Raw genomic sequence first — 115,343 nt, forward strand, 5'->3', positions numbered from 1 at the left:
TACGGACCAGGACAGTTTCCGGCATTGCAAGAATATCCGGTACTGTGGCATCTGCTCTCTGAACCCTGGTTATGCGCCTTAATTGCGCTGTCGTTAAACAGTGCGGCCTACACTACGCAACTGTTCTACGGCGCTATCCGTGCAATCCCGGAAGGCCAGTGGCAGTCCTGCGGTGCATTGGGGATGAGCAAAAAGGATACGCTGGCGATTCTGTTGCCGTACGCCTTTAAACGCGCCCTCTCCTCATATTCCAACGAAGTGGTGCTGGTATTTAAAAGTACCTCACTGGCTTACACCATCACCCTGATGGAAGTCATGGGTTATAGCCAGCTGCTGTACGGCCGTACTTATGACGTTATGGTATTCGGTGCTGCGGGTGTGATTTACCTGATCGTCAACGGCTTGCTGACGCTGATGATGCGCTTAATAGAGCGTAAAGCGCTGGCGTTTGAACATCGGAATTAAATCGGTATTTGTGCCTTTGTAGGTCGGATAAGGTCTAACACCGCCATCCGAAAAATGTGCATAAGCAAAAAATATAAAGACGGACAACAATCTAAATTGTCCGTCTTTTTTTATGTCAAAAAAAAATACTTAATCATTTTTATTGAATATAAATTCATTAAATGGCATTGTTAATCCACGCCGCAGACACGGTAAATAATCATAAGATTGACAGACGGGAGTTCCACCATGAAAAAGTTAGTACTGGCCGCATTACTTGCTACTTTCGCCGCTGGCGCCTCAGCTGCTGATAAAATTAGTTTCGGTGTATCAGCCACGTATCCGCCATTTGAATCACTGGACGCCAGCAATAAGATTGTCGGTTTTGACATCGACCTGGCAACGGCGCTGTGCAAACAAATGCAGGCAGAATGTACTTTCACCAATCACGCTTTCGATAGCCTGATCCCCGCGCTGAAATTCAAGAAATATGATGCGGTTATTTCCGGAATGGATATCACCCCTGAGCGTAGCAAGCAGGTAGCATTTACTCAGCCTTACTATGCCAACTCCGCGCTGGTGATTGCGAAAAAAGACACCTATAAAACCTTTGCTGACCTGAAAGGTAAGCGCATCGGTATGGAAAACGGCACCACCCATCAGAAATACCTGCAGGATAAACATCCTGAGGTGAAAACCGTGGCCTACGACAGCTATCAGAATGCGATTATCGACCTGAAAAATGGCCGTATTGATGGCGTATTTGGCGATACTGCTGTGGTTAACGAGTGGCTGAAAACCAACCCGCAGTTAGGCGTAGCCACTGACAAAGTAACCGACCCGCAATACTTCGGTACTGGCCTTGGCATCGCGGTTCGCCCGGATAACAAAGCCCTGCTGGAAAAACTGAACAGCGCGCTGGCGGCAATCAAAGCTGACGGCACGTACCAGAAAATCAGCGATCAGTGGTTCCCGCAGTAATGTCTGCCCAATCTGAAAAGCCGCGCTCTGCGGCTTTTTTTATCTCTTCGCCTGCGCTTTCAGTCAGTTCTTACGCCATAAACACTTTCCTGGCATACACTTGTTAAAACGAAAAAAAGTGAGGCAAACGGATGATAGCGTTCCCTGCCAGTTTACTGATCCTCAATGGAAAAAGTGCTGATAATCTCCCCCTGCGTGATGCCATTGCGAAGCTTCGCGATGAAGGCGTGGAAATCCATGTTCGCGTGACCTGGGAAAAAGGCGATGCCCAACGCTACGTTGATGAAGCTCGTCAGCTAGGCGTTGAAACGGTGATTGCCGGCGGCGGCGACGGCACCATCAACGAAGTTTCGACGGCGCTGATCCAGTCGCAGGGCGACAATATTCCGGCGCTGGGTATTTTACCGTTGGGAACGGCAAATGATTTTGCCACCAGCGTGGGGATACCCGACGACCTCGATAAGGCGTTAAAGCTGGCTATCGCCGCAAATGCGACAGCGATCGATATGGTGCAGGTCAATGATAAAACCTGTTTTATCAACATGGCGACCGGCGGCTTCGGCACACGTATCACTACCGAAACGCCGGAAAAACTCAAAGCTGCGTTGGGTGGCGTATCATACTTTATCCACGGATTAATGCGCATGGATACGCTCAAACCCGACGTCTGCGATATTCGTGGGGAAGATTTTCACTGGCAGGGTAAGGCGCTGGTGATTGGTATCGGTAATGGTCGTCAGGCTGGAGGCGGGCAACAGCTTTGCCCAACGGCGCTGATCAACGATGGTCTGTTGCAACTGCGCATTTTTACCGGCGAAGAACTGTTGCCAGGGCTGCTTTCGGCGTTAACGCAATCCGAAGACAACCCTAACATCATCGAGGGCGCATCATCGTGGTTTGATATCCGCGCCCCACACGAAATTACCTTTAATCTTGACGGCGAACCGCTCAGCGGACAGGAGTTTCATATTGAAATCCTGCCTGAGGCGTTACGTTGCAGACTGCCGCCGGGTTGTCCACTGTTGCGCTAACACAACGACACCCCGGCTGTAATCAGGCGATGGTAACTTTGCTGTCCAGATAAACATCCTGCACGGCGTTAATCAGCTTAACGCCGTCGGCCATGGTTTTCTTGAATGCTTTGCGTCCAAGAATCAGCCCCATGCCGCCTGCCCGTTTGTTAATCACCGCCGTACGTACCGCATCACTGAGATCGGTTTCGCCGCCAGCCGCGCCGCCGGAGTTAATTAACCCGGCGCGCCCCATATAACAGTTCGCCAGTTGATAACGTACCAGGTCAATTGGATTTTCGCTGGTCAACTTGGTGTAGACGCGATCGTCGGTGTAGCCAAAATTAACCGCTTTATACCCACCGTTATTTTCCGCCATTTTCTGCTTAACGATATCCGCCCCGATAGTGGCCGCCAGATGGTTAGCCTGCCCGGTTAAATCGGCGGAAACATGGTAATCCACACCATCTTTTTTAAACGCGGAGTTACGCAAGTACGCCCACAACACGGTAACCATACCCAGCTCATGGGCGCGCTCAAACGCTGCAGAAATCTCTTCAATCTGGCGGCGAGATTCCTCAGAACCGAAATAGATTGTTGCCCCTACCGCAACCGCGCCCATATTGAACGCCTGCTCTACGCTGGCATACAGCGTCTGGTCAAAGGTATTCGGATAGCTGAGCGTTTCGTTGTGGTTAATTTTAACGAGGAACGGAATGCGGTGCGCGTAGCGGCGGGAGACAGAAGCCAGCACGCCATAGGTCGATGCCACGCAGTTGCACCCTGCTTCGATAGCCAGCTCCACAATATTCTTCGGATCAAAGTACAGCGGGTTAGCCGCAAACGATGCGCCAGCGGAGTGCTCTACCCCCTGGTCCACCGGTAGAATCGACAGATACCCTGTCCCGGCCAGTCGCCCCGTGTTATACAGCGTCTGCATGTTACGCAGCACGGCAGGCGGCCGATTGTTATCCACCATCACACGGTCGACGTAATCATGTCCAGGCAGGTAAAGTTGATCAGAAGGAATGGTCATACAACGATGCTGTAAAAGGTTGTCGGCGTCTTTGCCAAGCAACTGCGCAATATCAGTCATAGCTATGCTCCCGTAATTTCCGATTTGAAACCGGAATGTGGATTGTCCTGACCCGCTTTGTTGCGGGCAGCATTAAGCCTGGTACCGACTGCGTTTTTTTTCCATCTTTAGCGCACTTTTCAGCAACTTCTGCTGGCTCGATTCAGGAAGAAATAATGTTAAGGCGGTCAAATTTAGACCACAAAGGTATTTCAAAGGTATTATCAGATGGTACTATCAATGCGTACCTTACCTGTCATGAAGGATTTAAAGATGAAAACTACAGTTAAGCTGTCGTTCATGATGTTTGTAGAGTGGTTTATCTGGGGCGCCTGGTTTGTACCGCTGTGGCTGTGGCTGAGTAAAAGCGGCTTTAGCGCCGGGGAGATCGGCTGGTCCTACGCTTGTACCGCGATCGCCGCGATCCTGTCGCCCATTCTGGTCGGTTCAATCACTGACCGCTTTTTCTCCGCGCAAAAAGTGCTGGCGGTGTTGATGTTCGTCGGCGCTATTCTGATGTACTTCGCCGCCCAGCAAACCACCTTCAGCGGATTCTTCCCGCTGTTACTGGCCTATTCGTTGACCTATATGCCGACGATTGCGCTGACTAACAGTATTGCTTTTGCCAACGTACCGGACGTTGAGCGTGATTTCCCGCGCATCCGAGTGATGGGAACCATCGGCTGGATTGCCTCTGGTTTGGCCTGCGGTTTCTTACCGCAAATGCTTGGCTATAGCGACATTTCACCCACCAATATTCCTCTGCTGATCACTGCCGGAAGCTCTGCACTGTTGGGCGTCTTTGCGTTCTTCTTACCGGATACGCCGCCAAAAAGTACCGGCAAAATGGATTTCAAAGTTATGCTGGGTCTGGATGCGCTGATCCTGCTGCGCGATAAGAACTTCCTCGTCTTTTTCTTTTGCTCTTTCCTGTTTGCGATGCCACTGGCGTTCTATTACATCTTCGCCAACGGCTACCTGACAGAGGTCGGAATGAAAAACGCCACCGGCTGGATGACGCTGGGCCAGTTCTCTGAAATCTTCTTTATGCTGGCGCTACCATTTTTCACCAAACGCTTTGGCATTAAAAAGGTATTGTTACTTGGTCTTATTACTGCGGCGATCCGCTACGGATTTTTCGTTTACGGCGGTGCGGAAGAATATTTCACTTACGCCCTGCTGTTTCTCGGCATTCTGCTGCACGGCGTCAGTTACGACTTCTATTACGTCACGGCCTACATCTATGTCGATAAAAAAGCGCCGGTTCACATGCGCACCGCAGCGCAAGGGCTTATCACCCTCTGCTGTCAGGGATTCGGCAGCCTGCTCGGTTACCGTCTGGGCGGCGTGATGATGGAAAAAATGTTTGCTTACCAGGAACCGGTTAATGGTCTCACCTTTAACTGGGCTGGCATGTGGGGATTTGGCGCGGTCATGATTGCCGTCATTGCCGTGATGTTTATGATTTTCTTTCGCGAATCTGACAAAGAAATCACCGCCATTAAGGTGGACGATCGCGATGTAGCGTTGAAACAAGGGGAAGTAAAATGAAAGCAGAACGTATTCTCGGTGCTCTTTATGGGCAGGCGTTAGGGGATGCGATGGGCATGCCGTCAGAACTGTGGCCAAGAACCCGGGTTAAAGCCCATTTCGGTTGGATCGACCGTTTTTTACCCGGCCCTGCGGAAAATAATGCCGCCTGCTATTTTAACCAGGCGGAGTTCACTGATGATACGTCTATGGCGCTGTGTCTGGCAGATGCCCTGCTTGAATGCGACGGCGAAATTGTACCAGACGTAATTGGTCGCAATATTCTGGCCTGGGCCGAGCAATTTGATGCCTTTAATAAAAACGTGCTCGGCCCGACCTCAAAAATTGCGCTCAAAGCCATTCGCGACGGCAAACCTGTCGCCGAACTGGAGAATAATGGCGTGACCAACGGTGCGGCAATGCGCGTTTCGCCACTGGGATGCCTGCTACCCGCCCGCAATCTTGATGCCTTTATCGATGACGTGGCACTGGCCTCCAGCCCGACGCATAAATCGGATCTGGCTATCGCGGGTGCTGTTGTCGTCGCGTGGGCGGTATCGCGCGCCATCGACGGAGGAACATGGTCAGAGATTGTTGATGCGCTGCCTGCCATTGCCCTGCATGCGCAGCAAAAGCGGATCACTACCTTTAGCGCCTCTCTCTCTGCACGCCTTGAGATGGCGCTGAAAATCGTCCGTAATGCCGACGGCATTGAGTCTGCCAGCGAACAGCTGTATCAGGTGGTGGGAGCCGGAACCAGTACGATTGAGTCCGTGCCTTGCGCCATCGCGATGGTCGAACTGGCGCAGACCGATCCCAACCGCTGCGCCATTCTGTGCGCGAACCTCGGCGGCGATACCGATACCATCGGAGCGATGGCTACCGCCATTTGTGGCGCGCTGCACGGCGTCGGCGCGATTGACCCGGCATTGAAGCAGGAGTTGGATGCGGTTAATCAGCTGGACTTTACCCGCTACGCCAGTGGGTTAATGCGACTGCGTGAGCAGCGGGAGGCGCTATGAGCAATACGCATCTGCAACAACTTCTCTCGCAGTTACGTACACAGCGGCCAGTAACGGTGGTGGGTGCAGCGGTGATTGATGTCATTGCCGATGCGTATGCCCTTCCCTGGCGAGGCTGTGACATCGAACTCAAACAGCAAGGCGTGAACGTTGGCGGCTGCGCGCTCAATATTGCCGTAGCGCTCAAGCGTTTAGGTATCGACGCCAGTAATGCGTTACCGCTGGGTCAGGGGGTGTGGGCCGACATTATCCGCAATCGGATGGCAAAAGAGGGGCTGCACAGCCTGATCGACAACGCTGAAGGCGATAACGGCTGGTGCCTGGCGCTGGTGGAACCGGATGGCGAACGTACCTTTATGTCCTTTAGCGGCGTTGAGAATCAGTGGAATGCCGCCTGGCTGGCACAGCTGGATATCCCGCGTCATAGCCTGGTGTATCTCTCGGGTTATCAGCTAGCGTCCCCGTGCGGTGAATTGCTGGTGCAGTGGCTGGAAGGACTGGAAGAGGTGACACCGTTTATCGATTTTGGCCCGCGCATCGGCGACATTCCTGAGCCCTTACTGGTACGAATTATGGCCCGCCGTCCGCTGGTGTCACTTAATCGTCAGGAGGCGGAAATTGCTGCCGAGCGATTTGCATTGAGTCTGGATGTGGAAGGTTTTGGCGCAGAATGGGTGCAGCGTTTCGCCGCACCGGTGGTCGTTCGTCACGATAAAGACGGCGCATGGTATTTCAGCGCACAGACATCCGGCTGCGTACCGGCATTTGCAACGGCGGTCATTGATACTATCGGCGCAGGAGACAGCCATGCCGGCGGCATGCTGGCCGGACTAGCGTCTGGCTGGACGCTGGCCGACTCAGTGCTGTTAGGTAACGCGGTGGCGTCATGGGTAGTTGGGCATCGTGGCGGCGATTGCGCCCCATCACGCGAGGCGCTACTCCTCGCACACAAAAACGTATAGATCGCTACGACAGTAACTGATGCTGTATTCAATAGGCCGTTGCTGCTGATCAAGCGCTACCTGCTTGATCACCAGTACCGGCACTTTACTATCCATTTGAATGTGCGCCTGGAACTCTGCATCCGGCATTCTGGCGCTAACGCGTGAGCGCGTACGCTGTGGGAAAATATGCTGGCTACGAAAATAGTCATACAGAGAAACACCAATGGCATCCACGTCATGAATTAGATGTGCGGGTACCCAAGACTCTTCAATAGATACTGCGTCTTCGTCAACGTAACGAATGCGTTTGAGCAGAAAGACATCACTTCCTGTGACAACAGCCAACTGCTGTGCCACCTCTTCCGGGCAAGGTACAATTCTTTTGTTAACCCACAACGTATCCGGTTTTTTACCGCGCAACACCACCTGCTGAGAAAAACCGCGCGCTTCTTTGAGCGAATACTCGAAGATATTGTTGATTTGCGTTCCGTAACCGCGGGCACGTGTTACTACACCTTCTTCTTCCAGGGCCTGCATCGCCTTGCGTACCGTAATCCGAGAAACGCCGGTCAACTGGCTGAGGTCGCGCTCGCCGGGCAGGATATTGCCGTGTTCCAGGATCCCACTGCGCACAGCATTCTTCACCGTCTGCGCAAATTTCATATACAGCGGCGTGTTATCCGCCGCTGAAATACGTTCATTCAGTTGTGCGATAAGCTGGGTATGCGCTTGTTCCATTTATCTTTTCCCTGGCCGCCGTTTCTGCAGCCAGTATACCCATTACCACCACGCGTGAAAATGATGCACCGGACCAATTCCCTCGCCAACTTCCAGCGTGTCTGCCTGTGCCAGCGCCGCTGAAAGCCACAATTTGGCTTCCTGTACGGTATCGGCCCAGTTGTTATGGCGCGGACGCAGGGCTGCCAACGCCGCCGATAGCGTACAACCGGTGCCATGGGTATTTTTGGTCATCACCCTCGGCGCGGTAAAACGCTGCTCGCTTTCGCGAGTAAAGAGCCAGTCGGGGCTTTGCGCGTCATCCAGATGACCGCCCTTCATCAACACCGCCTCGCAACCCAGCGCCCGTAGCGCTCTTCCCTGCTCTAACATCTCCTGCTCAGTCTGCGCATGCGATGCCCCGAGCAGTGCAGCTGCTTCGGGTAAATTAGGGGTGATAATCGAAACCTGTGGCAGCAAACGGGTACGCAGCGTTTCTACCGCCGAGGGTGACAGCAACGGATCGCCGCTTTTCGCCAACATCACCGTGTCCAGCACCACATTTTGTACCCGATGACGACGCAAACGTTCGGCGACCGCTTCAACAATATCCGTCTCCGCCAACATACCAATTTTTGTGGTGTCGATACGCACATCACTCAACACAGAGTCCAGCTGCGCAGCGACAAAGTCAGGTTCAATACGATACACCGACTGCACCCCGCGCGTATTTTGCGCCACCAACGCCGTAATAACGGAACAGCCGTATGCGCCCAGCGCCGAGAAGGTTTTTAAATCGGCCTGAATACCCGCGCCACCGCTTGGATCGGTTCCGGCGATCGTTAATGCGTTAATCCGTTTCATGCTTACTCCTGGGCGTTCAGGTTATAAAGGGCGTCGAGAAATGCCGGGACAAAGCTGCCCGGTCCGTTTGATTGCTCGGTGGCGATTTGCCCGGCCTGTTTCATCCAGCTACAGGCGGAGGCGACGTTATCAAGTCGGTCACCACGCAAGGCACAACTGGCTGCAACAACCGCTGATAGCGCGCATCCGGTGCCCACCACGCGAGTCATTAACGGGTCGCCGCCGTCCACGCAAACGGTACGCTGACCATCGGTGACGTAATCCACTTCGCCGGTAACCACGACAATGGTCCCAATCTGACGAGCCAGCGCCTGCGCTGCCGGAAGCGCAGCGACAGCTGTATCGGTTGTATCCACGCCGCGTCCCCCACCGTTCATGCCGGCCAGAGCAAGTATTTCCGAAGCGTTGCCACGAATAGCAACAGGCTGTAGCGACAGTAAATCCAGACAAAAGCGGCGGCGAAACTCAAGCGCGCCTACGGCAACGGGATCGAGCGTCCACGGGGTTTTAGCATGATAAGCCCGCTCAACGGCGGCGCGCATCGCCGTGGCCCGCTCCTGAGTTAAGGTACCGACATTAACCAGCAATGCACTGGCAATAGCGGCGAATTGGCTGGCTTCTTCAGGTTCGATCACCATCGCCGGCGATGCGCCCAGCGCCAGTAGTGTATTGGCAGTAAAGCTTTGCACGACCTCATTGGTCATACAGTGTGTGAGCGGGGATAGGGTTCTAAATTGGTGCAAAGTGTGAGCCGCGAGCGCGCGGCTGTGCAGGTCAGGCTGCATGGTTCAGCTCCTGCCCGCGCGAAGAAGGGACACGGGCAGTGTCAGACTTCCCTACGCTGGCATTATCCAGATCAGGTGGTACGGGTATTTCTCAGCCTTCACCAGGAAGGGCACCCCGAGTCGTTGAAACACAAACGTAATATGCTGGTTTCAGTAACAGGATACTGCCTGTGCTTAGCGATGTAAATTGGCGTACTACCCGCCCTCACAGTGAAACTACTGGTCAAGGTTGCTGCAATTCTGTACTTTCATTTACACTTTTTACGAAATGACTGGAGTGATCACAAAATAGTGCTTGTCAGACATCCGGTATGCCAGGAATGATACATGACTGATTTTGATGACCCGAAGAGGTAGAGAGGATGGGTATGAAGAATAAAATGTTGCTGGGTGCACTTCTGCTCGCAAGCAGCGTCGTCTGGGCCGCGCCAACCGCAACAGCTGCCCCCACCGGTATCGATAAGTATGAACTGAGCAGCTTTATTGCTGACTTCACCCATTTCAAACCCGGTGACAAGGTTCCACCACTGTATCTCACCGAAGAATACACCATTAAACAGTGGAATCTACGCAATCTGCCCGCTCCGACGGCAGGCACCCACTGGACCTACATGGGCGGCGCGTATGTGCTGGTCAATGATGCCGATGCTAAGATCATTAAAGCCTACGATGGCGAGATTTTTTATCACCGCTAATCGAATAAAAACACGTACTTTCAGCAAGAAAGTACGTGAGATAACCACCAATCAATTAGTCGTAAGATACCGCAAAGGTCACTTTACTTTGTACGTCACCAGGCTGTAGTGATTCTCCTGTTACGCGAACATATTTCGCAGTGATGGGAAAAGTGTAACTACTTTTGATTTCAGTCAGTTTAGCTATTTTGTTCATCAGCGTATCCCCCAATTTCAACGGCGATGTCGCACTGCCGTTAAAAATCTGGAAACCCACTCCCTTTGCGCCATTCATTACGGTATTTTTCAGTATCGTTCCACTGCTATCCCAGTCGCCGCGTACCACTTTAAAACTCACTGGATTGGTAGTGACGTTATTGATGCTTTCGCATTTCAGTTCCAGTTCTGTGGAACCAGATTTAGTATTGTTTGCGCTTAACATTTCTTTTAGCGTCGTATTCGGCATCTTAATTTCGTATGTCGACTGGGAGAAACGACAGGTTGTTGGTTTGTGCTTGACGGTAAATGTAATATTTTGTGCGTAAGTGTTTTTACCACTCAGTTTACCTGTCAACCAACACCATAGCCACGCCCCAAGACTCTTCCGACATGAATTATCAGCTAAAATATTTATTGCCGGACGCCCCAAATTTATCGTATTACCACTAGATATCGTTAAATCAGCACTGCCAGGTGTTATATATGAAACTTGAAGAATAAATGGTTTTGAGTTAAACGCCTCTTGTGTTGTATATGATTTTGAGGCAATTACCCCACCCCCATTACCCGTCGCAACAGGAAATTCAGTGTTTTCGAGCATGTTAAACTTTAGAAAAATAGATTTATTCGCACCGGGTTCCTTCAATTCTATGACATAGTTTTGAAATGGCGTCGTATAATCCATAAAATCTGTATTTTCATTACATGAAAAAGTATCGTTTAGGTTTGTGTTTATTACAAGACGAACAGGAGAACCCACCGTTACTGTCGTCATGTCCAGCTCTATCGTTTGTTGTGCTGATGTATTCGAACCTAAGGTACATTTAGCCTGCACCAAGAAAGGAAGCAAACATAAAATTAAAACCCAATATTTTTTCATAAACGAATCCCTTATCGGCAAATATAGACTTTATTCTCATCAATCACCTTATCGAAGGTAATCGTGCAGAATTGTCCCTGATTTTTATTAACCACGACGCGTACCGATGCGGGAATATCGTTGGTGCGAATAAATAACCGACTGCCCTGGCCGATCAGACCGACGTTATTACCTGCGCTATCTTCAACCTCATAGCCGAACGATAACGGAGAGCCGTCTGGTCGTTTGGCGAGGAAATACCATAGCTTACGCTGATCGGTTTCAAACTCCGTCATCACCACCGCGCCGCGATAAGGAACAGTAGCTTTACGATTACCCAGCAGCGCCACGTCGCTTTTACTATCGGACAAATCCAGCATCAGCATATTTTCACGATACGGCGTCAGGCTGTCATACATAGCGTAACCTTTACTGTCCGTTGTTAAGTAACGGTGTCCCTGCACCGCCGCCCCCTGTAAACCCGGCGCTTTAACAATGGCGAAAGTATCGGAAAGCCGTGACGTCAGCGCCACGCCGTCAGACCACACCACAACACCGCCCTGAATATTACCGCTGGCCTGTTGATACTTATTCGACTGGCTGTAGCTGCCGCCTATGGTCGCTATCTGCGCGCGCCAGGCCATATTACCGCCCGCAGTTGTTTCATTCCCCTGCCGTTGGTGACTGAGGTTGGCGCCGTAGCTGAACTGATCGCGATTACCCGCCACCCCGCTTAAGCTGGTGTTATTCGACTGATAACCGTCATCATCGAATGTCGTTGAGTTAGAGACAAACAGATCGCGGCGAGGGGTAGATATCCCGTCCCCCCACGAGAATGGGATGGAGATATACAGGTTAAAACGCTTATCCTCGTGATTATCCTCATCGTACGTTTGGCTAACGGCAAAGGTATAGCTGATACGTTGCCAGGAGTTCGAATAATTTATTTGATAATCTTTACCCGTTCCGCTGCGTTGCCAGTAATCACGCCACAAACCGCTTACGGCCAGAAATCCCAAGTCGCCAGGCAATGCCTGATTGATGTTCAGGGAAAAACTATTCTTACGGCCAAAATCATTCTGATAATAATCAGCAATGTCATAAACATCATTTTCATCACGGTTGTAGCTATTTTTGTTATTCGCCCAAACGTGATCGTTAAAGGTACGATAATCCCGCGAAGAGTAGCGAAAGGCCGCCAGCGCAAACTGAGTTCCGGTCTGTGCGACATATTTATTCCATGCTACCTGATAACTCTGTCCGTCAAAAACGCCGTTATCCTGCTCACTGTGCGATCGTGTGGCGTCTACCGAAACCGCACCAATTGGCGTATTCCACCCTGTGCCAAGCACAAATGAATAATAGTTATCCGATAACATTGAGCCGCCATAAACTGTAAGCAGATTATTCAAGCCATAAAAATAACTACCCTGCATAAAATCAGACTGATTACTCGCACCTGCAATATCGCTACGTCCGGCAGCCAAATCATATTTCGCCACACCTGCCTGCAACATATTCGGTACCGATGAATAAGGTACCAGGTAATGTCTTATCGAACCATCTGCCTCTTTAACACTCACATCCAGATCTGCACCACCACCTGCAAGCTGCAAATCATCAATGGCAAATGGGCCTGGAGAGACCTCTTTTTGATAAATCACAAAACCATTTTGTTCGATGGTTACCAGCGCGTTACTCTGGGCAATACCACGTACTACTGGGGTAAAATTCTGTTTTGAGTTCGGTAACATTTGCATATCACGCCAGATACGCACCCCGCGAAAGCGTACCGCGTCAAAAATATCCGCCCCGGTATACATGTCCCCGACGCGCAATGTACCGAGAATTGACGGAATACCACGTTCCATATATAACGTATTACTTTTCCACTCGCCGCTACCTTCGTTGCCTTTGGTATAGTTGGCATTCGAATGCAGCTGCCAACCCAGCAAATTCAACCCGCTGTTCAGATTAACATAGCTACTTTTATCATTACCGCCGTGTTTATAATCACTGTAATACTGGCTGGCATAATAAGCCGTATAAAATGCGTTAATTCCACGGTCCCAAGTTTCGGGAGGCATATAACCCGGTTCATATTCGTTCACAAATGCCTGAGGCACGCTCAGATTTAATGCAAACTGCCCAATATCATACCCTATGTTGCCGCCCTGGACTGCTGATCGTAGCGGAACACAATCCACGCTTTTATCCGCTTTAATACCGTCGGTACGAATGCCTATCTGCTGTAATTGCGCCCAGGATAAACATGTTTCATCGGGATCGGTTTTAATATTAATATCATAATGACCACGCCACTGATTATTCAGATAAACGTCCATCTCGTACATGCCTGGCATGGGCTTATCACCATCAATTAGATAGCGTGATATTTTTTCACCATTTAAACCACCAATCATAAAGTGGGTGTCAAACGTTTCTTCTTCAGCCCATACAGATGATGAAGTCGCCAGCACCGACAAAATGGCCAGTGTAATCGAATTAATCTTTGACATAGCCAGTCCTTGAGCTATTTTTCAGCTTTGATTTTCTCACTCAAATAATTGCCGTGATCATCAATAAGCGTAACATTGTAATGACTCACAATAGCAGCAGTGCTCAGCATTTTTTCTGACCACGGTGCCAACAGCATAGTTTCTTTATTAAGTTTCGCTTTACCGCTAAGCTCAGGGATAGTTATCCAGTTAGCCGAATTATTCTTGATTGTAATACCGCTACCACTATTCCTGATGTTCAGTTGGGTAAAGCTACTTTTATCAACGCCGGCAATTCCCTGCGGGCGATAAATAAATTTAATACGGTTTTGCATCGCAAATTTAATGATGTTCTTACCTTCGGAATCCGCAGAGTTCGGTGGGATATCCAGCACGTTAAGGAAGAATAAACTTTCGCGATCTTTCGGCAACGTATTTGGCAACAGCTTAATTTTCAGCTGTTGGCCAGAACCACCGCTCACCTTTGCCACCGGCGGTGTCATCACAAACGGTACCTGAATTTTCTCCGGCGGCAGGTCGGTGTCACCATCATCAATCCACGACTGGACGAGTGCACTGCGATTGCCTTCATTCATTAACTGCACGGTAATCTCTTTTTTCTGCGCCGGATAAATGATACGCGTACCGTAAATATAAATCCCACCCCACGCAGGCAATACTGTGCCAGCCAAAAATAATGCTAATATCTTTTTCATTATAATTATCCTTACTACAGAAATAATCGGCGGCCGCAGCCGCCGACAAACAGGATAGTAATCTTAATCAGTAACTACGGTCATCGTAAGCGAAGAGGCAACATCACCACTCTCGACAATACCAGTTCCAACTTTCGCATAACGCGCACTAAAGTCCAGAACATATTTATTGTCGGCTGTTTTGGTTAACTGAATACCAGACTCAGGATTAACCTGTTCATTACCATAATAGACTGCAAAACCAGCACCGTTATTCGAGGCAGTATTTCGTGTAATGTATTTATTCGTGCTATCGAATTGAGAACTGGAAAAAGTAATTTTCGGTGCTTCAGTCCCCGTACACTCTACTGTCAGTGGTACAGTAGTTTTATTTGTGTAACCATCATAAACACCACCAGCACTCAAAGCATTTAATCTGTCAGCACCAATTTGGTTCATACCAATAGTCGCGGTGGAATCACCAGTAAATTTACAGGTAGTTCCAACCACCTTACCCGTAATAATTAATTCACCCTGATCGGTATCAGCAGCAAAAGCCCCAGCGCTCATAAATACAACAGACAGAACAGCAGCAGAAATAATTGAACGTTTCATAATATCTTCCCTAATGAATTAATTTCGATTTGTTAAGAGCAGTTATCTCTTGAAAAGAAATTCTCACAGCTGAAACGTTGCCGCAATGTAAACACGTTGTTTTATTGATTTAAAACAAGTTACAAATCGCAATATACATGCAACAAATAAATCAGGATTTGTATTATTTTCAGAATTAATAAATCTATGCAATTAACTGCCAGGAATGATTTATTCTATGCATAAAAAAACCACATATCATTCATTAAAATGATATGTGGTTAATAAAGGCGTTCTTTTTAATCGTAGCGATTGAGTACGATCTGTCGCGTGGTATCGCCAGGGACAGTAACCATTTCCGTCACCACCCCGCGCGCAGGTGAAGAAGCAACATCGTTAACATTTGAAAAATGAAGTGTCTTGCCACACCGCTGTTGCACGTCGTTATTCACAACATCGGTACTACAGGTTGGTTCGGTTACTCGTCCACTGATTGTTAAGGTCGCGGTATCGGAAGCAAACGCAGATGCACTTATTCCATAAGTCAGAATGATAGTTCCCATCAGCGAGCTAATTTTCATTTTTATCGTCACCTCTGTGGTTAACATCAAATAACATGCAGATGGCCTGTCAGCGTAATACGGGAAAAACGCGCTGTTCAATCCAATTGAAATTGTAGATTAATGAGATAGATTTGATCAATTACAATGATGCATTGAGATGATTTATTCGGAAAAAGGTATGAATTATAAACGCAGAATGAACAATATCGTAATATTTTTAAATTTAATATATTCACCGCATCAATAATACATTAATGCGGTGAATATCTGTAACGCTATAAATTACACCGCGCGGAAAGCAATCTCGCCCGGAATAACTTCTCCCTGCCAATACAGCTGTGCCGCCACACGCCCTGCAAGGTCGCGGTAAATGGCGGTAAATTCGCTGTCTGGACGGCTGATAACCGTCGGCGTACCGCGATCGAGGTCTTCACGCAGAGAAATATGCAGCGGCATTTGTCCCAGCAGTTGGGTGTGGTACTGCTCGGCCAGTTTCTGCGCGCCACCGGTGCCAAAGATTGGCTCATGATGGCCACAATTGCTGCAAATATGCATACTCATATTCTCAACAATACCCAATACCGGCACTTCGACTTTTTCGAACATCACAATGCCTTTTTTCGCATCGATCAGCGCGATGTCCTGCGGCGTAGTGACAACAACCGCGCCCGTTACCGGAATGTTCTGCGCCAGCGTCAACTGGATGTCACCAGTGCCCGGCGGCATATCCAGTACCAGATAATCAAGATCCGGCCATAAGGTTTCCTGCAACATCTGCAACAGCGCTTTACTGGCCATCGGGCCGCGCCACACCATCGCGTTATCATCAGTGACCAGATAACCAATGGAGTTCGTTGCCAGACCATGAGACATGATCGGCGCCATGTGGGTACCATCTGGCGAGGTTGGACGCTGGTTTTCCGCGCCAAGCATTGTCGGGATAGACGGACCATAAATATCGGCGTCCAGAATCCCCACCTTCGCCCCTTCTGCAGCCAGCGCCAGCGCCAGGTTCACGGCGGTAGAGGATTTACCCACGCCACCTTTACCTGAACTGACGGCGATGATGTTTTTCACACCATTAATACCTGGCTGATTTTTCACGCGTTTCAGCGTCGCGATGTTATGCGACAGTTTCCAGTCGATCGCTTTCGCGCCGGTAATACGCAGCAGATCGGCGCTACATTGCTCTTTTAAGTCCTCAAACGCGCTATGCCAAACGAACGGCATGACCAGCTCAACGTGCAACGTGTCATCCATCCAGGCGACGTGGTGCAACGCTTTAAGCGTCGTCAGATTATGCTTCAGGGTTGAATGCTGAAAATTCGCCAGCGTCCCGGCAACCATGGCGCGCAGGGTCTCTGGTGATTTGGCCTGGGATTGTGCGTTCATCCCGACTCCTTTTTGTTGTTCTGAATATACAATAGTCGCCAAGTAGTTTACTCCAACCGCAACAATTATTCATTTACGGATAAATGCCCTTATCGCTTGGCGCAGTAATTACCATTTTGGTACTATCAAAGCCCTTTTCACTACAAAAGAAGTAATTGCCCACTATGACTCAAGTCGCGAAGAAAATTCTGGTAACGTGCGCGCTGCCGTACGCCAACGGCTCAATCCACCTCGGCCATATGCTGGAGCACATCCAGGCTGATGTCTGGGTCCGTTACCAGCGAATGCGCGGCCACCAGGTTAACTTCATCTGCGCGGACGACGCACACGGTACGCCAATCATGCTGAAAGCACAGCAGCTTGGGATCACGCCAGAGCAGATGATCGGTGAAATGAGTCAGGAGCATCAGACTGATTTTGCAGGTTTTGACATCAGCTATGACAACTACCACTCGACGCACAGCGAAGAGAACCGTGAGCTGTCTGAGCTGATTTACACGCGCCTGAAGGAAAACGGTTTTATTAAGAACCGTACAATCTCCCAGCTTTACGATCCGGAAAAAGGCATGTTCCTGCCGGACCGTTTTGTTAAAGGCACCTGCCCGAAATGTAAGTCTCCGGATCAGTACGGCGATAACTGTGAAGTCTGCGGCGCAACCTACAGCCCGACCGAACTTATCGAGCCGAAATCCGTTGTGTCTGGCGCGACGCCGGTGATGCGTGACTCCGAACACTTCTTCTTTGACCTGCCGTCATTCAGCGAAATGCTGCAGGCGTGGACGCGCAGCGGCGCGTTACAGGAGCAGGTCGCCAACAAAATGCAGGAATGGTTCGAATCCGGCCTGCAACAGTGGGATATTTCCCGCGATTCCCCGTACTTCGGTTTTGAAATCCCGAATGCGCCTGGCAAGTACTTCTACGTCTGGCTGGACGCGCCAATTGGCTATATGGGTTCATTCAAAAACCTGTGCGATAAGCGCGGTGACACCACCAGCTTTGATGAATACTGGAAGAAAGATTCCGACGCCGAGCTGTATCACTTCATCGGTAAAGATATCGTTTACTTCCACAGCCTGTTCTGGCCTGCCATGCTGGAAGGCAGTAACTTCCGTAAGCCGACCAACCTATTCGTCCACGGTTATGTGACGGTGAACGGCGCGAAGATGTCTAAATCTCGTGGCACCTTCATTAAGGCAAGCACCTGGCTGAAGCACTTCGATGCCGACAGTCTGCGCTATTACTACACGGCGAAACTATCTTCACGTATTGATGACATCGACCTGAACCTGGAGGACTTTGTCCAGCGCGTTAATGCCGATATCGTCAACAAAGTAGTCAACCTGGCATCCCGTAATGCAGGCTTTATTGCTAAGCGTTTTGACGGCATTCTGGCGACTGAGCTGGCCGACCCGGCGCTGTATAAAACCTTCACCGACGCCGCAGCAGCGATCGGCGAAGCATGGGAAAGCCGTGAATTTGGTAAAGCTATTCGTGAAATCATGGCGTTGGCCGACGTGGCAAACCGCTACGTTGACGAACAAGCACCGTGGGTTGTGGCTAAACAGGAAGGCCGCGATGCCGACCTGCAGGCAATTTGCTCCATGGGCATTAACCTGTTCCGTGTGCTGATGACTTACCTGAAGCCGGTTCTGCCAACGCTTGCTGAACGTGTGGAAGCGTTCCTTAACTGCGAACTGAGCTGGGATGCCATTGAGCAGCCACTGCTCGGTCACAAGGTCAACACCTTTAAAGCGCTGTACAATCGCATCGACATGAAACAAGTTGAAGCGCTGGTGGAAGCGTCGAAAGAAGAAGTGAAAGCCGCTGCCGCACCAGTAACCGGTCCGCTGGCGGATGACCCGATTCAGGAAACCATCACCTTTGACGATTTCGCCAAAGTTGACCTGCGCGTAGCGCTGATTGAAAACGCCGAATTCGTGGAAGGTTCCGACAAACTGCTGCGTCTGACGCTGGATCTCGGTGGTGAGAAACGAAACGTCTTCTCTGGTATTCGTTCTGCGTATCCGGATCCACAAACCCTGATTGGCCGCCAGACCATTATGGTTGCTAACCTGGCTCCTCGTAAGATGCGCTTCGGCATTTCTGAAGGGATGGTAATGGCCGCAGGTCCTGGCGGGAAAGATATCTTCCTGTTAAGCCCGGATGAAGGTGCAAAACCGGGCCAACAGGTGAAGTAAGTCAAGTATCTCAAGCGCTGCAACCGCAGCGCTTTTTTTTGCTACGTGAGTGCTTCCTCTAATCTTAACCCTTGCTCCATTTTCGGACTGCTCAGTTGTTAATATTAGATTTATTCTATACTGCTCTGGGATCAAGGTAGTCCGGGCTTACCAGATTAGTGGAGATTATTGTTTAACATCCGATATTCATGAAATGGAGTTTTACATGAAAGCGTTACAAAAATTTTTCTCTCTCGCCGTGGTATCGGTTGTGGTTTTTTCCCTGGCAGGATGCGGTGATAAAGTAGAGACAAAAACATTTAATGCCAACCTCAACGGTTCGGATATCACTGTCTCTTACACCTATAAAGGTGATAAGGTCCTGAAGCAAATCTCTGAAAGTAAAATCAGCTATGCGTCAGTCGGTGCCAGCAATAAAGAAGAAGCAGCAAAAGTATTCGACGCATTAAGCGCCAAATATCAAAACATTACTGGCATAGAAGAAAAACTCACCTATTCAGATACCTACGCGCAAGAAAATGTCACTATCGATATGGAAAAAGTTGATATAAAAGCGTTGCAGGCCATTTCAGGGATGAAACTATCTGAAAACGCCGATAAAAACATCAGCATGAAGCAAATGCAAACGGTAATGGAATCGGCGGGTTTTAAAGAAGTGAAGTAAAGCATCGGCGACCCGATTTTGATCGTGGTCGCCAGCGCAGCTTTACGCTTTCTTTTTATGCTCTCGCGACGTTAAACCACGCAGAAAATAACGCAGGAACTGATCGCCGCATTCGCGATAATTCTTATGGTCCGGTGCGCGCATCATGGCGGTAATTTCCGGCATCGACACACGGAATTTCTGCTCGGTCATAATTGCCAGAATATCATCGGTTTTCAGTGAAAAAGCGATACGCAGTTTTTTCAGCACCGTATTGTTGTTAACACGACGCTCAAGCGCCAGTTCCGGTGCAGAATCATCTTTACCACGCAGATGATAAATCAGACCGTTTAAAAAACCGGAGAGAATGATATCCGGGCAGCGAACAAACCCGTCTTCATCTTCTTTTGTCGTCCAGGTATCGAAACTTGCGGAGATGGATTCCATGTCAGCAAGCGCAAGAATACGCACCATGTCGTTATTGTTCGCTTTCAGGGTGTAGCGCAGGCTACGAAGAATATCGTTACTTAGCATAGAGCCTTCAACAGTCGGTGATGCAATGGCGCGCAGTGTATCAGTTTTACAGCCCAATCGCCTCTTTTAGACTTTTAAGATAACGACGGCTCACCGGAACGGTCAGCCCGTTACGCAAAATCAGTTCCGCCTGGCCGTTGTCTTCCAGACGGATCTCCTGCAATTGCGCCATATTTACCAGATATTGTCTATGACAACGCAGCAGAGGAGTACGGCTCTCCAGCGTCCTGAGCGTCAGCTCAGTGAAGCCTTCTTTACCATCACTGCTGGTCACATATACGCCACTCATACGGCTGCTGATAAACGCCACGTCATCCATTTGCAGCAAATAAATTCGGCTGTGGCCGCTGCACGGAATAAACTTCAGCGCCTGCTGATTTTCTGGCAGGAGTGATACATCCTGCTTCGTGCGCTCCTGACGCAAACGGATCAGCGTTTTTTCCAGTCGAGCTTCTTCGATCGGTTTGAGCAGATAATCAAACGCATGTTCTTCAAAGGCTTTCACCGCATACTCATCAAAGGCGGTCAGAAAAACAATGTACGGACGATGCTCGGGATCAAGCATGCCAACCATTTCCAGGCCGCTGATTCGCGGCATCTGAATATCAAGGAACAGAACATCCGGACGCAATTTATGTACCGCGCCAATGGCTTCCACCGCATTCGAACATTCGCCGACAATCTCGATGTCGCTTTGCTCCTGCAACAGGATCCGCAGATTTTCCCGGGCTAACGGTTCGTCATCGACAATTAGCACTTTGATCATGCCAGTTCCTCCAGAGGAAGTCGTAAAGTGATTCGGGTAAAGCGGTCAGGTTCACACGCTACACTGATGCCAAAATCATCGCCAAACCGCTCGCGCAGTCGTTTATCGACCAGATTCATACCCAGTCCACTGGCTTCTGACGTTGGCTGATACAGCCCGGCATTGTCTTCGATATCCAGCATCAGATATTGCCCTTCTCGACGGGCGGTAATCGATACTTCACCGGTATCCAGCAACTGAGAAGTACCGTGTTTGATGGCATTCTCCACGATGGGTTGCAGAGTAAAGGCGGGTAATTGCTGATGCGAAAGTTCTTCTGGCACCGTCAAAGTCACCTGAAGACGCGATTGGAACCGGGCCTTTTCAATTTGCAGATAAGCATTAACGTGTTCAATTTCATCGGCCAGCGTCACAATTTCCGACGGGCGTTTTAAATTTTTACGAAAGAACGTCGACAGATACTGCACCAGTTGGCTGGCCTGCTCGCTATCACGTCGGATCACAGCTTTGATGGTGTTGAGCGCATTAAACAGAAAATGGGGATTGACCTGGGCGTGCAGGAGTTTTATTTCCGACTGCGTGAGCATCGCTTTTTGCCGCTCATACTGCCCGGCCAGAATCTGCGCCGAAAGCAGTTGGGCGATCCCTTCCCCCAGCGTGCGGTTGATTGAGCTAAAGAGGCGGTTTTTGGCTTCATACAGTTTGATGGTCCCCATCACCCGCTGGTTTTCACCCCGCAAGGGGATCACCAACGTCGAACCTAATTTGCATTGCGGATGCAAAGAGCAGCGATAAGGGACTTCATTGCCGTCGGCATAAACCACCTCACCGGTTTCAATCGCCCGCTGGGTGTACGAGGAAGAGATAGGTTTGCCCGGCAGATGATGGTCGTCACCAATACCGGTAAATGCCAACAGTTTCTCACGATCGGTAATCGCCACGGCCCCGATATCCAGCTCTTCATACAGCACCTGAGCAACCTTCATGCTGTTAACCTCGTTGAACCCCTGGCGCAAAATCCCTTCCGTTGAAGCGGCAACTTTGAGCGCGGTGGCGGAAAAAGCGGAGGTATATTTTTCAAACATCGCCCGTTTATCGAGCAAAATACGCATAAATAAGGCGGCGCCGACGGTATTGGTCACCATCATAGGCGCGGCAATATTGCTGACCAGTCGATAGGCATCATCAAACGGCCTGGCGATCAATAAGATGATCAACATCTGCACCAGTTCAGCAACAAAGGTAATGGCGCCCGCCGTCAGCGGGCTGAATACTTTATCGGTACGACCACGACGGGTGAGCACGCTGTGCACCAGTCCACCGAGCAACCCTTCCACAATGGTCGAGATCATGCAGCTAAGCGCCGTCATGCCGCCCATTGAATAACGATGTAAACCACCGGTCAGACCGACTAAGCCGCCAACCACAGGGCCGCCAAGCAGCCCGCCCATTACCGCACCAATAGCGCGAGTATTCGCAATGGAGTCATCAATGTGCAGCCCGAAATAGGTGCCCAAAATGCAGAAAATGGAAAAGGTAACGTAGCAAAGCAGTTTGTGCGGCAGCCGGATAGTCACCTGCATCAGCGGAATAAACAAACGCGTTTTGCTCATGAGCCACGCGATAACGAGAAACACGCACATCTGCTGAAGCAGCAGCAACACCAGATTAAACTCGTACATACCCGCCAACCACACATCTCTTAAAAGCGCGTAACATACATGGGCTGCGCGTAACTTTCTTTGAAGTGTTGCAAAAAAAAAGGAATTTGTGAGAACGATCACTCGAAAGCGCGATCATGACTACAAACTCACCCATTCATTGATCAAAAAACAGACAAAACTACCTGGTTCGCAAAAGAGCGTCTAAAGTAAAACTGGGACCTCGCAAGCATAAGTGAGACGACGATGGCGCTTTACACAATAGGTGAAGTGGCTTTGCTTTGTGATATCAACCCTGTCACTTTACGTGCGTGGCAGAGGCGTTACGGATTACTGAAACCGCAACGGACAGACGGCGGACATCGCCTGTTTAACGACGCGGATATCGATCGGATCCGTGAGATAAAACGCTGGATCAACAACGGTGTCCAGGTCAGCAAGGTTAAAATGTTGCTCAGCAATGAGAGCATTGATGTGCATAACGGTTGGCGTGAACAACAAGAGACGCTGTTGAGCTATTTGCAAAGTAATAATCTGCATAGCCTCAGACTGTGGATCAAAGAGCGTGGTCAGGATTATCCCGCACAAACGCTCAACACCCATTTATTCATTCCGTTACGCCGACGTCTGCAATGTCAGCAGCCGATCCTCCAGGCGTTACTGGGGATCCTCGACGGCGTACTGATCAACTACATCGCGATTTGTCTTGCCTCAGCACGCAAGAAACAGGGCAAAGATGCTCTGGTGGTTGGCTGGAACATTCAGGATACGACCCGCTTATGGCTGGAAGGTTGGGTCGCCAGCCAGCAGGGGTGGCGCATTGACGTCCTTGCCCATTCGCTGAACCAACTGCGACCGGAGCTGTTTGAAGGTCGCACCTTGCTTGTCTGGTGCGGCGAGAACCAAACGCCCGCTCAGCAACAACAGCTAAATGAATGGCGCGCGTTGGGTCACGATATTTATCCACTCGGTATTTAATATTCTATTAACAAACGTGTACAATCCTTGAATTCACATAAGGAGTGCATAATGAGCGCAGCTAAAATCGGTGTCATTACCCTCTTCCTGCTGATGGCCATCGGCGGTATCGGCGGTGTCATGCTGGCAGGTTATACCTTTATTTTACGTGCCGGGTAAGATGTCTCGCTAATTTCTCAAAACCGCGGTCAACAATTACCGCTGCCAGCGCGACCAACAGCGCCCCCTGAATTACATAGGCGGTATTGAACCCACTCAGCCCGATAATAATCGGCGTACCCAGCGTGTTCGCTCCAACGGTTGAGGCGATGGTTGCGGTGCCTATATTAATAATCACCGACGTGCGAATCCCGGCCAGAATAACCGGGGCCGCCAGCGGTAACTCTACTTTACGCAGCCGCTGCCCCTGACTCATGCCCATTCCGCTGGCTACCTCAATCACGCTGGGAGAAATACCGCCGAGTCCCGCCAGGGTTGCCTGCAAGATCGGTAATACCCCATACAGGATCAGCGCAATAATTGCCGGTTCAGGACCAAACCCCATCACTGGTACGGCGATCGCCAACACTGCAACTGGCGGAAAGGTCTGCCCCACGGCGGCAATCGTTTCCACTATCGGCCTGAATTCCGCGCCCCAGGGCCGGGTTACCGCAATTCCCGCCCCAACGCCAATCAATACGGCGATAAGGCTTGAGATCCCCACCAGTGTAAAATGGCTCAAAGCCAGCGCCGTAAAACTTTCCTGCTGATACACGGGACGTGGCAGCTCAGGAAACAGCGAACTAAACAGGGTCTGACTGTGAGGCAATCCAACCAACAGGATCAGAAACAACGTAACAAGCCACAGCAGTGGATCAGCAAGACGTTTCACGGGTCGGCATCTCCGAAAGCAAATCGCGAAAATGGAGCGTTCCGCAGGGTACCCCCTGCAGCGTCACGACAGGTAAAACGTCGCAACCGCGCGCCACGAACACCGATAACGCATCACGAAGCGTCATCTCATCCACCAGCGGCTCGCCGTCTGAGTGTTCTCCGCGACGAATAAAATCGCCTACCGTACGCAGCGACAACAGCCGTACGCCCAGTTCACTGCGGCCAAAAAAGGTTTGTACGAAATCATTCGCTGGCGCGGTGAGCATCGACAGCGGCGTGCCTTGCTGCACGACCTTTCCTGCATCCATCAGCACCAGATGCTCCGCCAGTCTTAGCGCCTCGTCGATATCATGCGTCACCAGCACAATGGTACGCCCGAGCAGACGGTGAATACGCGTCATCTCCTGCTGCAGCGCACCACGAGTGACCGGGTCCAGCGCGCCAAAAGGCTCATCCATCAATAGCACCTGCGGATCCGCCGCCAACGCACGCGCAACCCCGACCCGCTGCTGCTGTCCGCCGGAAAGCTGATGCGGATAACGGTGGCGCAAACTCGCCTCAAGGCCCAGCAGAGCCATCAGTTCATCTGTTCGGTCATCAATACGTGAGCGCGACCACTTTTGCAGTTGCGGTACGGTGGCGATGTTCTGCGCGACGGTCCAGTGGGGAAACAAGCCAATAGACTGAATCGCGTACCCCATGCGCCGTCGTAGCTCCAGCACCGGCAGGCTACGAATTTCTTCTCCGGCAAAGCGGATCTGCCCGCTGTCGTGTTCAACCAGCCGATTGATCATCTTTAGCGTGGTGGACTTCCCCGAACCTGACGTGCCGATTAGCACCGAAAAGCTGCCCTCCCCTAACTGCAGGTTAAGGTCATCAACGGCTTTTTGCTGACCATAGGTTTTACTGACCTGGCGAAATTCAATCATTATTCGATACCTTTAGCAGCGCGAGACCTAAATCAAACAGCGCATCAATCAACACTGCCAGCACAACGACCGGGATCACGCCCAACAGCACTAAATCGACGGCGCTACTGAGCAATCCCTGAAAGACCAGCGCGCCAAATCCCCCTGCGCCAATCAGCGCAGCAATCACCGCCATTCCCACGGTTTGCACCATCACCACGCGCAAACTGCGTAAGAAGACAGGCAGCGCCAGGGGAAATTGCACCGAGATAAACCGTTGACGCGCGCTCATCCCCATAGCCCGGGCGCTTTCCAGCACATCGCGCGGAACCTGATTCAACCCAGCCACAACGCCACGTACAAGCGGTAACAACGCATACAGCACCAACGCAATAAGCGCAGGCGTCATACCAGTTCCCGCGACGCCGAACTTGCCCAATAAAGGAAAGTGCTTCACCAACCCGGCAAGTGGCGCAATTAACAGGCCAAACAGCGCGACTGAAGGAATGGTTTGGATGATATTCAGTGCCGCAAAAACCGGCCCCTGACGGGCGACAGAGAAAGCACACCAGATGCCCAGTGGCACACCAATGAGCAGCGCGGGCACCACGGTAGCGAACAGAATCGTCAAATGTTGCGCCAGGGCGTCGTTGAAGACATCCTGGCGGTTGGCATATTCTTTAAGCAGGGAAAGATCGTTAAACGTGCCGGAGAACAAAAGCACCAGCGGCACAATGAATATTTGAGCATGCAGCGCCCAACGCCACAGTGCCTGAGCGGTGATGCGACGAATGGCGTCACTTGCGGCCAGCAGCATCAGTCCCAGTCCCAACCAGAATCCACTGCCCAGACTGGTTCTGGCCAGCGGAGTCCCTGTCTTCGCCAGATACGTTGCCGTTGTACCTGCGGTTACCAGCGCGGCGATCACCAACAGTTGGCAAACGATAAGCGCCAATATATTGCCGGGCTTTCCCGGTACAACGCTCAGAAGACATAGCAGCAAACAGGCCACCGCCAATCCCCATGCCGTGTCGGAGCTGATATCCCAGAGTTGACGACCTTCGCCAGACACCAGACGATTAGGTGCATAGCTAATGAAAGGCAGCGCTGCCGACGCGAAAGTAAGAAGCACCAGCAACAACAGCACCCGATTGACTGAAATATTCGACAAAACACCCACCCGCTGCAAACGCCGTTACTTCACCCATCCTTTTTGCTTCAGGTAATCTGCTGCGACTTTTTTCGCATCCAGTCCCTCCACGGCAATGCTGGCATTCAGTTGTTGCAACGTTTTTTCATCCAGGCTGGCAAATACCGGTTGCAGCCACTCTCCCATTTGCGGATAGTCTTTTAGCACCGACTCACGTACGACGGGTGCTGGCGCATAAATGGGCTGGACACCTTTTGGATCGCTTAAAGTTTGCAGACCGAGCGCCGCAACCGGGCCATCGGTGCCATAAGCCATCGCCGCATTGACTCCGGAGGTCTGCTGCGCCGCCGCTTTAATCGTCACCGCGGTATCTCCCCCAGCCAGCGACAACAGCTGATTTTGATTCAGTTTGAAATCATAAGCTTTTTCAAACGCAGGCAGCGCGTCAGCCCGTTCGATAAATTCAGCAGAGGCGGCAAGTTTGAACGTTCCTCCGTCCTTCAGGTAACGGCCTAAATCAGCAAGGGACTCAAGTTTGTTCTTTTGCGCAACATCCTGGCGTACTGCAATGGTCCAGGTGTTGTTGGCGGGTGCAGGGGTTAGCCAGACCAGCTTATTTTGCTCTGCATCCAGCTTTTTCACTTTGTCGAATCCAGCCTGCGCATTTTTCCACGCGGGATCATTTTCATCTTTAAAAAAGAATGCGCCATTACCGGTATATTCCGGATAAATATCCAGCTCACCGGAGGTGATTGCCCCACGCACCACTGGGGTGGTACCAAGCTGTATTTTATTGACGGTTTTCACGCCATGGCTTTCGAGCACCTGCAAAATAATGTTGCCGAGCAGCGCCCCTTCGGTATCTATTTTTGAACCGACCGTGACGGGTGACGCGGCCTGTAAGGGTAGGCTTATCGCAGCTAACAGCGCCAGCGAACCCACCGATACTTTTGAGATTATCATGCTGTACTCCTCATCCTTTTGCGGCCCTTTTCAGAGACTTGAGGAAAAAGCATAGTCGAAAAATCAGGGCTTAACCTGGCAATTGGGGAGTAAGAGAGGGATTCGTTAGCAATAACGTGATGAGAAATAAGAAGCAGACGCGGCGCATACACCTAAAGATAAAGGCCGGAAACCCGGCCTTTACTCGCTAATCAATTACAGCAGTTCAAATTCGCCCTGCTTCACTCTGGCGGAATCCACGCCGATGAAAACGTTAAATTTGCCAGGTTCTGCATCGTATTGCATACGCTGATTCCAGAACTTCAGCGCGTCAATGTCAATCGGGAAGCTGACAGTCTGGGTTTCACCCGGCTTAAGATTCACTTTCTCAAAACCTTTCAGCTGTTTTACCGGACGACTCATGGAAGCGGTCACGTCCTGCAAGTACATCTGAATCACCGTCGCACCTTCGCGCTTGCCGGTGTTGGTCACCTGCACGCTGGCCGTCACGGTCCCGTCACGCTTCATCGTTGGAGAAGAGAGCTTCACATCAGAAACCGTGAACGTGGTGTAACTCAGGCCATAACCAAAGGGATACAACGGACCATTCGCTTCATCAAAGTAGCGCGACGTGTACTTGTTCGGCTTATCTGCGTTATACGGGCGACCGGTATTGAGATGGCTGTAATAGACCGGGATCTGTCCGACAGAGCGCGGGAAAGACATCGGCAGCTTGCCTGACGGGTTGTAATCGCCAAACAGCACATCGGCGATGGCGTTACCGCCTTCCGTCCCGGCAAACCAGGTTTCGAGGATCGCATCGGCCTGTTGATCTTCTTTAACCAACGCCAGCGGACGTCCGTTCATCAGTACCAGAACCAGAGGTTTACCGGTGGCTTTCAGCGCGGCAATCAGGTCACGCTGACTCTGTGGAATAGTGATATCGGTGCGGCTGGAAGCTTCATGCGCCATACCTTGCGCTTCGCCGACTACCGCAACCACCACGTCAGACTGCTTCGCTGCGTTCACGGCTTCATCGATCATCGCCTGCGGCGAGCGCGGGTCAACCTTCACCGCCTCTTCATACAGATTGAGGAAATCGACAATGCCTTTGTCGTTGGTGATATTCGCCCCTTTGGCGTACAGCACTTTGCCCTGATCGCCGACGGCATTTTTAATCCCCGTCAGTACCGTTACCGACTGATCGGCAACACCGGCAGCGGACCAACTGCCCATCACATCACGCTTGCTGTCGGCCAACGGACCGACGACTGCCACGGTGGCGGATTTTTTCAGCGGCAACGTTTCCAGACGGTTTTTCAGCAGCACCAGGCTTTCTCGCGCTACTTCACGCGCCTCTTTACGGTGCAAACGGCTTTCCGCGTTGGTGTCCTGTGGGTCAGATTCTTTGGCCCCCAGATGACTGTACGGGTCGTTAAACAGCCCCATATCATATTTCACGTTCAGCACGTGGCGCGCGGCGTCATCCAGCTCCGCCATCGTCACTTTGCCGGATTTAATCAAGCCCGGAAGATATTTGCTGTAATACTCATCGCTCATACTCATATTGATGCCGGACTTGATCGCCACACGCACCGCATCTTCAGGATCGGAGGCAGTACCGTGCTTAATCAGTTCCTTAATCGCGCCGTGATCGGAAACGGTAATACCCTTAAAGCCCCATTCATCACGCAGCACGTCTTTGAGCAGCCATGCATCTGAGGTTGCAGGCGTACCGTTTAGCGAATTAAGTCCTACCATTACCGCACCGCTACCAGCGTCCAGCCCGGCTTTATACGGCGGCATATAGTCGTTGAACAGACGCTGTGGGCTCATATCGACGGTGTTATATTCCTTGCCACCTTCAACCGCGCCATAAGCGGCGAAGTGCTTGACGCTGGTCATCACCGAATAGCGATCCGCCGGGCTTTTACCCTGCATCGCTTCAACCATGGTTTTACCCATCGTAGCCGTTAAATACGTGTCTTCACCAAAACCTTCTGAAGCACGGCCCCAACGCGGATCGCGAGAGACATCGACCATTGGCGCCCAGGTCATATTCAGACCATCATCGGCGGCTTCATACGCGGAAATACGGCCAACGGTTCTGACCGCATCGAGATTAAAAGAGGACGCCAGGCCGAGACTTATCGGGAACACGGTACGTTGGCCGTGCAATACGTCGTAGGCAAAAAAGAGAGGAATTTTCAGGCGGCTGAGTTCCATCACCTGATCCTGCATTTTGCGGATATCCTGGCGCGTGACGGTGTTAAAAATTGCCCCAACCTGCCCGTCTTTGATCATCTCGCGGATGGCTTCTTTCGGGTTATCAGGCCCGACGCTTATCAAGCGTAGTTGCCCAATTTTCTCATCCACGGTCATCTGTTTAAGTAAATCGGTAACGAATGCATCCCGCGCTTCTGGCGTCAGAGGATGGTTACCAAACAGCGTGTCCGCCTGCGCTGGTTGCAACGCCAGACTCACCGCGACACCTACAGAACATAGCCATTTCATGTTGATTCTCTCTTTATTTTTTCCCGACGAGGCAGCGAAAATATAACAAAAACCGCAGTTTGCCGTAAGACTAAACGGGAGCGATAAAGAAAGCTAAGGTTATTCTCCTAATTTTCAAAACCAGCGCAAATCATTAGAAGACGAACCAGAGACAATATGAATGAGAAAGCGTATTGTCATACAAAGCGCTATGCTTGTTCCTGATATTGAGTCCCACCACAAGGAGTGGAGAATGTCTTCCATTACAACAGATAATAAAGCTTTCCTGAATGAACTGACCCGTCTGGTTGGTCATTCTCACCTGCTCACTGAACCTGCTAAAACAGCCCGCTATCGCAAGGGATTCCGCTCCGGCCAGGGCGAAGCGCTCGCCGTCGTGTTCCCCGGCTCGCTTTTAGAGCTGTGGCGCGTTCTCAATGCTTGCGTCGCCGCTGATAAAATTATCCTGATGCAGGCCGCCAATACCGGCCTGACCGAAGGCTCTACGCCGAGCGGAAATGATTACGACCGCGAAATTGTCATTATCAGCACCCTGCGCCTGGATAAACTGCACGTCATCGGCAAAGGCGAACAAGTGCTGGCTTATCCTGGTACAACGTTGTATTCGCTGGAAAAGGCGCTCAAACCGTTTGGCCGTGAGCCACATTCTGTGATCGGGTCATCCTGTATTGGCGCTTCGGTAATTGGCGGCATTTGCAACAACTCCGGCGGCTCGCTGGTACAGCGCGGCCCGGCATATACCGAGATGTCGCTGTTTGCGCGTATTGACGAACAAGGTAAATTGCAGCTGGTCAACCATCTGGGTATTGAGCTGGGCCAGACCCCAGAACAGATCCTGAGCAAACTTGATGACGAGCGGATTAAAGATGACGATGTCCGCCACGACGCGCGACACGCGCACGATCACGACTATGTCACCCGCGTCAGAGATATTGAGGCGGACACGCCCGCCCGCTATAACGCCGATCCGGATCGCTTGTTTGAATCATCCGGTTGTGCAGGTAAGCTCGCGGTTTTCGCCGTGCGTCTGGACACCTTCGAAGCCGAAAAAAATCAGCAGGTCTTTTACATCGGTACTAATCAGCCTGAAGTGCTGACAGAAATCCGCCGTCATATTCTGGCAAAATTCGAGCACCTGCCGGTCGCCGGTGAATATATGCACCGCGATATTTACGACATCGCCGAGCAATATGGCAAAGATACGTTTCTGATGATCGACAAGCTCGGCACCGACAAAATGCCGTTCTTTTTCACCCTGAAAGGTCGCACCGATGCGATGCTGGAAAAAGTGAAAATTTTCCGTCCGCATTTCACCGACCGGGCAATGCAGAAATTTGGTCATTTGTTCCCCAGCCACTTACCGGCACGCATGAAAAGCTGGCGCGATAATTACGAGCATCACCTGCTGTTAAAAATGGCCGGTGGCGGCGTGGCTGAAGCGCAAAACTGGCTCAGCGAATATTTCAAAACCGCTGAAGGCGACTTCTTTGCCTGTACCCCAGAAGAAGGCAGCAAGGCGTTTTTGCATCGCTTTGCGGCGGCTGGTGCGGCGATTCGTTATCAGGCCGTACATGCCGATGAAGTAGAAGATATTCTGGCGCTGGATATCGCACTGCGTCGTAACGACACCGAATGGTATGAGCATCTACCGCCAGAAATCGACAGTCAACTGGTACATAAGCTCTATTACGGTCACTTTATGTGCTATGTATTCCATCAGGATTACATCGTGAAAAAAGGCGTGGATGCACATGCGCTGAAAGAGCAGATGCTGGAGCTTCTGCACGAACGCGGAGCACAGTATCCGGCAGAGCATAACGTCGGACATCTGTATAAAGCACCGGAAACATTAACCCGTTTTTACCGCGAGAATGACCCCACCAACAGTATGAATCCGGGTATTGGTAAAACGAGTAAGCAAAAGTTCTGGAAAGAATCGTAGGCCCGATAAGCGTAAGCGCCATCGGGCACGTTGCCGGGGGCGCTTCGCTTGGCCAGCCTACGGTTTAATCGTTTTGCGCGGTTTGCTCACCCGTAGCTGAACCTGCCGCCGCCATCTGCGCCGCTTTTTGCTTTTTGTAGCTCAGCGCTGCCGCCGGAACCGGCATCACCTTGCCGGTTTCAATCCAGGTGCGTAAACGGCTGGCATCGGCAAAGTGGGTATATTTACCGAACGCATCCATCACCACCAGCGCCACCGGTTTGTTATTGATCACGGTGCGCATCACCAGACAGTGGCCTGCCGCATTGGTAAATCCGGTTTTGGTTAACTGAATATTCCAGTTATCGCGGTATACCAGATGGTTGGTGTTACGGAATGGCAGCGTATAAGCCGGGTTGGCAAAGGTCGCCATATCTTCACGCGTAGTGCTTAACTGGCCAATCAGCGGATACTGCTTGCTGGCGATCAGCAGCTTGGTTAAATCACGAGCTGTCGAGACGTTATGAATCGATAAGCCGGTTGGTTCCACAAAGCGTGTCTGAGTCATGCCGAGCGCTTTCGCTTTGGCATTCATGGCTTTAATAAACGCGTTATAACCGCCAGGGTAATGATGCGCCAGACTGGCTGCCGCACGGTTTTCTGACGACATCAGCGCCAGCAGCAGCATGTCTTTACGGCTAATTTCACTGTTCAGTCGCACACGAGAGTAGATGCCTTTCATTTCCGGTGTCTGACTGATATCAACTTTCAGTTTCTCATCCAACGGCAGTCGTGCATCAAGCACCACCATCGCGGTCATTAACTTGGTAATCGACGCAATCGGACGCACAAGGTCCGGGTGGTTCGAATAGATAACTTTGTTGGTATTCAGATCAACAATCATCGCGCTACCGGACGCTATCTCAGGTTGAGAAGCCGCTGCGGTAGTTGCCGTTTTCGCCACGGCTTGGGGTGCAAAAGGAACGGCCAGCACCAGGGCAAGGCTTAATAATGAAACTCGGAATTTCAGCATGATGAGATTTCTGATAATGGTTCACGCACGTCACAACGCACACCGCCAGAGACTAAGTATTATCTCAAGCTAGCTCAGGCATCATAGCGATCCGGCAGGTTTGCCGCCACAGGAGAATCGTCTCGAAATGCTGCGTTGCTGACTTTTACGTCAACAACGCAGCGCAGACAGGTTTATCCGTCAGAATAATCGGTAGCCGTAACCCCACAGGATTACCGTAATAGCCAGCAGAACTTCCAGTACCAGCACACCGATCGCCAGCGTCGAACTGGAAAAACTTAACCCTTCCTCGCGTGTGATATTCAGGAACGTAGGTATACCGAGATAAAGTAAATAGCCGGTGTAAAACAACGCGATGGTCCCCACCAATGCGCACAGCCAGACCAGCGGATAAAGTGCGACCAGTCCGCTTAAAAACAGCGGCGTCGCGACATATCCTGCAAAAACCATACAATGCGCCAGCGATGGGCGCTGCGGGTAATTACGCGCCATCCACCAGATAACCCGTCCCATGACGGCGACGCCCGCCAGCATCACCCCGTAAAACAGAATTGCCATCGCAAATCCGGTCAACAGAGACAGCTTCAGGATATTGCCATCGCCAAAATTCCAGCCGATTTGCGTGGTGCCGATAAATGCGCAAACCACCGGGATTGCCGCCATCAGCAGTACATGGTGGGTATAGTGATGCGAAACGCTTTCGTTTTCGCTGTTGATCACGTGCATTTCACGATCGGGATGGGAAAACAGCCCCCAGACATGGTTCATACCGCCCCCTTGTTGTCAGCTCCGGACCTCAACACTTCAAGTATAATTCAGCTTTTGATTATTTTATGTACACAGAAAAAATACCGAAGCGCCGGGTAAAAAGTTTGTTCAGGCGTAGGCATGATAAGCGAAGCGCCATCAGGCATTGGAGAGCTGAGCGACCTTAAGCGCTACTACGCGGCTTTTCCGGCATCAAATAATCATAGGGTGTATGCTATTAGCAGTGGAGGTCATACAATCGTATGGATATAAATCATTATGTTGCGCAATACGGCTATGCTGCGTTAATCATCGGCAGTCTGGCGGAAGGCGAAACCATTACCCTGTTAGGCGGCGTTGCGGCGCATCAGGGCGTCCTGAAATTTCCTCTGGTGGTACTCTCGGTCGCGCTGGGCGGGATGATTGGCGATCAGTTGCTTTATTTACTCGGACGTCGTTTTGGCGGCAAAATTTTGCAGCGTTTCTCGCGCCACCAGGCGAAAATTGATTACGCACAGAAGATGATCCAGCGACGTCCTTACCTGTTTGTGGTCGGTACGCGCTTTATGTACGGCTTTCGCGTTATTGGTCCCTTACTGATTGGCGCCAGTCACCTGCCGCCGAAGATCTTTTTACCGCTAAATATTCTTGGCGCGTTTGTCTGGGCATCGTTATTTACCACCCTGGGCTACATCGGTGGTGAAGTGATAGCGCCGTGGCTGCACAGCCTTGACCAGCATATCAAGCATGGCATCTGGCTGGTGCTGGTTATCGGGATTGTCGCGGGCATCCGCTGGTGGATGAAACGGCGAAGCACGCGTAAAGCGCAATGAAGATGGCCCGACAGCGGAACACCGTCGGGCTGATTAATCAGGACGCGTGATAACCGCCGCCCAGCGCACTGGTCAACTGAATTGAGGCATCCAGCCATTGGCCTTGCAAAAGCAGACCGTTGCACTGCTCACGTAATGCCGGGATCTTTGCCTCGCTGACCCTGGAGCCCGCAATAATACCCGCATTAAAGCGCGCCTGAGCCAGCCCCACTACGCGCTGAGCGTCATGTTCAATCTGCTGCTGATGCTGATTTTTCTGCGCTAATGTTTCTACCTGCGATGCAGCACGTGCCACGTCATTCACCGCATCCACCACAGCTTTGTTGTAATTCGCCACCGTCAGGTTGCTTTGCGCTTTCGTTATGTCGAGATTCGCGTTCAGCCTGCCGCTGTCAAAGATAGGCAGTGTCAGCCCGGCGGTTACGCCCATTTGCTGCGCGGAATGGCGGAACAGGTCACTCAGATGTAACGCATCCTGTTGTAAAAATGCCATCAGATTCACATCGGGATAAAACGCCGCTTTCGCCGCATCAATGCTGCTCAGTGATGACTCAATGTACCAGTGCGCCGCCTGTAAATCCGGGCGGCGGGCCAGTAGCGAGTAACCCAATTGTGACGGGAGCTGGCTTTCGACCGCGGGCAGTGGGGTCGAATGGAGCTTCAGGGCCGTGGACTGGGCATTGGTCAGCGCGCTCAGCCGTGCTTCAATCACCTTCATTTTGCCGCTGACATCATTCAACTGCTGCTCTGTTTTGCTGGAGTCAATATCAGTTTCAACGCCTTCCACTGAAGAAGTTAGACCGTTTTGATACAGCTGACGATCGACGCTTATCACATTTTGCTGCTCGCTTTCGATTTGCGTCAGTACGGTTTTCAGCGCCGCCTGCGTCTGCCATTCCCAGTAAAGGCGGGAGACACCGCTCGCCAGCAGCTGCCGGGTTTGCTCGCGCTCAGCCTCACGTGCCTTAACGGCCCCAATACGCGCCGTCACTTCAGCCCGATTTTTACCCCACAGATCCAGATTCCAGCCAGCGGTTAAACCAAAGGTTCCATTGGTGTACCACGGTCCTGTTGTTCCGGCGGCCGGATCGGTAATGGCAAACGGTCCCATCAGACCCTCAGCTGACATTCTCTGACGCTCAACGTCTGCGGAGAAGTCGATCTCCGGGCCATCCTGTGCTTCCACGGCCTTAGCCTGCGCCTCCGCCAGTTGAATGCGCTGTTCCGCTACCTGCATATCAGGAGAATTTCGCAACGTGCTGTCAATCAACGCATTAAGTTGTGGGTCGTGATATGCCCTCCACCACTGGCTGTCCGGCCAGCCATTTTTTAACGCGGCAGGCAATGTGGTATCGACATTCGCAGCAGGGGTCTGCTGTGACAGAGACTGGCGGTCATCATGCATAGGCGCACAGCCTGCCATCAGAACAAAAAGCGGCAACAATGCCGTGGTGATAAACACAGAATTACGATTCATGGAGATATACAGGTAAGAAAAGATGTGCAGAGATTACGACTTGTCGCTTTTGCTTTTTTAGTTACGCGTGGCAATACATCTTTGGCAATAAAAATATAAAATCAGAAAAATATACACCTCGCGAATAATATAGGTTAAATAGTTTTAATAATTAATGGATGGAGATTTTATGTCACAGAATATCTATGACGATCCTGAGTTCTTTGCTGGATATGCCACACTGGATCGTTCAGTAAAGGGGCTCGACGGCGCGCCAGAATGGCCGACAATACAAGCGATGCTCCCCTCTCTTCAAGGCAAAAACATTCTTGATTTGGGCTGTGGATATGGCTGGTTTTGCCGCTACGCACGCGATAATCAGGCTGCCAGTGTAGTGGGACTGGATATTTCACAAAAAATGTTAACTCAGGCGCACAGTATGACGCAGGGTAATGGCATCGTTTATCAGCGTGAAGATCTTGAAACGCTTACCTTGTCCCCAAATTCCTTTGATCTGGTTTATAGCTCGCTTGCCCTGCACTATTTGCACGATATAGAACGATTATTCGTAACCATTTACCAGTCATTAACACCGGGAGGCATGTTGGTTTTCTCTGCTGAGCATCCAATTTATACCGCACCGCTTAACCAGGGCTGGATCAAAGATAAAACCGGGCAACTCTCCTGGCCGATTAATCATTATCAGCAGGAAGGTGAGCGCATCAGTAACTGGTTTGCTGAGGGCGTCAAAAAACAGCACCGTAAGCTGGCGACCTGGATTAATGCGCTGATTGGGGCCGGATTCGACATGGTTTGTGTCGATGAATGGGGACCTTCCGCGCAACAGATTGCTGAAAACCCAGCGTTAGATGAAGAAAAAGAGCGGCCGATGGTGTTTCTGCTCAGCGCACGTAAACCAGCATAACAGCGCCTCCAGGCAGAATGATTAATACTTTCCTATACTCAATCTGAACTTACCAAAAAAAGGAAAGTTAATGAAAATTCTGCTGTGGGTTATTCTGATTATTTTTCTGATTGGACTGTTGGTGGTAACAGGCGTGTTTAAGATGATTTTTTGATATTGCTGCCTATCAGCCAGCCCGGATAAGGCATTAACATTTAATCCGGTCTGGCGCATCAGCTGTGTTCAAAGGGTAATAGCCTGAATCGCACGCGCGATATCCGGCGAATTGTTTAACGCACGAATTTCCTGAAACAGCGCGGTTGCCTCTGAATATTCTTTTCGCAGATACCCTAACCACTGCTTAATCCGCGCTACATGATACAGCCCGGTGTCCCCCTGCTTTTCAAGACGGGTATATTTTTGCAACAGCGTCACAACATCAGGCCACGGCATACGCGGCTCGTTGTATTTCACCACGCGGCTCAGGTTTGGAATATTTAATGCGCCACGTCCGATCATCACCGCATCGCATCCGCTGATGGCCATACAATCCTGGGCACTCTGCCAGTCCCAGATTTCGCCATTCGCGATAACCGGAATAGTCAGTCGCTGGCGGATCTCGCCAATCGCCTGCCAGTTAATATGTTCTGCCTTATAGCCCTGTTCCTTGGTTCGACCATGCACCGCCAGTTCGCTGGCGCCAGCCTGCTGCACGGCATCGGCAATTTCAAACTGCCGATCGCTGTTATCCCAGCCCAGACGCACTTTCACCGTCACCGGGAGATGAGCCGGGACCGCCTCGCGCATAGCTTTTGCGCCCCGGTAGATAAGCTCAGGATCTTTCAGTAACGTTGCGCCACCGCCGCTGCCATTCACCAGCTTCGACGGACAACCACAGTTCAGATCGACACCGTACGATCCCAGCTCTACCGCACGCGCCGCATTCTCCGCCAGCCACTGCGGGTACTGCCCCAACAGCTGAATGCGAACCAACGTGCCGGATGGCGTCCGGCTGTTGTTATGCAGTTCCGGGCAGAGTCGATGAAATACTTTTGCCGGCAGGAGCTGATCCACCACGCGCACAAACTCGGTGATGCACAGATCGTAATCATTCACTTCAGTCAGCAGCTCGCGCACCAGTGAGTCGAGCACGCCTTCCATCGGCGCCAGTAAAACACGCATATCGTCACCCGCAAAAAAAGAGGCGCTATGGTAGCGCCTCCGTTCGGGAGATTAAAGAGGCTCAGCGTGGCAGCAGGCAGTTATCTTCTTTCCAGCCGTATAACCATTCCATACCGCGATAAAATTCCGCCTGCGATTTGTCTTTCCACAACAGATTACGCACCTGACGCTCGACACCTGCGGCATGATAGACGCGTCCCATTTCGCGCGTTGACCAGACGATGCGTGCGGTACGCGGAATACGCACCGACTCATACAGCGCAAAGGCATCAGCCGCATCGCCGTCACACTGCTGTAACGCTTTACCTAGCGTGACAGCATCTTCCAGCGCCATACAGGCTCCTTGCGCCATATATTGCGCCACCGGGTGCGCGGCATCTCCCACCAGCGTGATGCGGTCGGTTCCCCATTTCTCTACCGGCTCACGATCGGCGGTTGACCAGCGCCGCCATGACGTCGGTTTATCCAGCATCTGACGAGGGCGTGGATGAATACCCGCAAAATAGGAGAGCACTTCCTCTTTGCTACCATCCTTCACCCCCCACTCCTCCTGCTGACGACTGTGGAAGGTCACCACCAGGTTGTACTGTTTGCCGCCGCGCAGTGGGTAGTGCACCAGATGACAATGCGGTCCGGCCCACAATACCGGCGCGTTAATGCGCAAATCTTCCGGCATATCATCGCAATCAATCACGGCGCGATAGACCACGTGCCCGGTAACCCGCGGAGCATCGCCAATCAGAGACTGACGAACAACCGATTTTACACCGTCACAGCCCACCAGAATATCTGCCGTCCAGCTGTTGCCGTGCTCGTCAAATACCGTCACGTCATTCTCTGTCTGGCGAATATCAACCACGTTAGTTGAAGTGCGATACTCAACGTTAGGATGCACCAGTGCCGCTTCCCAAACGCTGGCGTGAATATCAACCCGATGGATAACCGCATAAGGACCGCCAAAGTGATCGCGGAACGCCTGCCCGGTTTCAATGCGTACCACCTCTTTCGCATTTACCGCATCCATCATCGTGATGTGGTCGGTAAAAACGGCGCGTTGACGGGCAACTTCCCCCACGCCAAGGCTGTCCAGAGCAGAGAATGCATTCGGCCCGAGCTGAATACCCGCGCCAATTTCACCAATCTCGTGCGCTTTCTCCAGCAACATCACTTTAATGCCCTGACGGGCTAGCGATAGCGCGGTCGCCGCACCGCCAATCCCGCCACCCACGATAATTGCGCGTGTCACTTTAGCCATTGTCGTTCTCCTTATCAGGCTGGAATTTTGTCTTGTTGATTCTCGGGCGCGGCGGCGATAAACGCCGGAAGCTGGGTACAGGCATCATATACCGCCTTACAGCGTGGATATCCGCTCAGATCGCAACCCATCCGCAACGCGTTTGCCCACTGCGGGATCAGACAGCAATCCGCCAGCGTCGGTGCGTCCCCCACGCAAAACGTCCCCGAGTGACTCTGGCGCAACATCTGTTCCACCGCGCTTAACCCTTGCTGGATCCAGTGGGCATACCAGCGTTTTTTATCTTCTTCACTGACCTTTAGCTCTTCGCTCAGGTAGCGCAGCACCCGTAGATTGTTTACAGGGTGAATATCGCAGGCGATGGCATAAACGATTTCCAGCACCTTACTACGCGCCGGGAAATCGGTGGGCAGCAGCGGCGACTGTGGAAAGTGGCCATCCAGCCAGTCGGTTATCGCCAGAGACTGCCCGAGTGATTCTCCGTCATCGGTCACCAGCGTCGGCACCAGTCCCACCGCATTCATTCGCCGGTAGGCCAGTTCGTTCTGCTGACCAATGCGAATATTGACGCCCACCGTCTGGTAATCGAGCCCCTTCAGCGCCAGCGCAATGCGTACACGATATGACGCGGAGCTATTAAAGAAACTGTACAGCTTCATTATCCACCTCAGACAATCTTCACGGCGATGGGGGTTAAACCGTCTACGTTTCCGGTGATCACATCCCCTTTCACTACCGCCCCTACGCCTTCGGGTGTACCGGTGTAGATCAGATCGCCTGGCTGCAGTTCGAAAAAGCCTGACAGATAGCTGATGGTTTCATTCACAGACCAGATGAGGTGGCGAATATCGCTACGCTGGTGATCGTCGCCGTTGACCTGCAACCAGATTGGCGCATGGTTAACATCCACACTTTCGCTGGCTTTATGCAACGGCGCGATGGGCGCGGAGAGATCAAACGCTTTGCCGATTTCCCATGGACGCCCCATCTGACGCATCTCCATCTGCCGGTCACGGCGGGTCATATCCAGACCGGTGGCATAGCCCCAGATATATTCGTGCGCTTTTTCCAGCGGAATATCGCTGCCCTTTTTACCAATCGCCACCACCAGCTCTATCTCATAGTGATAGTTATCGGTCTGCGATGGGTACGGCAGTTCAAGGATCTGACCAGCTGCCACCGGGACTATCGCATCAGCAGGTTTACAGAAGAAGAACGGGGGTTCGCGATCCGGATCAAAGCCCATTTCACGCGCATGAGCGGCATAGTTACGGCCCACACAATAAACGCGGCGTACGGGAAATTGTTCATCACTACCAACCACCGGAACGGTAACAGGCGCTTGTGGTTCGAATACATATTGCGTCATTTTCTCTCTCCCAAATTAATAGCGTGCTTCACGGAACAGCCCCAGCGCTTCCTGAACCGGTCTGTCCGAAAAACTGAATAAGACGGTATCTTCGTGGGTCTGGAACGACACGCCGTGCCAGGTCGGCACCACAAAAATATCTTTTGGCGAAAAGTTGAAGGTCTCGTTACCGATGGTGACCTGCCCACTTCCTTCCACCACGTGATAGATAGTGCTGTCAGTGGTACGCGCCATTCGTGAGGAAAAGCCCTGCGGCAACAGTTGCAGGAAGGTTCCCATCGAAGGCATGGGATAACCGCCGGTTACCGGGTTGACGTAACGCATCTTGTAACCGTCCCACTCATCGGCGTCGCCCATACGGGTCAGGTCATGTAGCGCTTCACGGCTGCGATCGTAGCGATAGTTAAAAATCGGCGATGAGTTACCCTTCTGATGGCGCAGCGGCAGCATATTGGCCGCGTAGCGCGGTAAGTAATCCCCTTCCTGGCGCGTGACCGGCTGCTGATCTTCCGGGTAGTCTTCCGCAAAGCCGCAGCCCAGCAGGTTCACCAGCGGCAGATCCAGACCGTCCAGCCACACCACCGGTTCACTGCCCGGGTTGCCGTGATCGTGCCAGCGCCACTGCGGCGTCAGAATAAAATCGCCTTCATGCATCTGGGTGCGCTCGCCATCCACAGCGGTAAATGCCCCTTTCCCTTCGACAATAAAGCGCAGCGCAGACTGGTTGTGGCGGTGACTCGGCGCAACCTCGCCCGGCATAATTAACTGCAATCCTGCGTACAGCGTTGGGGTGATTGAAGACTGTCCGCGCAACATTGGGTTTTCCAGCACCAGCACGCGGCGAATCGCCTCTTTCGCGCCAATCAGATCGCCACTTTCTAACAGCAGAGGGCGGATCTCCTGATAGTTCCAGTACGCAGGCGCGCAATGTGCGTTCGGTGTTGGCGGCACCAGGCGGTGCAGCGACTCCCACAGAGGGGTCAGATTCTGCCCGGAAATATGCTGGTAAAACTGCTGACGGCTGTTCTTAACATCCTGATTCAGTTCAGACATAGGGATTCTCCTTATTCATTCACAACACCTGCGCGAGGCAGAGTATTTGAGGCAGAGGCCGACTGGCGGATAACAACCGTCAGCAGCGTAAGCATCACCGCGCTGATGGCCGCCGGGACGGCAATAATGAAAAACAGGTTATCGAATGAGAAATTCATCGCCATCATCACGCCGCCAGAAAGCGAGCCGACAATCGCGCCGCAGCGCCCCACCGCATTAGACCAGCTGACGCCCGTCGCCCGGCTTTGTGTCGGATATAGCGTGGCGGTTAACGCATTTAGACCAACCTGAGAACCGCTGATACCAATGCCGGTGCCAAAAATAGCCAGAGCCATCAACCACAGACCGTTCTCGCTCAGGCCAATCATGACGATGCACACTGCGCCCAGTGCATAACTCACGGCCAGCACGCGGAAAGGATTGTATTTATCCATCAGCATGCCCAGCGCCTGCGCCCCCAGCGTTCCTCCAATCTGGAAGGCGGCAGTTACCCATGAGGCATGCTGCAGATCAATTCCACGATGGTTTAACAGCGTTGGCATCCAACTGGAGAGCAGATAAATAATCAGCAAGCTCATAAAAAACACTACCCATAGCATCAGGGTAATAGGCAGCTGTCGCCCGACGAACAGCTGGCGAATGCTTCCTTTAGCAATCGCGGTGCCCTCGTTGAGATAAAAATGGGTAGTGTCATAACGTTCCCGGGTGATGGCGCTAACGGTTCTGGCAATCACGTTTTGCGGCAGTTGGCGACGAACCTGCCAGCGCGGGGATTCTGGAAGCGCAAACAGCAGAGCCACAAACAGCATGAGTGGTAGAACGCCTCCCAGCACCAGAATGCCGTGCCAGCCAATGACCGGCACCAGTTGCGCGCTCACAATTCCACCCATCGCCGACCCCAGGGTAAATCCACAAAACATCATGGTCACCAGCGCGCCACGCCGCCGCGCTGGCAGGTACTCTGACGTCATGGTGATGGTATTTGGCATCGCGCCGCCCAGACCTAACCCGGTAAGAAAGCGCAAAATAACCAGCGTTTGTAGATCGGGAGAAAAAGCCGAAATCAGGCTCAGGGCGCCGAACAGCGCCACGCAGAGTTCAATCACCCGTTTGCGGCCAAAACGGTCAGACAATGGGCCGCAGAGCAATGCGCCAGCGGTTAGCCCCAACAGACCTGCGCCAAACAACGGCGCCAGATCGCCGGCAGTCAGCTGCCAGTGAGTACGAATGTCGGGAGCGATAAAGCCAATAGCTGCGGTATCAAATCCGTCGAGCATGACGACCAGAAAACAGCAAATGATAACGCGCCACTGGGTCTTACCGACGGGAGCGGAATCGATCAGTGCTTGTAGATCACGTTGATGAGTCATAGTGAATGCCTCAGTGCAGGTAGAGTAGATGTCTGTTTTGTTTTAGGTATGTTGCGACTTTGTATGTTTGGAGATGAAATGTACAATGGCTTTTCATGCAGAGGCATAACCTGGAGGTTATAGCAAATGGCAAACTGGGCGCAGAAACTTAAGTTGCAACACCTGCAAACGCTTATCGCGCTGGGCGAACAGGGAAATCTGACTCACGTCGCACGGATGATGAATATCACCCAGCCAGCGTTGTCAAAATGGTTATCACAGCTCGAAGATGAGATTGGCATCACCCTCTTTGAGCGTCATAGCAAAGGCTTGCGTCCTTCCGAAGGCGGCAAACTGCTACTGCAGCATGCCCAACGCCTGCTCAATGATATGGAACGTTCGCAATATGAAATCGCCCGTTTTAAGCAAGGCGGCCTGGTGGGAAGTCTGAAGATTGGCTGCTCACCCGTGGCGACCGACTGCGTTTCAATGGCAATACTGGGTTTGCTCAAAGAGTTGCCAACCCTGAACCTTAATATCGAAGAGAAAGTGATGACCCCGCTGCTGCACGATCTGCTCGCGGGTTCGGTGGATGTCGTCGTCGGTCGCGTCGGTGGCCGGGCGCTTCAGTTGCCGCTCAATTACCAGGTGCTGTATACCGAGCCGGTCTGTTTCGTCGCCCGTCCCGATCATCCCTTGGCAAAATATCCCTTGCTCACCTGGCACGATCTGGCGAACTGGCGCTGGATTGTCTGGCCGACAGGAACCCCTATCCGGATAAGCATTGATAACGCGCTGGTTGATAACGGCGTCATGTTGCCGGAAAACATCATTGAATCGGCGTCGATCAACGTCAGTACCAACCTGCTGCAAAGTAGCGATATGATCTCTATTCTTTCTTTGCGTCTGGCACAACGGTATGCCGCCCAGGGACAGCTGGCTATTCTGAATCTGCCGAAGATTGAACAAAAAGGCAGCGTCGGCGTATTCTGGCGCAACAACGAAACACCTACTACCGCCCTGAATCGTTTTTTGTATTATCTGGCACAGGCTTAGCGCGGAGAGTTAGGGCCATCGCCCGATGTTCCAGATATCTATTTCCTCTATGCTTAGAATTCATGATGTGATCGGTAGCACGTTTTTAAGTTTAATTGTATGATGAATCAGTCTCGTCAAGGGTTTCAACTATGAGCAAAGCACTGAACGTTATCTGGCAATATTTGCGCGCATTCGTCCTGATTTATGCCTGCCTCTACGCAGGTATTTTTCTTGCGTCGCTACTTCCTATCACCATTCCGGGCAGCATTATCGGCATGCTGATTCTGTTTGTCTTACTGGCTTTGCAGGTGTTACCGGCAAAATGGGTTAACCCTGGCTGCTACGTGCTGATTCGTTATATGGCCCTGCTGTTTGTCCCGATTGGCGTGGGGATCATGCAGTACTTTGACCTGCTCCGCGCACAATTTGGTCCGGTAGTGGTGTCCTGTACCATCAGTACGCTGGTCGTTTTCCTGGTGGTGAGCTGGAGCTCGCACATTGTGCACGGTGAACGCAAAATCGTTGGGCAAAAAGGGTCTAAAGAATGATGTCGTATATCTGGTGGTCGTTACCTCTTACGCTGGCGGTATTTTTTGGCGCACGTAAGCTGGCTGCACGATTTAAAATGCCGCTATTGAACCCGCTGCTGGTTGCCATGGTGGTGATTATTCCCATTCTGCTGCTGACCGGCATTCCCTACGATCACTATTTCAAAGGCAGCGAAGTACTGAACGATTTACTGCAACCTGCCGTGGTCGCGCTGGCCTATCCGTTATACGAACAGTTGCACCAAATTCGCGCCCGCTGGAAATCAATCATTGCTATCTGTTTTGCCGGGAGCGTTGTGGCAATGGTAACAGGTACAACAATCGCTTTGTTGATGGGCGCATCACCGCAAATTGCCGCGTCTATCATGCCAAAATCGGTCACCACGCCTATCGCTATGGCCGTGGGAGGCAGTATTGGCGGGATTCCGGCTATCAGCGCCGTATGCGTTATTTTTGTCGGTATCCTCGGGGCAGTATTTGGTCATACGTTGCTTAATGCGATGCGCATTCGCACCAAGGCCGCTCGGGGGCTGGCAATGGGCACCGCGTCGCACGCCCTGGGTACCGCACGCTGTGCAGAACTGGACTACCAGGAAGGCGCGTTTAGCTCTCTGGCGCTGGTTATTTGCGGCATTATCACCTCGTTGGTTGCCCCATTCCTGTTCCCGATTATTCTGGCGGTGGTGGGTTAACCTTCATTTTTTAGCTATTTATTTGCGATGCGTTGCACATTTTTCATTTAAGTTTCATAAGTTGCATACGTAATGGGATTTGGATCACATATAAAGCCATAACAGGTCCGTAAACTACGATTCCATTACATTGTTATGAGGCATCGCCATGCATCCACGTTTTCAAACTGCTTTTGCCCAACTCGCGGATAACTTGCAATCAGCCCTGGCCCCTGTTCTGGCGGATGCGCATTTCCCCGCCATGCTGACTGCTGAGCAGGTCTCTTTGCTGAAACGCGAATCGGGACTGGACGAAGACGCGCTGGCATTCGCTCTGCTGCCGCTGGCTGCGGCCTGCGCACGTACTCCACTGTCCAATTTCAACGTTGGGGCTATTTCTCGCGGCATCAGCGGCAACTGGTACTTCGGTGGGAACATGGAGTTCCTGGGCGCGACCATGCAGCAAACTGTTCATGCCGAGCAAAGCGCTATCAGCCACGCCTGGCTGCGCGGTGAAAAAGGGCTCGCCGCCATCACCGTCAACTACACGCCGTGCGGCCACTGTCGCCAGTTTATGAATGAACTAAACAGCGGACTGGATTTACGTATTCATCTGCCGGGACGTGCGCCACACGTACTACGCGATTATCTGCCAGATGCCTTCGGCCCGAAGGATCTGGAGATTAAAACGCTGCTGATGGACGATCAGGATCACGGCTTCGCACTGCAGGGCGATGCGTTGACCCAGGCAGCAATCACCGCTGCCAATAGATGTCATATGCCGTACAGCAAATCCCCAAGCGGCGTGGCACTGGAGTGTAAAGATGGTCGTATTTTTAGCGGCAGCTATGCTGAAAATGCCGCTTTTAACCCAACCCTGCCACCACTGCAAGGCGCGTTGAACCTGTTGAATCTGAACGGTTATGATTATCCAGATATCCAACGCGCCGTGCTGGCTGAAAAAGCCGATGCGCCGTTAATTCAGTGGGATGCGACATCTGCCACGCTGAAAGCACTGGGCTGCGACAATATAGAGCGCGTGCTACTCGACTAAGTCGTGTTGCCCGATGGCGTAACGTCATCGGGCAACAGTGACTAAAATCCCCTCAATCAGATTACTGTTTCTTGCGCTACGTCTTCCGGTACAGTAGCCTGATTGAAATTCCATCCAAATAACGAGTTTTCTGCATGTTAAAGCGCGTGTTTTACAGCCTGTTAGTCCTGCTGGGCTTGCTGCTTTTGACTGTGCTTGGACTCGATCGGTGGATGAGCTGGAAGACTGCTCCCTACATTTACGACGAACTGCAGGATTTACCCTACCGCCAGGTAGGAGTGGTTCTGGGCACGGCGAAGTATTACCGCACCGGCGTCATCAATCAGTATTACCGCTACCGCATTCAGGGCGCATTGAACGCCTATAACAGCGGGAAGGTAAACTATCTGCTGTTAAGCGGCGACAACGCACAGCAAAGCTACAACGAACCCATGACGATGCGTAAAGATCTGATTGCCGCAGGCGTCGATCCCGCTGACATCGTGCTTGATTACGCCGGGTTCCGAACGCTCGACTCCATCGTGCGTACCCGTAAGGTGTTCGATACCAACGATTTCATCATTATTACCCAGCGATTCCACTGTGAACGTGCCTTGTTTATTGCGCTCCATATGGGTATCCAGGCCCAGTGCTACGCCGTACCTTCGCCAAAAGATATGCTCACCGTGCGGGTACGTGAATTTGGCGCCCGTTTTGGCGCACTTGCCGATCTCTACATTTTTAAACGTGAACCCCGCTTTTTAGGCCCACTGGTCCCTATCCCAACCATGCATCAGGTACCGGACGATGCACAGGGATATCCGGCAGTCACGCCTGAACAACTGCTCGAATTACAAAAGAAACAAGGAAAATAAGCATGGATGTACAAACCCTTTTCGTCGTGTTGGCCTTTCTGCTCATTCCCGTGTTTTGTTTTCGTGAAGCCTGGAAAGGCTGGCGCTCGGGAGCCGTAGATAAAATTAAAAAGAATGCGCGCGAACCGGTTTTCGCTTATCGCAATCAAGAGCCGCTGCAATTTTGGTCTTACGTACTGGTTTATGCTGGATGCGGGTGCTTATCCTTCGGTATGGTTATTTACTTAGTTTTTTATCGATAACGCATTTGCCTTTATATTAGCGTTTGAGAATAGCTAATATTTTGATAATAGTTACCATTTCAAGATAAGGGATTAATGCTGCCCGTCAGCATTTCCCTCAAACTATCTTCTATTTGTGAATCCTTTCACAGAATACTCTTCCTGCAGTGCTTAGCCTTAAGAATAGCCTTTCACTTTTTATATTTTGTTATTAACGGTTTGCCTTAATTTACTCAAGCATTAAGGAAGAAAATATGCCACAACAAAATTATCTGGATGAGCTCACGCCTGCTTTTACCCCATTATTAGCAATAAAAGAGGCTTCCCGCTGTTTATTATGTCACGATGCCCCCTGTAGTCAGGATTGCCCGGCGCAAACCGACCCGGGGAAATTTATTCGCTCCATTTATTTCCGTAATTTTAAAGGCGCAGCCGAAACTATCCGCGAAAATAATGCGCTCGGTGCGGTGTGCGCTCGAGTTTGCCCAACCGAAAAATTATGCCAGCGCGGGTGTACGCGTTCAGGAATTGATAAACCTATCGATATTGCGCGTCTGCAGCGCTTTATTACCGATTTTGAACAGCAAACCGCGATGAAAATCTATCAGCCGGCAACAAAAACGCTGGGCAAGGTCGCTATTATCGGTGCAGGTCCGGCAGGATTACAGGCCAGCGTAACGCTGAGCAATCTTGGTTATGACGTAACCATCTTCGAAAAACAGGCTCAGCCAGGCGGCTGGTTGCGCTATGGCATCCCAGAGTTTCGTTTGCCGCATTCGGTTTTGGATCATGAAATTGCCCGTATCGTTGAAATGGGCGTGACCATCAAGTGCAATTGTGAAGTCGGCAATGCCCTTTCCGTTGAGCAACTCAAAGCAGAATATCGCGCCGTACTGGTTACCCCAGGTATGTCTTACGGCTCAACATTGCCTCTTTTTGAGAAAGCGAATCACGTTGAAATTGCCGTCGATTTTCTGCAAAGAGCCCGGCAATCAATCGGAGATATTACCGTCGCCAAAAGTGCATTGATCATCGGCGGTGGCGACGTGGCGATGGATGTCGCCAGTACGTTGAAACTGCTGGGCTGCCCGTCAGTCACCTGTGTCGCGCGTGAAGAACTGGCTGATTTTCCGGCCAGCGATAAAGAATTCAGCAACACCCAGGCATTAGGCGTGTCGATTATTGACGGTTTCACGCCCGTGGCGGTAAGCGGAAATCAAGTTACCTTTAAGCACGTACGCCTGCCAGGCGAACTCATGCTAGAAGCCGAGCACATTATTCTTGCCGTTGGTCAACACGCTCAGCTTGATAATTTCGCCACGTTAAAGCCACAGCGCAATCTAATCAATACGCAAAACTACCAAACTGCTGATCCGGTTCTGTTTGCTGCAGGCGATATTGTTGAAGGCGATAAAACGGTCGTTTACGCCGTGAAAACCGGAAAAGAAGCCGCTCAGGCCATTCATCACTATTTAGAGGGAGCTTGCTCATGTTAACGAAAGATCTTTCTATTACCTTTTGCGGCGTCAAATTTCCCAACCCGTTCTGCCTCTCTTCCTCCCCGGTGGGCAACTGTTATGAAATGTGCGCCAAAGCCTATGATAGCGGTTGGGGCGGCATTGTTTTTAAAACGATCGGTTTCTTTATTGCGAATGAAGTTTCCCCACGTTTTGACCATCTCAGCAAAGAAGATACCGGCTTTATTGGCTTCAAAAACATGGAGCAAATTGCCGAGCATCCGCTGGAGGAGAATCTGGCTGCTATTCGGCGACTGAAACAAGACTACCCGGATAAGGTTCTGATTGCGTCGATCATGGGGGAAAATGAGCAGCAATGGCAGGAACTGGCCCGCCTGGTTGAAGAAGCGGGTGCAGATATGATCGAGTGTAACTTCTCCTGCCCGCAAATGACCTCGCATGCTATGGGCAGCGATGTAGGACAAAGCCCTGAGCTGGTTGAAAAATACTGTCGGGCGGTTAAACGCGGTTCGTCCCTGCCAATGCTGGCTAAAATGACACCAAATATTGGTGATATGTGTGAGGTGGTGCTGGCGGCAAAACGCGGAGGAGCCGACGGTATCGCGACCATCAATACGGTTAAATCCATCACTAATATCGACCTGAACAGGAAAATCGGGATGCCGGTCGTCAACGGTAAATCTAGTATTTCCGGCTACTCCGGCAAGGCCGTTAAACCTATTGCTTTGAGATTTATCCAACAACTACGCATGCACCCTGAACTGCGGGATTTTCCGATTAGCGGCATTGGAGGAATTGAGACCTGGGAAGATGCCGCCGAGTTTTTACTGTTAGGCGCGGCCACGCTGCAGGTGACCACCGGGATCATGCAATATGGATATCGGATTGTGGAGGACATGATCAGCGGGCTGTCACATTACCTCGCCGATCAAGGGTTTGACTCACTGGAGGAGATGGTGGGTCTGGCCAATGCCAATATCATCCCCGCCGAGGAGCTTGACCGTAGCTACATTGTCTATCCGAACATCCATCTTGATAAATGCGTCGGCTGTGGTCGTTGCTACATCTCCTGCTATGACGGCGGGCATCAGGCGATGGAATGGAATGAGGAAACCCGTACACCGCACTGCAATACGGAAAAATGTGTGGGATGTTTATTGTGCGGTCACGTTTGCCCGGTAGCCTGTATTGATCTGGGCGAGGTGAAATTTAAACCCGGAGAGAAAGAACATGCGTTAACGTTGTAACGCAGATAAAAAAGCCCGGTGCAGGTTGCGCTGCACCGGGCTTTTTACATTGTACGATTACTTCTTACGCGCGTACTTCAGTGAGTCCAGCGCAACCGCGAAGATGATAATGCCGCCCTTGATAATATACTGCCAGTAAGGGTTTACGCCGATGTAGGTCAGACCGTAGTTGATGACGGTGAAGATAATCACACCGGTCACCACGCCAAACACGGTACCTACCCCGCCGCTGAACGACACGCCACCAACCACGCACGCCGCAATCGCATCCAGCTCATACATAAAGCCGAGGTTGTTGGTCGCCGAGCCGATACGCCCGGCTTCCAGCAAACCACCGAAGGCATAGAACACGCCAGACAACGCATAGATAATCAACAGGTTCAGCGCAACGTTTACCCCAGACACTTTCGCTGCTTCCGGATTTCCGCCGATGGCGAAAATGTTTTTACCGAAGCGGGTCTTGTTCCACAGCACCCACACAAAGGCCACGGCAATCAGCGCGTAGAAGGTGATGTAGGAGAGTCGGAAACTGCCCAGTGCAATAAAGCCCTGTGCAAAGGTTGAAAATCCGCTATCAAAGCCAGAGATTGGCGATGCACCGACGAAGTCGTAGTACAGGGAGTTGATCCCGTAAACGATAATCATCGTACCCAGGGTGGTAATAAACGGCGTCACGTTCAGGTAAGCAATGATAATACCGTTCACCAGACCGATAATGGCACCAATCACGCAGACAATCAGCACCACTACAATGATCGGCATCGTCGCCATTTCCGGGAACACCTTGTTGGCATTCTCCATCGACTGCAACAAAGTCGCTGCCACCACTGCCGCCAAGCCAACCTGACGCCCCGCCGACAGGTCGGTCCCTTGGGTAACAATCAGTCCAGCCACACCCAATGCGATAATAATACGCACCGAGGATTGTGTGAGAATATTACTCAGGTTTAGTAAGCTTAAGAAAGTGGGATCCTGGAAAATAATAATCGCCAGCAAAACCAAAAGAACAACGTAAATTCCGCCTTCTTTCAGGTAAGTAAGAAAACTTTTCTTATTTAACGCACTCATGAGGAGCCCCTAATCTTAAAGGTGCAAAGACGCAAGACGGAGGATTTCGTTTTGCGTTGTTGTTTTAGTGTCAACAATTCCGGCAACGAGACCATTGCTCATCACCAGAATACGATCGGTAATACCCAGCAACTCCGGCATTTCAGAGGAAATAATAATAATCCCCTTATCCTTTTTCGCGAGTTCAGCAATTAACTGGTAAATTTCAAATTTCGCGCCAACATCGATTCCACGCGTCGGTTCATCCAGCATCAGAATTTCTGGCTGCGTTAATAACCAACGACCAATAACCACCTTTTGCTGATTACCGCCAGAAAGTGAACCAATTTGCGTACGATGGCCCGGTGTTTTCACCCTCATGGAGTCAATTACCCACTGGGTATCACTCTTCATGCGGGAATTATCCAACAGACCGACTTTGTTTTTGTAATTTTGGATATTAGAAATTAACGAGTTAAAACCAATGTCCAGATACGCATAAATACCGGTTGAGCGGCGCTCTTCCGTGACCAGCGCAAAACCATGGTTGATGGCTTCATTTGCACTGTGGTTATTAATCTTTTTGCCGTGTAGCGTAATCGTACCCGATGATTTCTCACGAATACCAAAAAGCGTTTCAACAATATCCGTGCGTTTTGCGCCGACCAGACCGGCAATCCCGAGAATTTCCCCTTTGTGTAAATCAAACGAGATATCACGAATCGACGGCTGACGCAGCGAGGTCAGGTTACGCACTTGCAGAATGACTTCACCAGGTTTGTTTTCTTTATCCGGAAAACGTTGGTTCAGTGAACGCCCTACCATCATGGCGATGATCTTATCCATATCCAGCCCTTCCAGCGGCTGGGTCGCAATCCACTGGCCGTCGCGTAGAACGGTAATTTCATCACACAGCTGGAAAATTTCTTCCATTTTGTGAGAAATATAAACAATACCGCATCCACGCTCTTTCAGCTTACGGATGATGGTGAACAGATGATTAACTTCTTTCTCGGTTAACGATGACGTTGGTTCATCCATGATGACGATTTTGGCGTCATAGGAGAACGCCTTCGCAATTTCAATCATCTGCATTTGTGAAACGGATAATGTGCCGACGCGCGCACGCGGATCGATATCAATATCCAGTTCATCAAATATCGCTTTGGTATCGCGGTACATTTTTTCCTGATCGACAAACATGCCTTTGGTGGGATAGCGTCCCAGCCACATGTTGTCCATCACAGAGCGTTGTAATACCAGGTTTAATTCCTGGTGTACCATCGAAATACCATTCTCAAGCGCTTCCTTAGCAGAATGAAAGTCGATTTCTTTACCCTGAAATAAAATACTGCCGGAATCTTTTTGATAGATGCCGAAAAGACATTTCAATAATGTTGATTTCCCCGCGCCATTCTCCCCCATTAAGGCGTGAATAGAATGCGGGCGGACTTTTAAATTGACATTATCAAGCGCCTTAACGCCGGGGAAGGACTTGTTGATGCCGGTCATTTCCAACAAGTATTCGCCTGACGACTGAGTATGTGTGCTGACCATAATTATACCTTGTTGGCCTTGCAGAGTGCGTTATTAAGGGCGCAATGAAATTGCGCCCACAGACGGAGTATTTACTTATTGGTGAACTCGGCCAGATTATCTTTATCGACACCTACGTACGGAACGCGAACAATCTTGTTCTCAATTTTCCAGTTAGTGCCATCTGCCGCACCTTTGCCATCAGCCAGGTTTTTCGCCAGATCAAAGGTGGCTTTCGCCTGGTTATTAGCATCGTTCAGCACGGTACCGGCCATAGCGCCAGATTTCACCAGCGCCAGTGCTTCAGGCAAGGCATCCACGCCAAATACCGGTACGCTGGTTTTATTGTGTGCCTTCAGCGCTTCAACTGCGCCCATTGCCATCGCATCGTTGTTGGCGATAACGACTTCGATTTTGTTCGCGTTCGGACCGGACATCCACGCATCCATCTTATCTTTCGCCTGAGCGGTATCCCACATTGCAGTATCTAACTGCAGTTGCTCAGTTTTAATGCCTTTGTCGTTCAGCTCTTTAATCACGTAAGTAGTACGTGCTTCAGCATCCGGGTGTCCCGGTTCGCCTTTCAGCAGAACAAACTGAATTTTGCCGTCTTTGTTCAGGTCCCAGTTCGGGTTAGCTGCCCAGTGTTTGGCAATCAAATCACCCTGAATAATACCGGACTCTTTAGAGTCAGTACCGACGTAATACGCTTTGTCATAGCTGTCCAGCGCCTTGCGAGAAGGTTCTTTGTTGAAGAACACGATCGGTACGTTCTGTCCGCGTGCTTTTTCAATGACCGTGCCTGCAGCTGCCGGGTCAACCAGGTTAATCGCCAGTGCTTTAACGCCTTTTGCCAGCAGCACGTCGATCTGATCGTTTTGTTTGGACTGGTCGTTCTGCGAGTCGTTCATCAGCAGTTGTACATCTGGCGCCGCTTTGGCATCTTTTTCAATAGCCTTACGTACCACTGACATAAAGTTATCGTCATACTTATAGATAGTCACACCAATACGGGTATCAGCAGCGTGCGCAGCCGCGCCGAATAACATGCTTGCCATTACAGCAGACAGGGTCAACACCTTCTTATTCATGGTATCTCCGGTTTTATTATGCAGGGTAGTACTTGAGATAAATGCTCGGCAGGCAGAACGTTACTGAAGTGTTACTGAACGCCGAAGCTCACTTTTAAAAATATTTCTTCCGTGTCTGGCAACGCTCCCAAAACAGGCTTTAATTATCGTTTAAGGCAGCTATACCTCGATGAAAGTGATTATTCACCGTTACATAGTAGTTACAGCGCAACAAACAGTGTCATCATAGCTATCGCATTGTTAATATACTGTGAATTTACTCACATATTGAAAGCGGTTACATCGCGATGCGTTATAAGTTAGTGATCGGTGCCGCATTCTGCCGCAGCGCCACTGAATGGCGACGTACCAGCGTCGGCATAAAGCAATGCGTCGCCTGCGGATCCAGCGTGCCAGCCGCGCCCTGTAGTGCAAGCTCCGTCGCCATTTTTGCCATAGAGGCAATGGGATAGCGCACGGTGGTTAGCTGCGGATCGGTGTAACGCGCGATGGGAATATCATCGAAGCCAATGATTGAAAGGTGTAATGGAATAGCGATACCGTTATCTTTTAGCGCGGTCAGCGCGCCAGCGGCCATATTGTCGTTATAAGCGAAGACTGCCGTCAGTTGTAAATTGCGCCCCAGCAGTTCCACCATCGCAGACTCTCCGCCCTGCATATCGGGCGAACCGGTGCCGACCCAACTTTCTGCCGCAACAATCCCCTGCTCTTTCAGAGCAGTTAACCACCCTTCTTTGCGCATGGTGTCATCTTCAATGCGATGGCTTGATGCCAGATAACCGATGCGTTGATGACCATTATTCAGCAACATACGGGTCGCCATTTTAGCGCCGCTGATGTTATCCAGGCAGACGCAACGGTGGGCGTAACCCGGTACCAGGCGATTGATCAGCACCATGCCGGGGATTTGATCCATAAACTCGGCCAGTTCCCGATCGCTCAGTGCTTTAGAGTGTACAATCAATGCGTTACAGCGTTGGCGAATCAACACCTCAATGGCATGACGTTCTTTTTCCGCCTCATGGTAGCTGTTGCCAATCAGGACATACTTCTGATGCTGCTGGGCAACCATATCCACGGCTTTTACCAGCGCGCCAAAAAACGCATCTGATACATCCATGACGACAACACCAATCGTATCGCTTACCTGCGTCGCCAGCGCTTGTGCGTTGGCATTAGGTCGATAGCCAAGCTGAGTGACTGCTTTCATTACCGCTTCACGCGTATCGGGACTCACCAGCGCACTGTTGTTCAGTACGCGGGAAACGGTCGCTACAGAAACGCCAGACTGCCGTGCCACATCACGAATGGTTACCATATTCACTGCCCTGTTTTAGATTGCGGCTGCCCGCAGACACCCCAGGCTGGGTATTTTGTCAGCACAATGAAACGGACTGCGTGAGTGATGTCACAGGAATGAAAGCGCTTACATCCATTTTGTTAATGAATGTGATCCAGATCGTTATCTGGATGTTCGCGGTAATGATGTCCCTGCAGCACGCAGGGTTAATTGACGCCACAGCCATTCCACCGGGCCCTGGCGGTAATAACGTAGCCATATCACGGAGAAAAGTAAGTTAATGACCCAGACCGGGATGACGAAATACAGCAGCTCCAGCCGGTCGAATTTCATAAATAAGCCGAATTGATAGAATAGCGTGGTACAGATTAAGGTTTGTAACAGATAGTTGGTTAACGCCATGCGTCCCACACAGGCGACGGCAATGACCCATTTTAAACGGCTAAGCTGCGGCCAGAAACCGTACATCAGCGCGGCGTAACCAATGGTCTGCATCGGCGCTCCCAGCTCTCGCGGGGCTTGTAACAGGAAAGCACACCAGCGGTAGGCCCAGTCCAGGTTCCACTGAGCGATGATAGCAGGCAGGTTTATCGCCATCCCAATAATGACCAGCAGCACGCCGGTACGTCGATAGTGCTGCAAACTGTACTGCCCTTTTAGCCAACCGCTGCGCATTAATGCCGCGCCGAGCAGCATCATCCCCGCCAGTTGCCAGCCATACTGAGCACCCAACGCCAGCAAGCTATTGGACATCATATCCACGCGATTGCTGATTGCTTCCATTCCGCCGTTCACTTTCCAGTATTTTTCATACAGCAACGCTGAAGCATCCGGCGTCCAGGCGCGGCTAGTTTCGCTCCCGGAGATCACACCCAACAGCAGCAGTACGCCAACGCCCACCAGATACAGCAGCACACCAGTATTAAATAAGCTTTTTACCGACGGCGCATCCCGGATCAGCCGCCAGCAAATCAGGCCGATCAAGCCATATGCCAGCAGGATATCGCCATCCCAGAAGAGTAAACCGTGAATAAAACCCAATAACACCAGCAGCGTAAGCCGTGACTGGATCCAGCGTTTACCGCGTGGGAGCAGCATTTGCAGACCGGCACCGAACAGCAGCGCAAACAGCGTGAGGAATTTTACCTGCGCAAAGAGATCGAGCAGCGCCCAGGTCCAGGCATCGGATAAGGTGATGTCGCCATACCACGCAGGATTGAGATATGCCGCCTTTGGCAAGCCAAAGGCGCTAATATTGAGAAGCAGGATACCTAGAATGGCGACGCCACGAATAAAATCCAGCGTGACATTACGCTCCATGGTTCCTGCCCTAATCAGTTGTGATGACGTACTGCGCGCAGGAATTCCTGACGCGTGTTCTGGCTGGACTTAAACAATCCACCAAGAGAAGTGGTGGTGGTCGCACTGGTCGCATCACGAATGCCGCGCGCTTTCACACAGTAATGCACCGCATCAATCGACACCGCCACATTATTCGTCCCGAGCAGCGTTTGCAGCGCGGTGAGAATTTGCTGGGTCAGGCGTTCCTGTACCTGTGGGCGCTGGGCGAAGAACTGCACAATGCGGTTAATCTTCGACAGACCAATAACCGAATCTTTCGGAATATACGCCACCGTCGCTTTGCCATCGATAGTGACAAAGTGGTGTTCGCAGGTGCTGGTCAACGTAATATCGCGGACCGTGACCATCTCGTCCACCTTCATTTTATTTTCAATGACGGTGATTTTCGGGAAGTTGGCGTAATCGAGGCCGGAGAAAATCTCATCGACATACATTTTCGCAATGCGATGCGGAGTTTCCATCAGACTGTCATCGCTCAAATCGAGATTGAGCAATTGCATAATCTCGGTCATATGGCCAGAGATAAGACGTTTGCGTGTTTCGTTATCCATCTCTTGCACGGGCGGGCGCAGCGGGGTTTCGAGACCACGCGCAACCAGCGCTTCATGAACCAGTGCCGCTTCTTTACTGAGTGATGACATTTCTTCTTCTCCTGCAGGTGGGGCGCCTCTGCCCTGCATGGGGCAAAGTTTTTAGGCTGTATCACAGCCAGAACATTGTGCGTGAGGCGGCGCACATAATCCAGTATTCACCGCGATAATTATTGAAATTGGCACAGCCTTTCAGCTGTAGCAACTTCACTTTCTGTTCAGCCCGGTGACGTCGAGTGTTAATGTAAAGTTATATAGATGATGAAGTATGTTTGCTCAATGCGGAAGTGAAAGTTACTCACAGTGCAATGAATAATCTGTATTATGGTGAGTTCGCAAACACATACAGGTTCAACACAACAAGGAGCCACGCATGGAAATGCTTGAAGAGCACCGCTGTTTTGAAGGCTGGCAGCAACGCTGGCGTCACGACTCCGCCACGTTAAATTGCGCCATGACCTTCAGTATTTATCTTCCACCACCCCGCGATAACGCCCCGCCTCCGGTGCTGTACTGGCTGTCGGGCCTGACCTGCAATGATGAAAACTTCACCACCAAAGCCGGCGCACAGCGCATCGCGGCTGAGCTCGGTATTGTTCTGGTGATGCCAGACACCAGCCCGCGCGGCGAGCAGGTTGCCAACGATGATGGCTACGATTTAGGCCAGGGCGCGGGATTTTACCTCAATGCCACTCAGCAGCCATGGGCAACGCATTTTCGTATGTATGACTATCTGCGTGATGAGCTTCCGGCACTGATTCATTCGCAGTTTAACGTCAGCGATCGCTGCGCCATCAGCGGGCACTCTATGGGGGGTCACGGCGCATTGATTATGGCGCTGAAAAATCCCGGGAAATACACCAGCGTTTCAGCCTTTGCGCCGATCGTAAACCCTTGTCGCGTTCCGTGGGGCGAGAAGGCTTTTAGCGCTTATCTGGGTGAAGATAAAACACAATGGACTGAGTGGGATAGCTGCGCGTTAATGCTGGCCAGTAAGCCCACAGACGCGATTCCGACGCTAATTGATCAAGGAGACAGCGATCAGTTTCTTGCCGATCAGTTGCAGCCCGCAGTGCTGGCCGAAATAGCCCGTCAGACTGCATGGCCAATGACGCTACGCATCCAGCCAGGTTACGACCACAGCTATTACTTTATTGCGTCGTTTATTGAGGATCACCTGCGCTTCCACGCCCAGTATTTGCTGAAGTAATTTCTGAGTTGAGGGCGTAAGCCCTCTTCATTTCTCCATCATTCCTTCACTTTTTCTCCTTTTTTCTTCCTTTACTATCTTATTGATTAAAAAAGCATTTCACCCTAAATCACATCAAACACAAATGATTTCTATTATCATTTGTGTTTACAAATATTCATACTTTTGTACAATCCTCCCGCTTCTTTACTGAAAAGAGTCCTTAAAAGACAAATACATACAATTGTCATGGCCTTTCACATGACGCGCAGTTTGATTCATTTAAATGGAATGATACAAATGACTATACCTCACGTTAAGGCTGTAGCTGCCGCAGTATGCGTCGCCAGTCTCCCATCACTCGGCCATGCCGCTGAACAAGATACCGTGGTAGTTACCGCTACCGGCTTTGAGCAGAAAATTCAGGATGCCCCGGCTTCGATATCTGTTATTACCAAGCAGCAGATTGAGGACAAAGCCTATCGCGATGTCACCGATGCGCTAAAAGATGTCCCTGGCGTCGTCGTCACCGGCGGGGGGAGCAGCAGCGATATCAGTATTCGCGGTATGGCTTCGCAATACACGCTCTTCCTGGTCAACGGTAAACGCATCAGCACCCGCGGCACACGTCCTAATAGCGACAACTCAGGTATTGAACAAGGTTGGCTGCCGCCGCTTGAATCCATCGAGCGTATCGAAGTCATCCGTGGCCCGATGTCATCCCTGTACGGCTCCGACGCGATGGGCGGTGTCATTAACGTCATCACCAAGAAAGTGTCGAATACCAAAGCCTGGACCGGTTCTCTGCACGGCGATGCCACTTTCCAGGAAGACAGAGACTCTGGCGATATTTACCAGACCAACGCCTATGCGTCTGGGCCACTGATTGACGGATTACTTGGCGCGAAGGTGACCGGGTTATTCTCCCATCGGGCGGAAGATAAAATCCTCAATGGCTACAATGAACAGCGTATGCGTAACGGGGGCTTAACCCTGAACTTTACGCCAGACGATAAAAACGATATCGATTTCGATTACGCACGTGAATTGCAGGATCGCGACAGTACCCCAGGCAAATCTATGGCTGAGGAAAACTGTCGTAACGGAAGCTGTAAGCCGAACAGCAAAAGCGAAAGCAAGTATGTGCACACGACATATTCACTAACCCACAGCGGTTATTACGACGACTTCAACTCCACCAGCTATGTCCAGCAGGAAGAGAGCGAAAACCCGGGTCGCCAGATGAAGTCCTACAACACGATTTTCAATAACCAGAACCAGGTATTCCTTGGAGCGCATACCCTGACGCTAGGCGGGCAATACCGTTATGAAAAACTGCGCGATAACGGCAACCAGCTGCAAGCGGCTGATGGGCTGAACAAACTGACCCGCTGGAGCTGGGCGTTGTTTGCTGAAGATGAATGGGCCGTTACCGATACCTTTACGCTGACCGGCGGTCTGCGTATGGATAAGGATGAAAACTACGGTGACAACTGGACGCCACGCGGCTATGGCGTATGGCATCTGAGCGATCAATGGACCTTAAAAGGCGGCGTTTCGGCGGGCTATCGCGCCCCGGATCTGCGCCAGTCATCAGCAAACTGGGGACAGGTCACCGGCGGCGGTCGTCTGAACGGAATCATTGTCGGCAACCCGGACCTGAAGCCGGAGAAAAGCCTCAGCGAAGAAATCGGCTTACTGTGGGATAACGGCGATAACCTCAACGCGGGCGTCACCCTGTTCAATACCGACTTCAAGAACAAAATCACTGAAGTGCGCCGTTGTAACAGCAGTTCCGATCCGGCCTGCACCATCGGCAATACCCATTATGACTTCGTCAGCGATCGCGTTAACGTCGATAAAGCCAATATGCGTGGCGTAGAATCCACCTTCGGCTGGAAGATTACGTCAGACGTCAACTGGACCGCGAACTACACCTACACGGAATCTGAGCAGAAAAGCGGTCAGTTCTCCGGCCAGCCGTTGAACAAAATGCCGAAGCATATGTTTAACACGACGCTGGACTGGCAGGCCACGCAAGATCTCGGTTTCTGGAGCCGCCTGAATCTGCGTGGAAAAACGTCTGAATACCTGAGCCGTACTTCCATGGCACAGGGTACGCCGTCCTATACGCAGGTCGATGTGGGTTTACGTTACTATGCCACCAAGGATCTGTTGATGACCGCTGGCGTGTATAACGTGCTGGATAAGCAAATCGATTACGATACCTACGACACCGTTCTCGATGGTCGTCGTTACACGGTTGGCATGACATACAGCTTCTAAGTCTGACGCAATAAAAAACCCCGGCACTCATCATGCCGGGGTTTTTGTTATGCTTTTTATACTGTTATTTCTTCACGCGACCCGGGAATTTCATTTCGCTGTAGCGAACAAAATGAGTTCCTTTGGTCAGCTTATAGCCAAACCAGATAATCAGGAACAGCGGGATACCAATATAGGTAGCCATCACGCCGCCCCAGTCAATGCTGTCTTTCAGGAACGCTTCGTAGTTCTGGCCGAGAGTGATAATCAGGCACAGCACAAAGGCGAAGATCGGACCCAGCGGGAAGAAGCCAGAACGGTACGGCAGATCCTTCACATCGTGGCCCTGCAGCACATAACCGCGACGGAAGCGATAGTGGCTAATGGCGATCCCCAGCCAGGCGATAAAGCCCGTCATCCCGGAAGTATTCAGCAGCCACAGGTATACGGTCTGATTGCCAAACATCGAGGTCAGGAAGCACAGCCCCGCCACCACGGTGGTCGCATACAGCGCGTTACGCGGTACGCCGCCACGAGAAAGTTTACCGAAAATACGTGGCGCTTTACCGTCACATGCCAGGGTGTAAAGCATACGCGTGGAAGCGTACATCCCGGAGTTACCTGCAGACAGCACCGCCGTCAGGATAACTGCGTTCATAACCGCTGCCGCAGACAGCAGACCCGCATGCTGGAATACCAACGTGAACGGGCTAACGCTGATGTCTTTCACATCGTTGCGCAGCAGGCTTGGATCGGTGTACGGAATAATCAGGCTGATAATCAAAATCGCGAACACATAGAACAGCAGGATTCGCCAGAATACCTGACGTACCGCACGTGGAATGTTCTTTTCAGGATCTTCAGATTCACCTGCCGCGATACCGATAAGCTCCGTCCCCTGGAAGGAGAAGCCGACGATCATCGCCACACCAATCATCGCAGCAAAACCACCGGCAAACGGTGCATCACCGGTCGTCCAGTTGCTCCAGCCCACCGGCTGAGCGCCTTTGAAGATACCGAAAATCATCATTACGCCAACTACGATGAAGATAATGACGGTGGTAACTTTGATCAGTGAGAACCAATATTCCGCTTCACCAAATCCGCGAACGGAAATGTAGTTCAGCAGGAAGATCACGCCGAGGAACAACGCACTCCAGATCCAACCCGGCGTGTCCGGGAACCACCAGCTCATCACCAGCTGTGCGGCCACCAGGTCAACGGCAATCGTTACCGCCCAGTTGTACCAGTAGTTCCAGCCCAGCGCGAAGCCAAAGCCTTCTTCTACGTAGTTCTGACCGTAGGTGGAAAACGAGCCAGAAACCGGCATATAGGCCGCCAGTTCACCGAGGCTGGTCATCAGGAAATACACCATCAGACCGATCAGAATATAAGAGAACAACGCGCCGCCAGGACCCGCTGCAGAAATAGTTGCACCAGATGCAACGAAAAGACCTGTACCGATGGAGCCTCCAATGGCAATCATCGTCAGGTGACGCGCCTTCAGTTCACGACGTAGCGTGGGCGCTTCTGTGGTTTTAGTTTCGGAAACCATGTGAAAATGCTATCCATCCAAAAAATGAGGCGCGATTGTAGCAGACGAAACGGCATTCTTCCGGCACAAATGCGCTGTTATAAGAGACCTTCATGACTGGCCGCGGATTATAAGTAAAGCAGAAAATAGAGGGGGCAAGGCGGTTAAAACGCAACCGCCAGTATGCAAAAAGGAGTCATTACGACAGTGAACGTCCTATTCCCCCTGCTCTACCTGGTCGCTGTAGTGCAAAAAGCGCGTAATGGAATTGGAGATATGTTTTTGTCGATGATGAACACGCCACAGCGTGCGGACCAAACGTGGAAGCGGCACAGGAACTTCGCTCAGCGTTCCCGCCTGTAACTGCTCGGCAATGACCCGCCGTGACAAACAGCTGATCCCGAGGCCATGGCGCACCGCATGCTTAATGGCCTCGGAGTTACCCAACTCCATTGCCATCTGAAATCTCGGCAAATGAGACAACAGCAGGTAATCCACCAGTTCACGCGTACCCGATCCTCGTTCACGCAGTATCCACGGCGAAGCAGCCAGTTGTTCCAGCGTAACGGGTCCCTTTGTAAGCGGTGACGACGGTGCGGCGAACACCACCAGCTCGTCTTCCAGCCACGGTTCAGAGATAATTTCCGTACTGTGACACGGCCCTTCAATCAGCCCGATGTCTACCCGGAAATCCAGCACCGCATTGATCACGTCCTGGCTGTTGCCCACGCTAAGCTCCAGCGGCAAATCAGGGAAATCATGCCGATAGCGGGCGATCATGGCAGGGAGAATATAGTTGCCAATGGTGCTACTGGCATAAACCCGGATAGCGCCATTATCTTCGCGGAAAAGCTGTTCGATTTCGGTCGTTTGCTCGAGTAGCGCCAGCGCCCGTGGGTAGAGCAAGCGCCCGTGTTCGTTGACCACCAATCGTTTACCAACACGGTCAAACAGTTGCACGCCGAGTTGCCCTTCCAGATCGGTAAGTGCCGCACTCACCGCCGACTGCGACAATGCCAGCATGACAGACGCCTGGGTCGTTGAGCCGCTTTTTAATACCTCAGCAAACACTTCAAGTTGTCGCAGGGTGATATGCATAGTCGTTTTCCACCGGATAACCGTTTCTTATACCCTAAATAATTCGAGTTGCAGCCAGCGCACATGCAACCTGAAGTATGACGGGTATACCACTTATATAGATTAATTATAAATATATAATCAATTTTATTTTTAAACCACTTCGCCGTACTCTTTTACCCAGATAAAGGAGAAGGATATGACAGAACTCACCTTGCAGACTCATCGTCGTACAGCGTGGCATTTTATTCCGGGGCTCGCCCTGAGTGCAGTTATCACTGGGGTCGCCTTATGGGGTGGATCCATTCCCGCCGTTGCAGGTGCCGGGTTCAGCGCCCTCACCTTAGCAATCTTACTGGGGATGGTTCTCGGCAACACCGTCTATCCGCACATCTGGAAAAGCTGTGACGGCGGTGTGCTGTTTGCTAAACAACATTTATTACGTCTGGGGATCATCCTCTACGGCTTCCGCCTCACCTTCGCGCAAATTGCTGACGTCGGCGTCAGCGGTATCGTGATTGATGTGTTAACGCTAAGCAGTACCTTTATGATTGCCTGTTTCCTGGGGCAAAAAGTGTTTGGTCTGGACCGCCACACCAGTTGGCTGATTGGCGCGGGGAGCAGCATTTGTGGTGCCGCCGCCGTGTTGGCAACCGAGCCGGTAGTGAAGGCGGAAGCCAGTAAGGTAACCGTCGCTGTCGCCACCGTAGTGATCTTCGGTACCATCGCTATCTTCCTGTATCCGGCAATGTATCCGCTGCTGGCACACTGGTTTAGCCCGGAAACCTACGGCATTTACATTGGTTCCACCATGCATGAAGTGGCACAGGTAGTGGCTGCCGGGCACGCCATTAACCCGGATGCGGAAAATGCCGCAGTTATTGCCAAAATGCTGCGCGTCATGATGCTGGCACCGTTTCTTATCCTGTTGGCCGCCCGCGTTAAACAGCTGTCTCCGGCCTCCGGTGGTGAGAAGAGCAAAATCACCATTCCGTGGTTTGCCATCCTGTTCATTGTGGTCGCGATTTTTAACTCGTTCCACTTTCTGCCGCAGTCGGTAGTGAACATGCTGGTAACACTGGATACCATTTTGCTGGCAATGGCGATGGCCGCACTGGGGCTGACCACTCACGTTAGCGCCCTGAAAAAAGCCGGTGCTAAACCGTTACTGATGGCCCTGCTGCTGTTTGTCTGGCTGATTGTAGGCGGTGGCGCGATTAACCTCGCTATCCACGCGCTGATGGCATAAACGAGCACGACTCACCTCCATTAACCCGCTATACTTCCTCCTTTTGCATTTGAGTATGGCGGGTTTAATTTATGAAATACATCGGAGCGCACGTAAGCGCCGCTGGCGGTCTGGCTAACGCCGCTATTCGAGCCGCAGAAATCGAAGCGACCGCATTCGCCCTGTTCACCAAGAATCAGCGTCAGTGGCGTGCCGCGCCGCTGACCACCGAAATCATTGATGATTTCAAATCTGCCTGCGAGAAGTATCACTATACTTCCGCGCAAATCCTGCCTCACGACAGCTACCTGATTAACCTCGGTCACCCGGTCAGCGATGCGCTGGAAAAATCGCGTGACGCGTTTCTTGACGAAATGCAACGCTGCGAACAGCTTGGCTTATCCCTGCTTAACTTTCACCCGGGCAGCCATTTGATGCAGATTCCGGAAGATGAATGTCTGGCGCGCATTGCGGAATCGATCAATATCGCCCTCGCCCAGACCCAGGGCGTTACGGCGGTCATTGAAAATACCGCCGGACAGGGCAGCAACCTTGGCTTTAAGTTTGAGCACCTGGCCGCCATTATCGACGGCGTAGAAGATAAATCCCGTGTCGGCGTCTGTATTGATACCTGCCACGCCTTCGCGGCCGGTTACGATTTGCGTTCCGTTGAGGAATGTGAAAAGACGTTTGCGGAATTTGAACGAATTGTCGGCTTCAAGTATCTGCGCGGTATGCACCTGAACGACGCCAAGAGCACGTTTGGCAGCCGCGTTGACCGTCACCACAGCTTAGGTGAAGGCAATATTGGCCACGATGCCTTCCGTTGGATCATGCAGGACAATCGTTTTGACGGCATTCCGCTGGTGTTGGAAACCATTAATCCAGATATCTGGGCAGAAGAGATTGCCTGGCTGAAAGCCCAGCAAACTGAAAAAGCGGTGGCCTAATCATGAACGACAGGGAAAAGCAGATCCTTAAGATCTTGCGCCGCAATCCGTTGATTCAGCAGAATGAAATCGCCGATATTTTGCAGATCAGCCGTTCACGCGTCGCTGCGCATATTATGGATTTAATGCGTAAAGGCATGATCAAAGGTAAAGGTTATATCCTTACCGAACAGGATTATTGCGTGGTTGTCGGTGCTATCAACATGGATATCCGGGGTGTTGCAGACATCCATTATCCGCAGGCAGCCTCTAACCCTGGCAGCATTCATTGCTCAGCAGGCGGTGTAGGACGTAACATCGCCCACAACCTGGCGCTGTTGGGCCGCGACGTACATTTAATTTCCGCTGTTGGCAGTGACTTCTATGGCGAAACATTGCTGGAACAAACGCGTCAGGCTGGGGTTAACGTTTCCAGCTGCATTCGTCTGCATGGACACAACACCTCAACCTACCTGTCGATCGCTAATCAACAGGAAGAGACCGTACTGGCCATTAACGATACCCATATCCTGCAACAATTGACGCCGCAGTTGCTTAACGGTTCGCGAGATTTGATTCGCCATTCCGGTGTCGTACTGGCCGATTGCAATCTGACCGCCGAAGCCATTGAGTGGGTCTTTACTATTGCCGATGATATTCCGGTATTTATTGACACCGTTTCAGAGTTCAAAGCGGAAAAAATGAAAACCTGGTTTACGCGTATTCATACGCTAAAACCCACGCAGAAAGAGCTGGCGATTTTATGGGGCCAACCTATTCATACTGATGCGGATCGCGTACTGGCCGTCAATAGCCTGCATCAGCAAGGGGTAAAACGCATTTTTGTCTGCCTGGAAGATGAATCCGTTTTTTGCAGCGAAAAGGACGGCGAACAGTTTTTATTGACGCCGCCTGAGCATACGGTGGTAGACAGTTTTGGTGCCGATGACGCTTTTATGGCGGGATTACTGTACAGCTTTCTGGAAGGCAGTGAGTTTCGTGAAAGCGCGCGCTTTGCCATGGCCTGCGCAGCATTATCGCGGGCCAGCGTCAGTATCAACAACCCAACGCTCTCTGCGGATAACGCTCTGTATTTGCTGCAAACAGCTTGAATGTCTGCCGGATAGCGCTACGCTTATCCGGCCTACAAACTTTATTTTATGCCAGTCCGATAAAGAAACCGGCTATTGTGGCGCTCATCAGGTTTGATAGCGTTGCTGCTGCCAGCGCACGCATTCCAAGTTGCGCGATTTCCGGCGCACGCTGTGGCGCAATCGCCGAAAATGCCCCGACCACGACGCCAATCGAACCGAAGTTCGCGAAACCACACAACGCAAACGAGATAATCGCGATGGTCTTCACGTCCAGCGTTCCGCCCGTTTGCAGATACGGCGAGAAGTTGAGATAAGCAACAAATTCGTTGATCGCCAGCTTCTGTCCAATCAGACTACCTGCCAGCGTCGCATCGCTCCAGTCCACGCCCATAATCCACGCCAGCGGGGCTAACGCATAGCCAAAGATCCCTTCCAGAGTGGCGTGGCCAAAACCAAACCAACCGCCAATTCCGCCGATAATGCCGTTAATCAGCGCGATAATGGCGACAAATGCCATTACCACCGTCGCAACGCCTGCGGCGATCTTCAGCCCGGTCATAGCCCCACTGGCCGCCGCTTCGATGATGCTTTTCGGTGGTGTTTCAGTAAATGACAGGTTTTCAAAGGTGACGCGAGATTCTTCCGTTGCCGGACTCAGCATACGCGCGAACAAAATACCGCCAGGGATTGCCATCAATGATGCCGCCAGCAAATAGTCAATCGGGACGCCCATTCCGGCGTAACCAATCATCATTGAGCCAGCAATCGAGGCCATCCCGCTACAAATAGCGGTAAACAGTTCATTACGATTAAGGCGGTCAATAAACGGTTTCACGATTGCCGGGATCTCGTTTTGCCCGAGGAAAATCGTGGTTACTGCGACAAATGACTCGATCTTACTGATGTTCAACGCCTTCTGGAAAATACCGCCGAGGATGCGGATCAATAGCCCCATCACGCCAATGTAATAGAGCAGACTGATGAGTGCGGTCACAAAAATGATGGCCGGGAGCACCCGGAAGGCGAAAATAAACCCTGCCCCGTCAAACAGCACATCCATTTTTGGCCCAACCAGGGAGCCGAAGATAAATGCGCTACCCGCGTCACTATATGACATCACCTTGTGGACGCCGAGCGCGGCCTGTTCAACCAGCCATTTTCCCGGCGGGAAATAGAGCATAATACCGCCGATGGCAATTTGCAGTACCAGCGCAGCCCCAACGGTGCGCAGACTAATACGTTTTTTATTTACTGACAGCAGAAACGCGATGGCCAGTAATACCACCATACCCACAACACTTCTCATTATATCCATAATGAAATTCCCTTCATGCCAGGAAACCCGGCGTTATCGCCAGGTTTTGGTAGGTTTGATATTCGCGGGCGACCGCATTCTGCCCGGGAAATTCTGTCAGGCGAGGCGTTGATACTCCTTCGCAATTTCACAGGCCAGCACTGCGTTGTTGAACACCAGTTGAATATTTGATTTCAGGCTGTCGCCACCGGTCAGCTCCGCAACTCGTGCCAGCAGGAACGGCGTACTTTCTTTACCCACGACGCCCTGCTCTTCCGCTTCTTTTACCGCCCGATCTATTGCCGCATTAATTTTCTCTTCTGCCATGGCAAACTGCTCCGGGATTGGATTAGCGACAACCAGGCCTCCATTAAGACCCGTTTGCCATTTCACCGCCATCGCGCGGGCAATCTCTTTAGCGCTGTCCAGACGGATACTGACTTCAAACGGACTGGTACGACAGAAAAATGCCGGTAACGCTTGGGTTCGATATCCAATTAACGGCACGCCAAAGGTTTCTAAATATTCAGTCGTTAAGCCAAGATCCAGAATAGATTTAGCACCAGCACAAATTACCGTGACATTGGTATGTGCCAGTTCCTGCAGATCCGCGGAAATATCAAACGTATGTTCAGCACCACGATGAACGCCACCAATTCCCCCGGTCGCAAATACTTTAATTCCAGCCAGCGCGGCAATAATCATCGTAGAGGCAACGGTGGTGGCACCATTTTTCCCTGCCGCGACCACAAATGGCAAATCACGACGGCTTACTTTCGTAACGCTATGTCCTTCTCGTCCAAGCAATTCAATTTCATCTTTACTTAAACCTACTTTCATTATTCCGCCGATAATGGCGATGGTCGCAGGAACAGCGCCGTGCTTACGAATAGTCTCTTCTACTTCAATCGCTGTCTGAGCATTCTGCGGAAATGGCATTCCATGAGAAATAATGGTTGATTCAAGCGCAACAATCGGTTTTTTACTGTTTAATGCTTCCTGGACTTCTGATGATATTTGTAATAATTCAGAGGAAAGAGTTAATTCAGACATTCTGTGTTCTCCACTATTGAGCTAACATTCGCAACAGACAAATCAGGGTTATTGGTATATTCACAGGCTAATGCCATTGATGAACACCCCTGCGCAAATCGAACCGAATCAATAAAGGGCATGCCGTCTACCCAGCAGGCGGCCAGTCCAGCCATCATCGCATCACCAGCCCCTGTGACATTAATGACGCGAGTTTTAATGGGGAGCGACCAACCACAACTCCCCGCAATATCACTGTAATAAACGCCGTCGCCGCCCATGCTGAGCACCAGCCGGTTTAAGCCGCGATCATGAAACCACGCGGCGACTTTGCTAACGTCATCACGCCCAGAAAGCGCAATACCGCTGAGCGTTTCGGCTTCAAGGCGGTTTGGTTTGAGGGTGTGAATTTTTGCAAAGTGGCCGCGAATTTTTACGCACTTCCAGGCCGACACCGGGTCAACAAACACCGGAACATCTCCGGCGTTTTCCAGTACCCATGCCAGAGCGTCTTCGCTGATATTGCAATCGGCGATAATGACTTTTGCCTGCCTAATAAAATCAAAATGCTGTGATAAAAATTCTGCTGAAATATGCTCGGTGATACTCATATCATTAATAGCCACCAGCATTTCACCAGTATTATCAAGCAGCGATAAATAACTGGATGTATTCTCTCCGGAAACGATAAGACACTTGTCGACATGTACTCCTGATTGATTGGTTTGTGCCAATAATGATTGACCATAAAAATCGTTACCAACCGCTGTTAGCAACCAAGAATTTTTACCCAGCAGCGCGAGATTATGTGCGATATTGCGTCCAACGCCACCGGGAGTGAATTTTATCTTACCTGGATTCGAATCCGCATAATTTAGAGAAGCATGCGAATACCCAGCAACATCCATATTTGCCGAGCCAATCGTTACGATGTATTCCTTTTCACGCATAGCACGTCCCCTGGCAATTAATTTGCCACAAATGAGTTCGTTAAAAATAACCAACGCCACACATCATGTTATTAGAGCATATGTTCACTATCAAACATGTGTTCATAGTAGGCGTGTTTTTGACAAAGTAAATCCATCCACAAGCTATAAAGTCGATAGATATGAACAGAATCACAATTTTTTATAGATACAGTTTGTCAGGGAGAGAGAAAATGAGAGGTAGTACACAAATTGATCAGGTTAAAAAGCATCTTTGGTCATAACCGAAGGTTTTTCAGACGCGCCAGGCGAACTGGCGCGTATCAACTAAGTGAAACCAGATCCTCTGGCATATGGTTGTACAAAATCCGCCAGAAGTGCTCAGCGGTTTTATTCAGGCGGGTGTCCATCCGGTAAATATAGGCCTGAATAGGCACCATCAACTCCGGCGTGTCCAGACAAACCAGGCGTTTATCCCGTAGTTCGTTCACGATCGTCCAGGCTGGCAGCCAGGCGATACCATGCCCATCCAATGCCATATTCTTCAATAGCTCACTCATCGAAGACATAAACAGCGTACGCGCCGAAATACTACCCACCTCCGCCAGGTGACGGTTAACCAATCTTCCCATGTAGGATGTGCTGGTATAGTTCAGAATCGGCACCTGCGGCTGATAGATATCAAACAGCGCCTTACCCTGTGCATCCGCAGCACAGACGGGATAAAGCTCAGACTCAAACACCTTCAAGCTGCAGAAAGGTGACTGCATTAAGTCTTCATCGCGAAAGGAGATAATGAAATCACTTTTCCCCTCGCGCAGCGTATTCACCGCCTGAACAACATCGATAGCTTCGACGTGGTACACAAACTCCTCGCCCCATGCCGACATTGAATGTACTAATCTGGGCAACATCGTCAGCGACAGAGAATGCGCTGCCGCTATTTTGATATTGGGAACGCCAAGCAGGTTGTGACCACTAAGCTCATCTAAGTTACATTCCAGCTGTTGCAGCAGGCTACGGGTCTGCGAATGGAATAACTTACCCTCCTCCGTCAGCTGCAGTGGACTCGTCGTACGGTCAAACAGCAACACCCCAACGGCGGATTCGAGCGCCTTGATCCGCCGGCTAAATGCCGGTTGGGATAGGTTGCGCTCCTCCGCGGCCTGGGAAAAATGACGACACGCTTCCAGCGTCAAAAAGTCATATAACCATTTTGTCTCGATATTTTTCATGCCTGTCACGCGGATGTTTAAATATGTCAATTAGTCTTAAGCATCATGCCTGAATATGCCCGGAGATGATATTCAACATCAGCATCTGGTGATTCGTTTTTTGCATAACACCTTCGTTTTTGACATTAACCTGTTTCTTTACCCATCGACCACGACCGCTTATCGCCGCGGAATTTCAGACACCTGCCTGATTACTGGCCTGCTGAGGTGGCAAAAGAAACTGCACCCATGCAGTTTTTGCATTGAACCATACATTATTGCATTTCTCCTCACGACACACTGCTGTTAAACATAGACACCAGACACACACCAGCCCTGATATTAAATATCGGTAATAGAGGTATATATCGTGAAAGGTTTAATTGGCGTACTTGGTGGTATGGGACCTGCTGCAACCGTCGATCTTTTTAATAAATTCGTCACCTTTACCGCAGCGCAACGCGATCAGGAACATATCCCATTAATTATTTCATCCATCCCTGATATTCCAGATCGAACTGATGCGTTAATGCATCATGGTCATTCCCCACTTCCGGCAATGCGTGATTATATGCATAAACTGGAAGATGCTGGTGCGGAGTGTATTGTGATCCCCTGTAATACTGCCCACTTTTGGTTTAATGAATTAAAGGAGTGCTGTCATACAGAGTTACTCAGTATCGTTGAAACCACCATGAATGAAGTCAAAAACTGCGGAAAATCGCGTATAGGTTTACTTGCTACCAACGCCACCCTTTACATGGGACTCTACCAAAAAGGCATAGAATCTATTGGCTTAACCTGTGTCAGCCCTGATTCATCCGGTCAGGAAAAAGTCATGGATAGTATTTATTGCTTAAAAGCCGGCGATCTTAAGCGGGCACAAACGCTGATGAATGAACAGGCTGAAATGCTCTTTTCACGCGGTGCAGAAGTCATTGTACTGGGATGTACTGAAGTCCCCGTCATTCTTGCCAACGCAGTCAAAAACTCACCAGATAAATATATTGACTCAACCGGTTCATTAGTACGCGCCGGTATTAAATGGTACGAAAAGCGAGTTGGCAAACATCATCTTCTGGCGCAATAACAGCCGTCACCAGATTAATAAAGCATTAAACAAACACTTATTTTAATAACAAATTATTCTCTGGCGGAGGCCATTATGGTTTGGTTAGAAATTATCGTCGTGTTGGGTGCAATATTTTTTGGTATCCGCCTCGGCGGAATAGGTATCGGTTTATGCGGCGGGCTGGGGCTGGCTATTTTAACATTGGGATTTGATCTACAAATTGGTTCGCCCCCCGTTGACGTTATTCTCATTATTATGACAGTTGTCGTGGCAGCATCGGCGCTACAGGCCGCCGGAGGTATGGATTATCTGGTTCGCGTAGCCGGTAATTTCATGCGGCGTAATCCTAAATATATCAATATTATTGCACCGATTATCACCTGGTCGATGACCATTATGGCCGGAACAGGGTTCATTGTATTTTCTACCCTACCGGTGATTGCCGAAGTCGCCAAAGAGTCCGGTATCCGCCCTTCTCGTACGCTCGCCGGCTCCGTGGTCGCCTCTCAGGTGGCGATATCCGGTTCGCCGATCAGTGCCGCAATGGCGGCGATGCTGACCATTATGGAAGGCAACGGTGTCACCTTTATCCAGGTTATGGCGGTATGTTTGCCAGCTTCGTTTGTTGCCGCGATGGCCGCCGCTTTTATCGCCTCACGTCAGGGATGCGAGCTACAAGATGATGAAGTCTATCTTGAACGCCTGCAAAAAGGGTTGGTGCGTAAATATGAAGGGCAAAACAGCACTGTACCGGGTGCCAAACTCTCAGTCGCCCTGTTCATGTTGGCAACGGTCGTCATCGTTATTCTTGCCGCCTGCCCGCAGCTACGCCCCGGATTTGATGCCGACAACCCAATGAATACCCGGGATATCATCATTATTTGTATGTTATCTGCCGCTTGCCTGATGGTGGTGTTATGCAAAACATCAACCGATGCTATTGTCCTGACCTCCACATTTCGAGCAGGGATGAGTTCACTGGCCGTCATTCTCGGGATTGTTACATTGGGAACGACCTTCATTGATGCCCACTTAGCGGAGATTAAGGATATCGCAGGCGATATTCTACGGGCTTATCCGATGCTGTTGGCGCTGGTGCTGTTTGGTACCTGCGCGCTTCTCTACTCGCAAGGCGCCACAACGCCGCTGATTATCCCTCTGGCCGTTGCGCTCGGCGTACCTACATGGGCGATTCTGGCCTCCTATGTGGCGGTAACCGGGGTGTTTGTTCTACCAACATACCCGACTTCGCTGGCGGCAATGGAGTTCGACACCACCGGGACAACACGCGTGGGCAAGTATGTCTTAAACCATCCGTTTATGCTGCCAGGACTGGGTGGGATCATTGCTGGCGTTGCCTTTGGTTTTATCATCGCGCCAATGATTGCCTGAACCGTTTTACATATCCATCTTCAGGCAGCAGTTAATCGATAAAAAAAGGGGCAGAGAAATCTCTGCCCCTGATGTCAGCATTAAATCATGCCGCTTTTGCCACAACCTCATCTTCCGGGCGCTTCAGCACCGCGTAGGAGAGACCGGCTACCAGCGTACCGGCAATAATGGCCAGCAGGTAGCCCAGTACCGGCGTAATTGCGCCTGGAATTAACAGGACGAAAAGCCCGCCGTGTGGCGCCATCAGCTTCGCACCCACTGCCATCGAGATAGCACCGGTAATCGCACCACCAACGATACAGCAAGGCAGAACGCGCATCGGGTCACGGGCTGCGAATGGAATAGCCCCTTCGGTGATAAAGCACAGGCCCAGTACCAGCGCAGCTTTGCCGCCTTCCTGCTGCGCTTTGTCGAACTTACGGCGCGCAACCAGCGTTGCTAAACCCAGAGCCAGCGGAGGAACCATACCTGCCGCCATGATGGCCGCCATCGGCGCATAAGTTTGCGTACTCAGCAGACCCACACCGAAAGCATACGCCGCCTTGTTAACCGGACCACCCATATCGGTACACATCATGCCGCCAAGAATCGCTCCAAGCAGCACCGCATTCGCCGTACCCATGGTTTGCAGCCAGTGGGTCAGACCTTCCAGAATGCCAGCCACCGGTTTGCCGATCAGGTAAATCATGGCCAGACCAACCACCAGGCTTGAGAACAGCGGAATGATCAGGATCGGTTTCAGCGCTTCCATACTCTGCGGGAGTTTCAACTTCGTGCTGATAAGCTTCGCCACATAACCGGCAAGGAAACCAGCAATAATCCCGCCAATAAAGCCGGAACCGGTGCTCACCGCCAGCATACCGCCGATAAGACCCGGCGTCAGACCAGGACGGTCAGCGATGGAAAACGCGATATAACCTGCCAGAACCGGCACCATCAGCGCAAAAGCTGAACCACCGCCAATCTGCATCAGCGCCGCCGCCAGCGTACCCTGCTCTTTAAACGCTTCGATACCAAAAGCGAACGAGAGTGCAATACACAGACCGCCAGCAACCACCATCGGCAGCATGTAAGAGACGCCCGTCAGCAGGTGACGATATGCCCCCGCGCTCTCTTTCTTACTTTCGGTTGCTGAAGTCTGCGCTTTACCGGTTGGCTGGTACGGTGTTGCTTCTTCCAGCGCTTTGTCCAGCTCCTGCTTGGTTTTCTTCAACGCAAGACCCGTAGAGGTGCGGTACATCGGTTTGCCGGCAAACTTCGCCAGATCAACTTCAATATCAGCTGCCACAATCACCAGATCAGCCTGAGCCACTTCTTCCGGCGTAATGGCATTGCCTGCGCCAACAGAACCTCGAGTTTCGACCTTCACCCACCAGCCACGTTTTTTCGCTTCTGTTTCAATCGCTTCAGCAGCCATAAACGTATGAGCAACGCCGGTCGGACATGCCGTCACTGCCACCACGCGTTTTGGACCACTGCTGGCCACAGGTGCTGTTGCAACCGGGGCACTGTAAGGTTTTGCATGGCCCTTCGCTTCGCTGAGGAACAGTTCAGGGTGCGCAACCGCACGACCAATGTCGCCCAGCCAGACTTTTTTGCCGTTCAGCGAACTGTCGGCAGGAAGCGTATCGCCCAGAACAATTGCCAGTTCGGCATCATTCGGATTATCAATAATTTCCAGATGTGCTTTCTGTGCCGCCGCTCCAAGCAGGGTTTTCGCCATGTAAGCGCGAGCCTGGCCGAGATTAGCGTCAATAATCAGCAGCGTTTTCATTATGCCTCTCCTGCTGTCAGTTAAACGGTTTTAAGTCGACACGCGCCATCATTGCGGCCAACTGAGGACGATCGGTAATGCCTACATTACTTTGGCTTACTGCCAGGGCGGCAACAGCCGTCGCCAGACGCAGGGTATGTTCACTGGACTCACGCATCAGCAGGCCGTAAATCAGACCGCCAACCATTGAATCACCCGCGCCGACGGTGCTGACCACCTCAACTGACGGCGGTTTAGCAATCCATTCACCTGAAGCGTTAACCCACAGCGCACCTTCCGCGCCGAGTGAAATCACCACGTGAGCAATACCCTGCTCGCGCAGCGCATGCGCCGCATCAATCACATCTTTCATTTCCGGCAGTTTGCGGCCTGCCCAGATTTCCAGCTCACGACGGTTTGGTTTCACCAGCCACGGTGCCGCTTTCAGACCCGCCACCAACGCTTCACGACTACTATCAAAGATAATGCAAGGACACTGACTGCGCAGGCGCGTCATCCAGTCGGTGAAGGCTTCCGGGCTCACGCCGGTCGGCAAACTGCCGCTGACGCACACCATGTCGAACTGGCCCAGCCAGCTCAGCGAGTCATTCACAAAGCGTTCCCAGTCAGCCGGGGTGACTTCAAAGCCGGAGAAATTAAAGTCAGATACTTCACCGTCTTTTTCGGTCAGTTTGACGTTGATACGGGTACGCCCTTGTACAACCTGAAAACGGTTGGCAATACCCAGCTCGCTGAACAACTGCTGAAAACCATCCTGGTTGTCTTTACCCAAGAAGCCGCCCACAGTGACATCGATACCTAAATCCTTCAAAACCTTAGCGACGTTAATTCCTTTCCCTGCCGCGTGCAGACCGGTAGTTTTAACCAGGTTCACTTCACCGCGTTCAATTTCCGGGCAAAAACCCACCAGGTCGTAAGCCGGGTTAAGGGTTATAGTCGCAACACGTCTGCTCATTACGCGCCCTCCCCCAGACCTGCCGCGATGGCTTCGCCAATCGCCTTCAGCGCCTGTTCAGCATCTTCACCCTGGGCGGTAAAGCGCAGGTGATGTCCTTTTTTCACACCTAATGCCACAACTTTCATCAGACTGCGTCCATTCGCCGGTTTGCCGGTTCCATCAAGATTTGTCACGGTAATTTCACTGTTAAATTGTTTAATCGTATTCACCAGCATGGTGCCCGGGCGGGCATGTAAACCATGCTCATTGCGCACAATAAATTCGGCGCTCAGTACATCATCAGTTAAGGCGTCATCGCTGGTCAGCAGCGCCAGCACCGTTGCCGCATCGGCTTTCAACAAACGGTCAGCTTTATTATTCAGCAGCAGATCGCCAAGGCGCTTCAGCACGGCAACCGGTTGATCGTCATTCATGGCGACGGTCACCAGCAGGGCTGCCGCTTCACCTTCTACATCGAATGTTGTTGCTGCACGGCTGACCGCAACAGCGCTACGCACGTTGCCTTCAGCACAGTCATTCAGCCAGATCCCCTGGCCGAGATTCATCGGCTGCTCATTGATTGCTCTGGCCACAAAGGTGGCGTCAACCGCACCGACTTCTTTCAGTCGTGCCGCGTTGAGTGCCTGCAGCGTCACCAGCGAGTTGGCCACGACATCCAGCGACAGCGTTTCGTTATCAAGCTTCAGCTGTTCGCTTTGCTTTTCGCCCATCAGCAGCGCACGCAGTTCTTCCGCCGTGGTCGCAGATTTCAGCTGTTCAGCGACGGAGTCATCGCTCAGCACGTGTGTCAGCTGACGCAGTAAACCGAGATGTTCATCAGAGCTTGCGGCGATGCCGATTGCCACATAAGCAACCTGCCCTTCGCCCCAGGTCACGCCCTGCGGAAACTGAAAAACCTGCACACCGGTTTTCAGCACCTGATCACGCGTGTCCGTCGTACCGTGCGGAATCGCAATACCGTTGCCGAGGAACGTGGACGTCTGTTGTTCGCGCGCCAGCATGCCATCGACGTAGCCTTCCGCGACGTTACCCGCCTGCACTAAGGCAGCGGCAACCTGGCGAATAGCCTCTTCTTTATTCCCGGCCTGTTCGCCCGGGTGAATATCCTGAACAGATAACTGGAACATGGTTCTCCTCTCCCGCTGATTTGAAACGATTCAGCTAACATGAGAAAAAAGGCGTCACCTGACTCCATCAGTTATGGCGAGATGACGCTGAAACGTTTCAAGAAGTCTTGCTCTTTTTTCTTCAGCACACAAGTAAAGTTGACAAATTACTTGCTGAATTTAGAGATAACGCACATTTTCTCTGCGAGGGAGAAAAAACTGCTGACGGAAAAACGGCGTCAGCTTGTCAGATTCAGCAACGTCAGCAAACAGCATTCTTTGACTGAAATGCTATTTTGATTTTTGATGCCGATTTTGATTTGGCTCCCTGTTTATTTTCTGACAAGCGGCGTAAACTCCGCGTCTCTTCACATCATTGATATCAAAACATGCATAACACCCCCGTAGCCGCCACACCCAAGGCGTTTGATTTAACGTCTTCGGCGTTCCTGCTTGTCGCATTTCTGACGGGTATCGCCGGTGCGTTGCAGACGCCAACGCTTAGCCTTTTTCTGACGGATGAAGTCCATGCCCGTCCCGGCATGGTCGGGTTCTTTTTTACCGGCAGCGCCGTGATCGGCATTTTGGTGAGTCAGTTTCTGGCCGGGCGCTCGGATAAAAAAGGCGATCGCAAAAACCTGATTGTGTTTTGCTGCGTGCTGGGGATGCTGGCCTGCGTGCTGTTCGCCTGGAACCGTAACTATTTTATTCTGCTGTTTATCGGGGTATTCCTCAGCAGCTTTGGATCGACTGCCAACCCGCAAATGTTCGCTCTCGCCCGTGAACACGCCGACCGCACAGGTCGGGAAGCCGTCATGTTCAGCTCAATATTACGTGCGCAGGTTTCGCTGGCCTGGGTAATTGGCCCACCGCTGGCCTACGCGCTGGCCATGGGGTTCAGCTTTACGGTGATGTATCTCAGCGCAGCGGTGGCGTTTGTTGTCTGCGGCGTAATGGTCTGGTTATTTTTACCTTCGATGAGTAAAAACGTGCCGCTCGCAACAGGCGCAGTTGAGGCCCCACGCCGCAATCGACGCGACACGCTGCTGCTGTTTGTTATCTGCACATTAATGTGGGGCACTAATAGTCTCTATATCATTAATATGCCGCTGTTTATCATCAACGAACTGCATCTGCCGGAAAAACTGGCTGGCATCATGATGGGTACCGCAGCCGGACTGGAAATCCCGACCATGTTGATTGCTGGCTATTTTGCAAAGCGTCTGGGCAAACGTCTGTTGATGAGAATTGCTGTCGTCGCCGGATTCTTCTTTTATGCCGGTATGCTGCTGGCTCACTCTCCGGCGATATTACTTGGCTTACAGCTGCTGAACGCGATTTACATCGGCATCCTCGGCGGGATTGGCATGCTCTATTTCCAGGATCTGATGCCAGGACAGGCAGGCTCAGCAACGACCCTGTATACGAATACCATTCGCGTGGGCTGGATTATTGCCGGATCGCTGGCGGGGATTGCCGCTGAAATCTGGAACTATCACGCGGTGTTCTGGTTTGCGCTGGTGATGATCGTCGCCACCGTTGTGTGCCTGGCGCGCATCAAGGACGCTTAAGGCGCGGTCAGCGCTTCAAGCTCGATGAGATAAACCATGGCCTGGTGCGTCGTCTGTCCGCACATTTCCGCACTGGGCTGTAAACCGCCGCACACTTTTGGTCGTAGCGGCGAAGCAAAAATTTTGCAACGCAGGGATTCATCCAGCTGAACGCATGGCGTATTAGCAGGTTTGCCATCAGGCATGCCAGGGATGGGACTGGAGATTGAAGGCGCGGTGCAGCATGCACCACAATCCGGACGGCATTCCATACAGTACTCTCTTTATCGTAAACCATCGGATTGTGCGGGAAGCGCACAGTACCACCTTTTTGGCACCAGCAAAAGCATGAATTCCGCTTGCCTGAATGCCCCGGCGCGAGTAGTTTTACGCGATATTTTAGACACTCCTCACTACAGGATTTTTTCGATGCCAAGAGCGAACGAAATTAAAAAAGGTATGGTACTAAACTACAACGGCAAGCTGCTGATTGTAAAAGATATCGATATTCAATCACCGTCTGCACGTGGTGCAGCTACGCTGTACAAAATGCGTTTTTCTGATGTGCGTACCGGTCTGAAAGTTGAAGAGCGCTTCAAAGGCGACGATATCGTGGATACCGTCACCCTGAGCCGCCGCGGGGTTGATTTCTCCTACGTCGATGGCAACGAATACATCTTTATGGATAAAGAAGACTATACCCCGTATACCTTCACCAAAGACCAGATTGAAGAAGAGCTGCTGTTCATGCCGGAAGGCGGTATGCCGGATATGCAGGTACTGACCTGGGACGGCCAACTGCTGGCGCTTGAACTGCCGCAGACCGTAGACCTGGAAATCGTTGAAACCTCACCGGGTATTAAAGGTGCTTCAGCGAGTGCGCGCAACAAGCCAGCAACCCTGAGCACCGGTCTGGTGATCCAGGTTCCTGAGTATTTGAGTGCGGGTGAAAAAATCCGTATTCATATCGAAGAGCGTCGCTATATGGGCCGTGCAGATTAATCTCCTGTCGTTACAGGTGAACCAAAGATAATGGCATGTTATCTCTGGCAAAATGTTCCGTTCACTTTAGTGGTATCACTTCTCTGAAACCATACTGCCTGTGAACGGGTTAAGGGTACTATCGCCGTACCCTTAACAATCCCGGCTCCCGGCGGGAAAATTGCCACTTCGTGGTTCCCTCCGCTTATTCCTCCAGGCTACCGGGCCGGGCGCGAGGTAGCGTCCCTGCAAAACGCGCCCTGAACCCGCATCCATGCGGGTTCTCCCGGCCTTACGGAAACACGTCGGCAATTTTCAGCCGGACCAGCCCACACCTGACCACCTGCGTTTTTTGTTTAAACAGCAAAACAGATTTAACTGGAAGCCAGAGCGTTAAAGCGATGACCCCGGTCCGGCTGAAAATCGATGAGGCGTTGACGGCTGACCGGGGCTGCCCGCAGGGATGCGGGCAGAGGGGACGGCCTGCAAGGATGCAGGCTCGGCACCGACCCGACAGGCAGACGGCATAAGACGAATAACTCGCGCAGCGACGATTTTCCCGCCGGGAGCCTGGGATGCAAGGGAGGCGGCGGTGAGCCTCCCTTGCACGTTCACGGGTAACGGCGTTTCAGAGAAATGACTCCACTGAGGTGAACGGAACCCTATGCCGCAATCAAATATTCTCCATAATGCTTTACTGACTGGCATTACAGCGCAGGCTGTCCCTTTGTCATTTTTAGCGCTGACTGCTGAAATAAAAATCATCCATCAGCAGCGACTCCAGATACTGTTCATCCTCTTGCATAAAACGCACTATCAGATTAACCGCCTGAGGATAAAACCCCTCGTTATCCCGCACCAGACAAGCGTCGCGAAATAACGGTGCCCAGCACAGAATATGATGATGCAAAAAGTAATACTGCGCGGAGAATTTCTCCTCTTTAGCAACCATCCTCGCCATTAATGCCAACTGTACGGCAATATGATCGGAGGGTTCATTCTCCCGAGCCGCCAGCCCTTGCTCAACCAGCAGCACATTCATTTGCAGACGTTCTTCTGCCGCCGTCGTGTGTGGATAGTGCCCCGCATAGGGAGAAACACTAGCCGGCGGGGCCAGCAGAAACAACGAGGCAAAATCTGCGGCCAGCTCCAGCTGTCGGGAGTCGCGCCGCAGAACCCGGCCCAGGGTACGCTCAAAACGTTTAACATTGGCAGATAATCCGGGGATCGCCTCGAGTGAGGCAATCCATGCCTGGCTATTGCCATTTTCCAGACTGGCGAGCTGTTTTTCATCCAGCTCACGAAATAACAGTTGCGAAAACCACTGGTACACAGCCGCCCGCTGCTGATGAATTTGATTATGCTGCACTGGTCCCCTCCTCTTTCACAATCTGCGGACCACCGAAAGCCGTCACCTGCGGGGCTTTCTGCTGATAACGCTCGACCTCCACCAGCACGGTATGTGCTGAAGGCCCCTGGGCCAGCTGTGAAGTACCGATATCCGCACTCAGCACGTTCGGGTCGCCATAGGTGCATAATGTCCCGGCTTTCCCCCCTTCCTGCGGGGAGTACCACGCGCCTTCATGAATACGGACCACGCCAGGGGTAAAATCCGGACTGATTACCACGCCAGCCAGTACCTGACCACGAGCGTTAAAAACGCGGGCGATATCACCGGCTTTTAAGCCACGAGTGGTGGCATCCTGTTCGCTGATATAAAGCGGCTCTCTTCCGGCAACTGCATAGGTGTTGCGAAACGCCTCGCTTGAGCACAACTGGGAATGTAGACGTTTATCCGGATGGCAGGATTGCAAATGCAGCGGGTATTTATCTTTTTTGCCGCTATGGGTACGCTCAAAGGGTTCCATCCACACCGGATGCCCCGGACAATCCTCATAGGCAAAGCCCGCGATGGTTTTGCTGTAGATTTCAATAAGACCTGACGGCGTTCCCAGCGGATTCAGGTCTGGCTGCTCACGAAACTCACCGTGACGTACCCACGGCTGACCCGGCGGATATTCAATATATCCGTCACCCTGCCAGAACGTTGTAAAGTCCGGTAAGGTAACACCGAGCGACGCCCCCATCTTCACACCTTCGTCATAAAGCGCCTGTATCCACTGCATTTCATTCCGGTTTTCACGGTACACCGCTTCCTTATCAAATCGCTTACACAGCCCGGCAAAGATGTCAAAATCATGCCGCGCTTCGTATTGCGGTTTAACAATCTGATGCAGCGCCATCAGCCCTTTATTCGAATGCGTGCCAAACTGCTCAATATCGTTACGTTCAAAACGGGTAGTCACAGGCAGAACGATATCGGCAAAACGGCACGACGCGGTCCATTGGTGATCTAACACCACCACGGTTTCCAGCTTCTTCCATGCCTCAATCATACGGTTCCTGTCCTGCTGGGCGTGGAATGGATTGGCCGCACTGTAGATCGCCATTTTGATGTCAGGATACGTTAACGTCTCACCGTTGAAGGCAATCTTGTTGCCTGCCGCAAGCAGGCAGTCAACGATACGCGAAGTGGGGATATGCTCCGATGCGCCGCGAAAATCCGCTTTGTACTTCGCCTGCGGGGGATTAGTAATACTCCCCAGCCCGGAGAGCACTGGCCCGGTCGATGTTACCGTTCCACCGCCGTTATAGTGCCAGCCAAATCCGACCCCGCCGCCGGGCAAACCAATTTGACCGACCATACTGGCCAGTACCACCAGCATCCACGGATACTGCTCACCGTGGTGCATGCGTTGTACGCACCAACCGGCCATAAACTGTGTCCGGCCTTTCACCAACAGGCGGGCGAAGTCTCGGATCTGCTCTGCTGTCAGCCCGCAGATTTCTGCCGCCCATTCGGCATTTTTCGGCTGTTTATCACTCTCGCCCAGCAGGTACGGTAAAAACTGTTCAAAGCCGACGGTGTAATCGGTAATAAACGCCGTGTCGTACAGTTTTTCTTCGTACAGGGTATGCGCCAGTGCCAGCATTAACGCGACATCGGTTTGTGGCCGCAACGCCAATTGCTCGCAGCCAAGATAGTTTTGAGATTTGCTACGCACTGGATCAACGCTGATAACGCGCATCTTATTCTGCGCTACCGCCTCTTTAATCTGCTGCCAGTAGCCAAACGCATCGTGATCGGGAACCAAAAACTCGATCTGCAAGTTCTTGATCGGATCGCAACCCCACAACACGATGGTATTGCTGTTTTGAATCACCAGCGGGAGTGACGTCTGCTGCTCATAAACTTCCAGTGAACCAATCACATGCGGTAAAATGACCTGGGCCGCCGCCGCAGAATAGTCGCCGACAGTTGTCACATAGCTACCATGCAGGCCAAGTCCCCGGTCCATCGCCCCGCCCGCTTTATGGTATTTGCCTACCATTTGCCAGTCAGCAAGCCCGGTAAATACGCCTGATGAACCATAGTTTTTTTGCACCCGCTCCAGCTCTTCGTAAAACAAATCCAGCGCCTGATCCCAACTGACCCGTACAAAACGGTTATCTCCGCGCTGGCTGCGATCCGACTTCTCACGTTTAAGCAGCCAGTCCAGACGCACCATCGGGTAGCGCACCCGCGACGGGTTGTAGACCACTTCACGCACCGCGTTCAGCATATCGCAGGGATATTTGTCATGTTTGAACGGACGGGTTTCGGTCCACTCACCGTTGACCACTTTGGCTTCAAAAGCGCCATAGTGCGAACCTGATTGAATCCACTGTTCGGGATTTTCCCCCGCCGCCCACACTTTTGATATCAGCGGATTAGGCGCCAGTGCGCTGGCAGCACCCACCGCCAACATACCGCTGAGAAAACGGCGGCGGGACGGATTAAAGTCATGAATATCCATACATTATCCTTACTTTTTGTTGGTGTCAGACACATCGCTGGCGTGGGTCTGGAGGTATTTCAACAACGTACGTTCCTCCACCGGATTAAGCCGGTAATAGGTCGACATGGCTTTCAATCCAGCGATCCAGCCATTAGCGGTATATCGGGTCGTAGGAGGAGTGCTATGACAGGCGCTACAGGTGGATTGCAGCATTTGATCTGAGTACTCCCAGATTGGCGCAAGTGTGCTGATAAAGTTCTGATCGGTGGTCCAGGCGGTGACGCTCACCTGCTGCCATTCCTGATGTGAATCAGGATCGACCTTGGTTTGTAGCACTTTTACGTTCGCCATCAGGGGCTCATCGAGCACGGCGGAGAAAACGCGTTTCCCCATATACTGGGTGATCACCCGTCCACGCCCTTTGCTTTCACGCCAGCCCGTAATTTCGAGCTGGACGTTACTGCCTTCTTTTTTCAGCACCTTGGCCTCGGTGGCGGGAAATAACAGCGCCTTCCCTGCCGGACTTTCTGCCGTTGCCGCCAATGATTTTTCGCTTAATGAGAACAGTGTGGACGCATCCGTTGGCGTATCTCCCTGACGCTGTAGCTGCTTAAAGCGATCGCGAAAACCGCTGCTCATATCGGGTTTGTGATGGGCTATTCCTTTGTGACAATCGATACAGTTACTGTCTTTTGCTGCCGCCGCGGTCATTTGCGCCGCCGCATTTGCCGATTGCTTGCCATGATCCATTGCCTCATAGCTATGGCAGGATTTACACGCCGCTGAATTATTCGCGCTCATGCGCGCCCACTCCCGTTGGGCCAGCTCCGAGCGTTTGGCAGCAAACTTTTCCGGAGTGTCGATAGAAGGAGAAATAAAGGTGTGATAGAGATCGTTTAAGGCTTCAGTTTTACGAATAAGCGTTGGCACAACGCCCGGTGGAATATGACAATCCTTACACTCAGCCCGCACGCCAGACGCGTTGCGAAAATGCACGCTGGTTTTATATTCCTCCCCAGCCGTGCGCATCGAGTGACACGATAAGCAAAATTCGGTGGTACTGGTGTAATGAACGCCTTGCCACGTTCCCCAAATAGCCAAGGCCATTACTACCGCCCCGACGAATACGCACCACAATGCGTTCTTTCTTATCCACGACATGCTTGCCTCCATTTTTTAATAGCGACACGCTAAGGGATAATAAAAATCAAAAATAGAGACAGCGAAAGCAGATTATAGGAACAGCAGCCACTCTATGAGGTGAGTCAAATAGTAAAGATCAGAAATTCGTAATATAGTGACCATCTGTAAATAAGGAATTTCTTATGCTAACACTGACGCTCAATAGACAAAGCCGTACTCCGCTGCAACTGCAGATATTTCAATTTTATTTCCAGGCAATTCAGCAGGGTGATTTGCTTTGTGGAGACAAACTCCCCTCTATTCGCGAGCAGGCTCAGGTATTGCACGTTGCTAAAATAACGGTAGTGATGGCCTATGATAAGCTGATGGCGGCTGGGTTAATCAAGAGCCGACACGGCATTGGCTATGAAGTGATATTCACCACGCCTGTACGTATAACCCCAACTCATGTGCCCGTAACCCAAGGCTCCCCACCGGTAAAACCTAAAGCTGCCGGGGTCTCTACCGATGTTTACGCCAAGCCTGGACGAGAGTGCTACTGCCAAATGGGCGTCCCCGACCCCAACGCTTTTCCCTGGTCAAGCTGGCGGAAATGGAATAATGCTCCAAGCATACTTAAAGAACAATTATTTACCCGGTATCATTCACCAAATGGATTATTTTCACTACGTGAGCAACTGGTCAGATACCTTAATTTATCCCGCGGAATTAATACCCGAGCAGAGAACATCATCATTACCAACGGGATTCAGGAAGGATTATCACTGCTCAGCCAAATATTTATTATTCATCATGCTGTCAGTCAGCAAAAAAAGTGCCATATTGTGACCGAATCCCCTTGTTATTCTGGCGCATGGCATCTTTTTAATTATTACGGTGCAGACATTACGTCAATTACCGTAGATAACCACGGGCTGCAAACAGATAATTTACCCGAATATGAAACCCAGCTTTGTTATGTTACTCCAGCTCATCAGTATCCGATGGGAAGTGTGCTTTCGCTGGAGCGCCGTCAGTCATTATTAACGTGGGCGCAACGCGTCGGCGCTTACATCATTGAAGACGATTACGATGCCGTTTTTACCTATGGGGACAATCCCCTTCCCGCGCTGAAAGCCATGGATTATCACAACCGGGTTATCTATATGGGGACATTTTCTAAAACGCTGGGGCCAGGCGCACGGCTTGGCTATCTTATTTGCCCTGATGAACTGCTTCCGGCGGTACAGAATATGAAAGCGCTCAATAACAACGGCAGTCAGTGGTTGTTGCAGCAATTTTTAGCCGAACTGATGCAAAATCAGGTTTTTTATACGCATATCAGCAAGCTGGCCTGCAGCTATGCGACGCGCCTCACTCTGTTACGCGATGGCCTGTCCACTCTGTTTCCCGAAGGGAAAATCGCTGGCGCAACGGCAGGTCTGCACCTCTCGTTACGCATTGCCAGACATACCGAATTCATCGCCAGGTTGCAACAAAGCTGCCTGTTGGCTGGGATCCGTTTCGACACTCTGCCGGATATAGAAAATGGATCAGAAGCCGCATGGCGCAAAGAAAACAGCGATGCTGTTATGTTTTTTGGATTTGGTGGATTGCAGATACAGCAGATCAATAAAGTGCTGACAATGCTGGAGCAGGCGCTCGCGCAGCCTTGATGAATAACAGGGATTGCACCTGTAGCGCAATCCCTGTTATTAGACTTACAGCAGGTCGCGGAACTGCGTTTGTTTCAGCGCCAGCTCAACGCCGCGGACTTCTGCCAGTCCTTTCAGGCGACCAATCGCCGAGTAGCCCGGATTGGTTTTTTTGTGCAGATCGTCAAGCATCTGGTGTCCATGATCCGGACGCATCGGGATAGGACGCAGGTCGCCCGCCTTTTTACGCCGCTGCTCTTCGCTCAAAATGGCAGCCACCACCGATACCATATCCACATCACCCTGCAGGTGCGCACCTTCGTGGAACGTTTTCGGGTTATCTTCACGACAGGTCGAGCGCAGGTGCGTGAAGTGGATACGATCGCCAAAGGTTTCGATCATTTTCACCAGATCGTTATCAGCGCGCACGCCGTAAGAGCCGGTACACATGGTGAAACCATTATTAATACTGTCGACGGTTTCTTTCAGCCACTGCATATCTTCGATAGTCGAAACGATACGCGGCAGACCGAGGATCGGGCGCGGCGGATCGTCAGGATGCACGGCCAGACGCACGCCGACTTCTTCTGCCACTGGCACAATCGCCCGCAGGAATACCGCCATATTTTCGCGCAGATCGTCTTTACTGATGCCGTCATATTCAGCAAGGCGCGCACGAAACTGATCCAGCGTATAGCCCTCTTCTGCACCAGGCAGGCCAGCAATGATATTGCGTGTCAGCTTTTCAATTTCTGCATCGCTCATGGCATTGAAGTAGTCCAGCGCCTGGCGTTGTTCTTCGTCGGTATAATCCGCTTCAGCTCCCGGGCGTTGCAGAATGTGCAGCTCGAAAGCTGCAAAGGCAATCTGGTCAAAACGCAGCGCTTTGGAACCATCCGGCAGCTGATATTCGAGGTCGGTACGCGTCCAGTCGAGGATCGGCATGAAGTTATAGCACACGGTATCGATGCCGCAGGTCGCAAGATTACGGATACTCTGCTGATAGTTGGCAATCCACGTTTGATATTGACCTGAACGCGTTTTGATATCTTCGTGGACAGGGATACTTTCCACCACCGACCAGGTCAGCCCTTTTTCAGCCAGAATGGCCTGACGCTGTTGAATTTCTTCTACCGGCCACACTTCACCGTTAGGAATATGGTGCAAGGCGGTTACAACACCCGTTGCGCCAGCCTGACGCACATCATCAAGCGATACCGGATCGTTAGGTCCGTACCAACGCCAGGTTTGTTCCATTGTTTTACCCCACAAGTTGTTATACCAAATTAAATCACCTTAATGACGACTACCATACAGGCATCCGTTAGATGATCAACACATTGCCGATGATTGGTTGATCAAGCTCACATTCCCCGGATAAATGAGGCACACCAATTCAATTTGCTGTCATATAACTTTATACTGCCATTGTTAATTAATGGTTAATCAGGTGTATTTAATGAAAACTATTGCCTCAGCGCCACTGGCGGAAAATGTCATGATGCCGCAGTACGACCGCCAGCAATTAAAAACGCGGATTGTACATTTTGGTTTCGGTGCTTTTCACCGCGCCCATCAGGCGTTACTCACCGACAGGGTGCTGAATGCGCAGGGTGGAGACTGGGGTATTTGTGAGATCAGTCTGTTCAGCGGCGATCGACTGATGAGCCAACTGCGCGAACAGGATCATTTATTTACCGTGCTGGAGAAAGGAGCCAACGGCAACCAACCGATTGTTATCGGCTCCGTCAACGAATGTCTCAACGCCAGGCTGGATTCACTGGCGGCTATTATTGAAAAATTCTGCGAGCCTCAGGTGGCTATTGTCTCGTTAACCATTACGGAAAAAGGCTACTGCATCGATCCGGCTACAGGCTCGTTAGACCTCAGTAATCCACGTATTGCTCACGATCTGCAAACACCGACTGAACCGCACTCTGTCCCCGGAATTATTGTTGAAGCGCTACACCGCCGGCGTGAACGCGGGCTACAGCCGTTTACCGTCCTCTCTTGCGATAATATCCCGGACAATGGTCATGTGGTAAAAAACGCCGTACTGGGAATGGCGGAAAAACGTTCACCAGAACTGGCAACCTGGATTCAGGAGCATGTCAGCTTCCCGGGTACCATGGTGGATCGCATTGTTCCTGCCGCTACCGAAGAGTCACTGGCTGAAATCGCACGCGAGCTGGGCGTTGCCGATCCTTGCGCAATCAGCTGCGAACCGTTTATCCAGTGGGTGATTGAAGATAATTTTGTGTGTGGCCGCCCACAATGGGAAACGGCGGGTGTTCAGATGGTCGAAAACGTCTTGCCGTGGGAACAAATGAAACTGCGGATGCTGAACGGCAGTCATTCGTTTCTGGCTTATCTCGGTTATCTGGCCGGGTTCCAGCACATCAGCGACTGCATGCAGGACAGCGCATTTCGTGAAGCCGCCTACCGTCTGATGCTCAACGAACAGGCGCCTACGGTGCAAATTATCGACGTTGATTTAGACCAGTATGCCCTTAGCCTGTTGGAGCGTTTTGCCAACCCAGCGTTGAAACATAAAACCTGGCAAATTGCGATGGACGGTAGCCAGAAATTACCCCAGCGCATGTTGGAAGGGATCCGCGTACATTTAGCCCGCCAAAGTGAGTGGCCATTGCTGGCGCTCGGTGTCGCAGGCTGGATGCGTTATGTGAGCGGCGTGGATGACTCAGGCGCCGCAATTGATATTCGTGACCCACTAAGTGAGAAAATTGCCGATCTGGTTAAACAGAGTACTGAATCAGAACGTGTCAGCGCCCTGCTTTCGCTGCGCGAAATTTTCGCTACCGATCTCGTCCAGAATCCGCAGTTTGTCGCGGGCATTCAGCAGGCCTGGCAACGAATTGCCCAATACGGTGCGCATCAGGCTGTCATTGATACGTTAAAAAGTTAACGATTTCTGCCATTAAACAGGACGAAGCGCGTCTTCGTCCTCTCACCCCTTCTCTTTTTCACCGTTTTTCGCCAGGATTGTTAAATGCCATTACGGTAATTTATGATTCTGGAGTAAATGTGACTAAAACCAATCTCATCACCGGTTTTCTCGGCAGTGGCAAAACCACCTCTATTCTTCATTTATTGGCAAACAAAGATCCTGCTGAGAAGTGGGCCGTGCTGGTTAATGAGTTTGGCGAAGTTGGCATTGATGGCGCGCTACTGGCTAACAGCGGCGCACTGCTAAAAGAGATCCCCGGCGGCTGTATGTGCTGCGTTAACGGTCTGCCGATGCAGGTTGGTCTCAATACGCTGCTACGTCAGGGAAAACCTGACCGTCTGCTCATTGAACCCACCGGCCTCGGCCACCCTAAACAGATTCTGGATTTACTCACCGCACCGGTTTACGAACCGTGGATCGATCTGCGTGCGACCCTCTGTATTCTTGACCCGCGGCTGTTACTGGATGAAAAAAGCGTCGCCAATGACAATTTCCGCGACCAGCTGGCCGCCGCAGATATCATTGTTGCCAACAAAACCGACCGTGCCACGACGGAAAGCGAAAACGCCCTACAAAGCTGGTGGCAACACTATGGAGGTAATCGCCAGTTAGTTCATGCCGACCATGGACAAATTGACGGACAGCTACTGGATTTGCCCCGACTAAACCTGGCAGAGCTTCCTGCAAGCGCGGAGCACGCCCATAGTCATGCCGACAAAAAGGGGCTGGCAGCGTTGAGTCTACCCGCACAGCAGCGCTGGCGTCGTAGCCTGAACAGCGGACAGGGCCATCAGGCCTGCGGTTGGATTTTTGACGCCGATACGGTGTTCGATACTATCGGTCTGCTGGAATGGTCGCGTCTCGCTCCTGTTGGACGTGTGAAGGGGGTAATGCGTATTAAAGAAGGACTGGTACGCATTAACCGCCAGGGAGACGACTGGCATATAGAGACGCAAAACGTCGCGCCACCAGATAGTCGTATTGAACTCATCGCCGATACCGAGACCGACTGGAATGCGCTACAGAGCGCATTGTTGAGACTTCGTTTAGGCGCTAGCGCGTAAGGTTGCCTTCGTTTTTTAGCAATGGTAAACGACGATGAAAACCCGATACCCTCTAATCCTCCTGCTTAATATTGCGGGCCTGGCACTGTTTCTGTCCTGGTATATTCCAGCCGGGCATGGGTTCTGGTCTTCACTGGATACGGGCGTTTTCCGCTTCTTTAACCATAAACTGGTGGAAAACCCGCTGTTCTTATGGGTTGTTGCTATAACCAATAATCGGGCATTTGATGGCTGCTCATTGCTGGCAATGGGCGCATTGATGCTGCACTTTTGGCTCAAAGAGACATCGGAAGGTCGCCGACGCATTGTGGCTATCGGTTTGGTTATGCTGCTTACCGCAGTGATATTAAATCAGCTGGGCCAGGCGCTTATTCCCGTTAAACGTGCCAGCCCAACCCTGATGCTGGATAATATTTATCGCGTCAGTGAACTGCTGCATATTCCGACCAAAGATGCGTCGAAAGACAGTTTTCCTGGCGATCACGGCATGATGTTGCTTATTTTTTCCGCATTCATGCTGCGTTATTTCGGAAAAGTCGCAGGAATAATCGGCCTTATTATCGCTGTGGTTTTTGCCTTCCCACGCGTAATGATTGGCGCCCACTGGCTCACCGATATCGTGGTTGGTTCCATGACGGTGGTCTTGATTGGCCTTCCCTGGTGGCTAATGACGCCATTAAGCGACCGCTTAGTCACTCTGTTCGTAAATTATCTACCCGGCAAAAACAAACAATTTTTAAACAAATAACGCAGAGTAATTAACATCATCAGGGATACTTCTGATCCCCTGATGATGCCTGGCAATATTTCATCATTCTGATTGTCATTCTCCTGTCATCTTATTCATGTTTAAAATGAGTAACTTGCGTATTTTTTACCCTGATTGTTCTTAATTTAGACAATGCCGTTTATTCACTTTCTGTATCAATTTTTCTTATAAGAAATCACGTAAAATCACTCGCATTGACCGGAACGATCGGGTAATCTCGAACACGTTTTGCCTCGCGGGATAATTATTCCCTTTCAGAATAAATTTGTGCGTTCTGCCACAGATTTGACCTTAAGGAATTGTCTCATCGTGCGATGGTAATTAGTCTCGTCACGTTTGGCATTTTTTATAACGATATTTATCGTTAAGGACTTCAAGGGAAAACAAACAAAATGGTCAAATCTCAACCGATTTTGAGATATATCTTGCGGGGCATACCCGCGATAGCAGTTGCGGTTCTGCTTTCTGCATGTAGCACAACGAACACCGCCAGGAATATGCATTCTGAGACGCATGCTGTGGGCAATGGAGATAACTCTTCACTGCAAGCCTCTCAGGATGAATTTGAAAATATGGTACGTAATATCGATGTTAAATCACGTATTATGGACCAATATGCTGACTGGAAAGGCGTGCGTTACCGCCTTGGCGGCAGCACCAAAAAAGGTATTGATTGTTCAAGTTTCGTACAACGTACGTTTCGTGAGCAATTTGGTTTAGAGCTTCCTCGCTCAACCTACGAACAACAGGAAACGGGTAAATCCGTTTCGCGCACTAATCTGCGTACAGGCGATCTGGTTCTGTTCCGTGCTGGCTCTACTGGCCGACACGTCGGTATTTATATCGGCAACAACCAGTTCGTACATGCCTCGACCAGCAGTGGCGTTATCATTTCCAGCATGAACGAGCCTTACTGGAAAAAACGTTACAACGAAGCTCGCCGGGTTCTGAGCCGCAGTTAATTTCGTTTGGCAGCTATCCCTTGGCTATCCTGATGAGACATATAAAAAAGCACTGCTACGGCGGTGCTTTTTTTTGCTTTGCCCTTGTGACTAAGAAAAATCTCACAACATGAGTCATTTCAGGTTATATTCATACAGGATAAGTGGTTACTTCAGGTAAACATAAGGAACTATGTTAAGGCGCTCCTCTTCTTCCGATCGGAAACTCCTGCTCACCTGCGTTATAACGGGGATAGTCGTCGCGTTACTCGTCAGCTCACTGCAGTTTTTTATGTCATGGCATCAACGAAACGCAAAGTACGACACGCTAACGTCTAACATACAAAACTATATTGAAAGTTTCTTCGCTGACCTTGAAACCACCACCAACACACTACAACCTCTGGTAAAAGACACCTGCTCGCAAGCTTCAGCTCAACTCACTTCCAGCGCCGCGTTTAGCCTGAATGTGCGGGCCTTTTTGCTGGTAAAAGACGGTATCGCTTTCTGCTCTTCAGCAACCGGTTCAATGAATACGCCTCTTCAGCAATTGGTTCGCGTGCTGGACATGACGAAAGATATCGATATGGATCTCCAGCCCGGTACGCCAATGATGCCGAATAAACCGGCAATACTCATTTGGTATCGCAATCATTCATTACAGAACAGCGGCGTTTTTGCCACCCTGAATGTTAACCTGGCACCCTATCTTCTCTATAACGCCCGGCAAGATGATTTCAACGGTGTGGCACTCATCGTCGGGAAGACGGCTATCACCACGTTTTCCAAACAATTAATCCCCGTGTCTGAACTCCCTGCTCTCCCATCATATAATGCAGCCTTGTCTACATTCCCGTTGGAGGTGCGTTTTTACGCGGATCGGTGGACATATAAAGATGTGGGATACGCCATCATGCTCGGATGCATGGCCGGGATCATGACCGCCCTCCTTCTCTGGTACTACATCTACAGCATCCGTTTACGCCCAGGCAAAGATATCCTCAACGCCATCAAACATAACCAGTTTTATGTGGTGTACCAGCCAGTCGTAGAGATGCAAACGCTCGAGGTGAAAGGCGTCGAGGTACTGTTACGTTGGAATCACCCAACAACGGGTGAGATCCCACCGGATGCCTTTATTCATTACGCTGAATCACAGAAAATGATTGTGCCGCTAACTCAGCACCTCTTCAAGCTGATAGCCCTGGACGCGCCGGCGCTGCAAAAAGTGTTACCCGTTGGCGCAAAATTGGGGATCAATATCGCGCCAACGCACTTACACGGCGAGACGTTTAAGGACGACATTCGGCACCTGCACGCTTCGCTTCCCGCAAACTATTTTCAGATAGTACTGGAAATCACTGAACGAGATATGCTCAATCAGCACGAGGCTACAAAGCTATTTGAATGGCTGCATTCCGCAGGTTTTGAGATTGCCATTGATGATTTTGGCACCGGTCATAGTGCGCTTATTTATCTGGAACGCTTTACCGTTGACTACCTGAAAATCGATCGCGGCTTTATTAACGCCATTGGGACGGAAACCCTGACCTCTCCGGTTCTGGACGCCGTGTTGACACTCTCTAAACGTCTTAATATGCTGACGGTTGCTGAAGGGGTAGAAACACCTGAGCAAGCCCATTGGCTGCGCGATCGTGGGGTGCATTTTTTCCAGGGGTACTGGATTAGCCGACCATTAAAGCTTGCTGATTTCGTGCGTTGGATGGCACAGCCCAATAAGCCGACGTGGTGATCGCAGTATGCGATTCATATACTCTCACTCGCCGCTACATCCCTTATCTTTCAGGCATGATGCCCGTCGGGTTGTGGCAGGAAAAGGAAATCGCTTTTACATGATCCCTCGCGTATTGCTGCTGTTTATCGCCCTCATCGGGTTTAGCGCCGAGGCGCAGTCCATCAAAGAAAGCTATGCTTTTGCCGTGCTGGGTGAACCGAAGTACGCGTTTAACTTTAATCACTTCGATTATGTTAATCCCGCAGCCCCTAAAGGTGGTCAAATCACCCTCTCCGCCATTGGCACATTTGACAACTTTAACCGCTATGCAATGCGAGGTAATCCCGGCGCACGTACCGAAACGCTTTACGATACGCTGTTTACGACCTCTGACGATGAACCTGGTAGCTATTACCCGCTCATTGCCGACAGCGCACGCTATGCTGACGACTATTCCTGGGTAGAAATTGCCATTAATCCACGAGCGCGTTTTCACGATGGATCACCCATTACCGCCCGCGACGTCGCATTCACCTTCCACAAATTTATGACTGAAGGCGTGCCGCAGTTTCGTCTGGTCTACAAGGGAACAACGGTAAAAGCCATCGCGCCATTAACCGTACGCATTGAATTAGCCAAACCGGGTAAAGAGGACATGCTCAGCCTGTTTTCATTACCCGTGATGCCAGAGAAGTACTGGAAAGATCATAAGCTCAGCGATCCCTTATCCTCGCCACCGCTCGCCAGCGGCCCTTATCGCATTACCAAATGGAAGATGGGCCAGTATATTGTCTATTCGCGCGTCAAAGATTATTGGGCCGCTAATCTCCCCGTCAATCGTGGACGCTGGAACTTCGATACCATCCGCTACGACTATTATCTGGATGATAACGTCGCCTTTGAAGCGTTTAAGGCCGGTGCGTTTGATCTGCGTCTTGAAAATGATGCCAAAAACTGGGCGACGCGTTATACCGGGAAAAATTTTGCGAATCATTACATCATCAAAGATGAACAAAAAAATGAATCCGCCCAGGATACGCGCTGGCTGGCCTTTAATATTCAGCGTCCGGTGTTCAGTGACCGACGGGTGCGGGAAGCCATCACGCTGGCCTTTGATTTTGAATGGATGAATAAAGCCCTGTTCTATAACGCCTGGAGCCGGACCAACAGCTATTTTCAGAATACCGAATATGCTGCGACAAAATACCCCGATGCAGATGAACTGGTGATTCTCGCGCCCTTGAAAAAAGATCTCCCTCCTGAGGTCTTCAGCCAAATCTATCAGCCGCCAAAATCAAAAGGCGATGGCTACGATCGTGAGAACTTGCTGAAAGCCGATACCTTACTGGAACAAGCCGGATGGGTACTCAAGGGGCAGCAGCGCGTAAACAGCGTCAGCGGTAAACCTCTGAGCTTTGAACTATTGCTCCCGGCGGGCAGCAACAGTCAGTGGGTGTTGCCGTTCCAGCACAACCTGCAACGCTTAGGCATTACCATGAACATCCGCCAGGTTGATAACTCACAAATCACCAACCGCTTACGCAGTCGCGACTATGACATGATGCCAAGGTTGTATCGCGCAATGCCGTGGCCGAGTTCAGACCTGCAAATTCTGTGGGCTTCTCAATATATTGACTCCAGCTATAACGCCCCCGGTGTGCAAAGCCCTGTTATCGATAAGCTGATCGGTCAAATCATTGCCGCGCAAGGTGATAAAGCCAAACTGATCCCACTCGGCCGGGCACTGGACAGAGTTTTAACCTGGAATTACTACATGTTGCCGATGTGGTTTATGGCCGAGGATCGTATCGCCTGGTGGGACAAATTTTCGCATCCGGCTATTCGCCCAATTTATACCATTGGCCTCGACAACTGGTGGTATGACGTCAACAAAGCGGCGAAACTGCCCGCAGCCAGACGGCAGGGAGAATAGATGGGCGCTTATCTGATTCGACGTCTGCTGCTGGTGATCCCAACGCTTTGGGCCATCATCACCATCAACTTTTTTATCGTGCAAATTGCCCCCGGCGGTCCGGTTGAACAGGCCGTCGCCGCCATTGAGTTCGGGCAAAGCGGGGCATTACCTGGCGCGGGTAGCGAAGGCGTTCGCGCCAGCCATACGCAAACCGGCGTTGGTAACATCAGCGACAGTAATTATCGCGGCGGCCGGGGTCTGGACCCGGAAGTCATCGCGGAAATCACTCGGCGCTACGGGTTCGATAAGCCCATTCATGAGCGTTATTTCAAAATGCTTTGGGACTATATTCGTTTCGATTTCGGCGACAGCCTGTTTCGTAGCGCCTCTGTGCTGACGCTTATCAAAGACAGCCTGCCGGTTTCCGTTACGCTGGGCCTATGGAGTACGCTCATCATCTATCTGGTGTCAATACCGCTTGGGATCCGCAAAGCGGTTCACAACGGCAGCCGGTTTGATATCTGGAGTAGCGCATTTATTATTATTGGCTATGCCATTCCGGCCTTTCTGTTTGCCATTTTGCTGATCGTCTTTTTTGCCGGGGGCAGCTACTACGACCTGTTCCCGCTGCGCGGGCTGGTTTCCGCCAATTTTGACTCCCTGCCCTGGTATCAGAAAGTGACTGACTACCTTTGGCATATTACCCTGCCGGTGCTGGCGACGGTAGTTGGTGGGTTTGCCGCGCTGACTATGCTGACCAAGAACTCATTTCTGGATGAGGTGCGCAAACAGTATGTCGTCACCGCACGCGCTAAAGGAGTCAGCGAGAAAAATATTCTGTGGAAACATGTGTTTCGCAATGCCATGTTGCTGGTGATCGCCGGCTTCCCGGCGACGTTTATCAGCATGTTTTTTACCGGTTCGCTGCTGATTGAAGTGATGTTCTCGCTTAACGGTCTGGGACTACTGGGGTATGAATCCACCGTATCACGCGACTACCCGGTAATGTTTGGCACACTCTATATCTTCACCCTGATCGGTCTGCTGCTGAATATCCTCAGCGACATCAGCTATACGCTGGTCGATCCCCGTATTGATTTTGAGGGACGCTAATGTCGCGATTAAGCCCCGTCAATCAGGCCCGCTGGGCGCGCTTTCGCCACAACCGTCGCGGCTACTGGTCGCTGTGGATTTTTCTGGTGCTGTTCGGTCTTAGTCTGTGTTCAGAGCTGATTGCCAATGATAAGCCGTTACTGGTGCGCTACGACAATAGCTGGTATTTCCCCCTGTTCAAAAACTACAGTGAAAGCGACTTCGGCGGACCGCTGGCGACCCGGGCTGATTATCAGGATCCGTGGCTACAGCAGCGCCTGGAAAACCAGGGCTGGATCCTGTGGGCACCAATACGCTTTGGGGCCACCAGCATTAATTTTGCCACCGATAAGCCCTTCCCTTCCCCGCCTTCTGCACAAAACTGGCTGGGAACAGACGCCAACGGCGGTGATGTACTGGCACGGATCCTCTACGGCACACGTATTTCGGTCTTATTTGGCTTAATGCTCACCCTGTGTTCGAGCGTGATGGGCATTATGGCTGGCGCAATACAGGGCTATTATGGCGGCAAGGTGGACCTGTGGGGGCAACGATTCATTGAAGTTTGGTCCGGTATGCCAACGCTGTTTCTCATCATTCTACTGTCGAGCGTTGTCCAGCCTAACTTCTGGTGGCTGCTGGGTATTACGGTGTTGTTTGGCTGGATGAGCCTGGTTGGCGTGGTGCGCGCGGAGTTTTTACGTACCCGAAACTTTGATTATATTCGTGCCGCTCAGGCGCTAGGCGTGAGCGATAGCAGTATTATTCTGCGCCATATGCTACCCAATGCGATGGTTGCCGCTCTGACCTTTTTACCGTTTATTTTGTGCGCCTCGATAACCACTCTAACCTCGCTGGATTTTCTTGGGTTTGGCTTACCGCTTGGCTCGCCATCGCTCGGAGAACTTCTGTTACAGGGTAAAAACAACCTGCAGGCACCGTGGCTTGGCATTACCGCGTTCATCTCCGTTGCCCTGCTCTTATCGCTTCTGATCTTTATTGGTGAAGCGGTACGCGACGCGTTCGATCCCAACAAGGCGATTTAAGATGACACAACCTCTGTTAGCTATTGACAATTTATCGGTAGGTTTTCGTCAACAAGAGACCGTGCGCATCGTGGTCAACAGTCTGTCACTGCGCGTTGATGCCGGACAAACGCTGGCACTGGTGGGTGAGTCCGGCTCAGGTAAAAGCGTGACCGCGCTATCTATTTTACGGTTATTGCCCTCCCCTCCGGTCGTCTACCTTTCCGGCGACATCCGTTTTCATGGTGAATCATTACTTCACGCCGATGAGCAAACGCTTCGCGGCGTGCGGGGGAATAAAATCGCCATGATTTTCCAGGAACCAATGGTGTCACTGAACCCGCTCCACAATCTGGAAAAACAGCTTTATGAAGTGCTGTCGCTGCATAGGGGAATGCGTCGGGAGGCCGCGCGAGCAGAAATCCTGACCTGTCTGGATCGCGTCGGCATCCGTCAGGCGGCCAAACGTCTCGCAGACTACCCGCACCAACTGTCCGGCGGGGAACGCCAGCGCGTGATGATTGCCATGGCATTGCTAACACGACCGGAGCTGCTGATTGCCGATGAACCGACTACCGCGCTGGACGTTTCCGTTCAGGCACAGATCCTGCAACTGCTGAGGGAACTACAGCGCGAGCTGAACATGGGATTACTGTTCATCACCCACAACCTCAGCATTGTGAAAAAGCTGGCCGATACCGTGGCAGTCATGCAAAACGGTCAGTGCGTTGAGCAAAATAAAGCAGCACAGTTGCTCACTGCGCCCACGCATCCCTACACGCAGAAATTGCTAAACAGTGAACCTTCCGGCGACCCGGTACCTTTACCGGCCGGACAAGCCCCGCTGCTGGAAGTGGAAAAACTGCACGTCGCCTTCCCCATCCGCAAAGGTATCCTGAAGCGTGTGGTGGACCACAACGTCGTGGTTAACAATATCAGTTTCTCTCTGCGGCCCGGTGAAACGCTGGGGTTGGTAGGTGAGTCTGGGTCGGGGAAAAGCACTACCGGACTGGCGCTCCTGAGGTTAATCTCCTCACAGGGAAGTATTGTGTTCGATGGTCAGGCGCTGCATACCTTAAATCGTCGCCAGCTGTTGCCGGTCCGTCACCGTATTCAGGTGGTATTTCAGGATCCCAACTCCTCGCTTAACCCACGCCTGAGCGTGCTACAGATTATCGAGGAGGGGTTACGCGTTCATCAGCCAACCCTGTCAGCCGAACAACGCGAGGCGCAGGTGAAAGCGGTGATGACGGAAGTGGGACTGGATAGCGAAACGCGGCATCGTTACCCGGCTGAGTTTTCCGGCGGTCAGCGTCAACGTATTGCCATCGCCAGAGCATTGATTCTCAAACCTTCCTTGATTATCCTGGATGAGCCAACATCATCGCTAGACAGAACCGTACAGGCGCAAATCCTGACGTTGTTAAAGTCCTTACAGGAAAAGCATCGGCTGGCTTATATTTTTATCAGCCATGATTTGCACGTAGTACGCGCGTTATGCCATCAGGTTATTGTGCTACGTCAGGGAGAGGTTGTGGAGCAAGGGCAATGCGAGCACGTATTTAACGCGCCACAGCAAGCCTATACGCGTCAGCTGCTTGCGCTAAGCTGACGCTCAAAACGGATTGTTATTTGAAAACGGCTCTGCGATGGCCACGCCGAAGTTTTTCAGTCTGCAGGTCGCGGCAAATTCATCCTGGCGATTCACAAACAGGCACGGCTCCCCTTCGCATTCCAGTACGGAACAAGGAACCTCAATGTCGCTGAGGGCCTGGCTGAGCTTATGCATGACTGACCATGCGCTGTCACCATCAGGGCTGAGCAATTTGAGCGCCACCAGGCTGTTCTCATTGCTCTGACCGTTTTGCGGAATCGGTTCAACCTTTGAACCTGCGAAACCCACCGACCAACGATAGCTCTGCGGCAGACGATGAACGATTGAGAGTTGTAATGTCATCACTTTCTTTCCCTGGAAGCACAATCACTTCACAATTATTTTACATCAATATTAACACATCATTGACAATACGTCTTCAGACAGTTGGTAAACGTTTACACCCTGTCTTTATGCCGCTTTCCGAACCAGGTAATTAAAATTATTCAATGGTTCTGGCATATTTCCGGGCTATATGTACTCGTTTCTGCGATCTAACTCAACCTTTTTAACTACAATGATGTGACTTTTTACATAAATTGATTTTACATAAAATAAACATAACCAGGGGAAATGATAGATTTGCGGTTGATGTATATCAACTCTGGAGGCCTTAAGGCCCCCAGGATGTGTAATAGATCACCGTTTTTGGGCGCGACTGGCGTAAAGACAGAAGAGAATTGAACAGGTAGCGCAAAACGCGATCGACCATATCATTGGCCAGGCCGAGTTAAAGGTCGCCAGAGACAACAGCGCCCCAACGATGGCGCCAATGCCGAAGCGGAATGTCCCTGCCAGCGATGACGCCGTTCCTGCCATATGTGGAAATTCATCCAGAATAACCGCCATGGCGTTAGATGACACCATCGACACACAGCCAACAAACGCCGCAACGCCCACAACCAGGGCCCAGAACCCCAACCCAAACAGTGTGCTAAAGACCATCCAGCCAGCCATCACGAACTGGATCCACAGACCGGTACGGAACATATTCAATGCCCCAACCCGACGCACAAAGCGGCTGTTGATGATAGTCATCACGAACAGGAATACGATGTTCAGTGCGAAGTAATAACCGAAATGTTGCGGTGAAACGTGGTTGATCTCAATGTAGACAAAGGGTCCGGCGCTCAGAAATGAGAACATCCCGGCAAAACTGAATCCGCTGGCCAGCATATAGCTCAGCACACGTTTATGACGAAACAGCGAGGCAAAGTTGCCAATAGTAGTACGCAGGCGAAACGGCTGGCGACGCTCTACCGGCAGAGTCTCTTTGATCAGTGTAAGGATCATCACCGACGCCAGAATAGCTGCCATGGCGAGGATCCAAAAGATATAGTGCCAGCTCAGCCATACCAGCACCCAGCCACCGATAATCGGTGCCATTAATGGCGCAATTGTCGTGACCAGCATGACGAATGACATCATGCGCGAAAACTCTTCTTTCGGATAGATATCACGCATCAGGGCGTTGATAACCACGCTCGCCGCCGCAGCAGCCAGGCCGTGGAAGAAACGCATCACGATCAGTTGATCGATGGTTTGCGCCAGTGCGCAGGCCACTGCCGCCGCCGCAAACACCAGCGTCCCGCCCAGGATCACTGGCTTGCGTCCAAGGCTGTCTGCCATTGGACCATAGAACAGTTGCCCCACTGCGAACCCCAGAATATAGGTACTGAGGGTCATCTGCGCGCTACCTGCTGGCACACCAAACTGTTCAGAGATAACAGGCAGCGCCGGAAGATACATATCAATCGACAACGGCATCAACATGGCTAACAAGCCAAGGATAAAGACAATGGCAATTGACGAGTTCTGCCGGGTGGTCACATTTAGCTCCTGAAATTAACGCGGGGTTAAGTTAACGCTGGCGATTTCTTCTTCAGTCAAAGGACGGTATTCACCTGGCGCCAGATCCTCATCAAGCCTGATGTCACCAATCCGTTCACGGTGCAGTTCCACAACGTGGTTACCCACCGCGGCAAACATACGTTTGACCTGATGATAGCGCCCTTCGCTGATGGTCAAGCGCACCTGAGTTGGCGTAATCACTTCCAGCACGGCCGGTTTGGTCAGGTCTTTCTCATTGTGCAACTGTACACCATGGGCAAACTGTTCGGCGGTATCATCTGCCACTGGCGACTCCAGCGTCACCAGATAGGTTTTCTCACAATGGTGACGAGGAGAGGTGATGCGATGCGACCACTGTCCGTCATCGGTCATCAGCACCAGTCCAGTGGTGTCGATATCCAGACGCCCTGCCGCATGCAGTTTGTAGGCAACCGGTTCATCAAGGAAATAGAGCACCGTCGGGTGATCGGGATCATCCGTTGAGCAAACATAACCCTGAGGCTTATTCAGCATAAAATAGCGCGGGCCATTTTGTTGAACCAGGGAATTACCGTCATATTCTACGTCGTGTTCTGGCAGCAGCTTAAAAGCGCTATTTCTGACGATTTCACCGTCGACGGTAACGCGGTTAGCACGGATCTCACGCCCGGCAATAGCGCGGCTGACGCCGAGTTGCTGAGCGATAAATTTATCAAGTCGCATGTGTGTGATTTTGCCTGTAAAAATACGAGAATCGGGTTTACGCCCGAAAAGTGGGACCGTTATCCGCCCAGTATAGCGGCGTTATACCATCCCTCAAGAGAAATGATTCATGGCATACTACTCCTTGTTATTGTTTATCATAGTGAGCCCATGATTTTTACTCTTCGCCCGTACCAAAAAGAAGCCGTGGACGCCACGCTCAACCATTTTCGCCACCACCGCACCCCGGCGGTTATCGTCCTGCCAACCGGCGCGGGCAAAAGTCTGGTGATTGCCGAGCTGGCCCGCGTAGCGCGTGGTCGCGTACTGGTGCTGGCGCACGTCAAAGAACTGGTCGCACAAAACCATGCGAAATATTGTGCGCTGGGGCTGGAAGCCGATATTTTTGCCGCAGGCCTGAAGCGTAAAGAGAGCCACGGAAAAGTGGTATTTGGCAGCGTACAGTCGGTAGCGCGTAATCTGGACGCCTTTCAGGGAGAATTCTCCCTGCTTATCGTCGATGAATGCCATCGCATTGGCGATGATGAAGAGAGTCAGTATCAGCAAATCCTCACTCACCTGACCAAAGTAAATCCTCACTTACGCCTGCTCGGACTTACCGCCACACCTTTTCGTTTGGGCAAAGGCTGGATTTATCATTTTCATTATCACGGAATGGTGCGCGGCGATGAAAAAGCACTGTTTCGCGACTGCATTTATGAATTACCGCTGCGCTACATGATTAAACACGGCTACCTGACGCCGCCAGAACGCCTCGACATGCCGGTAGTGCAATATGACTTCAGCCGCCTGCAGGCGCAAAGTAACGGCCTGTTTAGCGAAGCGGACCTGAATCAGGAGCTGAAAAAGCAGCAGCGAATAACGCCGCATATCATCAGCCAGATTGTCGAGTTTGCCCAGACGCGTAAAGGGGTGATGATTTTCGCCGCCACAGTTGAACACGCCAAAGAAATTCTGGGTCTGCTGCCTGCTGACGACGCCGCACTTATCACCGGAGACACGCCTGGCGCCGAACGCGACGTGCTGATTGAAGAGTTCAAAGCCCAACGTTTTCGCTATCTGGTGAATGTGTCGGTCCTGACCACTGGCTTCGATGCCCCGCACGTCGACCTTATCGCCATTCTGCGCCCGACCGAGTCAGTTAGCCTTTACCAACAAATTGTCGGTCGTGGGCTGCGCCTGGCGCCGGGTAAAACCGACTGTCTGATCCTCGATTACGCTGGTAACCCGCACGACCTGTACGCGCCGGAAGTTGGTGCGCCGAAAGGGAAAAGCGACAACGTTCCAGTACAGGTGTTCTGCCCAGCCTGCGGGTTTGCCAACACCTTCTGGGGCAAAACAACGGCCGACGGCACGCTGATTGAGCACTTTGGCCGCCGCTGTCAGGGATGGTTTGAAGATGATGACGGCCATCGCGAACAGTGCGATTTTCGTTTCCGTTTTAAAAACTGCCCGCAGTGCAACGCGGAAAATGACATCGCCGCCCGCCGTTGTAGGGAGTGCGACGCGGTACTGGTTGACCCGGATGACATGCTGAAAGCCGCGCTCAGGCTTAAAGATGCGCTGGTTCTGCGCTGCAGCGGGATGGCGCTACAAAATGGGCAGGATGAAAAAGGCGAATGGCTGAAAATTACCTATTACGATGAAGATGGCGCTGACGTCAGCGAACGCTTTCGCCTGCATACTCCCGCGCAGCGTACAGCCTTCGAGCAACTGTTTATTCGCCCGCATACCCGAACGCCTGGCATTCCCTTACGCTGGATAACCGCCGCCGATATCCTCGCCCAGCAGGCGCTGTTACGTCATCCTGATTTCGTGGTCGCGCGCATGAAAGGTCAGTACTGGCAGGTCCGTGAAAAGGTCTTCGATTATGAAGGACGCTTTCGTCGGGCACATGAATTACGCGGTTAATCGTACTTTTGATTGATGTACCACCCGTTTGAGTATAGAATCTCGCCCGCTTTTGCATACGCAAAGCAGATCACTTACCTGTTGCTGGGTCGCCTGTAGCAGGAATTATTAAAGAGAGATTTAAATGTTTACTATCAACGCTGAAGTACGTAAAGAGCAGGGTAAGGGTGCGAGCCGCCGCCTGCGTGCCGCTAACAAGTTCCCGGCAATCATCTACGGTGGCGCAGAAGCCCCGATTGCTATCGAACTGGATCACGATGCAGTTATGAACATGCAAGCTAAAGCTGAATTCTACAGCGAAGTTCTGACCATCGTTGTTGACGGTAAAGAAGTTAAAGTTAAAGCTCAGGCTGTACAGCGTCACCCGTTCAAGCCGAAGCTGTCTCACATCGACTTCGTTCGCGCGTAATCGCAAACAAGTTGAAGAAAAACCCCGCCAAGGCGGGGTTTTTTTATGGGATTTTGTAATCGATACTGATGGTTCTCGTCGACCGGATAAGGCGTTTACGCTCTCACCCGGCAAACGGTTTATTTCCCGCCCGACGTGCGACGCTGCAGCTGGTCGCGCAGGTTCGGCGGCGTACCTTTGATGGTCAAGGTGTCCGTCGCCGGATCCCAGAAAATACGTTCACCCAGTAGCATGGCGTCGAAGTTGATGGTTAACCCACCGCCGCTTCCGGCAAATTTGGTTAACTGACGCAGCGTACTGCGATCCGCCGGGAAACTCTCTTCCAGCTCGTAGCCTTTATCAGCGGTAAATTCGCTGAAGCTAACTTCACTAACGCCGGAAAGCTCTTTGGACAGCGACTCCAGCTCGATCTCTTCACCGGCTTGTAGCTGTTCGTTGCAGTAGCTGTACACCTGCTGACGCACGTTCTGGCGTTCAGCTTTATCGAGCTGCGCCTCGGCAGTAAAGTCATCGACCGCCTGCAGTAGGCCACGGTTTTGCGCTTTGGCGTTCAGACCTTCGCTGGCACCGAGGAAATCCATAAAGAAATCGGCGACTTTGCGCCCAACCCGCCCTTTCAGGAACGTCAGATAGCGCGTGGACTCCGGATTGGTTTCCCATTCGGTTAAATCAATACGCGCCACGATATCCGCATGATTGATGTCCAGATAGTGCGTCGGATTGATATCCAGATTTTCATTGACGCGCATGCTGCTTAAATTGTTCAGCACGGCGACCAACAGATACTCTACCGCCAGATAGCGGTAATGGCAGAACAGGACAATGCCGCCGTCGGCAAAAGGATATTTCGCCAGCTCGTCCCGCAAGCGTCCGGTCGCGGCACGACTAAATGCCAGAAAATCCTCTTCGCCCTGACGCTGTAAACGCAGCGTTTGTGCCAGTTCACTCTCTTCGCTAAACAGGCCATAAGCTTTATTCTTGGCGCTATATACCCGATGCAGCTCAGCCATCATATCGACAACCGTCGCTGTCGGTTCCAGTAATGAATCGCGCAAGACCAGCTCAAGGTTCTGCTCGTCACGTTTGATAAGCTGGTGCAGGGCAATCTGGTTGATATCCAGACTCATGATAAACTCTCCTTTTAGACCGGGCGGTATTCAACCACCTGCCGGGCAGTGACGCAATAGAAGATAAAAAAGCAGAAAAAAAACTGTCTGTACGGTAATATGTTGCCCTTTCATGAACAGACTGATTTCGATTTATGCCACAAATTTCCCGCTATAGTGACGAACACGTTGAACAACTGCTGAATGAGATGCTCAACGTACTGGAAAAACATAAGGCGCCGACCGACCTTTCCCTGATGGTACTGGGAAATATGGTGACTAACCTTATCAATACAAGCATCGCACCGGCCCAGCGCCAGGCGATTGCCAACTCTTTTGCCCGCGCATTACAGTCTTCGGTAAACGACGACCAAGCGCATTAAGAGCCTGCTCCGGGGAAACGAACAACAGTTTATGGTAACTCATCGTCAGCGCTACCGTGAGAAAGTCTCCCAGATGGTTAGCTGGGGGCACTGGTTTGCCTTGTTCAACATTCTGTTGGCCGTGGTACTCGGTAGCCGTTACCTGTTTGTCGCCGACTGGCCGACAACGCTTGCAGGTCGTATTTATTCCTATGTAAGCCTGGTCGGACATTTTAGTTTTCTGGTGTTTGCCACCTATCTGCTAATCCTGTTTCCCCTGACGTTTATCGTCATGTCCCAGAGGCTGATGCGATTCTTATCAGCTATTCTGGCGACGGTGGGCATGACGCTGTTGCTAATCGACAGCGAAGTTTTCACCCGCTTCCATTTGCACCTCAACCCGATCGTCTGGGAACTGGTCATCAATCCTGACCAGAATGAAGCGGCGCGTGACTGGCAACTGATGTTTATCAGCGTGCCAGTGATTTTGTTAATTGAAATGCTGTTTGCGACCTGGAGCTGGCAAAAGCTGCGTAGCCTGACGCGTCGTCGCCACTTCGCCAAACCATTAGCCGCATTCTTCTTCATTTGCTTTATCGCCTCGCACGTGGTGTATATCTGGGCGGATGCCAATTTCTATCGCCCGATTACCATGCAGCGCGCGAACCTGCCGCTCTCCTACCCGATGACGGCGCGTAAGTTCCTGGAAAAACATGGTCTGCTGGATGCGCAAGAGTATCAGCGTCGCCTGATCGAGCAGGGGAATCCGGAAGCAGTTTCCGTGCAGTACCCGCTGAGCGAACTGCGCTATCGCGATATGGGCACCGGCCAGAACGTCCTGCTAATCACCGTCGACGGCCTGAACTATTCACGCTTTGAAAAGCAGATGCCTGCGCTGGCTGAATTCGCCGGGCAGAATATCTCCTTTACGCGTCACATGAGCACTGGCAACACCACGGATAACGGGATTTTTGGCCTGTTCTACGGCGTCTCACCAAGCTACATGGATGGGATTTTATCGACCCGAACGCCTGCGGCGTTGATTTCCGCGCTGAACCAGCAGGGCTATCAGTTAGGGCTATTCTCCTCGGATGGCTTTACCAGCCCGCTTTATCGCCAGGCGCTGCTGTCAGATTTCTCCATGCCAAGCGTGCAAACGCAATCTGACGAGCAAACTGCCAGCCAGTGGATTAACTGGCTGGGACGCTACGCGCAGGAAGATAACCGCTGGTTCTCGTGGGTCTCCTTTAACGGGACGAACCTTGATGACAGCAACCAGAAGAACTTTGCCAAACGCTATGCCAGCGCCGCTCAGGATGTGGATGCCAACATCAACCGCGTTATTAGCGCCCTGCGCGACTCCGGCAAACTGAACAACACGGTGGTGATTATTACCGCAGGTCGGGGCGTGCCGCTGACGCAGGAAGAGAACAACTTTGCCTGGTCGCGAGGCCATCTGCAGGTTCCTCTGGTTATTCACTGGCCGGGAACGCCTGCACAGCGCATCAATAGTCTTACCGATCATACGGACCTGATGACAACGCTGATGCAGCGCCTGTTGCACGTCAGTACACCTGCTAACGAATACTCGCAGGGGCAGGATCTGTTCAATGCAACTCGCCGCCATTACTGGGTTACTGCCGCTGACGGCAGCACGATGGTCGTTACCACACCCGAGATGACGCTGGTGCTGAACAACAACGGTAATTATCAGACCTATAATTTGCGCGGCGAGAAAATAAAAGATCAGAAACCGCAGCTAAGTCTGCTGTTACAGGTTCTGACGGATGAGAAGCGATTTATTGCTAACTGATTAATTATAAATCAGTTAGCGAGACATGCTCTTGCATTCGTAGCGGAAAGCAGTAGTATTAGCAGCCATAGCGTCGGCACGTAGCGCAGCCTGGTAGCGCACCGTCATGGGGTGTCGGGGGTCGGAGGTTCAAATCCTCTCGTGCCGACCAAAAATCCTCGAAGAACCAGCCTGTTACGGCTGGTTTTTTTATGCCAGTTTTCTAAGTGGGGAAGCTCTGGGGAATGAATGGGGAGAAACACCGCTCAAATATAGAATTTGCCAGGCATGGTAGCTGCTGTGTGTAGTCGATGATGAAAAACCGGGTGCCTGCTGACATCCACAGACACCCGTAATCACACAGCAGTGCATATTGGATACGCTATATCCGTAGCGAGTGGGTAGATTTATAGTCATTTCAAAGACAATTGTCATTAAATCTTTGTGATTGATATCTAATATTTTTAACTAAAATATTACCAATTTCATGAGTGGTTAAATAACCATCAAACAAGCATAATTATCCTTTCCCATTGGTGTGTTTCTATCTACATAATCGGGCAGTCATCAAACTCCGCGTTCCTGGCATCATTAATGATGTACGTGATAACTCCAAATATTGCGCGTGAGGAATTGTAGCCATCACCATCTTCTGGCAGCGCTCCCGTTCTCCAGATTTATCAGGTGGGGCTGAAGGTGAGTTCGGTATCGCTTGCACATATCAGCAGCGAACCATCACAGGCTGAAAGCGACGCATCCACAACAAGTAGCGCCCCTGGATTATCCCTTCCCTGAAATGTGAACGCGATGCCCGCATGAAATAAGTCGCTGCGGGCTGGCTGATTAGCTGCTGATCGAGGGAGATCCTTGTTTCAACGTAATCACTGGCAGGTGAAGGGAAGCCCATGGCTATAGTCCTCCGTTTGGATTGAACAGCTGAAAGGTACGGTTCTCCCCTTCCTGCGTTGATACATCGCGGAATGTTCTTACATACCACTCGATCCATTCGTTAGCCTGCTTCATTGTCCAGTTCCAGCTGACCTTGCTCAGTTCCTGGACAAACCGCTATGTGGTGACGGTCTTCCGGCAACTAGGTTCTTTCTGTATCGAAGCATGCCAGGCCATTTCAATATCGCTGCGTCGTGGCATCAATTAACCCCTCTTGAATACCGGATAAAAACACAGTATAAATACTGTGTATACATCCAGCAAAAAAGGCTACAAGCAATGTTCGTGGAACTCGTTTATGACAAAAGGAATTTTGATGGTTTGCCCGGAGCAAAAGATATCATTCTGGGAGAATTGACTAAGAGGGTTCAGCGGCTCTTCCCCGATGCTGATGTTCGGGTTAAACCGATGATGACACTACCGGCGATCAATACTGACGCCAGTAAGCATGAGAAGGAGCAGATAAGCCGTACTGTTCAGGAAATGTTTGAAGAGGCTGATATGTGGCTGGTTTCAGATTAAACGCCTTGAACCGTCATATTGCTTAAGTACAATCCGCCGTGACTGGCAATCATTCAATACTCGCACTATCGAACGTTCGCCAGTCGGCCGCAATCATGCTCTTGCATACGGTGTGGTTGCGGCAACTCTCGTTACGACTCACCATCAATTGGCCAGCCAGGTCATCTTTAATGATTTCCGTTATTACGCCAAATATCGGCAAAGGAACACTGCTTGATATGATTCAACAACCTATGGCTATCATATATTAGGACAAAGCGACAATTTCAAGAAAAATAATACCAATGAAAATTATTCACCATTGAACAATCCTTTGCAACAACCAGTTATAGTAAGTGGCTTCAGAAATACCGGCCTCCCGGCAGACATCTTTAACGATTCGTCCGGATTCAACCGATTTAATTACGGCAATGATCTGATGCTCAGTAAAACGGGCTTTACGCATAGTGATCTCCTTTGTTGGCAGATTGATTATGCCGGAGGATCTCTAAATATGAATGGCACGATTATGCGGGATACTTACATCTGTACAGGTTTTACTACTTACCCATGCACAAATTGGGGTAAAATTTATCCTCTCATCAGCGTGATGAATCTGGACGATTGATGCGCTGAAAACAATAATGATACTAATAAAAACTCAGGAGAATAGTATGCCTGAAGCAACGCCTTTTCGGGTGCTGATTGTTGACGACCACCCACTGATGCGGCGAGGAATTAGTCAATTATTGCAACTTGATCCCGCCTTTAACGTAGTCGCGGAAGCGGGTGATGGTGCCAGCGCTATCGACCTGGCAAACCGCCTGGACCTTGATGTGATCCTACTGGATCTCAATATGAAAGGGATGAGCGGACTGGATACCCTGAATGCGCTGCGTCGGGATGGCGTCACCGCGCAAATTATTATTCTTACCGTATCGGATGCCGCCAACGATGTGTACGCTCTAATTGATGCCGGCGCGGATGGTTATTTGCTTAAAGACAGTGATCCTGAAGTCCTGCTGGAGGCTATTCGCAGTGGTGCCAAAGGTGGTAAAGCCTTTAGTACCCGCGTCAGCGAATATTTGCGCGAGCGCGACCTGTTTGGCGCTCAGGAAGACCCATTCAGCGTTCTCACCGAACGCGAACTGGATGTGTTACATGAACTTGCTCAGGGGCTGTCGAACAAACAGATTGCATCAGTGCTGAATATTTCTGAACAGACGGTGAAGGTGCATATTCGCAATCTGCTGCGCAAACTCAACGTGCGTTCTCGTGTAGCTGCCACCATTCTATTTTTACAAACACGCGGCATGCAGTAATCAGATATTGCCCGATGGCGCTACGCTTATCGGGCCTACAAGTCACGTGCATCAGTAGGCCGGATAAGACGCTTTGCGTCGCCATCCGGCATCTTCCACTCTTACTTCTCCTGCGGCGTTAGCTGCTCCATCGCCTGCTTAATGCTGCGTTCTATCACCGCCCGACGGGTATCATTGGCCGGTAATAATTTCAGCATCATCTCCCATGCCGCAACCGCCTCGCCAAAGCGCTGCTGTTCAAAAGCGTTAAACGCATACATGCTGAGAACCCGCACGTTGGCATGTTCGCCACGTACCAACTGGCGTAGCAGCTCCCCTCCCCGACGGTTATCATCAGGATCGGAAGAACGGGTCAGCGCTTCCGCATAGCCCAGCGCAGCATCGCTGTTTTTCGGATCCAGTCGATAAGCATTGGCATAGGCTTCAGTGGCCGTACTGGCGTTACCAAGTACCATGCCAATGCGCCCAAGCATGATCCAACCTTCAACGTTGGTAGGATCGGCTTGTAAGCGAGTGCGCAGACCCAACGCCAGACGCGTCATATCTTCTTCATTGAGCGGATCAGCTTTTGGATCCAACGCCCGCTCCAGCAGCGCCGGAGCCTGAGCGGTGGCCTGTTGCCAGACCTGAACCTGCTTATAGTTGCCGGTTTCATAATAGCTCACCGCACCCACGACCAGCGCCACCACGATGCCGGGCACAAACAACCCGAACCCACCGCGCTTGCCATCCGGGATAACGTCATCAGGAAACTCTTCCTGTTTCACCCGGACACGTCGGCGAGTACGGGCGAAAATAATCCAGCCACCCAGACCAATCGCGACCACCGGCATCACCCACAAAAGCACAGTAAGCGGCGTCAACGGCGGATCGTAAGTGACGAAGTTGCCGTAGCGCGCCACCATGTAGTCGACAATCTCTTTCTGACTTTTTCCTTCCTGCATCAGTTCGTACACTTTCTGACGCAGGTCGGTGGCAATCATCGAGTTAGAATCGGCAATACTGTTGTTCTGACATTTAGGACAGCGCAACTGTTCGGTAAGCTGACGGAACTGCTGCTCCTGCGCTTCATCCTTAAACTGCATCACATCGATGGTCGCAAGCGCGGATCCCGAGATAACCAGCATCAGCAGGCCCAGTAAAAATCTCATTGCGCAGCCTCCTTACTGTACTTATCCCACAACGGTTTGATCTCGCTCTCCCACACCCTGGCATTCAAATCACCGGCATGGCGATAGCGAATAATACCGTTACCGTCGATCAGGAACGTCTCCGGCGCGCCGTACACGCCAAGATCCAGACCAAGCATACCGTCGCCGTCAAACAGGCTTAATGAGTAAGGATTGCCCAGCTCCTTCAACCAGACAATGGCTTTCTGACGATCGTCTTTATAGTTCAGACCCACTACCCGCACGCCCTGCGCAGACAGCTGATTCAGGTACTGATGTTCGGCGCGACAGGTCGGACACCAGGTCGCCCAGACGTTCAGCAGTACCGGTTTGCCCTGGGTCAGCACATCGGCCTGATAATGCTGACCCGGATTTTCCAGCGACTCCAGGCGGAATGTCGGAACGGGTTTGCCGATCAGCGCCGACTCCAGATTAGTGGGATCGTCCCCCTGAGCGTTACGCGCCAGCTGCCACAGCAGCGCCGCCGCAATGATCAGAAAAATAATAAACGGAATTAACAGTGCGTTGCGCTTCATACAGCCTCCGACGCATTTTTTTGCACCGCGGCGCGAGGACGCGTGCGCTGACGATAGCGTGGATCAAACAGGCAGAACAATCCGCCCAGCGCCATCAGCAATCCTCCGGCCCAAATCCAGCGAATAAACGGTTTGTAGTACAGACGCACAGCCCATGCGCCGTTATCCAGTTCTTCACCCAGCGCAGCGTACAGATCGCGTGTGAATCCGCCGTCAATTGCCGCTTCGGTCATCATCGAACTGGTGCTGTTATAGAAGCGTTTTTCCGCATGCAGCGTGGCTTCTGGTTTACCATCTCGGGTAACGCCAATAATGGCGACACCGCCCCGGTAGTTAGGTCCGGTAATATCTTTCACTTCGCGGAACGTGAACTGATAGTTATGGATACTGACGCTATCACCTGCCTTCATGCGCACATCGCGTTCAACACTGTAGTTCTGGCTAAAGGCAATACCGACAATAGTAATCGCCAGCCCAACGTGGCCCGACACCATGCCCCAATAGCTTGGTGTTAACTTCGTTCCGCGGGAAACACGCAGGAACGCTTCGGACACCGCCAGCACAAATATCCAGCATGCCATCGCCAGACCCACCACCGTCATAGCGGCAATGCGATCCTCAAACAGCCACGGCAGCAGCAGCGACATAACAAGCGTGGTGACAAACGCGACAAGCAATAGTGTTTTCAGCTTACGCGGTCGGTCACGGCCCCAACGCACTAATGGCCCTATTCCCAGCAACAGCGCGAACGGTGCCATCAGCCAGGTAAACATGGTGTTGAAGAACGGCTCGCCAATCGAAATGCTACCCAGCCCCAGCTGTTTGTGCACCAGCGGCAGCAGCGTACCCAATAGCACCACCAGCATGGCGGCAATCAGCAGAACGTTGTTGCCCAACAGCAGAGATTCACGCGACCACAGCGCGTTGTTTACCCGTGAGCGGACCTTGTGACCGCGAACCGCAAACAGCAGCAAGGAGCCGCCAATCACTAATACCATAAAGGCCAGAATAAACATCCCGCGCGACGGATCGGAGGCAAAAGCATGCACCGACACCAGCACGCCGGAGCGCACCAGGAAAGTCCCCAACAGGCAAAGCGAGAAGGCGCAGATTGACAGCAGCAGCGTCCAGGCTTTAAAGCTGGCACGCTGTTCGGTGACCGACAACGAGTGCATCAGCGCCGTTCCCACCAGCCATGGCATAAACGAGGCGTTTTCAACTGGATCCCAGAACCACCAGCCGCCCCAGCCCAGCTCGTAATAGGCCCAGGCGGAACCGAGCACAATACCCAGCGTCAGGAACACCCACGCCGCCAGCGTCCACGGACGCGAAAAACGGGCGAAGGTACTGTCCAGTCGGCCACTCATCAACGCGGCAATCGCAAACGCAAAGGCCACGGAGAAACCGACATACCCCATGTACAGCAACGGCGGATGGAAAATAAGCCCCGGATCCTGCAACAGCGGGTTCAGGTCGCGCCCTTCAATAGGGAAGTTGGGCAACGTACGGGCAAATGGATTGGAGGTAAACAGAATAAACAGCAGAAAGCCAACGCTGACCATCCCCATCACCGCCAGCACGCGGGCGACGATGTCCAGCGGCATACGCTGGCTGAATGCCGCAACGGCGAACGTCCAGCCGCTCATCAGCAGCACCCACAGCAGAAGAGAGCCTTCATGCGCGCCCCAGGTTGCTGCCACCCGATACCAGACCGGAAGCTGGGTATTGGAATTGCTGGCGACGTAGGTGACGGTAAAGTCATTAACCACGAAGGCGTTGACCAGAATCAGGAACGCGCCCATCACACAGATAAATAACACCCAGGCAAAGGGCCGCGCGGAAGCCATCATCCGCACATCGCCGCGCGCTACGCCCCACAGCGGATAGACCGACAGCAGTAACGCCACGCCTAGCGCAAGGCACAACAGCGCATTGCCAATTTCAGGCATCATGACGTTTTATCCTTATACACGCTTTCCGGACGACGATGGTTTTCCTGCATCGCTTTTTCAACTTCCGGCGGGGTGTAATTTTCATCATGTTTGGCCAGAACCTCTTTGGCCTGTACATGATTTCCCTCGTTCAGTTCGCCCTGAACAACAACACCCTGCCCTTCGCGGAACAGATCCGGCAGAATACCTTCATAGGTTACATCCACTACACCTTCGGCGTCATAGATGCTGAAATTCACCTTCAACGACTGCGGATCGCGCTTTACGCTACCGGGCATCACCATACCGCCCACGCGCAGGCGCTGACCGACTTCAGGCATCTGCTGCGTTTCGCGCTTACCGTAGAGTATCTCTCCCGGCGTATAGAACAGGTCAATATTGGAACGTAGCGCATAAAGCACCAGCGTAATGGTCAAAGCCAGACCCGCCAGTACCGCACAGGCTATCCATAACCGATTTTTACGTCGAATATTCACGCCGCCTCCCGTTGCACTTGCGCCGCACGCATACGTGCTTCTCTCGCCCGCTGCTGCGCTACACCGCGTAAAATTGCGCGATGCTGTAACGTGGAATGCACTACCAGCACCACCAGCGGGATAACACTCATCGCTACGGCAAGCCAGACATACAAGGCGTAGCCGCCCATCGCGAAAAAATCACTCCATGATGCAAATGCAGGGGTCATTGGCGGCCTCTTTTTAAGATCAGTTCGCTCACCCACGGGCGGCGTTTTTCCATCATCAAAATCAGGTTACGCATGCGCATCAGCGCCAGCGTGACAAACAGTAACAGGTAGCCGACGATCGCCAGACGCAGAGGCGTACGCATCGCCGGATCGATGCTTTGCTGCATGCGGGTAGAACCCTGATGCAGCGTATTCCACCACTCAACCGAGTAGTGGATAATCGGTAAGTTGACCACGCCAATCAGCACCAGAATACCGGCGGCACGACCTGCCAGACGGCGGTCATCAAAGGCATGCCACAGCGCAATGGCGCCAACGTAGAGAAACAGCAGCACCAGTTCAGAGGTGAGTCGGGCATCCCAGACCCACCAGGTTCCCCACATCGGTTTGCCCCATGCGGAACCTGTCACCAGCGCAATAAAGGTAAACACTGCACCAATCGGCGCCATCGCAGCCAGCGCCAGATTGGCCATTTTCATCTGCCAGACCAGGCCGATAAACGCGGCAACGGCCATCGAGGCGTAAATG

At 51.5% G+C, this 115,343-nt stretch carries 105 protein-coding genes, 1 tRNA gene, 3 pseudogenes and 1 riboswitch (2 of these 110 running past the window's edge); of the genes and pseudogenes, 50 read left to right on the plus strand and 59 right to left on the minus strand.

Annotated elements, in window-relative coordinates; genetic code table 11:
• From artM to yegS, 3 genes are all read left to right on the plus strand, one after another.
• Window positions 1-465 carry the 3' portion of an arginine ABC transporter permease ArtM gene (gene artM, locus OGV74_RS14115; protein WP_003840185.1) on the plus strand. The gene continues 204 nt to the left of window position 1, outside the view, so only the last 465 of its 669 coding nucleotides appear in the window; its start codon lies beyond the left edge, outside the window; it ends in the stop codon at window positions 463-465.
• A gap of 228 nt (window positions 466-693) precedes the next feature.
• Window positions 694-1,425, plus strand: a complete 732-nt coding sequence (gene artJ / locus OGV74_RS14120; protein ID WP_003027308.1) for an arginine ABC transporter substrate-binding protein ArtJ — start codon at window positions 694-696, stop codon at window positions 1,423-1,425.
• A gap of 131 nt (window positions 1,426-1,556) precedes the next feature.
• Complete coding sequence (gene yegS / locus OGV74_RS14125) at window positions 1,557-2,456, plus strand: lipid kinase YegS (protein ID WP_003027310.1); 900 nt, start codon at window positions 1,557-1,559, stop codon at window positions 2,454-2,456.
• Window positions 2,457-2,478: 22 nt separating this feature from the next.
• Here the strand turns inward: yegS and fbaB are convergent, their stop codons facing one another.
• Window positions 2,479-3,531 carry a class I fructose-bisphosphate aldolase gene (fbaB, locus tag OGV74_RS14130; RefSeq protein WP_003027312.1) on the minus strand — a complete coding sequence of 351 codons (1,053 nt, stop codon included), beginning with the start codon at window positions 3,529-3,531 and terminating at the stop codon, window positions 2,479-2,481.
• Window positions 3,532-3,783: 252 nt separating this feature from the next.
• On the opposite strand from fbaB, the gene OGV74_RS14135 reads away from it, so the two are divergent.
• The 3 genes from OGV74_RS14135 to OGV74_RS14145 are packed head-to-tail and all read left to right on the plus strand — an operon-like array spanning window position 3,784 to window position 7,024.
• Complete coding sequence (locus OGV74_RS14135) at window positions 3,784-5,061, plus strand: nucleoside permease (protein ID WP_003027315.1); 1,278 nt, start codon at window positions 3,784-3,786, stop codon at window positions 5,059-5,061.
• Entirely contained in the window at window positions 5,058-6,062 is a 1,005-nt protein-coding gene (locus OGV74_RS14140) for an ADP-ribosylglycohydrolase family protein (protein WP_032949627.1), read from the plus strand. Before OGV74_RS14135 ends, OGV74_RS14140 begins: the two co-directional genes overlap by 4 nt.
• Window positions 6,059-7,024, plus strand: coding sequence for a PfkB family carbohydrate kinase (locus tag OGV74_RS14145; protein ID WP_032949628.1), 966 nt, complete (start codon window positions 6,059-6,061; stop codon window positions 7,022-7,024). The genes OGV74_RS14140 and OGV74_RS14145 overlap by 4 nt, the downstream gene beginning before the upstream one ends.
• Here OGV74_RS14145 and OGV74_RS14150 read toward each other — a convergent pair.
• Genes OGV74_RS14150 through thiM form a run of 3 tightly spaced genes read right to left on the minus strand, consistent with a single transcriptional unit; the run spans window position 6,998 to window position 9,372 of the window.
• Entirely contained in the window at window positions 6,998-7,744 is a 747-nt protein-coding gene (locus tag OGV74_RS14150) for a GntR family transcriptional regulator (RefSeq protein WP_003027325.1), read from the minus strand. The two genes, OGV74_RS14145 and OGV74_RS14150, sit on opposite strands and share 27 nt — an antisense overlap.
• A gap of 42 nt (window positions 7,745-7,786) precedes the next feature.
• Window positions 7,787-8,587: a bifunctional hydroxymethylpyrimidine kinase/phosphomethylpyrimidine kinase gene (gene thiD / locus OGV74_RS14155; RefSeq protein WP_086504334.1), complete on the minus strand. Its 801-nt coding sequence runs from the start codon at window positions 8,585-8,587 to the stop codon at window positions 7,787-7,789.
• Window positions 8,588-8,589: 2 nt separating this feature from the next.
• Window positions 8,590-9,372: a hydroxyethylthiazole kinase gene (thiM, locus tag OGV74_RS14160; RefSeq protein WP_086504335.1), complete on the minus strand. Its 783-nt coding sequence runs from the start codon at window positions 9,370-9,372 to the stop codon at window positions 8,590-8,592.
• Between the two features lie 31 nt (window positions 9,373-9,403).
• Window positions 9,404-9,500: riboswitch (TPP riboswitch) on the minus strand.
• Between the two features lie 234 nt (window positions 9,501-9,734).
• Between thiM and OGV74_RS14165 the strand changes: the two genes are divergently transcribed.
• Window positions 9,735-10,067, plus strand: a complete 333-nt coding sequence (locus tag OGV74_RS14165) for an RcnB family protein (RefSeq protein WP_016150637.1) — start codon at window positions 9,735-9,737, stop codon at window positions 10,065-10,067.
• A 55-nt stretch (window positions 10,068-10,122) separates the two neighbouring features.
• On the opposite strand, the gene OGV74_RS14170 is transcribed toward OGV74_RS14165, so the two are convergent.
• The 6 genes from OGV74_RS14170 to apbC form a co-directional block, all read right to left on the minus strand.
• Entirely contained in the window at window positions 10,123-11,145 is a 1,023-nt protein-coding gene (locus OGV74_RS14170) for a fimbrial protein (protein ID WP_286520986.1), read from the minus strand.
• Window positions 11,146-11,156: 11 nt separating this feature from the next.
• Entirely contained in the window at window positions 11,157-13,643 is a 2,487-nt protein-coding gene (locus tag OGV74_RS14175; protein ID WP_086504336.1) for a fimbrial biogenesis outer membrane usher protein, read from the minus strand.
• A 14-nt stretch (window positions 13,644-13,657) separates the two neighbouring features.
• On the minus strand, window positions 13,658-14,338 hold the full coding sequence (locus OGV74_RS14180) for a fimbrial assembly chaperone (protein WP_071697503.1): 681 nt from the start codon (window positions 14,336-14,338) through the stop codon (window positions 13,658-13,660).
• Between the two features lie 63 nt (window positions 14,339-14,401).
• Complete coding sequence (yehD, locus tag OGV74_RS14185; protein WP_003844375.1) at window positions 14,402-14,932, minus strand: fimbrial protein YehD; 531 nt, start codon at window positions 14,930-14,932, stop codon at window positions 14,402-14,404.
• A 278-nt stretch (window positions 14,933-15,210) separates the two neighbouring features.
• The gene (locus OGV74_RS14190) at window positions 15,211-15,492 is read right to left on the minus strand and encodes a DUF2574 family protein (RefSeq protein WP_071697502.1); all 282 of its coding nucleotides are present in this window, start codon (window positions 15,490-15,492) and stop codon (window positions 15,211-15,213) included.
• A gap of 264 nt (window positions 15,493-15,756) precedes the next feature.
• Entirely contained in the window at window positions 15,757-16,866 is a 1,110-nt protein-coding gene (apbC, locus tag OGV74_RS14195) for an iron-sulfur cluster carrier protein ApbC (protein ID WP_003027343.1), read from the minus strand.
• A gap of 164 nt (window positions 16,867-17,030) precedes the next feature.
• On the opposite strand from apbC, the gene metG reads away from it, so the two are divergent.
• Window positions 17,031-19,064, plus strand: coding sequence for a methionine--tRNA ligase (gene metG, locus OGV74_RS14200; RefSeq protein WP_003027344.1), 2,034 nt, complete (start codon window positions 17,031-17,033; stop codon window positions 19,062-19,064).
• Between the two features lie 205 nt (window positions 19,065-19,269).
• Window positions 19,270-19,728: a YehR family lipoprotein gene (locus tag OGV74_RS14205; protein WP_071697500.1), complete on the plus strand. Its 459-nt coding sequence runs from the start codon at window positions 19,270-19,272 to the stop codon at window positions 19,726-19,728.
• 42 nt (window positions 19,729-19,770) lie between these two features.
• Here the strand turns inward: OGV74_RS14205 and OGV74_RS14210 are convergent, their stop codons facing one another.
• Genes OGV74_RS14210 through OGV74_RS14220 form a run of 3 tightly spaced genes read right to left on the minus strand, consistent with a single transcriptional unit; the run spans window position 19,771 to window position 22,689 of the window.
• Window positions 19,771-20,241, minus strand: coding sequence for a YehS family protein (locus tag OGV74_RS14210; RefSeq protein WP_286520990.1), 471 nt, complete (start codon window positions 20,239-20,241; stop codon window positions 19,771-19,773).
• Window positions 20,242-20,287: 46 nt separating this feature from the next.
• Entirely contained in the window at window positions 20,288-21,007 is a 720-nt protein-coding gene (gene btsR, locus OGV74_RS14215) for a two-component system response regulator BtsR (RefSeq protein ID WP_003840155.1), read from the minus strand.
• Window positions 21,004-22,689 (minus strand): sensor histidine kinase, encoded by a 1,686-nt coding sequence (locus tag OGV74_RS14220; protein ID WP_003027348.1) that lies wholly within the window; start codon window positions 22,687-22,689, stop codon window positions 21,004-21,006. Before OGV74_RS14220 ends, btsR begins: the two co-directional genes overlap by 4 nt.
• A 225-nt stretch (window positions 22,690-22,914) precedes the next feature.
• Here OGV74_RS14220 and mlrA point away from each other — a divergent pair, with 225 nt between their 5' ends.
• Complete coding sequence (gene mlrA, locus OGV74_RS14225; RefSeq protein ID WP_003027351.1) at window positions 22,915-23,646, plus strand: HTH-type transcriptional regulator MlrA; 732 nt, start codon at window positions 22,915-22,917, stop codon at window positions 23,644-23,646.
• Window positions 23,647-23,697: 51 nt separating this feature from the next.
• Window positions 23,698-23,805, plus strand: coding sequence for a protein YohO (locus tag OGV74_RS14230; protein WP_003027354.1), 108 nt, complete (start codon window positions 23,698-23,700; stop codon window positions 23,803-23,805).
• On the opposite strand, the gene OGV74_RS14235 is transcribed toward OGV74_RS14230, so the two are convergent.
• The 5 genes from OGV74_RS14235 to bglX form a co-directional block, all read right to left on the minus strand.
• Entirely contained in the window at window positions 23,786-24,517 is a 732-nt protein-coding gene (locus tag OGV74_RS14235) for an ABC transporter permease (RefSeq protein ID WP_003840153.1), read from the minus strand. The genes OGV74_RS14230 and OGV74_RS14235 overlap by 20 nt on opposite strands.
• Window positions 24,501-25,448 carry an ABC transporter ATP-binding protein gene (locus tag OGV74_RS14240; protein WP_046670058.1) on the minus strand — a complete coding sequence of 316 codons (948 nt, stop codon included), beginning with the start codon at window positions 25,446-25,448 and terminating at the stop codon, window positions 24,501-24,503. Before OGV74_RS14240 ends, OGV74_RS14235 begins: the two co-directional genes overlap by 17 nt.
• A complete protein-coding gene (locus OGV74_RS14245; RefSeq protein WP_086504339.1) occupies window positions 25,441-26,607 on the minus strand; it encodes an ABC transporter permease in 1,167 nt (388 codons plus the stop codon). The genes OGV74_RS14240 and OGV74_RS14245 overlap by 8 nt, the downstream gene beginning before the upstream one ends.
• A gap of 15 nt (window positions 26,608-26,622) precedes the next feature.
• The gene (gene osmF / locus OGV74_RS14250) at window positions 26,623-27,540 is read right to left on the minus strand and encodes a glycine betaine ABC transporter substrate-binding protein OsmF (protein ID WP_003840148.1); all 918 of its coding nucleotides are present in this window, start codon (window positions 27,538-27,540) and stop codon (window positions 26,623-26,625) included.
• 195 nt (window positions 27,541-27,735) lie between these two features.
• The gene (gene bglX / locus OGV74_RS14255; RefSeq protein ID WP_049015356.1) at window positions 27,736-30,033 is read right to left on the minus strand and encodes a beta-glucosidase BglX; all 2,298 of its coding nucleotides are present in this window, start codon (window positions 30,031-30,033) and stop codon (window positions 27,736-27,738) included.
• 232 nt (window positions 30,034-30,265) lie between these two features.
• Between bglX and dld the strand changes: the two genes are divergently transcribed.
• The gene (gene dld, locus OGV74_RS14260) at window positions 30,266-31,975 is read left to right on the plus strand and encodes a D-lactate dehydrogenase (RefSeq protein ID WP_286520995.1); all 1,710 of its coding nucleotides are present in this window, start codon (window positions 30,266-30,268) and stop codon (window positions 31,973-31,975) included.
• A 64-nt stretch (window positions 31,976-32,039) separates the two neighbouring features.
• Here dld and pbpG read toward each other — a convergent pair whose 3' ends face one another.
• On the minus strand, window positions 32,040-32,987 hold the full coding sequence (pbpG, locus tag OGV74_RS14265; RefSeq protein WP_003027363.1) for a D-alanyl-D-alanine endopeptidase: 948 nt from the start codon (window positions 32,985-32,987) through the stop codon (window positions 32,040-32,042).
• A 180-nt stretch (window positions 32,988-33,167) separates the two neighbouring features.
• Window positions 33,168-33,755 carry a Yip1 family protein gene (locus OGV74_RS14270; RefSeq protein ID WP_003840142.1) on the minus strand — a complete coding sequence of 196 codons (588 nt, stop codon included), beginning with the start codon at window positions 33,753-33,755 and terminating at the stop codon, window positions 33,168-33,170.
• A 242-nt stretch (window positions 33,756-33,997) separates the two neighbouring features.
• Between OGV74_RS14270 and OGV74_RS14275 the strand changes: the two genes are divergently transcribed.
• Window positions 33,998-34,567 (plus strand): DedA family protein, encoded by a 570-nt coding sequence (locus OGV74_RS14275; protein ID WP_061548544.1) that lies wholly within the window; start codon window positions 33,998-34,000, stop codon window positions 34,565-34,567.
• 37 nt (window positions 34,568-34,604) lie between these two features.
• On the opposite strand, the gene mdtQ is transcribed toward OGV74_RS14275, so the two are convergent.
• On the minus strand, window positions 34,605-36,044 hold the full coding sequence (gene mdtQ, locus OGV74_RS14280) for a multidrug resistance outer membrane protein MdtQ (RefSeq protein ID WP_054528583.1): 1,440 nt from the start codon (window positions 36,042-36,044) through the stop codon (window positions 34,605-34,607).
• Between the two features lie 169 nt (window positions 36,045-36,213).
• Here mdtQ and OGV74_RS14285 point away from each other — a divergent pair, with 169 nt between their 5' ends.
• Window positions 36,214-36,948 (plus strand): class I SAM-dependent methyltransferase, encoded by a 735-nt coding sequence (locus OGV74_RS14285; protein ID WP_032949642.1) that lies wholly within the window; start codon window positions 36,214-36,216, stop codon window positions 36,946-36,948.
• Window positions 36,949-37,018: 70 nt separating this feature from the next.
• Window positions 37,019-37,102 (plus strand): small membrane protein YohP, encoded by an 84-nt coding sequence (yohP, locus tag OGV74_RS23410; protein WP_015572324.1) that lies wholly within the window; start codon window positions 37,019-37,021, stop codon window positions 37,100-37,102.
• A 68-nt stretch (window positions 37,103-37,170) separates the two neighbouring features.
• Here yohP and dusC read toward each other — a convergent pair whose 3' ends face one another.
• The 6 genes from dusC to mhbT all read right to left on the minus strand — a co-directional run bounded on the left by dusC (window position 37,171) and on the right by mhbT (window position 43,156).
• Entirely contained in the window at window positions 37,171-38,109 is a 939-nt protein-coding gene (dusC, locus tag OGV74_RS14290; RefSeq protein ID WP_016150649.1) for a tRNA dihydrouridine(16) synthase DusC, read from the minus strand.
• 61 nt (window positions 38,110-38,170) lie between these two features.
• A complete protein-coding gene (locus tag OGV74_RS14295) occupies window positions 38,171-39,364 on the minus strand; it encodes a 3-hydroxybenzoate 6-monooxygenase (RefSeq protein WP_032943986.1) in 1,194 nt (397 codons plus the stop codon).
• 14 nt (window positions 39,365-39,378) lie between these two features.
• Window positions 39,379-40,023: a maleylacetoacetate isomerase gene (gene maiA, locus OGV74_RS14300; protein ID WP_086504341.1), complete on the minus strand. Its 645-nt coding sequence runs from the start codon at window positions 40,021-40,023 to the stop codon at window positions 39,379-39,381.
• 8 nt (window positions 40,024-40,031) lie between these two features.
• Entirely contained in the window at window positions 40,032-40,733 is a 702-nt protein-coding gene (locus OGV74_RS14305; protein ID WP_016150651.1) for a fumarylacetoacetate hydrolase family protein, read from the minus strand.
• Window positions 40,734-40,748: 15 nt separating this feature from the next.
• The gene (gtdA, locus tag OGV74_RS14310) at window positions 40,749-41,786 is read right to left on the minus strand and encodes a gentisate 1,2-dioxygenase (protein ID WP_003840127.1); all 1,038 of its coding nucleotides are present in this window, start codon (window positions 41,784-41,786) and stop codon (window positions 40,749-40,751) included.
• An 11-nt stretch (window positions 41,787-41,797) separates the two neighbouring features.
• A complete protein-coding gene (gene mhbT, locus OGV74_RS14315) occupies window positions 41,798-43,156 on the minus strand; it encodes a 3-hydroxybenzoate transporter MhbT (RefSeq protein ID WP_286520999.1) in 1,359 nt (452 codons plus the stop codon).
• 126 nt (window positions 43,157-43,282) lie between these two features.
• Here mhbT and OGV74_RS14320 point away from each other — a divergent pair, with 126 nt between their 5' ends.
• From OGV74_RS14320 to preA, 8 genes are all read left to right on the plus strand, one after another.
• Window positions 43,283-44,191, plus strand: a complete 909-nt coding sequence (locus tag OGV74_RS14320) for a LysR substrate-binding domain-containing protein (protein WP_003027378.1) — start codon at window positions 43,283-43,285, stop codon at window positions 44,189-44,191.
• A gap of 131 nt (window positions 44,192-44,322) precedes the next feature.
• Window positions 44,323-44,721, plus strand: coding sequence for a CidA/LrgA family protein (locus tag OGV74_RS14325; RefSeq protein ID WP_003027379.1), 399 nt, complete (start codon window positions 44,323-44,325; stop codon window positions 44,719-44,721).
• A complete protein-coding gene (locus OGV74_RS14330) occupies window positions 44,718-45,413 on the plus strand; it encodes a CidB/LrgB family autolysis modulator (RefSeq protein WP_003027380.1) in 696 nt (231 codons plus the stop codon). Before OGV74_RS14325 ends, OGV74_RS14330 begins: the two co-directional genes overlap by 4 nt.
• A gap of 148 nt (window positions 45,414-45,561) precedes the next feature.
• Window positions 45,562-46,446 (plus strand): cytidine deaminase, encoded by an 885-nt coding sequence (gene cdd, locus OGV74_RS14335; protein WP_003027381.1) that lies wholly within the window; start codon window positions 45,562-45,564, stop codon window positions 46,444-46,446.
• Between the two features lie 134 nt (window positions 46,447-46,580).
• The gene (gene sanA / locus OGV74_RS14340) at window positions 46,581-47,300 is read left to right on the plus strand and encodes an outer membrane permeability protein SanA (protein ID WP_003027383.1); all 720 of its coding nucleotides are present in this window, start codon (window positions 46,581-46,583) and stop codon (window positions 47,298-47,300) included.
• Window positions 47,301-47,302: 2 nt separating this feature from the next.
• Entirely contained in the window at window positions 47,303-47,542 is a 240-nt protein-coding gene (locus tag OGV74_RS14345; protein ID WP_003027385.1) for a DUF2542 family protein, read from the plus strand.
• Window positions 47,543-47,775: 233 nt separating this feature from the next.
• Window positions 47,776-49,017: an NAD(P)-dependent oxidoreductase gene (locus tag OGV74_RS14350; RefSeq protein ID WP_086504343.1), complete on the plus strand. Its 1,242-nt coding sequence runs from the start codon at window positions 47,776-47,778 to the stop codon at window positions 49,015-49,017.
• Window positions 49,011-50,246, plus strand: a complete 1,236-nt coding sequence (gene preA / locus OGV74_RS14355) for an NAD-dependent dihydropyrimidine dehydrogenase subunit PreA (protein ID WP_003027389.1) — start codon at window positions 49,011-49,013, stop codon at window positions 50,244-50,246. Before OGV74_RS14350 ends, preA begins: the two co-directional genes overlap by 7 nt.
• Window positions 50,247-50,303: 57 nt before the next feature.
• Here the strand turns inward: preA and mglC are convergent, their stop codons facing one another.
• The 6 genes from mglC to folE form a co-directional block, all read right to left on the minus strand.
• Window positions 50,304-51,314 carry a galactose/methyl galactoside ABC transporter permease MglC gene (gene mglC, locus OGV74_RS14360; RefSeq protein ID WP_003027393.1) on the minus strand — a complete coding sequence of 337 codons (1,011 nt, stop codon included), beginning with the start codon at window positions 51,312-51,314 and terminating at the stop codon, window positions 50,304-50,306.
• A 15-nt stretch (window positions 51,315-51,329) separates the two neighbouring features.
• A complete protein-coding gene (gene mglA, locus OGV74_RS14365) occupies window positions 51,330-52,850 on the minus strand; it encodes a galactose/methyl galactoside ABC transporter ATP-binding protein MglA (protein WP_003027396.1) in 1,521 nt (506 codons plus the stop codon).
• Window positions 52,851-52,921: 71 nt separating this feature from the next.
• Window positions 52,922-53,920 carry a galactose/glucose ABC transporter substrate-binding protein MglB gene (gene mglB, locus OGV74_RS14370; protein WP_003027399.1) on the minus strand — a complete coding sequence of 333 codons (999 nt, stop codon included), beginning with the start codon at window positions 53,918-53,920 and terminating at the stop codon, window positions 52,922-52,924.
• Between the two features lie 292 nt (window positions 53,921-54,212).
• On the minus strand, window positions 54,213-55,238 hold the full coding sequence (gene galS, locus OGV74_RS14375) for an HTH-type transcriptional regulator GalS (RefSeq protein WP_003027402.1): 1,026 nt from the start codon (window positions 55,236-55,238) through the stop codon (window positions 54,213-54,215).
• A 144-nt stretch (window positions 55,239-55,382) separates the two neighbouring features.
• A complete protein-coding gene (yeiB, locus tag OGV74_RS14380) occupies window positions 55,383-56,540 on the minus strand; it encodes a DUF418 domain-containing protein YeiB (protein WP_003840115.1) in 1,158 nt (385 codons plus the stop codon).
• Between the two features lie 14 nt (window positions 56,541-56,554).
• Window positions 56,555-57,223 carry a GTP cyclohydrolase I FolE gene (gene folE / locus OGV74_RS14385; RefSeq protein WP_003027410.1) on the minus strand — a complete coding sequence of 223 codons (669 nt, stop codon included), beginning with the start codon at window positions 57,221-57,223 and terminating at the stop codon, window positions 56,555-56,557.
• A 322-nt stretch (window positions 57,224-57,545) separates the two neighbouring features.
• Here folE and fghA point away from each other — a divergent pair, with 322 nt between their 5' ends.
• Together fghA and OGV74_RS14395 are read left to right on the plus strand one after the other, a co-directional pair.
• Window positions 57,546-58,382, plus strand: coding sequence for an S-formylglutathione hydrolase (gene fghA / locus OGV74_RS14390; RefSeq protein ID WP_003027413.1), 837 nt, complete (start codon window positions 57,546-57,548; stop codon window positions 58,380-58,382).
• 279 nt (window positions 58,383-58,661) lie between these two features.
• Window positions 58,662-60,647, plus strand: coding sequence for a ligand-gated channel protein (locus OGV74_RS14395; RefSeq protein WP_003027416.1), 1,986 nt, complete (start codon window positions 58,662-58,664; stop codon window positions 60,645-60,647).
• A 64-nt stretch (window positions 60,648-60,711) separates the two neighbouring features.
• Here OGV74_RS14395 and lysP read toward each other — a convergent pair whose 3' ends face one another.
• A complete protein-coding gene (lysP, locus tag OGV74_RS14400) occupies window positions 60,712-62,181 on the minus strand; it encodes a lysine-specific permease (protein ID WP_003027419.1) in 1,470 nt (489 codons plus the stop codon).
• Between the two features lie 195 nt (window positions 62,182-62,376).
• Complete coding sequence (gene yieE, locus OGV74_RS14405; protein ID WP_071667258.1) at window positions 62,377-63,258, minus strand: DNA-binding transcriptional regulator YeiE; 882 nt, start codon at window positions 63,256-63,258, stop codon at window positions 62,377-62,379.
• Window positions 63,259-63,436: 178 nt separating this feature from the next.
• On the opposite strand from yieE, the gene OGV74_RS14410 reads away from it, so the two are divergent.
• From OGV74_RS14410 to OGV74_RS14420, 3 genes are all read left to right on the plus strand, one after another.
• Window positions 63,437-64,486, plus strand: a complete 1,050-nt coding sequence (locus tag OGV74_RS14410; protein ID WP_003027424.1) for a YeiH family protein — start codon at window positions 63,437-63,439, stop codon at window positions 64,484-64,486.
• 71 nt (window positions 64,487-64,557) lie between these two features.
• Window positions 64,558-65,415 (plus strand): deoxyribonuclease IV, encoded by an 858-nt coding sequence (gene nfo, locus OGV74_RS14415; RefSeq protein ID WP_003027428.1) that lies wholly within the window; start codon window positions 64,558-64,560, stop codon window positions 65,413-65,415.
• A 2-nt stretch (window positions 65,416-65,417) separates the two neighbouring features.
• Window positions 65,418-66,506 carry a sugar kinase gene (locus OGV74_RS14420; protein WP_003027430.1) on the plus strand — a complete coding sequence of 363 codons (1,089 nt, stop codon included), beginning with the start codon at window positions 65,418-65,420 and terminating at the stop codon, window positions 66,504-66,506.
• 46 nt (window positions 66,507-66,552) lie between these two features.
• On the opposite strand, the gene OGV74_RS14425 is transcribed toward OGV74_RS14420, so the two are convergent.
• The 4 genes from OGV74_RS14425 to hypT form a co-directional block, all read right to left on the minus strand.
• On the minus strand, window positions 66,553-67,803 hold the full coding sequence (locus OGV74_RS14425) for a NupC/NupG family nucleoside CNT transporter (protein ID WP_003027431.1): 1,251 nt from the start codon (window positions 67,801-67,803) through the stop codon (window positions 66,553-66,555).
• 96 nt (window positions 67,804-67,899) lie between these two features.
• Complete coding sequence (locus OGV74_RS14430; RefSeq protein WP_086504344.1) at window positions 67,900-68,835, minus strand: pseudouridine-5'-phosphate glycosidase; 936 nt, start codon at window positions 68,833-68,835, stop codon at window positions 67,900-67,902.
• Window positions 68,823-69,764: a pseudouridine kinase gene (locus tag OGV74_RS14435; RefSeq protein WP_086504345.1), complete on the minus strand. Its 942-nt coding sequence runs from the start codon at window positions 69,762-69,764 to the stop codon at window positions 68,823-68,825. Before OGV74_RS14435 ends, OGV74_RS14430 begins: the two co-directional genes overlap by 13 nt.
• A 302-nt stretch (window positions 69,765-70,066) precedes the next feature.
• Window positions 70,067-70,978 carry a hypochlorite stress DNA-binding transcriptional regulator HypT gene (gene hypT, locus OGV74_RS14440; protein WP_286521022.1) on the minus strand — a complete coding sequence of 304 codons (912 nt, stop codon included), beginning with the start codon at window positions 70,976-70,978 and terminating at the stop codon, window positions 70,067-70,069.
• Between the two features lie 349 nt (window positions 70,979-71,327).
• Between hypT and cuyB the strand changes: the two genes are divergently transcribed.
• Both cuyB and OGV74_RS14450 read left to right on the plus strand, forming a co-directional pair.
• Complete coding sequence (gene cuyB, locus OGV74_RS14445; RefSeq protein ID WP_032936661.1) at window positions 71,328-72,047, plus strand: cysteate racemase; 720 nt, start codon at window positions 71,328-71,330, stop codon at window positions 72,045-72,047.
• 75 nt (window positions 72,048-72,122) lie between these two features.
• Window positions 72,123-73,421 (plus strand): anaerobic C4-dicarboxylate transporter, encoded by a 1,299-nt coding sequence (locus tag OGV74_RS14450; RefSeq protein ID WP_286521024.1) that lies wholly within the window; start codon window positions 72,123-72,125, stop codon window positions 73,419-73,421.
• An 85-nt stretch (window positions 73,422-73,506) separates the two neighbouring features.
• On the opposite strand, the gene fruA is transcribed toward OGV74_RS14450, so the two are convergent.
• Genes fruA through fruB form a run of 3 tightly spaced genes read right to left on the minus strand, consistent with a single transcriptional unit; the run spans window position 73,507 to window position 77,280 of the window.
• On the minus strand, window positions 73,507-75,195 hold the full coding sequence (gene fruA / locus OGV74_RS14455; RefSeq protein WP_003840084.1) for a PTS fructose transporter subunit IIBC: 1,689 nt from the start codon (window positions 75,193-75,195) through the stop codon (window positions 73,507-73,509).
• Window positions 75,196-75,211: 16 nt separating this feature from the next.
• Complete coding sequence (fruK, locus tag OGV74_RS14460) at window positions 75,212-76,150, minus strand: 1-phosphofructokinase (protein WP_003027446.1); 939 nt, start codon at window positions 76,148-76,150, stop codon at window positions 75,212-75,214.
• Window positions 76,150-77,280, minus strand: a complete 1,131-nt coding sequence (fruB, locus tag OGV74_RS14465) for a fused PTS fructose transporter subunit IIA/HPr protein (protein ID WP_044711441.1) — start codon at window positions 77,278-77,280, stop codon at window positions 76,150-76,152. Before fruB ends, fruK begins: the two co-directional genes overlap by 1 nt.
• A gap of 368 nt (window positions 77,281-77,648) precedes the next feature.
• Here fruB and setB point away from each other — a divergent pair, with 368 nt between their 5' ends.
• On the plus strand, window positions 77,649-78,830 hold the full coding sequence (setB, locus tag OGV74_RS14470) for a sugar efflux transporter SetB (RefSeq protein ID WP_003027450.1): 1,182 nt from the start codon (window positions 77,649-77,651) through the stop codon (window positions 78,828-78,830).
• Here the strand turns inward: setB and OGV74_RS14475 are convergent.
• Window positions 78,827-79,081, minus strand: coding sequence for a YkgJ family cysteine cluster protein (locus tag OGV74_RS14475; protein WP_003027451.1), 255 nt, complete (start codon window positions 79,079-79,081; stop codon window positions 78,827-78,829). The genes setB and OGV74_RS14475 overlap by 4 nt on opposite strands.
• Window positions 79,082-79,238: 157 nt before the next feature.
• On the opposite strand from OGV74_RS14475, the gene yeiP reads away from it, so the two are divergent.
• Window positions 79,239-79,811, plus strand: a complete 573-nt coding sequence (yeiP, locus tag OGV74_RS14480; RefSeq protein ID WP_003027452.1) for an elongation factor P-like protein YeiP — start codon at window positions 79,239-79,241, stop codon at window positions 79,809-79,811.
• A gap of 715 nt (window positions 79,812-80,526) precedes the next feature.
• Here yeiP and torD read toward each other — a convergent pair.
• Genes torD through torC form a run of 3 tightly spaced genes read right to left on the minus strand, consistent with a single transcriptional unit; the run spans window position 80,527 to window position 84,790 of the window.
• Entirely contained in the window at window positions 80,527-81,159 is a 633-nt protein-coding gene (gene torD, locus OGV74_RS14485; RefSeq protein WP_003027453.1) for a molecular chaperone TorD, read from the minus strand.
• Window positions 81,149-83,647, minus strand: coding sequence for a trimethylamine-N-oxide reductase TorA (gene torA, locus OGV74_RS14490; RefSeq protein WP_086504347.1), 2,499 nt, complete (start codon window positions 83,645-83,647; stop codon window positions 81,149-81,151). The genes torD and torA overlap by 11 nt, the downstream gene beginning before the upstream one ends.
• A gap of 9 nt (window positions 83,648-83,656) precedes the next feature.
• Window positions 83,657-84,790, minus strand: coding sequence for a pentaheme c-type cytochrome TorC (gene torC / locus OGV74_RS14495; RefSeq protein ID WP_086504348.1), 1,134 nt, complete (start codon window positions 84,788-84,790; stop codon window positions 83,657-83,659).
• A gap of 164 nt (window positions 84,791-84,954) precedes the next feature.
• Here torC and pdxR point away from each other — a divergent pair, with 164 nt between their 5' ends.
• On the plus strand, window positions 84,955-86,427 hold the full coding sequence (gene pdxR, locus OGV74_RS14500) for a MocR-like pyridoxine biosynthesis transcription factor PdxR (RefSeq protein WP_086504349.1): 1,473 nt from the start codon (window positions 84,955-84,957) through the stop codon (window positions 86,425-86,427).
• Between the two features lie 45 nt (window positions 86,428-86,472).
• On the opposite strand, the gene uxuA is transcribed toward pdxR, so the two are convergent.
• Window positions 86,473-87,663 carry a mannonate dehydratase gene (gene uxuA, locus OGV74_RS14505; RefSeq protein WP_003845159.1) on the minus strand — a complete coding sequence of 397 codons (1,191 nt, stop codon included), beginning with the start codon at window positions 87,661-87,663 and terminating at the stop codon, window positions 86,473-86,475.
• A gap of 202 nt (window positions 87,664-87,865) precedes the next feature.
• On the opposite strand from uxuA, the gene OGV74_RS14510 reads away from it, so the two are divergent.
• From OGV74_RS14510 to yejF, 9 genes are all read left to right on the plus strand, one after another.
• Entirely contained in the window at window positions 87,866-89,332 is a 1,467-nt protein-coding gene (locus OGV74_RS14510) for a mannitol dehydrogenase family protein (protein ID WP_086504351.1), read from the plus strand.
• Between the two features lie 119 nt (window positions 89,333-89,451).
• Window positions 89,452-90,438, plus strand: a complete 987-nt coding sequence (locus tag OGV74_RS14515) for a CobW family GTP-binding protein (protein ID WP_003027465.1) — start codon at window positions 89,452-89,454, stop codon at window positions 90,436-90,438.
• A 34-nt stretch (window positions 90,439-90,472) separates the two neighbouring features.
• Window positions 90,473-91,186, plus strand: a complete 714-nt coding sequence (locus OGV74_RS14520) for a phosphatase PAP2 family protein (RefSeq protein ID WP_057064023.1) — start codon at window positions 90,473-90,475, stop codon at window positions 91,184-91,186.
• A gap of 413 nt (window positions 91,187-91,599) precedes the next feature.
• Window positions 91,600-92,169, plus strand: a complete 570-nt coding sequence (gene mepS / locus OGV74_RS14525; protein WP_003027474.1) for a bifunctional murein DD-endopeptidase/murein LD-carboxypeptidase — start codon at window positions 91,600-91,602, stop codon at window positions 92,167-92,169.
• A 172-nt stretch (window positions 92,170-92,341) separates the two neighbouring features.
• Entirely contained in the window at window positions 92,342-93,901 is a 1,560-nt protein-coding gene (locus OGV74_RS14530; protein WP_086504352.1) for a cyclic di-GMP phosphodiesterase, read from the plus strand.
• Window positions 93,902-94,001: 100 nt separating this feature from the next.
• Entirely contained in the window at window positions 94,002-95,816 is a 1,815-nt protein-coding gene (locus OGV74_RS14535) for an extracellular solute-binding protein (RefSeq protein ID WP_003027480.1), read from the plus strand.
• Window positions 95,817-96,911, plus strand: coding sequence for a microcin C ABC transporter permease YejB (locus tag OGV74_RS14540; RefSeq protein WP_086504353.1), 1,095 nt, complete (start codon window positions 95,817-95,819; stop codon window positions 96,909-96,911).
• Complete coding sequence (locus tag OGV74_RS14545) at window positions 96,911-97,936, plus strand: ABC transporter permease (RefSeq protein ID WP_003840055.1); 1,026 nt, start codon at window positions 96,911-96,913, stop codon at window positions 97,934-97,936. The genes OGV74_RS14540 and OGV74_RS14545 overlap by 1 nt, the downstream gene beginning before the upstream one ends.
• A 1-nt stretch (window position 97,937) precedes the next feature.
• Window positions 97,938-99,527 carry a microcin C ABC transporter ATP-binding protein YejF gene (yejF, locus tag OGV74_RS14550; RefSeq protein WP_061548533.1) on the plus strand — a complete coding sequence of 530 codons (1,590 nt, stop codon included), beginning with the start codon at window positions 97,938-97,940 and terminating at the stop codon, window positions 99,525-99,527.
• Window positions 99,528-99,530: 3 nt separating this feature from the next.
• Here yejF and OGV74_RS14555 read toward each other — a convergent pair whose 3' ends face one another.
• The 3 genes from OGV74_RS14555 to rsuA all read right to left on the minus strand — a co-directional run bounded on the left by OGV74_RS14555 (window position 99,531) and on the right by rsuA (window position 102,122).
• The gene (locus tag OGV74_RS14555) at window positions 99,531-99,875 is read right to left on the minus strand and encodes a YejG family protein (protein WP_085951589.1); all 345 of its coding nucleotides are present in this window, start codon (window positions 99,873-99,875) and stop codon (window positions 99,531-99,533) included.
• 333 nt (window positions 99,876-100,208) lie between these two features.
• Window positions 100,209-101,399, minus strand: coding sequence for a Bcr/CflA family multidrug efflux MFS transporter (locus tag OGV74_RS14560; protein ID WP_003027494.1), 1,191 nt, complete (start codon window positions 101,397-101,399; stop codon window positions 100,209-100,211).
• A gap of 15 nt (window positions 101,400-101,414) precedes the next feature.
• On the minus strand, window positions 101,415-102,122 hold the full coding sequence (gene rsuA / locus OGV74_RS14565) for a 16S rRNA pseudouridine(516) synthase RsuA (protein WP_003027496.1): 708 nt from the start codon (window positions 102,120-102,122) through the stop codon (window positions 101,415-101,417).
• Window positions 102,123-102,272: 150 nt separating this feature from the next.
• On the opposite strand from rsuA, the gene radD reads away from it, so the two are divergent.
• Both radD and rplY read left to right on the plus strand, forming a co-directional pair.
• Window positions 102,273-104,033: a DNA repair helicase RadD gene (gene radD / locus OGV74_RS14570; RefSeq protein WP_044701147.1), complete on the plus strand. Its 1,761-nt coding sequence runs from the start codon at window positions 102,273-102,275 to the stop codon at window positions 104,031-104,033.
• 124 nt (window positions 104,034-104,157) lie between these two features.
• A complete protein-coding gene (gene rplY / locus OGV74_RS14575) occupies window positions 104,158-104,442 on the plus strand; it encodes a 50S ribosomal protein L25 (protein WP_003027502.1) in 285 nt (94 codons plus the stop codon).
• Window positions 104,443-104,561: 119 nt separating this feature from the next.
• On the opposite strand, the gene yejK is transcribed toward rplY, so the two are convergent.
• Window positions 104,562-105,569, minus strand: a complete 1,008-nt coding sequence (gene yejK / locus OGV74_RS14580) for a nucleoid-associated protein YejK (RefSeq protein WP_003027504.1) — start codon at window positions 105,567-105,569, stop codon at window positions 104,562-104,564.
• A 134-nt stretch (window positions 105,570-105,703) separates the two neighbouring features.
• On the opposite strand from yejK, the gene OGV74_RS14585 reads away from it, so the two are divergent.
• The 3 genes from OGV74_RS14585 to OGV74_RS14595 all read left to right on the plus strand — a co-directional run bounded on the left by OGV74_RS14585 (window position 105,704) and on the right by OGV74_RS14595 (window position 107,874).
• Entirely contained in the window at window positions 105,704-105,931 is a 228-nt protein-coding gene (locus OGV74_RS14585) for a YejL family protein (RefSeq protein WP_003027506.1), read from the plus strand.
• A gap of 31 nt (window positions 105,932-105,962) precedes the next feature.
• Window positions 105,963-107,723: an LPS biosynthesis-modulating metalloenzyme YejM gene (gene yejM, locus OGV74_RS14590; protein WP_086504354.1), complete on the plus strand. Its 1,761-nt coding sequence runs from the start codon at window positions 105,963-105,965 to the stop codon at window positions 107,721-107,723.
• Window positions 107,724-107,797: 74 nt separating this feature from the next.
• A tRNA-Pro gene (locus OGV74_RS14595) sits at window positions 107,798-107,874 on the plus strand.
• A 376-nt stretch (window positions 107,875-108,250) separates the two neighbouring features.
• On the opposite strand, the pseudogene OGV74_RS14600 reads toward OGV74_RS14595, so the two are convergent.
• Window positions 108,251-108,609, minus strand: a pseudogene (locus OGV74_RS14600) (HumD family translesion DNA polymerase).
• 146 nt (window positions 108,610-108,755) lie between these two features.
• Between OGV74_RS14600 and OGV74_RS14605 the strand changes: the two are divergent.
• Window positions 108,756-108,836, plus strand: a pseudogene (locus OGV74_RS14605) (DinI family protein); the annotation flags it as partial.
• A 93-nt stretch (window positions 108,837-108,929) separates the two neighbouring features.
• Window positions 108,930-109,172, plus strand: a complete 243-nt coding sequence (locus OGV74_RS14610; RefSeq protein WP_003027513.1) for a DinI family protein — start codon at window positions 108,930-108,932, stop codon at window positions 109,170-109,172.
• Window positions 109,173-109,494: 322 nt separating this feature from the next.
• Here the strand turns inward: OGV74_RS14610 and OGV74_RS14615 are convergent.
• Window positions 109,495-109,617: pseudogene (locus OGV74_RS14615) on the minus strand (transposase); the annotation flags it as partial.
• A gap of 208 nt (window positions 109,618-109,825) precedes the next feature.
• Here OGV74_RS14615 and narP point away from each other — a divergent pair.
• Window positions 109,826-110,473: a nitrate/nitrite response regulator protein NarP gene (gene narP, locus OGV74_RS14620; RefSeq protein ID WP_003027518.1), complete on the plus strand. Its 648-nt coding sequence runs from the start codon at window positions 109,826-109,828 to the stop codon at window positions 110,471-110,473.
• A gap of 101 nt (window positions 110,474-110,574) precedes the next feature.
• Here the strand turns inward: narP and OGV74_RS14625 are convergent, their stop codons facing one another.
• The 6 genes in view from OGV74_RS14625 to OGV74_RS14650 are tightly spaced (each overlapping or abutting the next) and all read right to left on the minus strand, a layout consistent with a single transcriptional unit that may run on beyond the window.
• Entirely contained in the window at window positions 110,575-111,624 is a 1,050-nt protein-coding gene (locus tag OGV74_RS14625; protein WP_003027521.1) for a cytochrome c-type biogenesis protein CcmH, read from the minus strand.
• Window positions 111,621-112,178, minus strand: coding sequence for a thiol:disulfide interchange protein DsbE (dsbE, locus tag OGV74_RS14630; RefSeq protein WP_003027524.1), 558 nt, complete (start codon window positions 112,176-112,178; stop codon window positions 111,621-111,623). Before dsbE ends, OGV74_RS14625 begins: the two co-directional genes overlap by 4 nt.
• On the minus strand, window positions 112,175-114,130 hold the full coding sequence (locus OGV74_RS14635; protein ID WP_003027529.1) for a heme lyase CcmF/NrfE family subunit: 1,956 nt from the start codon (window positions 114,128-114,130) through the stop codon (window positions 112,175-112,177). The genes dsbE and OGV74_RS14635 overlap by 4 nt, the downstream gene beginning before the upstream one ends.
• Window positions 114,127-114,606 (minus strand): cytochrome c maturation protein CcmE, encoded by a 480-nt coding sequence (ccmE, locus tag OGV74_RS14640; RefSeq protein WP_016150677.1) that lies wholly within the window; start codon window positions 114,604-114,606, stop codon window positions 114,127-114,129. The genes OGV74_RS14635 and ccmE overlap by 4 nt, the downstream gene beginning before the upstream one ends.
• Window positions 114,603-114,815 (minus strand): heme exporter protein CcmD, encoded by a 213-nt coding sequence (gene ccmD, locus OGV74_RS14645; RefSeq protein ID WP_003027536.1) that lies wholly within the window; start codon window positions 114,813-114,815, stop codon window positions 114,603-114,605. Before ccmD ends, ccmE begins: the two co-directional genes overlap by 4 nt.
• Window positions 114,812-115,343: the 3' portion of a heme ABC transporter permease gene (locus OGV74_RS14650; protein ID WP_032949675.1), read on the minus strand. 206 nt of this gene lie beyond the right edge of the window; the window shows 532 of its 738 coding nt (coding positions 207-738); its start codon lies beyond the right edge, outside the window; the stop codon is at window positions 114,812-114,814. Before OGV74_RS14650 ends, ccmD begins: the two co-directional genes overlap by 4 nt.

Origin of the sequence: Citrobacter sp. Cf116, assembly GCF_030336505.1 — a bacterium.
Classification (GTDB): Bacteria; Pseudomonadota; Gammaproteobacteria; order Enterobacterales; family Enterobacteriaceae; genus Citrobacter; species Citrobacter freundii.

What these genes read in the sequence shown, in the direction of transcription:
- artJ (WP_003027308.1), top strand. Translation starts at nt 694, where the DNA reads ATGAAAAAGTTAGTACTGGCCGCATTACTTGCTACTTTCGCCGCTGGC.
- yegS (WP_003027310.1), top strand. Translation starts at nt 1,557, where the DNA reads ATGATAGCGTTCCCTGCCAGTTTACTGATCCTCAATGGAAAAAGTGCT.
- fbaB (WP_003027312.1), bottom strand. Translation starts at nt 3,531, where the DNA reads ATGACTGATATTGCGCAGTTGCTTGGCAAAGACGCCGACAACCTTTTA.
- OGV74_RS14135 (WP_003027315.1), top strand. Translation starts at nt 3,784, where the DNA reads ATGAAAACTACAGTTAAGCTGTCGTTCATGATGTTTGTAGAGTGGTTT.
- OGV74_RS14140 (WP_032949627.1), top strand. Translation starts at nt 5,058, where the DNA reads ATGAAAGCAGAACGTATTCTCGGTGCTCTTTATGGGCAGGCGTTAGGG.
- OGV74_RS14145 (WP_032949628.1), top strand. Translation starts at nt 6,059, where the DNA reads ATGAGCAATACGCATCTGCAACAACTTCTCTCGCAGTTACGTACACAG.
- OGV74_RS14150 (WP_003027325.1), bottom strand. Translation starts at nt 7,744, where the DNA reads ATGGAACAAGCGCATACCCAGCTTATCGCACAACTGAATGAACGTATT.
- thiD (WP_086504334.1), bottom strand. Translation starts at nt 8,587, where the DNA reads ATGAAACGGATTAACGCATTAACGATCGCCGGAACCGATCCAAGCGGT.
- thiM (WP_086504335.1), bottom strand. Translation starts at nt 9,372, where the DNA reads ATGCAGCCTGACCTGCACAGCCGCGCGCTCGCGGCTCACACTTTGCAC.
- OGV74_RS14165 (WP_016150637.1), top strand. Translation starts at nt 9,735, where the DNA reads ATGGGTATGAAGAATAAAATGTTGCTGGGTGCACTTCTGCTCGCAAGC.
- OGV74_RS14170 (WP_286520986.1), bottom strand. Translation starts at nt 11,145, where the DNA reads ATGAAAAAATATTGGGTTTTAATTTTATGTTTGCTTCCTTTCTTGGTG.
- OGV74_RS14175 (WP_086504336.1), bottom strand. Translation starts at nt 13,643, where the DNA reads ATGTCAAAGATTAATTCGATTACACTGGCCATTTTGTCGGTGCTGGCG.
- OGV74_RS14180 (WP_071697503.1), bottom strand. Translation starts at nt 14,338, where the DNA reads ATGAAAAAGATATTAGCATTATTTTTGGCTGGCACAGTATTGCCTGCG.
- yehD (WP_003844375.1), bottom strand. Translation starts at nt 14,932, where the DNA reads ATGAAACGTTCAATTATTTCTGCTGCTGTTCTGTCTGTTGTATTTATG.
- OGV74_RS14190 (WP_071697502.1), bottom strand. Translation starts at nt 15,492, where the DNA reads ATGAAAATTAGCTCGCTGATGGGAACTATCATTCTGACTTATGGAATA.
- apbC (WP_003027343.1), bottom strand. Translation starts at nt 16,866, where the DNA reads ATGAACGCACAATCCCAGGCCAAATCACCAGAGACCCTGCGCGCCATG.
- metG (WP_003027344.1), top strand. Translation starts at nt 17,031, where the DNA reads ATGACTCAAGTCGCGAAGAAAATTCTGGTAACGTGCGCGCTGCCGTAC.
- OGV74_RS14205 (WP_071697500.1), top strand. Translation starts at nt 19,270, where the DNA reads ATGAAAGCGTTACAAAAATTTTTCTCTCTCGCCGTGGTATCGGTTGTG.
- OGV74_RS14210 (WP_286520990.1), bottom strand. Translation starts at nt 20,241, where the DNA reads ATGCTAAGTAACGATATTCTTCGTAGCCTGCGCTACACCCTGAAAGCG.
- btsR (WP_003840155.1), bottom strand. Translation starts at nt 21,007, where the DNA reads ATGATCAAAGTGCTAATTGTCGATGACGAACCGTTAGCCCGGGAAAAT.
- OGV74_RS14220 (WP_003027348.1), bottom strand. Translation starts at nt 22,689, where the DNA reads ATGTACGAGTTTAATCTGGTGTTGCTGCTGCTTCAGCAGATGTGCGTG.
- mlrA (WP_003027351.1), top strand. Translation starts at nt 22,915, where the DNA reads ATGGCGCTTTACACAATAGGTGAAGTGGCTTTGCTTTGTGATATCAAC.
- OGV74_RS14230 (WP_003027354.1), top strand. Translation starts at nt 23,698, where the DNA reads ATGAGCGCAGCTAAAATCGGTGTCATTACCCTCTTCCTGCTGATGGCC.
- OGV74_RS14240 (WP_046670058.1), bottom strand. Translation starts at nt 25,448, where the DNA reads ATGATTGAATTTCGCCAGGTCAGTAAAACCTATGGTCAGCAAAAAGCC.
- osmF (WP_003840148.1), bottom strand. Translation starts at nt 27,540, where the DNA reads ATGATAATCTCAAAAGTATCGGTGGGTTCGCTGGCGCTGTTAGCTGCG.
- bglX (WP_049015356.1), bottom strand. Translation starts at nt 30,033, where the DNA reads ATGAAATGGCTATGTTCTGTAGGTGTCGCGGTGAGTCTGGCGTTGCAA.
- dld (WP_286520995.1), top strand. Translation starts at nt 30,266, where the DNA reads ATGTCTTCCATTACAACAGATAATAAAGCTTTCCTGAATGAACTGACC.
- pbpG (WP_003027363.1), bottom strand. Translation starts at nt 32,987, where the DNA reads ATGCTGAAATTCCGAGTTTCATTATTAAGCCTTGCCCTGGTGCTGGCC.
- OGV74_RS14270 (WP_003840142.1), bottom strand. Translation starts at nt 33,755, where the DNA reads ATGAACCATGTCTGGGGGCTGTTTTCCCATCCCGATCGTGAAATGCAC.
- OGV74_RS14275 (WP_061548544.1), top strand. Translation starts at nt 33,998, where the DNA reads ATGGATATAAATCATTATGTTGCGCAATACGGCTATGCTGCGTTAATC.
- mdtQ (WP_054528583.1), bottom strand. Translation starts at nt 36,044, where the DNA reads ATGAATCGTAATTCTGTGTTTATCACCACGGCATTGTTGCCGCTTTTT.
- OGV74_RS14285 (WP_032949642.1), top strand. Translation starts at nt 36,214, where the DNA reads ATGTCACAGAATATCTATGACGATCCTGAGTTCTTTGCTGGATATGCC.
- yohP (WP_015572324.1), top strand. Translation starts at nt 37,019, where the DNA reads ATGAAAATTCTGCTGTGGGTTATTCTGATTATTTTTCTGATTGGACTG.
- dusC (WP_016150649.1), bottom strand. Translation starts at nt 38,109, where the DNA reads ATGCGTGTTTTACTGGCGCCGATGGAAGGCGTGCTCGACTCACTGGTG.
- OGV74_RS14295 (WP_032943986.1), bottom strand. Translation starts at nt 39,364, where the DNA reads ATGGCTAAAGTGACACGCGCAATTATCGTGGGTGGCGGGATTGGCGGT.
- maiA (WP_086504341.1), bottom strand. Translation starts at nt 40,023, where the DNA reads ATGAAGCTGTACAGTTTCTTTAATAGCTCCGCGTCATATCGTGTACGC.
- OGV74_RS14305 (WP_016150651.1), bottom strand. Translation starts at nt 40,733, where the DNA reads ATGACGCAATATGTATTCGAACCACAAGCGCCTGTTACCGTTCCGGTG.
- gtdA (WP_003840127.1), bottom strand. Translation starts at nt 41,786, where the DNA reads ATGTCTGAACTGAATCAGGATGTTAAGAACAGCCGTCAGCAGTTTTAC.
- mhbT (WP_286520999.1), bottom strand. Translation starts at nt 43,156, where the DNA reads ATGACTCATCAACGTGATCTACAAGCACTGATCGATTCCGCTCCCGTC.
- OGV74_RS14320 (WP_003027378.1), top strand. Translation starts at nt 43,283, where the DNA reads ATGGCAAACTGGGCGCAGAAACTTAAGTTGCAACACCTGCAAACGCTT.
- OGV74_RS14325 (WP_003027379.1), top strand. Translation starts at nt 44,323, where the DNA reads ATGAGCAAAGCACTGAACGTTATCTGGCAATATTTGCGCGCATTCGTC.
- OGV74_RS14330 (WP_003027380.1), top strand. Translation starts at nt 44,718, where the DNA reads ATGATGTCGTATATCTGGTGGTCGTTACCTCTTACGCTGGCGGTATTT.
- cdd (WP_003027381.1), top strand. Translation starts at nt 45,562, where the DNA reads ATGCATCCACGTTTTCAAACTGCTTTTGCCCAACTCGCGGATAACTTG.
- sanA (WP_003027383.1), top strand. Translation starts at nt 46,581, where the DNA reads ATGTTAAAGCGCGTGTTTTACAGCCTGTTAGTCCTGCTGGGCTTGCTG.
- OGV74_RS14345 (WP_003027385.1), top strand. Translation starts at nt 47,303, where the DNA reads ATGGATGTACAAACCCTTTTCGTCGTGTTGGCCTTTCTGCTCATTCCC.
- OGV74_RS14350 (WP_086504343.1), top strand. Translation starts at nt 47,776, where the DNA reads ATGCCACAACAAAATTATCTGGATGAGCTCACGCCTGCTTTTACCCCA.
- preA (WP_003027389.1), top strand. Translation starts at nt 49,011, where the DNA reads ATGTTAACGAAAGATCTTTCTATTACCTTTTGCGGCGTCAAATTTCCC.
- mglC (WP_003027393.1), bottom strand. Translation starts at nt 51,314, where the DNA reads ATGAGTGCGTTAAATAAGAAAAGTTTTCTTACTTACCTGAAAGAAGGC.
- mglA (WP_003027396.1), bottom strand. Translation starts at nt 52,850, where the DNA reads ATGGTCAGCACACATACTCAGTCGTCAGGCGAATACTTGTTGGAAATG.
- mglB (WP_003027399.1), bottom strand. Translation starts at nt 53,920, where the DNA reads ATGAATAAGAAGGTGTTGACCCTGTCTGCTGTAATGGCAAGCATGTTA.
- galS (WP_003027402.1), bottom strand. Translation starts at nt 55,238, where the DNA reads ATGGTAACCATTCGTGATGTGGCACGGCAGTCTGGCGTTTCTGTAGCG.
- yeiB (WP_003840115.1), bottom strand. Translation starts at nt 56,540, where the DNA reads ATGGAGCGTAATGTCACGCTGGATTTTATTCGTGGCGTCGCCATTCTA.
- folE (WP_003027410.1), bottom strand. Translation starts at nt 57,223, where the DNA reads ATGTCATCACTCAGTAAAGAAGCGGCACTGGTTCATGAAGCGCTGGTT.
- fghA (WP_003027413.1), top strand. Translation starts at nt 57,546, where the DNA reads ATGGAAATGCTTGAAGAGCACCGCTGTTTTGAAGGCTGGCAGCAACGC.
- OGV74_RS14395 (WP_003027416.1), top strand. Translation starts at nt 58,662, where the DNA reads ATGACTATACCTCACGTTAAGGCTGTAGCTGCCGCAGTATGCGTCGCC.
- lysP (WP_003027419.1), bottom strand. Translation starts at nt 62,181, where the DNA reads ATGGTTTCCGAAACTAAAACCACAGAAGCGCCCACGCTACGTCGTGAA.
- yieE (WP_071667258.1), bottom strand. Translation starts at nt 63,258, where the DNA reads ATGCATATCACCCTGCGACAACTTGAAGTGTTTGCTGAGGTATTAAAA.
- OGV74_RS14410 (WP_003027424.1), top strand. Translation starts at nt 63,437, where the DNA reads ATGACAGAACTCACCTTGCAGACTCATCGTCGTACAGCGTGGCATTTT.
- nfo (WP_003027428.1), top strand. Translation starts at nt 64,558, where the DNA reads ATGAAATACATCGGAGCGCACGTAAGCGCCGCTGGCGGTCTGGCTAAC.
- OGV74_RS14420 (WP_003027430.1), top strand. Translation starts at nt 65,418, where the DNA reads ATGAACGACAGGGAAAAGCAGATCCTTAAGATCTTGCGCCGCAATCCG.
- OGV74_RS14425 (WP_003027431.1), bottom strand. Translation starts at nt 67,803, where the DNA reads ATGGATATAATGAGAAGTGTTGTGGGTATGGTGGTATTACTGGCCATC.
- OGV74_RS14430 (WP_086504344.1), bottom strand. Translation starts at nt 68,835, where the DNA reads ATGTCTGAATTAACTCTTTCCTCTGAATTATTACAAATATCATCAGAA.
- OGV74_RS14435 (WP_086504345.1), bottom strand. Translation starts at nt 69,764, where the DNA reads ATGCGTGAAAAGGAATACATCGTAACGATTGGCTCGGCAAATATGGAT.
- hypT (WP_286521022.1), bottom strand. Translation starts at nt 70,978, where the DNA reads ATGAAAAATATCGAGACAAAATGGTTATATGACTTTTTGACGCTGGAA.
- OGV74_RS14450 (WP_286521024.1), top strand. Translation starts at nt 72,123, where the DNA reads ATGGTTTGGTTAGAAATTATCGTCGTGTTGGGTGCAATATTTTTTGGT.
- fruA (WP_003840084.1), bottom strand. Translation starts at nt 75,195, where the DNA reads ATGAAAACGCTGCTGATTATTGACGCTAATCTCGGCCAGGCTCGCGCT.
- fruK (WP_003027446.1), bottom strand. Translation starts at nt 76,150, where the DNA reads ATGAGCAGACGTGTTGCGACTATAACCCTTAACCCGGCTTACGACCTG.
- fruB (WP_044711441.1), bottom strand. Translation starts at nt 77,280, where the DNA reads ATGTTCCAGTTATCTGTTCAGGATATTCACCCGGGCGAACAGGCCGGG.
- setB (WP_003027450.1), top strand. Translation starts at nt 77,649, where the DNA reads ATGCATAACACCCCCGTAGCCGCCACACCCAAGGCGTTTGATTTAACG.
- OGV74_RS14475 (WP_003027451.1), bottom strand. Translation starts at nt 79,081, where the DNA reads ATGGAATGCCGTCCGGATTGTGGTGCATGCTGCACCGCGCCTTCAATC.
- yeiP (WP_003027452.1), top strand. Translation starts at nt 79,239, where the DNA reads ATGCCAAGAGCGAACGAAATTAAAAAAGGTATGGTACTAAACTACAAC.
- torA (WP_086504347.1), bottom strand. Translation starts at nt 83,647, where the DNA reads ATGGATATTCATGACTTTAATCCGTCCCGCCGCCGTTTTCTCAGCGGT.
- torC (WP_086504348.1), bottom strand. Translation starts at nt 84,790, where the DNA reads ATGTCGTGGATAAGAAAGAACGCATTGTGGTGCGTATTCGTCGGGGCG.
- pdxR (WP_086504349.1), top strand. Translation starts at nt 84,955, where the DNA reads ATGCTAACACTGACGCTCAATAGACAAAGCCGTACTCCGCTGCAACTG.
- uxuA (WP_003845159.1), bottom strand. Translation starts at nt 87,663, where the DNA reads ATGGAACAAACCTGGCGTTGGTACGGACCTAACGATCCGGTATCGCTT.
- OGV74_RS14510 (WP_086504351.1), top strand. Translation starts at nt 87,866, where the DNA reads ATGAAAACTATTGCCTCAGCGCCACTGGCGGAAAATGTCATGATGCCG.
- OGV74_RS14520 (WP_057064023.1), top strand. Translation starts at nt 90,473, where the DNA reads ATGAAAACCCGATACCCTCTAATCCTCCTGCTTAATATTGCGGGCCTG.
- mepS (WP_003027474.1), top strand. Translation starts at nt 91,600, where the DNA reads ATGGTCAAATCTCAACCGATTTTGAGATATATCTTGCGGGGCATACCC.
- OGV74_RS14530 (WP_086504352.1), top strand. Translation starts at nt 92,342, where the DNA reads ATGTTAAGGCGCTCCTCTTCTTCCGATCGGAAACTCCTGCTCACCTGC.
- OGV74_RS14535 (WP_003027480.1), top strand. Translation starts at nt 94,002, where the DNA reads ATGATCCCTCGCGTATTGCTGCTGTTTATCGCCCTCATCGGGTTTAGC.
- OGV74_RS14540 (WP_086504353.1), top strand. Translation starts at nt 95,817, where the DNA reads ATGGGCGCTTATCTGATTCGACGTCTGCTGCTGGTGATCCCAACGCTT.
- OGV74_RS14545 (WP_003840055.1), top strand. Translation starts at nt 96,911, where the DNA reads ATGTCGCGATTAAGCCCCGTCAATCAGGCCCGCTGGGCGCGCTTTCGC.
- yejF (WP_061548533.1), top strand. Translation starts at nt 97,938, where the DNA reads ATGACACAACCTCTGTTAGCTATTGACAATTTATCGGTAGGTTTTCGT.
- rsuA (WP_003027496.1), bottom strand. Translation starts at nt 102,122, where the DNA reads ATGCGACTTGATAAATTTATCGCTCAGCAACTCGGCGTCAGCCGCGCT.
- radD (WP_044701147.1), top strand. Translation starts at nt 102,273, where the DNA reads ATGATTTTTACTCTTCGCCCGTACCAAAAAGAAGCCGTGGACGCCACG.
- rplY (WP_003027502.1), top strand. Translation starts at nt 104,158, where the DNA reads ATGTTTACTATCAACGCTGAAGTACGTAAAGAGCAGGGTAAGGGTGCG.
- yejK (WP_003027504.1), bottom strand. Translation starts at nt 105,569, where the DNA reads ATGAGTCTGGATATCAACCAGATTGCCCTGCACCAGCTTATCAAACGT.
- OGV74_RS14585 (WP_003027506.1), top strand. Translation starts at nt 105,704, where the DNA reads ATGCCACAAATTTCCCGCTATAGTGACGAACACGTTGAACAACTGCTG.
- yejM (WP_086504354.1), top strand. Translation starts at nt 105,963, where the DNA reads ATGGTAACTCATCGTCAGCGCTACCGTGAGAAAGTCTCCCAGATGGTT.
- OGV74_RS14610 (WP_003027513.1), top strand. Translation starts at nt 108,930, where the DNA reads ATGTTCGTGGAACTCGTTTATGACAAAAGGAATTTTGATGGTTTGCCC.
- narP (WP_003027518.1), top strand. Translation starts at nt 109,826, where the DNA reads ATGCCTGAAGCAACGCCTTTTCGGGTGCTGATTGTTGACGACCACCCA.
- OGV74_RS14625 (WP_003027521.1), bottom strand. Translation starts at nt 111,624, where the DNA reads ATGAGATTTTTACTGGGCCTGCTGATGCTGGTTATCTCGGGATCCGCG.
- dsbE (WP_003027524.1), bottom strand. Translation starts at nt 112,178, where the DNA reads ATGAAGCGCAACGCACTGTTAATTCCGTTTATTATTTTTCTGATCATT.
- OGV74_RS14635 (WP_003027529.1), bottom strand. Translation starts at nt 114,130, where the DNA reads ATGATGCCTGAAATTGGCAATGCGCTGTTGTGCCTTGCGCTAGGCGTG.
- ccmD (WP_003027536.1), bottom strand. Translation starts at nt 114,815, where the DNA reads ATGACCCCTGCATTTGCATCATGGAGTGATTTTTTCGCGATGGGCGGC.